The sequence below is a fragment of the Luteibacter jiangsuensis genome (assembly GCF_011742555.1).
Classification (GTDB): domain Bacteria; phylum Pseudomonadota; class Gammaproteobacteria; order Xanthomonadales; family Rhodanobacteraceae; genus Luteibacter; species Luteibacter jiangsuensis.
This window is the reverse complement of the sequence record NZ_JAAQQR010000002.1, coordinates 394,561-508,119: the sequence shown is the minus strand read 5'-3', so window position 1 is coordinate 508,119 and position 113,559 is coordinate 394,561. Positions and strand designations below refer to the sequence as shown.

The 113,559-nt window shown below is 66.6% G+C and carries 100 protein-coding genes, 2 other RNA genes and 1 riboswitch (2 of these 103 cut by a window edge); of the genes, 58 read left to right on the top strand and 44 right to left on the bottom strand.

What is annotated here, in order from left to right:
• Window positions 1-226 carry the 3' portion of a hypothetical protein gene (locus HBF26_RS05920; protein ID WP_167124023.1) on the top strand. Its footprint begins 155 nt before the window's first position, so the window shows 226 of its 381 coding nt (coding positions 156-381); the start codon falls outside the window, past its left edge; it ends in the stop codon at window positions 224-226.
• Here HBF26_RS05920 and HBF26_RS05915 read toward each other — a convergent pair.
• The 12 genes from HBF26_RS05915 to HBF26_RS05860 form a co-directional block, all read right to left on the bottom strand.
• On the bottom strand, window positions 220-1,287 hold the full coding sequence (locus HBF26_RS05915; protein ID WP_167124021.1) for a hypothetical protein: 1,068 nt from the start codon (window positions 1,285-1,287) through the stop codon (window positions 220-222). The genes HBF26_RS05920 and HBF26_RS05915 overlap by 7 nt on opposite strands.
• A gap of 149 nt (window positions 1,288-1,436) precedes the next feature.
• Window positions 1,437-4,229 carry an AAA family ATPase gene (locus HBF26_RS05910; RefSeq protein WP_167124019.1) on the bottom strand — a complete coding sequence of 931 codons (2,793 nt, stop codon included), beginning with the start codon at window positions 4,227-4,229 and terminating at the stop codon, window positions 1,437-1,439.
• A complete protein-coding gene (locus HBF26_RS05905) occupies window positions 4,222-4,983 on the bottom strand; it encodes a hypothetical protein (RefSeq protein WP_240151223.1) in 762 nt (253 codons plus the stop codon). The genes HBF26_RS05910 and HBF26_RS05905 overlap by 8 nt, the downstream gene beginning before the upstream one ends.
• Window positions 4,976-6,292 carry a hypothetical protein gene (locus HBF26_RS05900; protein ID WP_167124017.1) on the bottom strand — a complete coding sequence of 439 codons (1,317 nt, stop codon included), beginning with the start codon at window positions 6,290-6,292 and terminating at the stop codon, window positions 4,976-4,978. Before HBF26_RS05900 ends, HBF26_RS05905 begins: the two co-directional genes overlap by 8 nt.
• A 2-nt stretch (window positions 6,293-6,294) precedes the next feature.
• On the bottom strand, window positions 6,295-6,891 hold the full coding sequence (gene folE / locus HBF26_RS05895) for a GTP cyclohydrolase I FolE (protein ID WP_167124015.1): 597 nt from the start codon (window positions 6,889-6,891) through the stop codon (window positions 6,295-6,297).
• Window positions 6,892-7,050: 159 nt separating this feature from the next.
• The gene (locus HBF26_RS05890) at window positions 7,051-8,502 is read right to left on the bottom strand and encodes a DNA recombination protein RmuC (protein WP_167124013.1); all 1,452 of its coding nucleotides are present in this window, start codon (window positions 8,500-8,502) and stop codon (window positions 7,051-7,053) included.
• Window positions 8,503-8,629: 127 nt separating this feature from the next.
• Window positions 8,630-9,286, bottom strand: a complete 657-nt coding sequence (gene rpiA, locus HBF26_RS05885) for a ribose-5-phosphate isomerase RpiA (RefSeq protein ID WP_167124011.1) — start codon at window positions 9,284-9,286, stop codon at window positions 8,630-8,632.
• Window positions 9,283-9,741 (bottom strand): EVE domain-containing protein, encoded by a 459-nt coding sequence (locus HBF26_RS05880; protein ID WP_167124009.1) that lies wholly within the window; start codon window positions 9,739-9,741, stop codon window positions 9,283-9,285. Before HBF26_RS05880 ends, rpiA begins: the two co-directional genes overlap by 4 nt.
• Complete coding sequence (locus tag HBF26_RS05875; protein WP_167124007.1) at window positions 9,738-10,349, bottom strand: 5-formyltetrahydrofolate cyclo-ligase; 612 nt, start codon at window positions 10,347-10,349, stop codon at window positions 9,738-9,740. The genes HBF26_RS05880 and HBF26_RS05875 overlap by 4 nt, the downstream gene beginning before the upstream one ends.
• 110 nt (window positions 10,350-10,459) lie before the next feature.
• A non-coding RNA gene (gene ssrS / locus HBF26_RS05870) (6S RNA) lies at window positions 10,460-10,642 on the bottom strand.
• An 8-nt stretch (window positions 10,643-10,650) separates the two neighbouring features.
• A complete protein-coding gene (locus HBF26_RS05865) occupies window positions 10,651-10,959 on the bottom strand; it encodes a cell division protein ZapA (protein WP_089975219.1) in 309 nt (102 codons plus the stop codon).
• Window positions 10,960-10,967: 8 nt separating this feature from the next.
• Window positions 10,968-11,192, bottom strand: a complete 225-nt coding sequence (locus HBF26_RS05860; protein ID WP_166701332.1) for a TIGR02449 family protein — start codon at window positions 11,190-11,192, stop codon at window positions 10,968-10,970.
• A 94-nt stretch (window positions 11,193-11,286) separates the two neighbouring features.
• Between HBF26_RS05860 and HBF26_RS05855 the strand changes: the two genes are divergently transcribed.
• Together HBF26_RS05855 and HBF26_RS05850 are read left to right on the top strand one after the other, a co-directional pair.
• Entirely contained in the window at window positions 11,287-11,853 is a 567-nt protein-coding gene (locus HBF26_RS05855) for a UPF0149 family protein (protein WP_167124004.1), read from the top strand.
• On the top strand, window positions 11,850-13,142 hold the full coding sequence (locus tag HBF26_RS05850; RefSeq protein ID WP_167124002.1) for an aminopeptidase P N-terminal domain-containing protein: 1,293 nt from the start codon (window positions 11,850-11,852) through the stop codon (window positions 13,140-13,142). The genes HBF26_RS05855 and HBF26_RS05850 overlap by 4 nt, the downstream gene beginning before the upstream one ends.
• A 107-nt stretch (window positions 13,143-13,249) precedes the next feature.
• On the opposite strand, the gene pepQ is transcribed toward HBF26_RS05850, so the two are convergent.
• The 8 genes from pepQ to rph form a co-directional block, all read right to left on the bottom strand.
• Window positions 13,250-14,572 (bottom strand): Xaa-Pro dipeptidase, encoded by a 1,323-nt coding sequence (pepQ, locus tag HBF26_RS05845; protein WP_167124000.1) that lies wholly within the window; start codon window positions 14,570-14,572, stop codon window positions 13,250-13,252.
• 154 nt (window positions 14,573-14,726) lie between these two features.
• Complete coding sequence (locus HBF26_RS05840) at window positions 14,727-15,380, bottom strand: hypothetical protein (RefSeq protein ID WP_167123998.1); 654 nt, start codon at window positions 15,378-15,380, stop codon at window positions 14,727-14,729.
• Window positions 15,381-15,396: 16 nt separating this feature from the next.
• Entirely contained in the window at window positions 15,397-15,744 is a 348-nt protein-coding gene (locus HBF26_RS05835) for a PilZ domain-containing protein (protein WP_167123996.1), read from the bottom strand.
• On the bottom strand, window positions 15,741-17,942 hold the full coding sequence (locus HBF26_RS05830; RefSeq protein WP_167123994.1) for a DUF1631 family protein: 2,202 nt from the start codon (window positions 17,940-17,942) through the stop codon (window positions 15,741-15,743). Before HBF26_RS05830 ends, HBF26_RS05835 begins: the two co-directional genes overlap by 4 nt.
• Before the next feature lie 131 nt (window positions 17,943-18,073).
• Window positions 18,074-19,231: a radical SAM family heme chaperone HemW gene (gene hemW, locus HBF26_RS05825; RefSeq protein WP_167123992.1), complete on the bottom strand. Its 1,158-nt coding sequence runs from the start codon at window positions 19,229-19,231 to the stop codon at window positions 18,074-18,076.
• Entirely contained in the window at window positions 19,228-19,821 is a 594-nt protein-coding gene (gene rdgB / locus HBF26_RS05820) for an RdgB/HAM1 family non-canonical purine NTP pyrophosphatase (RefSeq protein ID WP_167123990.1), read from the bottom strand. The genes hemW and rdgB overlap by 4 nt, the downstream gene beginning before the upstream one ends.
• A gap of 4 nt (window positions 19,822-19,825) precedes the next feature.
• Window positions 19,826-20,335 (bottom strand): GNAT family N-acetyltransferase, encoded by a 510-nt coding sequence (locus HBF26_RS05815; RefSeq protein WP_167123988.1) that lies wholly within the window; start codon window positions 20,333-20,335, stop codon window positions 19,826-19,828.
• On the bottom strand, window positions 20,332-21,063 hold the full coding sequence (rph, locus tag HBF26_RS05810) for a ribonuclease PH (protein ID WP_167123986.1): 732 nt from the start codon (window positions 21,061-21,063) through the stop codon (window positions 20,332-20,334). Before rph ends, HBF26_RS05815 begins: the two co-directional genes overlap by 4 nt.
• Before the next feature lie 81 nt (window positions 21,064-21,144).
• On the opposite strand from rph, the gene HBF26_RS05805 reads away from it, so the two are divergent.
• The 3 genes from HBF26_RS05805 (at window position 21,145) to HBF26_RS05795 (ending at window position 25,097) form a co-directional block, all read left to right on the top strand.
• Window positions 21,145-22,008 (top strand): YicC/YloC family endoribonuclease, encoded by an 864-nt coding sequence (locus tag HBF26_RS05805; RefSeq protein ID WP_167123984.1) that lies wholly within the window; start codon window positions 21,145-21,147, stop codon window positions 22,006-22,008.
• Between the two features lie 103 nt (window positions 22,009-22,111).
• Window positions 22,112-23,698, top strand: coding sequence for a GMC family oxidoreductase N-terminal domain-containing protein (locus tag HBF26_RS05800; protein ID WP_167123982.1), 1,587 nt, complete (start codon window positions 22,112-22,114; stop codon window positions 23,696-23,698).
• Between the two features lies 1 nt (window position 23,699).
• Window positions 23,700-25,097, top strand: coding sequence for a coniferyl aldehyde dehydrogenase (locus tag HBF26_RS05795; RefSeq protein ID WP_167123980.1), 1,398 nt, complete (start codon window positions 23,700-23,702; stop codon window positions 25,095-25,097).
• Between the two features lie 20 nt (window positions 25,098-25,117).
• On the opposite strand, the gene HBF26_RS05790 is transcribed toward HBF26_RS05795, so the two are convergent.
• The 7 genes from HBF26_RS05790 to HBF26_RS05760 all read right to left on the bottom strand — a co-directional run bounded on the left by HBF26_RS05790 (window position 25,118) and on the right by HBF26_RS05760 (window position 34,703).
• Complete coding sequence (locus HBF26_RS05790; protein WP_167123978.1) at window positions 25,118-25,627, bottom strand: hypothetical protein; 510 nt, start codon at window positions 25,625-25,627, stop codon at window positions 25,118-25,120.
• A gap of 34 nt (window positions 25,628-25,661) precedes the next feature.
• Window positions 25,662-27,155, bottom strand: coding sequence for an efflux transporter outer membrane subunit (locus HBF26_RS05785; RefSeq protein ID WP_205287593.1), 1,494 nt, complete (start codon window positions 27,153-27,155; stop codon window positions 25,662-25,664).
• Window positions 27,139-28,326, bottom strand: coding sequence for an efflux RND transporter periplasmic adaptor subunit (locus tag HBF26_RS05780; RefSeq protein ID WP_167123976.1), 1,188 nt, complete (start codon window positions 28,324-28,326; stop codon window positions 27,139-27,141). Before HBF26_RS05780 ends, HBF26_RS05785 begins: the two co-directional genes overlap by 17 nt.
• Window positions 28,316-31,555, bottom strand: a complete 3,240-nt coding sequence (locus HBF26_RS05775) for an efflux RND transporter permease subunit (protein ID WP_167123974.1) — start codon at window positions 31,553-31,555, stop codon at window positions 28,316-28,318. Before HBF26_RS05775 ends, HBF26_RS05780 begins: the two co-directional genes overlap by 11 nt.
• A 175-nt stretch (window positions 31,556-31,730) precedes the next feature.
• A complete protein-coding gene (locus HBF26_RS05770; protein ID WP_167123972.1) occupies window positions 31,731-33,128 on the bottom strand; it encodes a sensor histidine kinase in 1,398 nt (465 codons plus the stop codon).
• Window positions 33,098-33,790, bottom strand: a complete 693-nt coding sequence (locus HBF26_RS05765) for a response regulator (RefSeq protein WP_167123970.1) — start codon at window positions 33,788-33,790, stop codon at window positions 33,098-33,100. The genes HBF26_RS05770 and HBF26_RS05765 overlap by 31 nt, the downstream gene beginning before the upstream one ends.
• 85 nt (window positions 33,791-33,875) lie before the next feature.
• Window positions 33,876-34,703 (bottom strand): tetratricopeptide repeat protein, encoded by an 828-nt coding sequence (locus HBF26_RS05760; protein WP_167123968.1) that lies wholly within the window; start codon window positions 34,701-34,703, stop codon window positions 33,876-33,878.
• Window positions 34,704-34,825: 122 nt separating this feature from the next.
• Between HBF26_RS05760 and argS the strand changes: the two genes are divergently transcribed.
• Entirely contained in the window at window positions 34,826-36,574 is a 1,749-nt protein-coding gene (gene argS / locus HBF26_RS05755; protein WP_167123966.1) for an arginine--tRNA ligase, read from the top strand.
• A gap of 40 nt (window positions 36,575-36,614) precedes the next feature.
• Window positions 36,615-37,541 (top strand): M14 family metallopeptidase, encoded by a 927-nt coding sequence (locus tag HBF26_RS05750; protein WP_240151222.1) that lies wholly within the window; start codon window positions 36,615-36,617, stop codon window positions 37,539-37,541.
• On the opposite strand, the gene HBF26_RS05745 is transcribed toward HBF26_RS05750, so the two are convergent.
• A complete protein-coding gene (locus HBF26_RS05745; protein WP_167123964.1) occupies window positions 37,514-37,717 on the bottom strand; it encodes a hypothetical protein in 204 nt (67 codons plus the stop codon). The two genes, HBF26_RS05750 and HBF26_RS05745, sit on opposite strands and share 28 nt — an antisense overlap.
• Window positions 37,718-38,118: 401 nt before the next feature.
• On the opposite strand from HBF26_RS05745, the gene HBF26_RS05740 reads away from it, so the two are divergent.
• The 8 genes from HBF26_RS05740 (at window position 38,119) to HBF26_RS05705 (ending at window position 45,960) form a co-directional block, all read left to right on the top strand.
• Window positions 38,119-40,305, top strand: a complete 2,187-nt coding sequence (locus HBF26_RS05740) for a penicillin acylase family protein (RefSeq protein WP_240151221.1) — start codon at window positions 38,119-38,121, stop codon at window positions 40,303-40,305.
• Between the two features lie 48 nt (window positions 40,306-40,353).
• The gene (locus HBF26_RS05735; RefSeq protein WP_240151220.1) at window positions 40,354-41,682 is read left to right on the top strand and encodes an amidohydrolase family protein; all 1,329 of its coding nucleotides are present in this window, start codon (window positions 40,354-40,356) and stop codon (window positions 41,680-41,682) included.
• A 137-nt stretch (window positions 41,683-41,819) separates the two neighbouring features.
• Complete coding sequence (gene gmk, locus HBF26_RS05730; protein WP_167123959.1) at window positions 41,820-42,437, top strand: guanylate kinase; 618 nt, start codon at window positions 41,820-41,822, stop codon at window positions 42,435-42,437.
• The gene (locus HBF26_RS05725) at window positions 42,434-43,246 is read left to right on the top strand and encodes an ABC transporter ATP-binding protein (RefSeq protein ID WP_167123957.1); all 813 of its coding nucleotides are present in this window, start codon (window positions 42,434-42,436) and stop codon (window positions 43,244-43,246) included. Before gmk ends, HBF26_RS05725 begins: the two co-directional genes overlap by 4 nt.
• Entirely contained in the window at window positions 43,243-44,010 is a 768-nt protein-coding gene (gene mlaE / locus HBF26_RS05720; RefSeq protein WP_167123955.1) for a lipid asymmetry maintenance ABC transporter permease subunit MlaE, read from the top strand. Before HBF26_RS05725 ends, mlaE begins: the two co-directional genes overlap by 4 nt.
• Before the next feature lie 58 nt (window positions 44,011-44,068).
• Window positions 44,069-44,938 carry an outer membrane lipid asymmetry maintenance protein MlaD gene (gene mlaD / locus HBF26_RS05715; protein WP_167123953.1) on the top strand — a complete coding sequence of 290 codons (870 nt, stop codon included), beginning with the start codon at window positions 44,069-44,071 and terminating at the stop codon, window positions 44,936-44,938.
• A gap of 21 nt (window positions 44,939-44,959) precedes the next feature.
• Entirely contained in the window at window positions 44,960-45,658 is a 699-nt protein-coding gene (locus HBF26_RS05710; protein WP_167123950.1) for an MlaC/ttg2D family ABC transporter substrate-binding protein, read from the top strand.
• A complete protein-coding gene (locus tag HBF26_RS05705; RefSeq protein ID WP_167123948.1) occupies window positions 45,655-45,960 on the top strand; it encodes an STAS domain-containing protein in 306 nt (101 codons plus the stop codon). The genes HBF26_RS05710 and HBF26_RS05705 overlap by 4 nt, the downstream gene beginning before the upstream one ends.
• A gap of 164 nt (window positions 45,961-46,124) precedes the next feature.
• Here HBF26_RS05705 and HBF26_RS05700 read toward each other — a convergent pair whose 3' ends face one another.
• Window positions 46,125-46,952 (bottom strand): MlaA family lipoprotein, encoded by an 828-nt coding sequence (locus tag HBF26_RS05700; RefSeq protein ID WP_240151219.1) that lies wholly within the window; start codon window positions 46,950-46,952, stop codon window positions 46,125-46,127.
• A 175-nt stretch (window positions 46,953-47,127) separates the two neighbouring features.
• Here HBF26_RS05700 and rpoZ point away from each other — a divergent pair, with 175 nt between their 5' ends.
• From rpoZ to recG, 4 genes are all read left to right on the top strand, one after another.
• The gene (rpoZ, locus tag HBF26_RS05695; protein WP_072323734.1) at window positions 47,128-47,418 is read left to right on the top strand and encodes a DNA-directed RNA polymerase subunit omega; all 291 of its coding nucleotides are present in this window, start codon (window positions 47,128-47,130) and stop codon (window positions 47,416-47,418) included.
• A gap of 112 nt (window positions 47,419-47,530) precedes the next feature.
• Window positions 47,531-49,711 carry a RelA/SpoT family protein gene (locus tag HBF26_RS05690; protein WP_167123946.1) on the top strand — a complete coding sequence of 727 codons (2,181 nt, stop codon included), beginning with the start codon at window positions 47,531-47,533 and terminating at the stop codon, window positions 49,709-49,711.
• 203 nt (window positions 49,712-49,914) lie between these two features.
• Complete coding sequence (locus tag HBF26_RS05685) at window positions 49,915-50,298, top strand: RidA family protein (protein WP_072323732.1); 384 nt, start codon at window positions 49,915-49,917, stop codon at window positions 50,296-50,298.
• A gap of 16 nt (window positions 50,299-50,314) precedes the next feature.
• Complete coding sequence (gene recG, locus HBF26_RS05680; RefSeq protein ID WP_425482967.1) at window positions 50,315-52,432, top strand: ATP-dependent DNA helicase RecG; 2,118 nt, start codon at window positions 50,315-50,317, stop codon at window positions 52,430-52,432.
• A 108-nt stretch (window positions 52,433-52,540) separates the two neighbouring features.
• Here the strand turns inward: recG and HBF26_RS05675 are convergent, their stop codons facing one another.
• Window positions 52,541-53,533 (bottom strand): mitochondrial fission ELM1 family protein, encoded by a 993-nt coding sequence (locus tag HBF26_RS05675; protein ID WP_338039635.1) that lies wholly within the window; start codon window positions 53,531-53,533, stop codon window positions 52,541-52,543.
• A gap of 97 nt (window positions 53,534-53,630) precedes the next feature.
• Here HBF26_RS05675 and HBF26_RS05670 point away from each other — a divergent pair, with 97 nt between their 5' ends.
• From HBF26_RS05670 to HBF26_RS05645, 6 genes are all read left to right on the top strand, one after another.
• Window positions 53,631-54,224, top strand: a complete 594-nt coding sequence (locus HBF26_RS05670) for a malonic semialdehyde reductase (RefSeq protein WP_167123944.1) — start codon at window positions 53,631-53,633, stop codon at window positions 54,222-54,224.
• A gap of 67 nt (window positions 54,225-54,291) precedes the next feature.
• Window positions 54,292-54,882 (top strand): YceI family protein, encoded by a 591-nt coding sequence (locus HBF26_RS05665; RefSeq protein ID WP_167123942.1) that lies wholly within the window; start codon window positions 54,292-54,294, stop codon window positions 54,880-54,882.
• Between the two features lie 106 nt (window positions 54,883-54,988).
• Entirely contained in the window at window positions 54,989-55,195 is a 207-nt protein-coding gene (locus HBF26_RS05660) for a zinc-finger domain-containing protein (RefSeq protein ID WP_167031395.1), read from the top strand.
• A gap of 61 nt (window positions 55,196-55,256) precedes the next feature.
• On the top strand, window positions 55,257-56,396 hold the full coding sequence (locus tag HBF26_RS05655) for a glycosyltransferase (RefSeq protein WP_167123940.1): 1,140 nt from the start codon (window positions 55,257-55,259) through the stop codon (window positions 56,394-56,396).
• Window positions 56,393-57,676 (top strand): O-antigen ligase family protein, encoded by a 1,284-nt coding sequence (locus HBF26_RS05650; RefSeq protein WP_167123938.1) that lies wholly within the window; start codon window positions 56,393-56,395, stop codon window positions 57,674-57,676. Before HBF26_RS05655 ends, HBF26_RS05650 begins: the two co-directional genes overlap by 4 nt.
• Entirely contained in the window at window positions 57,666-58,460 is a 795-nt protein-coding gene (locus tag HBF26_RS05645; RefSeq protein ID WP_167123936.1) for a glycosyltransferase, read from the top strand. Before HBF26_RS05650 ends, HBF26_RS05645 begins: the two co-directional genes overlap by 11 nt.
• Here HBF26_RS05645 and HBF26_RS05640 read toward each other — a convergent pair.
• Both HBF26_RS05640 and lpxL read right to left on the bottom strand, forming a co-directional pair.
• Complete coding sequence (locus HBF26_RS05640) at window positions 58,407-59,321, bottom strand: VirK/YbjX family protein (protein WP_167123934.1); 915 nt, start codon at window positions 59,319-59,321, stop codon at window positions 58,407-58,409. The two genes, HBF26_RS05645 and HBF26_RS05640, sit on opposite strands and share 54 nt — an antisense overlap.
• Window positions 59,322-59,523: 202 nt before the next feature.
• The gene (gene lpxL / locus HBF26_RS05635) at window positions 59,524-60,441 is read right to left on the bottom strand and encodes an LpxL/LpxP family Kdo(2)-lipid IV(A) lauroyl/palmitoleoyl acyltransferase (protein WP_167031407.1); all 918 of its coding nucleotides are present in this window, start codon (window positions 60,439-60,441) and stop codon (window positions 59,524-59,526) included.
• An 80-nt stretch (window positions 60,442-60,521) separates the two neighbouring features.
• Between lpxL and waaA the strand changes: the two genes are divergently transcribed.
• Window positions 60,522-61,787, top strand: coding sequence for a lipid IV(A) 3-deoxy-D-manno-octulosonic acid transferase (waaA, locus tag HBF26_RS05630; RefSeq protein ID WP_167124387.1), 1,266 nt, complete (start codon window positions 60,522-60,524; stop codon window positions 61,785-61,787).
• 1,060 nt (window positions 61,788-62,847) lie between these two features.
• On the opposite strand, the gene HBF26_RS05625 is transcribed toward waaA, so the two are convergent.
• Window positions 62,848-64,248 (bottom strand): TolC family outer membrane protein, encoded by a 1,401-nt coding sequence (locus HBF26_RS05625; protein ID WP_167123932.1) that lies wholly within the window; start codon window positions 64,246-64,248, stop codon window positions 62,848-62,850.
• 34 nt (window positions 64,249-64,282) lie between these two features.
• Window positions 64,283-64,942 carry a protein-L-isoaspartate O-methyltransferase family protein gene (locus HBF26_RS05620; protein WP_167123930.1) on the bottom strand — a complete coding sequence of 220 codons (660 nt, stop codon included), beginning with the start codon at window positions 64,940-64,942 and terminating at the stop codon, window positions 64,283-64,285.
• Window positions 64,943-65,270: 328 nt separating this feature from the next.
• On the opposite strand from HBF26_RS05620, the gene HBF26_RS05615 reads away from it, so the two are divergent.
• From HBF26_RS05615 to HBF26_RS05600, 4 genes are all read left to right on the top strand, one after another.
• Window positions 65,271-65,936 (top strand): TetR/AcrR family transcriptional regulator, encoded by a 666-nt coding sequence (locus HBF26_RS05615; RefSeq protein WP_167123928.1) that lies wholly within the window; start codon window positions 65,271-65,273, stop codon window positions 65,934-65,936.
• 30 nt (window positions 65,937-65,966) lie between these two features.
• Window positions 65,967-66,064, top strand: a riboswitch (TPP riboswitch).
• A gap of 72 nt (window positions 66,065-66,136) precedes the next feature.
• On the top strand, window positions 66,137-67,978 hold the full coding sequence (thiC, locus tag HBF26_RS05610; protein WP_167123926.1) for a phosphomethylpyrimidine synthase ThiC: 1,842 nt from the start codon (window positions 66,137-66,139) through the stop codon (window positions 67,976-67,978).
• A 79-nt stretch (window positions 67,979-68,057) separates the two neighbouring features.
• Complete coding sequence (locus HBF26_RS05605; RefSeq protein WP_167123924.1) at window positions 68,058-68,630, top strand: ferritin-like domain-containing protein; 573 nt, start codon at window positions 68,058-68,060, stop codon at window positions 68,628-68,630.
• A gap of 42 nt (window positions 68,631-68,672) precedes the next feature.
• A complete protein-coding gene (locus HBF26_RS05600) occupies window positions 68,673-69,692 on the top strand; it encodes a DUF2333 family protein (RefSeq protein ID WP_167123922.1) in 1,020 nt (339 codons plus the stop codon).
• 127 nt (window positions 69,693-69,819) lie between these two features.
• Here the strand turns inward: HBF26_RS05600 and ppa are convergent, their stop codons facing one another.
• The 5 genes from ppa to HBF26_RS05575 form a co-directional block, all read right to left on the bottom strand.
• On the bottom strand, window positions 69,820-70,353 hold the full coding sequence (ppa, locus tag HBF26_RS05595; protein ID WP_167123920.1) for an inorganic diphosphatase: 534 nt from the start codon (window positions 70,351-70,353) through the stop codon (window positions 69,820-69,822).
• Window positions 70,354-70,572: 219 nt separating this feature from the next.
• A complete protein-coding gene (locus HBF26_RS05590) occupies window positions 70,573-72,693 on the bottom strand; it encodes a prolyl oligopeptidase family serine peptidase (RefSeq protein ID WP_167123918.1) in 2,121 nt (706 codons plus the stop codon).
• A gap of 168 nt (window positions 72,694-72,861) precedes the next feature.
• A complete protein-coding gene (locus tag HBF26_RS05585) occupies window positions 72,862-74,910 on the bottom strand; it encodes a sodium-translocating pyrophosphatase (protein WP_167123916.1) in 2,049 nt (682 codons plus the stop codon).
• A gap of 148 nt (window positions 74,911-75,058) precedes the next feature.
• A complete protein-coding gene (locus HBF26_RS05580; RefSeq protein ID WP_167123914.1) occupies window positions 75,059-75,481 on the bottom strand; it encodes an RcnB family protein in 423 nt (140 codons plus the stop codon).
• 149 nt (window positions 75,482-75,630) lie between these two features.
• Window positions 75,631-76,917, bottom strand: a complete 1,287-nt coding sequence (locus tag HBF26_RS05575; RefSeq protein WP_167123912.1) for an amidohydrolase family protein — start codon at window positions 76,915-76,917, stop codon at window positions 75,631-75,633.
• Window positions 76,918-77,028: 111 nt separating this feature from the next.
• Here HBF26_RS05575 and HBF26_RS05570 point away from each other — a divergent pair, with 111 nt between their 5' ends.
• Window positions 77,029-78,243, top strand: a complete 1,215-nt coding sequence (locus tag HBF26_RS05570) for a putative DNA modification/repair radical SAM protein (protein WP_167123909.1) — start codon at window positions 77,029-77,031, stop codon at window positions 78,241-78,243.
• A 2-nt stretch (window positions 78,244-78,245) separates the two neighbouring features.
• Window positions 78,246-79,664 (top strand): UdgX family uracil-DNA binding protein, encoded by a 1,419-nt coding sequence (locus HBF26_RS05565; protein ID WP_167123907.1) that lies wholly within the window; start codon window positions 78,246-78,248, stop codon window positions 79,662-79,664.
• 96 nt (window positions 79,665-79,760) lie between these two features.
• Here HBF26_RS05565 and HBF26_RS05560 read toward each other — a convergent pair whose 3' ends face one another.
• Window positions 79,761-81,017 carry a 6-phosphofructokinase gene (locus HBF26_RS05560; RefSeq protein WP_167123905.1) on the bottom strand — a complete coding sequence of 419 codons (1,257 nt, stop codon included), beginning with the start codon at window positions 81,015-81,017 and terminating at the stop codon, window positions 79,761-79,763.
• Between the two features lie 202 nt (window positions 81,018-81,219).
• Between HBF26_RS05560 and HBF26_RS05555 the strand changes: the two genes are divergently transcribed.
• From HBF26_RS05555 to HBF26_RS05525, 7 genes are all read left to right on the top strand, one after another.
• Entirely contained in the window at window positions 81,220-81,801 is a 582-nt protein-coding gene (locus tag HBF26_RS05555; protein WP_167123902.1) for an adenylate kinase, read from the top strand.
• 57 nt (window positions 81,802-81,858) lie between these two features.
• Window positions 81,859-83,217, top strand: a complete 1,359-nt coding sequence (mpl, locus tag HBF26_RS05550; RefSeq protein ID WP_167123900.1) for a UDP-N-acetylmuramate:L-alanyl-gamma-D-glutamyl-meso-diaminopimelate ligase — start codon at window positions 81,859-81,861, stop codon at window positions 83,215-83,217.
• 10 nt (window positions 83,218-83,227) lie between these two features.
• The gene (locus HBF26_RS05545) at window positions 83,228-83,830 is read left to right on the top strand and encodes an LON peptidase substrate-binding domain-containing protein (RefSeq protein WP_167123898.1); all 603 of its coding nucleotides are present in this window, start codon (window positions 83,228-83,230) and stop codon (window positions 83,828-83,830) included.
• Window positions 83,831-83,842: 12 nt separating this feature from the next.
• Entirely contained in the window at window positions 83,843-84,661 is an 819-nt protein-coding gene (locus tag HBF26_RS05540; protein ID WP_167123896.1) for an SDR family oxidoreductase, read from the top strand.
• 208 nt (window positions 84,662-84,869) lie between these two features.
• Complete coding sequence (locus tag HBF26_RS05535) at window positions 84,870-86,207, top strand: sigma-54 interaction domain-containing protein (RefSeq protein WP_167123894.1); 1,338 nt, start codon at window positions 84,870-84,872, stop codon at window positions 86,205-86,207.
• Window positions 86,208-86,528: 321 nt separating this feature from the next.
• Complete coding sequence (locus HBF26_RS05530; RefSeq protein ID WP_167123892.1) at window positions 86,529-87,779, top strand: acetylornithine/succinylornithine family transaminase; 1,251 nt, start codon at window positions 86,529-86,531, stop codon at window positions 87,777-87,779.
• Window positions 87,780-87,782: 3 nt separating this feature from the next.
• Window positions 87,783-88,487 (top strand): HAD family hydrolase, encoded by a 705-nt coding sequence (locus HBF26_RS05525; protein ID WP_167123890.1) that lies wholly within the window; start codon window positions 87,783-87,785, stop codon window positions 88,485-88,487.
• Between the two features lie 20 nt (window positions 88,488-88,507).
• Here HBF26_RS05525 and HBF26_RS05520 read toward each other — a convergent pair whose 3' ends face one another.
• From HBF26_RS05520 to rsmI, 3 genes are all read right to left on the bottom strand, one after another.
• Window positions 88,508-88,879 carry a YraN family protein gene (locus tag HBF26_RS05520; RefSeq protein ID WP_167123888.1) on the bottom strand — a complete coding sequence of 124 codons (372 nt, stop codon included), beginning with the start codon at window positions 88,877-88,879 and terminating at the stop codon, window positions 88,508-88,510.
• A gap of 29 nt (window positions 88,880-88,908) precedes the next feature.
• A complete protein-coding gene (locus tag HBF26_RS05515; RefSeq protein WP_167123885.1) occupies window positions 88,909-90,708 on the bottom strand; it encodes a penicillin-binding protein activator in 1,800 nt (599 codons plus the stop codon).
• Between the two features lie 194 nt (window positions 90,709-90,902).
• Entirely contained in the window at window positions 90,903-91,730 is an 828-nt protein-coding gene (gene rsmI / locus HBF26_RS05510; RefSeq protein ID WP_167123883.1) for a 16S rRNA (cytidine(1402)-2'-O)-methyltransferase, read from the bottom strand.
• 61 nt (window positions 91,731-91,791) lie between these two features.
• On the opposite strand from rsmI, the gene rnpB reads away from it, so the two are divergent.
• From rnpB to lpxC, 16 genes are all read left to right on the top strand, one after another.
• An RNA gene (gene rnpB, locus HBF26_RS05505) (RNase P RNA component class A) lies at window positions 91,792-92,157 on the top strand.
• Window positions 92,158-92,571: 414 nt separating this feature from the next.
• Window positions 92,572-93,018, top strand: coding sequence for a division/cell wall cluster transcriptional repressor MraZ (gene mraZ, locus HBF26_RS05500; protein ID WP_167124385.1), 447 nt, complete (start codon window positions 92,572-92,574; stop codon window positions 93,016-93,018).
• A 49-nt stretch (window positions 93,019-93,067) separates the two neighbouring features.
• Window positions 93,068-93,991, top strand: a complete 924-nt coding sequence (gene rsmH, locus HBF26_RS05495) for a 16S rRNA (cytosine(1402)-N(4))-methyltransferase RsmH (RefSeq protein WP_167123881.1) — start codon at window positions 93,068-93,070, stop codon at window positions 93,989-93,991.
• Window positions 93,988-94,260, top strand: coding sequence for a cell division protein FtsL (ftsL, locus tag HBF26_RS05490; RefSeq protein ID WP_166699598.1), 273 nt, complete (start codon window positions 93,988-93,990; stop codon window positions 94,258-94,260). Before rsmH ends, ftsL begins: the two co-directional genes overlap by 4 nt.
• Window positions 94,257-96,065 carry a peptidoglycan D,D-transpeptidase FtsI family protein gene (locus tag HBF26_RS05485; protein ID WP_240151218.1) on the top strand — a complete coding sequence of 603 codons (1,809 nt, stop codon included), beginning with the start codon at window positions 94,257-94,259 and terminating at the stop codon, window positions 96,063-96,065. The genes ftsL and HBF26_RS05485 overlap by 4 nt, the downstream gene beginning before the upstream one ends.
• Window positions 96,062-97,555, top strand: a complete 1,494-nt coding sequence (locus HBF26_RS05480) for a UDP-N-acetylmuramoyl-L-alanyl-D-glutamate--2,6-diaminopimelate ligase (protein WP_167123879.1) — start codon at window positions 96,062-96,064, stop codon at window positions 97,553-97,555. The genes HBF26_RS05485 and HBF26_RS05480 overlap by 4 nt, the downstream gene beginning before the upstream one ends.
• Entirely contained in the window at window positions 97,552-98,916 is a 1,365-nt protein-coding gene (locus HBF26_RS05475; RefSeq protein WP_167123877.1) for a UDP-N-acetylmuramoyl-tripeptide--D-alanyl-D-alanine ligase, read from the top strand. The genes HBF26_RS05480 and HBF26_RS05475 overlap by 4 nt, the downstream gene beginning before the upstream one ends.
• A complete protein-coding gene (mraY, locus tag HBF26_RS05470) occupies window positions 98,906-99,988 on the top strand; it encodes a phospho-N-acetylmuramoyl-pentapeptide-transferase (protein WP_167031485.1) in 1,083 nt (360 codons plus the stop codon). Before HBF26_RS05475 ends, mraY begins: the two co-directional genes overlap by 11 nt.
• A 6-nt stretch (window positions 99,989-99,994) precedes the next feature.
• Entirely contained in the window at window positions 99,995-101,218 is a 1,224-nt protein-coding gene (gene ftsW / locus HBF26_RS05465) for a putative lipid II flippase FtsW (protein ID WP_167123875.1), read from the top strand.
• Window positions 101,215-102,300, top strand: coding sequence for an undecaprenyldiphospho-muramoylpentapeptide beta-N-acetylglucosaminyltransferase (gene murG / locus HBF26_RS05460; RefSeq protein WP_167123873.1), 1,086 nt, complete (start codon window positions 101,215-101,217; stop codon window positions 102,298-102,300). Before ftsW ends, murG begins: the two co-directional genes overlap by 4 nt.
• Window positions 102,297-103,736: a UDP-N-acetylmuramate--L-alanine ligase gene (gene murC / locus HBF26_RS05455; RefSeq protein ID WP_167123871.1), complete on the top strand. Its 1,440-nt coding sequence runs from the start codon at window positions 102,297-102,299 to the stop codon at window positions 103,734-103,736. Before murG ends, murC begins: the two co-directional genes overlap by 4 nt.
• Window positions 103,736-104,710 (top strand): D-alanine--D-alanine ligase, encoded by a 975-nt coding sequence (locus tag HBF26_RS05450; RefSeq protein ID WP_167123868.1) that lies wholly within the window; start codon window positions 103,736-103,738, stop codon window positions 104,708-104,710. The genes murC and HBF26_RS05450 overlap by 1 nt, the downstream gene beginning before the upstream one ends.
• Window positions 104,707-105,447: a cell division protein FtsQ/DivIB gene (locus tag HBF26_RS05445; protein ID WP_167123866.1), complete on the top strand. Its 741-nt coding sequence runs from the start codon at window positions 104,707-104,709 to the stop codon at window positions 105,445-105,447. The genes HBF26_RS05450 and HBF26_RS05445 overlap by 4 nt, the downstream gene beginning before the upstream one ends.
• A 6-nt stretch (window positions 105,448-105,453) precedes the next feature.
• Window positions 105,454-106,689: a cell division protein FtsA gene (gene ftsA / locus HBF26_RS05440; RefSeq protein ID WP_167123864.1), complete on the top strand. Its 1,236-nt coding sequence runs from the start codon at window positions 105,454-105,456 to the stop codon at window positions 106,687-106,689.
• 129 nt (window positions 106,690-106,818) lie between these two features.
• A complete protein-coding gene (ftsZ, locus tag HBF26_RS05435) occupies window positions 106,819-108,000 on the top strand; it encodes a cell division protein FtsZ (RefSeq protein WP_167123862.1) in 1,182 nt (393 codons plus the stop codon).
• A gap of 323 nt (window positions 108,001-108,323) precedes the next feature.
• The gene (gene lpxC / locus HBF26_RS05430) at window positions 108,324-109,235 is read left to right on the top strand and encodes a UDP-3-O-acyl-N-acetylglucosamine deacetylase (protein WP_167031507.1); all 912 of its coding nucleotides are present in this window, start codon (window positions 108,324-108,326) and stop codon (window positions 109,233-109,235) included.
• A gap of 215 nt (window positions 109,236-109,450) precedes the next feature.
• Here the strand turns inward: lpxC and HBF26_RS05425 are convergent, their stop codons facing one another.
• A complete protein-coding gene (locus tag HBF26_RS05425) occupies window positions 109,451-109,909 on the bottom strand; it encodes a DciA family protein (protein ID WP_167123860.1) in 459 nt (152 codons plus the stop codon).
• A 31-nt stretch (window positions 109,910-109,940) separates the two neighbouring features.
• On the opposite strand from HBF26_RS05425, the gene HBF26_RS05420 reads away from it, so the two are divergent.
• Window positions 109,941-110,873: a M23 family metallopeptidase gene (locus HBF26_RS05420; RefSeq protein WP_167123858.1), complete on the top strand. Its 933-nt coding sequence runs from the start codon at window positions 109,941-109,943 to the stop codon at window positions 110,871-110,873.
• A 140-nt stretch (window positions 110,874-111,013) separates the two neighbouring features.
• Window positions 111,014-113,559: the 5' portion of a preprotein translocase subunit SecA gene (secA, locus tag HBF26_RS05415; protein ID WP_167123856.1), read on the top strand. It continues 169 nt past the right edge of the window; only the first 2,546 of its 2,715 coding nucleotides appear in the window; its start codon is at window positions 111,014-111,016; its stop codon lies off the right edge, out of view.

The following is a 113,559-nucleotide window of genomic DNA, read 5'->3' as shown; positions in this document are numbered from 1 at the left end:
CGGCGCCACGCGGGGCGTGCGCCGACATCCGGCCATCAGTGTTGCCGTCGGCGTCGGCATCGGTGCGCTTGTGACAGCGTACGTGCTGGCACGGCGCGCGCGGTACATCCACGACGACTACGACGAGCACGACCCCACCCGCCAGCGCCCCACGAACAGCAGCGGCGACGCGCTGGACGGTTCCGGGGAAGACAACCCGGTGCCGGGCGAAAGCGGCCTTTACTGATCCAGCCAGGAAGCGATGTCCAGTGCTTCCTGCTCGCCCTTGCGTTGTCGATCTTCAATCGCGTCGGCCAGGGCAGCGAGGTCCGGATGGATAACGGCACGATCGCAGGCCGCGAGAAAGCTGCGGTCATGATCGCTTAGGGGTTTCCCGCGCCCCGTCGCAGCCAGAGCTGCAGGCGACATGGCTAAAGGCTTCCAGTTCGAGCCAAAAGGTACTGCCGCCCGGATAGCAATGGCGATCCCGGCGGGGTCCGGATCCGCCGCGACCAACGCGGGTGCGGGTGCGAGGCTAACCACACGCTGCATGGCATCGAGCCACCAGTCGGGTACATAGCCCGGCATCCATACCACCGCATAGCGATCGCCGACCTTTCTCGCGGTGTCCTCGAAGCTCGTCCTGTTTTCCACCAGCAGCCAGCCGAGCGGGTGACCTTCGATGGTTTCGATGGCTGCCAGCGTGGGCGGGCTCAGCGCGATCATGTCGGGTACGGCGGCAAGATCCAGTCGCCTGTCGTCGCCGAAGTGCAGACGCAGCGGGCCGCGCAGCCAAAGGGCCGGCGTGTGCCGCGAAATGCCGAGGTCGTCGAGATCGACGTGCCGCGACAGCCATTGCCAGTCGGCTGCCGTCATGCCATGGCTGTCGTCCAGCGCGAACTGGGCGAACGTGTTGCGACTGCCGCTGCGCTCATCCGCACACCAGGCATCAAGCTTCGCTACGAGTGTTGCCCGGCGAACCAGGGTACGCGTGGCGAGGGGGCGGAGACTGGCGTGCAGTTCCGCAAGTCGCGAATCGTGAGGAGGCGACGCAAGGGCGTCGGCGCGGCGCGACGATTCGGCGTCACGTCGAGGCAGGTTCAGGGCGTCACGCAGATCGTCGGCGGCCAGCCAATGCATGGCTACGACATGCCACACGCTGCCCCTGCGCTTTTCGCTCAGCTCCACCCACCCCTGGACCAGCAGGTAGTGCGCGGCATCGTCGGCAACGTGACGGTCATTGCCCGCCTTCGCATACAAGGTCTTGCCTTTGACCGAGCCGCTGTCGCTGCGCAGCAGGTCGATCACCAGCGAGCGCTCCTTGCCCAGGAGCGTGGCTACGCTTCGTTTCCCGTTGGCCGCCCGGCGTACACGGGCGAGGCGGCTCGCGGATGCGTAACGGGCGCGGATGCCATCGTCGTCGGGCGGCCCCCAGGGGCGGTCGGCCGCCTTCGCCATCATGCCACCTCGGCCCGCCGGCGAAGCACGGCCAGCGGCTGGGCCCATGTGGCGCCTGGCCGACGCTTGCTGGTCACCAGCGTGAGCTCTGACGGCTGGAACACGTTGACGTTGTGCGTGGCCGGCGTCGTCAGGATGTATTGGGCGCGCGTGGCCTTGAGGAACGCGCCTACCTTGTCGATGTTGAAGATATCCAGATGGGCGAAGGGCTCGTCGATGAACACGAAGCCACCAGGGCGATCTTCGTCTCGCATCAGCGCCACGAGGAGAAGCAGCGATTTCATCACCTGCTGCCCACCGGACGCCTCGCCGTCGTCCATGCCGATCCAGCCCTTCTTGTCGAACTCGAAGCGCACGTGCAACGCGGCCGACGCCAGCGCCAAATCATCGTTGCTCAGTTCAGGGAGGTCCACGTCGACGCCGATACCCGCGAGTTCGGCGAGAACCTTCAGGTTCTTTGCGTAGCGCCGCACGGTGTTGCGAAGCACCTGGATATAGGCGCCGCGCGCTTCCTGCGTAATGCGGCCGGCACGCTCCAGGTGGATCCGGCGCTTGTCGAGATCGGACTTCAGGCCCTCGTGGTCCGCCGCGAGCTTGTCGCGAAGCGATAGCACGCTGGCGTCCGTTTCAAAGTGGCCTTCCTTCAGACGGCGTTCGTTCTTCTCGATCTCGCGGCGGACTTCCGCGGGCGATTGGAAGGTTTCATGCAGCTCGGCCATGGCGGCGCGAGTGCGCTTCGCCAGTGGCACATGCACGCGCTTCGCCCGGAAAGCCTTGAGGCGCTCCAACTGGTCGCCCCTCATCTGCTGGTGCTGCCGCTCCGCCTCCACCTGTTGGCGGCGGACGGCGACCTGCTCGCGAGCGGCATTGTCACGGTCGTTAGAGTTCTTCGTGCGCTTCTCACGCACGTTCTCGAAATATCTGTCGGCGGCGGCGTGGGTATCCGCCGTGCGCTGCACGTCCTCTTGCAGGTGCGGCCGTTGTTCGCGTGCCTCGTTGAATTCGTCCGCGCGATCGGCGAGCTGGCTGCTGGCATTGGCGCCGCGTAGGATGGCTTCGGCGTCGTTCGCCTGGGCGGAGGCGACCTTGCGCTCGTCGGTGATCGCACGCAGCCGCGCCTCGATGTCCTGAAGACGCGCTTCGCCGTCGCGCAGCTGGCGCTCGCGCGCCGCGGAGCCGAAGTACATGTCGTCCACGCCGAGGTATCGGCCACCGCGGCGCTCGCGGAAGTAACCTTGCGGCGTGATCCAGTCCTGATCGCGTGGAAGCCTGGCACCTTCGCCGGTGTCTTCCACGCGCTTGATGCGATCAAGGTTGCGCAGCAGCCAATCGGGAGGGGCGGCCGAGAATTCCACTACTTCATGGAGCGAGCCCATCATCGGCTTCTCGGCCGGCGCCCGGTCGGGCACCACGAAATGCTTGTAACGCATCGCCTCGCTGATCTTCCACGCCTTCTCGCGGTCGCGCGGATCGTCGAGGAGCACCACATGGCGGTAGCTGGCGAGCACGGCTTCCACCGCCGGCTGCCAGCGGGCCTGGGTGATCTCGACGATCTCGCTCAGCATGCTGTGGCGGATGCCGGCATCGTCCAGCGCACGGCGGAACGCCGCTTCGAATTCCGGCGTGTAACGGCGGCCGCTGCGCCACGCCGCCAGCTTGCCGGTCAACGTACCGAGCTCCTGGCGCAAGGTGGTTTCTTCGTCCTGGAGGGCACGAACCTTCGCGCGGGCGTCGCGTGCAATGTTCGCGAGTTCCTCATGGTCGGCGCCATCCTGGGCCGCCACCATCTGGCGCAGGCGGCCCTCCTGACCAATGACGAGCTCGTTCTGGGCCAGTGCCGCACGGGCGGCGTCGAGGCTGCGTTGCGTGGCCTGACGCGCGGCGTCTGCATCGTTCTGTTCGATGCGCAGCCGTGCCTCGTGCGCATCGAGTGCTTCGAGCTGCCCGGTAAGCGCGGTGTCCTGCCGCGCGAGGTCGATCAGGCGCCGCTTCACGCCGTTCAAGGGCGGCCGGGCGCCGCGCACGCTGGCGGCAATTTCCGCAAGTTCGGTACGGGGCAGGACGTCTGCCACGAGCGAAACACGCTCCTGGTTCAGATCGGTCCATTCCTGGTACGAGCGCGATCGAGCTTCCGCTTCCTGCAGGCTGACGCCGATCAGCGACAGTTGCTGTTCCAGGCCGTGCAGTTCTCGCTCGGCCTCCATCTGCTCGTTTCTCGCGCGCTGGTAATCGTCCAGTACGGCCTTGTCGCCGAATACGTCAAAAACGAGGTCGAGAAGCTGCTTGGGGGGCAACTGGCACAGCTTGTCCGTGGCGCCCTGTTCCAGCGTGAGCACGCGGCGAATGGCCTGCGAAAGGCCGGCGCCCTCCAGTCGCACCCTGTATTCGCGCAGGCCCATGAAATCGTTGCGCTGTTCGATCTCTTCAACGGTGACGTCGCCGCCCAGCACGGCATACTGCCGCGTCCACTCGCCACCCTTCTTTTGTATGCGACAGGCGAGGGTGACCTCGCGATCCATGAGCGGGAAGAACGGGCGCTCGCCGCTGGGGCCCGGGAGGTTACCCACTCGCGCACGCAGCCACGCGAAAGGTTGGCCGTTGTGGCGCAGGTAACTCTTGTAATCGCGATTTCCTGCGCAGTCGATCGTGAGCAGGGTGCGCAAGGCGTCGAGCAGGGTTGTCTTGCCCGAACCGTTGGGACCGACCACGGTGACGATGTTCGTGTCCAAGGGCAGGCTGAAGCGTTGCCAATAGTCCCAATGGACGACTTCGAGGCTGCGGAAGTCAAACATCGCCGTTTTCCTCGTATTCGTCTTCGGTCATCGCCGCATCGTCCGTGGGTGCCTGCGCCGGGCTTGCCCATCGCGCCGCCGCCGAACCGGATTCGGTAGCGTCGTCGTCGGTCGATTCCTGCGGCCTGGCGGTTCCAAGCAGATCGCCCAGCGCACCGTCGAGAATGCGGCGTGCCGTACGTTCGTAGTCGAACGCGAGGTCGAGCAGGGGGCCTTCGGCCACTTCGCCCTTGCGGCGCACGATGAACCCGAGGCGATTCAGCGTGCCGAGATTGAAGTTGATACGGGTCTTGCCACCGAGTTTCTCGCCAAAGTCGGCGAGCAACGTGCGTTCTGCAATGACGGGTGAGATCGTCGGGTCGCGCGGGATGGGCTTCTCTTCGGCGAACATCTGGCTCTGCGAGGCCGCGGCCTCCACTTCCTGACGCTCTACCTGGCGCTGGCGCTTGGGCAGGATGATGAGCGCCCAGATCACCACCAGCAGCGCCACGCCGTCACGGTCCAGCTGCATCGTGTTGGATATCCAGCTGTCGCTGCCGCCGAACACGGCGCGTTCGCTTTTCTTGGATACGGCGAGGCCGATGTACGCGGCATAGGGATGTTCCCGCAGTTCGAGGCCTACGGCGTCGAGCCGGCGATCGAGTTCTTCGCGGTAAGTTTCGTCGAGCAGGGCCTTGCGTGCCTGCGCATCGTCGCGCGGCAGCCATCGTTGCGCGAGCAGGCGGGTGACCAGGCTGGCGGTATCGTCATGCATCGTTTGTGTCCTTTACGCCCTCATGCGGACGCAACCGTCCCGAACTCACCAGAGCAATCTGAGGAAGGTCTGTCACAATCAATGGCGTTTCGGCGTCGATTTCGAGCGAAAGCGGCAGCCGCGCCAGGTTCGCCGTGCCGCCTTCGAGCGCAGCTGACTCGGGATCGCCCAGCAACCCGAGCAATGACAGGCGATAGGCGGATAGGGCGTAGTCGCTTCCGATCAGCGTGCTTTCCAGTTCGCGGGGCGTCGCGATGGCGGCCAGTTCGGCGTGCCATTCCTCCAGGAAGCGCAGGTCTTCCTCGTCCATCGGAAGGTCGGCTGTGTCAGGCGGCTCTTCGGCCGAAGGCAGGGCGGTACTGGCGGCGGCGAGACGCTCGCGTTCCAGTAGTTCGTATTCGGCGACGTCCAGCGCGATCTGATCGTGAAGAAACGAGGCAGGTAGCGGCAGCAGTAACTGGCCGTCGTCGAAGCTGGCGAGGCTCCAGGCATCCTGCGCCCGCAGCCAGCCGACGAGGTCGGAAGACGAGAGCCCGGTGCGACCGAGGTGCACCCGGTGCTGGTCGATCTTGTTGAGTTCCCGCTGGAACACGCCCGCCTGGCGCAGCAGCGCGCTCTGCGCGCGGCCGACCGCCTGCGCAAGACGATGGATGGCGGGTTCCAGTTCGTCTCCCGAGGTGATGGCAGCGACGATCTCGGTGCCCTTCTCCACCCAGGTCCACACCGATTCCAGCCGATCGGCGGCGCGGCGTATGCGATGTTCGGAGCCGGAGAGTACCGCGCGGTCGAAGTCCTCTTTCAGTTCCGTGAGGCGCGAGAGAAGGTGCCCGAGTTCGTCGGCGGAGATGCGACCCAGCGACTGACCCGCTGCGAGCTGCGCGGTGAGGTAGCCGAGGCCGTCGTCGTCGTCGTGTTCGAATTCCAGCATGGTCGCCAGGGCACCCAGCGCCTTGCGCCCGAGCGTGCCCACGCGGTACCGCATGGTTTCCGTGTCGTACACGAGGAGATCGTGATCCTTCAGACGCTGCACAACGGTTTCCAACTTTACCGGGTCCACGAAGGCGAGCTGATCGCGGATCTCCTGGGGTGTCCATTCAGTGGCATGCGTCCGTGCGCCGAGGGTGCGCAATACGAGCAGGCGCAGGAGCACCTGGGCCTCGCCACCGTGGAAAAGGGCGGAAAATGCCCGTAGCAAGCCGCGCCCGCGCAGGAGCGGGAATACAACAGGCAAATCCTCGGCGACGACGCCCTCGCGGAAAAGATCCTGCAGGCGTTCGTCGTGGACGGTGGTGTCGGCCGGTACGCTCAAGGTTAACGGCGGTCGACGCCGACGAAGCGGAGGAACTCGCTGCGTGTGCGGGGATCTTCGCGGAAGCTGCCGAGCATCTGGCTGGTCACCATCGACACGCCGCGCTTGTGCACGCCGCGCGTGGTCATGCACTCGTGGCTGGCGTCGATCACCACGCCCACGCCGCGCGGCCGCAGGGTGTCCTCGATGCAGTGCGCGATCTGTGCGGTGAGCTTTTCCTGCACCTGGAAACGGCGCGCGAACCCGTCGACGACGCGGGCCAGCTTGCTGATGCCGACCACGCGGTCGGTGGGCACGTAGCCCACGTGGGCACGGCCGATGATCGGGGCCATGTGGTGTTCGCAGTGGCTCTCGAACTCGATGTCGCGCAATACGATCATCTCGTCGTAGCCTTCCACTTCCTCGAAGGTGCGGCGCAGGTACTCCGCCGGGTCTTCGTCATAGCCGCGGAACCAGTCCGAGTAGGCCTTCACCACCCGCTTGGGCGTGTCGAGCAGGCCTTCGCGCTTCGGGTCCTCGCCCGCCCACAGCAGCAACGTGCGCACGGCCTCTTCGGCCTGTTCGCGGCTGACCGGACGGTGCTTGGCGTCGTCGCTCATGGGGGTGGTTCCTTCGCGGGTACAAACGCGCATTGTACCGTTGTTGCATCGCGCTGGAGCCGCCTTCTGTGGGAGCCGCTTCAGCGGCGATGGGTGCTGCCGGCCAGCATGCCCGCTGCCGCGGGATCGCCGGCATAGCCGGCTCCCACAATATGTCCCTCAGTCCGGGCTTTCCGCGCCGTCGGCATCGGTGTCGTCCAACCCAGGCACAAGGTCCAGCAGGTCCTGGCTTTCCTCGGGCCCCAGCGATTCCACGCCGCGCAGCTTGCGCTCGATGGCCCGGGTGCGGACGCCGGCGGTGTCGATGCTGTTGCGCACCGTGTCGAGTTGCTTCCGGGTTTTTTCCAGCACGGTGGCGAACTTGCCGAACTCGTTCTTCACCGCCGCCAGCACGTGCCAGACCTCGGAGGAGCGCTTCTCGATGGCCAGCGTGCGGAAGCCCATCTGGAGGCTGTTGAGCAAGGCGGTGAGCGTGGTGGGGCCCGCCACCGTGACCCGGCATTCGCGCTGCAACTGGTCGGAAAGGCCCGGCCGGCGGATCACTTCCGCGTACAGGCCTTCGCTGGGCAGGAAGAGGATGGCGAAATCGGTCGTATGCGGTGGCGCGATGTACTTGGCGCGGATGCGCTTGGCTTCCTCGCGCACGCGCAGCTCCAATGCCTTGCCCGCCGCCTGGGCACCCTCCGCATCGGCGGCGTCCTGCGCGTCGAGGAGGCGCTGGTAGTCTTCCACCGGGTATTTGGCGTCGATCGGCAGCCAGACCGGGCCGCCGTCGTCGGTGCCGGGTAACCGGATGGCGAACTCCACCCGCTCGGCGGAACCCGGCACGGTGGCGACGTTGGCTGCGTATTGCTCGGCGATGAGGATCTGCTCGAGCAAGGCCCCGAGCTGCACTTCGCCGAAGGTGCCGCGCGTCTTCACATTCGTAAGCACGCGCTTGAGGTCGCCCACGCCGGCGGCGAGTACCTGCATTTCGCCGAGACCGCGCTGCACGGCTTCCAGGCGCTCGGACACCAGCTGAAACGACTGCCCGAGGCGCGTTTCCAGCGTGGCCTGGAGCTTTTCGTCCACGGTGGCGCGCATCTGTTCGAGCTTGGCCGCGTTGTCCTGCTGGATGGCGCCCAATCGCGTTTCCAGCGTGGCACGAACCTCGGCCAGGCGCTTTTCGTTCTCGGCTGTGAGTGCGGCGAAGCGCTGGTCGATGAGCTCGCCGAAGTGCTTCAGCGTGAGCGCGGATTCCTCGCGCGTCTTGCGCGAATCGTCGGCCATGCCCAGGCGCAGCGATTGCAGCCCGTTGTCGGTGCGCTCGGTGAGTTGGTCGAGGCGGCGTCCGAAGCCTTCGATGCGCTCGTGCTGGCGCTCGGCGACAGTCTGCAACTGCTCCTGCACGTGGCCGCGGAACTGCGCAAAGCTCTCCCCGAGTTCGCCGCGGCCGGCGCGCTGTTCTTCGCGAATGAGGGTTTCGAGGCGGCGCGTGTCGTCGCGCAAGGCGTCGAAGCGGGCGGCGCTGCCGTCGTCCTGCCGGCCACGGCCAAGCAGGACGACGAGCACCCCGAGGCAGGCCAGCACGGCCAGCAGCAGGACGATGAGGAGGATGGTTTCGGGCGTCATGGAGCGAGATTAACCGACTGTGGGAGCCGCTTCAGCGGCGATGGGTGCTCGCGGCTAGCCTGCCCGCTGCCGCGGGATCGCCGGCGCAGCCGGCTCCCACAGCGGGCGATCATCCCTTCTTCCAGTCTCAGATCTCGCGATTGCCCACGATGACCACGTCGGCGGGGCGCTTCGCGAAGAGGCCCACCGCCACGACGCCGACGATCTGGTTGAGGTCGGCTTCGAGTTCCACGGGATTCGTGATGCGCCAGCCATGCACGTCGAGGATCCAGTTGCCGTTGTCGGTGACCACGCCGTCGCGCCATACGGGCTGCCCGCCGCGCGCGACGATTTCGCGCGCCACGTGGCTGCGGGCCATGGGAATGACTTCGATGGGCAGCGGAAACTTGCCCAGCACGTCGACCTGCTTGCTCGCGTCGATGATGCACACGAAGAGATCCGACGCGGCGGCTACGATCTTTTCGCGGGTGAGGGCGGCGCCGCCGCCCTTGATCAGGCACTTGTGCGGGTCGCACTCGTCCGCGCCGTCCACGTAGAGATCCAGGCGGCCGGCGGCGTTGAGGTCGATCACGTCGATGCCGAGCTTGCGCAGCCGCTCGGTGGATGCCTCGGAACTGGAGACGGCCGCCTTGATGCGGTCGCGGTACAGCGCCAGTTCGTCGATGAAGAAATTCACCGTGGAGCCGGTGCCCACGCCAAGGATGCCGCCCTTGAACGAGCCGTTGCCCACGTACTTGAACGCGGCGGTTTCGGCGGCGAGACGCTTCTCGTTGTCCTGGCTCATGGTTTTTCCAGCTTCAGGATGAAATCCCAGTCGCTCTTTGCCACCGGCATCACGGAAAGGCGATTGCCCTTGCGCACCAGCGGCATGTCGGCGAGTTCGTCGATGCCTTTCAGTTCCTCGAGCGAGATGGTGCGTGCCAGCTTGCGCTCGAATTTCACGTCGACCAGCACCCAGCGCGGTTGCTCGCGCGTGCTTTTCTCGTCGTAGTACTTGGATTTGGGATTGAACTGGCTCTCGTCCGGATAGGCGGGCGACGCCACGGACGCGATGCCCACGATGCCGGGCACCTCGGTGTTCGAGTGGTAGAAGAAGATCTTGTCGCCCACCTTCATGCCGTCGCGCATGAAGTTGCGCGCCTGGTAGTTGCGCACGCCGTCCCAGGCTTCGACGCCTTTACGTTTAAGGTCGTCGATGGAGAACGCGTCCGGCTCGGACTTCATGAGCCAGTACTTCATGCATCGCCGCCCGTGCAGTCGATGAGTTCCTTGTCGGTCGCCACGTAGTCGAGGGAGATGTCCCACTCGGCGGTCTCGATGGCGTCGAGTTCCTGGAAGTCGTAGGCCACGCCGACCAGCAGCGGCTTGGCCGGGCGCTTCTGCCCGCGCAGGAACTCGAAGCTGCGATCGTAGTAGCCGCCCCCGAAGCCAAGGCGATTCCCGCGGCGGTCGAAACCGAGCAGCGGCACCAGCACCAGGTCGAGTGCGCTGGCCTCGACGATACGCTGGGCGGCCTTCGGTTCAGGGATGCCCATTTCGTTGGTTTCGACGTCCTCGCCGGTGGTCCACGGCGCGAAGGTGAGCCTGCGCTTGCCGCCCGACTTCGTGACGACGGGGAGGTAGAAGGTCTGCCCGCGTTCGGCCATGGGCGCGATGGCCAGGTTGAGCGGCAACTCGCCACCCGTGGCCCAATAGCCGGCCACATGCGTGTCGGTGAGGAATTCCGGCAATTGTTCCAGCGACTGGCGCAACCCCTGGGCTGCCGCGACGCGCTCGGCCGGCTTCAGCTGGCGGCGGCGCTGCACGAGGTCGGCTCGCAGTTCACGTCTCTCGGGAAGCTTTGACATGGGTCGTTCAGCTGAACGGCACAGACAAGGTTGCCGTCGAGCCGCCGCACCCGGTGCCGCGGGTACGGCGCTGACCGGCCCCCTGGGAACCGGCCGGCTGTAAAGGAGAGGCGTTCTCCGCGATGCCGCTGCGCACCAAACGACCTTGATCCAAAGGATCAGGTGGGAGGGCTACACAACTTCAAGGCTTTCCGTACGAGGCGGACATGCACAACAGTCGCGAAAAGCCGACCCGGGGTCGTATGTAGGAACAAGGCAAATGTAAAGTGCGCTGGCGAGCACCGCAGGGAACGCCTGGGGGTTATTTTACCGACGCGTCGAGCAGACCATCAAGCTTTCTGCGCAGCGAGGCCAGGCCGTCGGTCAGCACCTGTTCCTGGGAGTCGTGCTCCTTCCGCAGACTGAGCAGTTCGTGAGCGATGCTGACGGCGGCCAGGACGGCGATGCGGTCGAAGCCGGGCACCTTTGCGTTGGATTTCAGCTCGCGCATCTTGCCGTCGAGGAACTGGGCGGCCGCGATCAGGCCGGGGCGTTCCTCGGGCGCGCAGGCAATGTGAAACTCGCGGTCGAGCAGGCGCAGGGATACCGGTTCACTGGCGGTTGCATTCATGTGACGGATCAGCCTGTGTTCTCGAGCGCCTTGAGGCGTTGGATCATCGCTTCCACACGGCTGCGCGCCTGTTCGTTGCGCGCCATGAGCCCTGCGCGTTCGTTGGCCAACTGCTCCTGGCTGTGCCGCAGGCTGCGGTTTTCCTCGGAGAGCCGGCGCACGGTGTCGACGAGCCGGTCGAGCGTGGCGCTCAAGGCTTCCAGTTCGGTCTTGAAGGCATCCGGGTTCGTCATGCGCGGACTATAACAGGACGCCCGGCGTTGTCGGCAGCCCGTCGGTCATCCCGTCTGCATTAGACTTCGGTGCCACGCCCGAAGGAGTTCCGCCATGCCGGCCAATCAGACCGTCGACCCCGAAGACATCGCCGAACTCATCGGGCGCTGCAAGCTGGCCACCTCGGTCAGCGAATTCCATGGGTCGCTGGTCGGGTACATCAGTGCGGGCGGGCGCTTCGGCGCCGGATCGCTGCTGGACGACCTGAAATTCGAACCCGATCCGGCGCCCACCGCCGACGAAGAAGCGATGCTGACCCGGTTGCGCCACCAGACCGAGGCCTGGCTGGCCGATACCGACCTCACCTTCGGGCCCTGGCTGCCCGAAGAAGATGCGCCGCTGGCCCAGCGGGCGGAGGGCCTGACCGAATGGACGCGGGGCTTCCTCGGCGGTTTCGGCCTCGGCGGCTCGGCCGAGAAAGCGAAAGAGCTGAGCGAGGACGCCCGCGAGGTGCTCCGCGACATGGCGACGATCGCCGCCAGCGAGTTCGAGCTCGACGAGGACGTGGAGGGCGACGAGGAATCGCTGACGGAAATCGAGGAGTTCGTTCGCGTCGGCGCGCTGCTGCTGCACGCCGAGGCCGGCCCCAGGAACCACCCTCCGAGCGACACGCTGCATTGATTCCCGCGACCGAGTACGCCCGGCGTCGCCGGGAGCTGATGCGCATGGCCGGCGAGGACGCGGTGCTGATCCTTGCCGCCGCGCCGGAGCGCATGCGCAATGCCGATGCCCCCTGGCCCTACCGCCAGGACTCCGACTTCCATTACCTCACCGGTTTCGACGAGCCGGATGCCGTGCTGGCCCTCCTGCCGGGCCGTGCACATGGCGAAAGCGTGCTGTTCTGCCGCGAGCGCGACATCGATCGCGAACGCTGGGACGGCGAGCGGATGGGCACCGACCGCGCAGCGCGCGAACTGCGCCTGGACGATGCTTTTCCCATCGACGATATCGACGACATCCTTCCGGGCATGATCGAAGGCCGTTCGCGGGTGTACTGCCATTTCGGGCAGGAACCCGATTTCGATGCGCGCCTGCTGGCCTGGATGCGCCGCCTGCGCACCGCGCGGGGCGGTGGTGTGGTGCCGAAGGACCTGGTGGCGCTGGGCCACCTGTTGCACGACCTCCGGCTGTTCAAGTCCCGCGACGAACTGGCGCTCATGCGCCGCTCCGCCGAAGTGGCCGGCGCCGCGCACCTGGCCGCCATGACCATCGCCAGGCCCGGCGTGGCGGAGTACGAAGTGGAGGGTGAGATCCTCCGCAGCATTCGGGGGCAGGGCGCCGTACCGGCCTTTCCGCCGACCGTGGCCGGGGGCACCAACGCCTGCATCATGCATTACCAGGCCAACCGGGCCCTGTTGAAGGACGGCGATCTCCTGCTGATCGACGCGGGCGCTGAGGTGGATTACTACGCCTCCGACATCACCCGTACGTTCCCGGTGGGGGGCCGGTTCACGAAGGAGCAGCGGGCGCTTTACGAGATCGTGCACGAGGCGCAGCTCGCGGCCATCGACGCGGTGCGCCCCGAGCGGTCCTTCGGCGACGCCCATGACGCCGCCGTGCGGATCATCGCCGAGGGCCTGTGCGCGGTCGGCATCCTCCGCGGCGGTGCCGACCGCGTCATCGCGGAGGGAAGCTACAAGGCGTATTTCCCCAGCAAGACCGGGCACTGGCTGGGCCTGGACGTGCACGATGTGGGCGACTACCGCATCGACGGCGAACCGCGGGTGCTCGAGGAAGGCATGGTGGTGACGGTGGAACCGGGCATCTACGTGCCGCCGGGCGACAAGCGCGTCGACGAACGGTGGCGCGGCATCGGCATCCGCATCGAGGACGACGTGGCGGTGACGAAGGGCGCGCCGGAAGTCATGACGGCGATGGTGCCGAAATCCCCGGAAGCCCTGGAACGGTAGGAGCGCCTTGTGGGAGCCGCTTCAGCGGCGATAGGTGCTTGCGGGAAATTTGCCCGCTGCCGCGGGATCGCCGGCATGGCCGGCTCCCACAGTGCTCCGATACCGGCTTACAGCAACGCGAACGCATCGCGCGTCAGGTTCTCCGGCTCGCCCGCGGTGCACACCACGTCGTCCTCGATGCGGATGCCACCGTACTGGCGGAATGCGTCCACCTTCGCCCAGTCGATATCGCCCGAGAACGGCTTGTTCTTCAATTCGGCCAGCAGCATGTCGATGAAGTAGATGCCCGGCTCGATGGTCACCACCATGCCCGCTTCGAGGGGACGGGTGAGGCGCAGGTACGGGTGGCCTTCCGGCTTGGCGATGGTGCCGCCCGTTTCGGACGCCTGGAAGCCCGCCACGTCGTGCACCTGGAGGCCGATGCCGTGGCCCAGCCCGTGCGGGAAGAACGCGGACGATACGCCCGACTCCACCGCGCTTTCCGGGCTCATCCGGAGGAACCCGTGATCGCGCAGCACGCCGGCAAGCACGTGGTGGGCATGCACGTGCAGGTCGGCGTAATTCTGGCCCGCGCGTACCTTCGCCACGAAGGAACGTTCCGCGGCATCGACAGAGTCGATCAGGGCCTGGAATTCGGATGCATGGCTGCCGGCGTACGTGCGCGTGATGTCGCTGGCGTAGCCCGACGCGCTGGCACCGGCGTCGATGAGGAACGAACGGCTTTCCGCCGGAGCGCGGCGATCGAAGTTCGTGTAATGCAGGACGGCGCCGTGTTCGTTGAGCCCGACGATGCTCGCGTACGGCAACTCGGCGTCGATCTGCCCCACGGCCGTGAGGTAGGCGAGATGGATACCCAGCTCGCTCTCGCCCTGGCGGAATGCGCGTTCGGCGGCGCGATGCCCGCGTGTACCGCGGCGGCTGGCCTCGCGCATCAGTTCCAGTTCGTACGGCGTCTTGTAAGCGCGGTGGTAGTGCAGGTGGTCGACCACGGCCGGCGGATTGTTCGCGCAGACTTCCTGCAGGCTGCAGTATTGGTCGCCGATGATGGCGCAGCGTGACAGTGCGGCCGGCAGTTCGGCGATCGCGTCGGCTGGTTTGCGCACCACGACGACGTCGAAGTGTTCCACCCAGTATCCCGACGGCGCCTCGGGCACCACGTGCCAGTAGTCGCGCGGCTGCAGGAACACCAGCTTCGGTTTCTCACCCGGCGTATAGACGAGCCAGCTTCCCGGCGCGTCGACGAGCGGCAGCCAATGCTTGAAATGCGGATTCGCGATGAACGGATAGTCCTGGTCGTCGAGGAACTTCGTGATGGGCCGGCCCGCCGGCACCACCAGGTGATCGAATCCGCCGCGGGCCAGCGCGGTGTCCGTGCGCTCGCGCAAGGTGGCGAGGTGCTGGGGGTAGAGCGCGGCCAGCGCGTCGTTCATGGGTATCTCCGGGGACGTGGGGCAAACGCCAATGGTGCGCCTCCGTGCCGCCGGAGCCAAGCCCGGAAACGGGGCTATGGGAGCCGCTTCAGCGGCGACGCGGCTTGCCCGCTGTCGCGGGATCGCCGCTGAAGCGGCTCCCACAGGAGGCGCGCTACGCCTTGGCGAAGACGACGGTGTAATCGCCGGCGATGTCGCCCAGGCGGTGGCGCAGGAGCGTGGCGGCGTACTCGTTGCCGCCTAGCAGGCCTCTCAGGTGCGCGCCGTAAAGCGTGATGGCGAAATGCCCCACGGCGAAATCGTGGGACGGCGAACGCCAGTGGTGCAGCGGCGTCCAGGTGGCGCAGGAGGGGCATGCCACATAGGCCGAGTCGGGCGCGTCGCACCACACCACCAGCGCTTCCTCCAGCGCATCGCTTCCTTCGTCGCCAAGCGACAGGGCGGTATGGCATTCGGGACAGCGGATGGTGAATCCACCGTCGTAGCGGCAGAAGATGCCGTTTTCCCGGCCGCCGTCCACGAGGTGGGCACCGCCGTGACCGTCCTCCGTCCAGCGATGCCCGCTGGCGTGCAGGCCGATGGCGCGGATGCCCGTTTCCGCGACGAAGCGTTCGTCCAGCACCCGGAAACGTGCCTCCTCCTCGGCGTTCGGGACGGGGGCGATAGTGCCGTCGCCCACCAGGTGGCGGTAAAGGTCCGTCGCGGCCGCGGCCGCGTCGTCGCGTTCGAGCTGGGTGTCGACGAGAATGGTGGTGGCGTCGCTCATGAGCAGGAATGGTGGGCTTCCGCCGGGTGCGTCGTAAAGCATGGTATGGGGCTTCCGTTCAGTCCGCGGGTGGTCCGATCCATTCGTCGATGGCACGTACGTCGTCGTCGCTCGCCGCGACGATGCGATATCCGGACCAGTACTGGCCGGCCGACGCCGCCGGTTCGTGCCATTGCTCCTGGATGCCGATCTCGACCCGATGTTCGCGATGCTGTGCGTCGTGCAGCGTGAAGGCCACCTGGTGAATGCCCCCGTGTAGCGGCGCGTGGGGGCCGAGCAGCAGCATGCCGGTAGCCGAAAGGTTGCCGAGCTGCCCGAGCACGCGGTCGGTCATCACGTCGGTGACGGGCATGGGCGAGGTGGCACGCTTGCGCGGCGCGCGCCGCTGTTCGAACTCCCGGTTCATGCGCGCCCCGCCATGCGTTCACGCGCGTTTTCACGCCGCAGGTTGCGCGCGACGGCGCGCCATGCGCGGTCGACAATGGACATGCGCTGTTCCTTCCATTCGCGTGCTTCGCCGCTGGCGATGAGCCGGGCGAGGCGGGTGAGGTCGATGTCTTCGCTGCGGCTGCCGCGCTGGTTCACGAACAGGCAGCGTCCGGTGCCGGGCGAGAACCACGCGAGCTTGCGCAGGGTGACGCCGCCTTCCGGCCGGACGAATTCGAACCACGTGCCGAAACGCAGGCTGCCGAACCCGTCGTAGATCGCCTGCGCGGCCGGATCCAGGGGCGTGGGCTGCACCGGCGCGACCGGTTCGCCATGCGCCGTGCCCTCGCCGAGGCGTGGTCGTTGTTTCAGCCGCAAGGCGATGTCGGTGGGCGTGAGGCCCTCGTCGTGCTGTTCGCCGAGCGGTTCGAAGACCCCAGCCGCCACCTGCGCCGCCTCGGCGGCATGCATGCCCAGATGTTCGAGGCCGCGCTCCACGTCCTGGCGCAGCTTCCGGGGATCGACGATGGGGCGCCTGCCCAGCAACTGGTCGGTGACGCCGAGGCAATAAAGGAAGGCTTCGCCGGTTTCGCCACCGCGCAGGATGTGCAGCGCGAGCACGTCCGCCCATGTGCGTTCCAGCAGGATGCGCAACACGCCGCGGGGCGCGGCGCCCCGGACCATGTGCTCGTTCATGATTTCCGTGGCGCGCTGGCGGGCGCGCTCCAGGCGGTCCCGACCCTCCATGGCTTCGATCTGCCGGCGCTCGGCCACGTGCGCCTTGCGCGAAAGCAGGGCGATCTGCTGTTCGATGTCCGCGCGCCACGTCGGGTCGATGACCTGCGCATGGCTGGCCTCGACCACGAGCCGCTCCAGCCGGTCGACCAGCGCCGCATCCGGTTCGCCCTCGGCCGGGTCGAGCCAGTGCTGTGCCGCTTCCCCCACCGTGTCCAGGAGCTGGCGAGCGGGATGCTCGGCCTGATCGAAGAAACCGCGGTCGTTCACCGCCGCCCGCAGCATGGGCCATTGCAGGCCGCCGAGCACGGCGCGACCGGGGCTCGCGGCCGCGATCTGCTGCCCGAGGCTTTGGAACAGCATCGCGGTCAGCTCGACCGTGTCGTTCTGTTCCAGCGTGAGTTCCGCCGGCGGTGAACCCGCGGGGCGGCCGAGATTGAGCTGGTGGACGAGCTCGTCGCGCAGGGCCTGCGCGCTGCGTATTTCCCGCTGCGCCGCGTCCGCCACGTCGCTTACGTGTCCCTGCAGCGCGAGCAGCGCGGTCTGCAGTTCGTCGTCGGATGCCAGCCGCCCGGGCGAGAACCCGGCGCCGCGGCTGGCCTCGATCCGGCTGGCCAGCAGTGCACGCAGGCCTTCCAGCACGCCGATGTGTCCTTCCGTCGTGGCCGGCGCCGCGCCCGACACGGGTTCGGCAGACGCATCGGTTGCCTTGCCGCGCCGTTCGGCGGCAGGCGAGGCGGCGATACGCACGTTGGGATACACGCGGAAACCGGGCAGGATGCCGCGTGTGCGGTAATGCTCGTTCAAGGCGCCATAGAAAGCGTCGCCATGGCCGAGCACGTGTTTGTCCACAGCCTGGAACAGCAGCAGGCGGTGCGGATTCGACAGCGGCATCGGCGCCACCGCGGCCTCGAGCGCGGCGGTCAGGGCCCGGGGGCCTGCCGGCAAGGCTTCGCCCTCGAGCGGCGCGCTCCCCGCCAGCACCGCCAGACGGAAGCCGAGTTCGAACAGGCTGCTGGCGCTGCGCGCCTCGGCGCGCGCGGCCATGCTTGCCAGCGCATCGAACTGCTCCTGCTCTTCGGGATCCACCAGGCTCAAGGTGAGGTGTTCGGGGTTCGCACCTCCCGTCTTGTCCTCCGGCACGTCACCCAGGCGACGGAAGCGATCGGACAGGTGCGCCGCGAACCGGTTGCGGAAGGCGGGCCCTTCGCGCTCGACGATAAGGCGGCTTTCGAAACACGCCTGCTGTTCCAGGTGGTTGCGGCTGGCTTCCGCCGCCGCAAACAGTCGGCGGTCCACGTCGCGCAGCGCTTCGCGCAGCGGCATGTCCAGCCAGGTAAGGCACAGCGACAGCCCCTGCTGCGCCTCGCGTTGGGCACGCGGCGACAGAGCGACAGGATGCGGTCCCGTCCGGCCGTACGGCGGCTGCGTGCCTGCACTCATGCGATCAGGTCCTCCGCGACCCTGTCGGGCGAGTTTAGGCGGCCGTACGGCGGCCACGCCAGCGTACAAGCGGCTCGCTTATGGCTTAGGGCAATTGGAATAGGCGCCGCATGTGGCGTGCCTCAAGGCCGTCAGGCCATGAACGTTTCGATGACGTCGTTCAGGAAACGCTGCCCCAGGGGCGTGGTCTTCAGCACGGCGGGATCGTCCAGCAGCCAGCCGCGGGCCACGCATTCGGCGAGGGAGGACGCGATCGCTTCGCGCGGCAGCCCCGTACGCTCCTGGAAATCCGCCGCCGGTACGCCGTCGATCAGGCGCAGCGCGTTGAGCATGTACTCGAAGGGAAGATCGGCTGCCGCCACCGTCGAATCCCCGCCGATGCGCGCGGTCTGGCCGGCGCTGGCCAGGTAGGCCGCCGGCAGGCGTGTCTTCCAGCGGCGGCGCACGCCCTGTGCATCGCTGATCTTGCCGTGGGCGCCGGCGCCGATGCCCAGATAGTCGCCAAAGCGCCAGTAGTTGAGGTTGTGCGCGCAGCGCCGCCCCGGGCGCGCATAGGCCGACACCTCGTACTGCCCGTAACCCGCGTCGGCCAACCGGGCTTCACACGCTTCCTGGATCGCCCAGGCAGCGTCGTCGTCGGGCAGCGGCGGAGGATTCGCGGCGAACGCGGTGTTCGGTTCCAGGGTGAGCTGGTAATGCGAGATGTGGGTGGGCGAAAGAGCGACGGCACGCGCCACGTCGTCGAGCGCACCGGCCAGATCCTGTTCGGGGAGGGCATACATCAGGTCGATGTTGATATTGCCGATGCCGGCGTCCTGCGCCTCGCGCACCGCGCTCGCGGCGTCGCTCGAGGAGTGGATGCGGCCGAGGCGGCGCAGCTTGTCGTCGTCGAAGCTCTGCACGCCGAACGAGATGCGGTTGACGCCCGCGGCGAGGTAGCCGTCGAAACGGCCATGCTCCACCGTGCCGGGGTTCGTCTCCAGTGTGACCTCGGCATCGCCTGCGAAGGACAGCCGCTGGCGCGCGCCGTCGAGGAAGCGGCCCACGAGTTCGGGCGAGAACAGGCTGGGTGTACCGCCGCCGAAGAACACCGTTTCCACCGTGCGTCCGTGCAGCGCCGCACCGAAGTCGCGCAGGTCGGCGTCGAGGTCCGCCAGCAGCGAGTCCACGTAAGCCGCGTATTCCGGGGTGCCGCGCACGCCGTGCGAATTGAAATCGCAGTACGGGCATTTGCGCACGCACCAGGGCATGTGCACATACAGCGACAGCGGGGGCGGTAACAGGGTCATGCGAGGTCGGGCAGGCGAGCCTTCAGCAGCGCCAGGGCCTGGCCACGATGGCTGAGCCGGTTCTTGAGCGCGGGATCGAGTTCCGCGGCCGACATGTCGTACCCGTCGGGGAGGAACAGGGGGTCGTAACCGAAGCCGCCGGTGCCGCGCTCGGACTCGAGGATGCGGCCATGCCAGCGCGCCTCGGCGATAAGGGGCGCCGGATCTTCAGCGTGCCGCAGCAGAACCAGCACGGCGATGAAGTGCGCCCGGCGCCGCTCCATGGGCACGCCGTCGAGTTCGCGCAGCAGCTTCGCCCGGTTCGCGGCGTTGTCGCCATGCGTGCCGGCATAGCGTGCGGCGTAGAGGCCGGGTGCGCCGCCCAGCGCATCGACGCAGATGCCCGAATCGTCGGCGAGCGACGGCAGGCCGGTGATGCGCGCGGCATGGCGCGCCTTGATGAGCGCATTCTCGACGAAGGTGAGGCCGGTTTCGTCCGCGTCGTGCACGCCCTGCGTGCTTTGTGCGACCAGTTCGATGCCGCTGTCACCGAGCAGTTGTTCCAGCTCGGCCAGTTTGCCGGCGTTGCCGGACGCAAGGACGATGCGCATGGCTTTAGAGCCCCTCGGAAAATTCGGGCGCGTAATCGACCCGGCCGCGATAGCCTTCGAGGCCCGTGACCGTGAGCGGCAGCACCTGGAACGCATTGCCGCCTTCGAACGCATCGTGCAACCCGTGCGCGGACGCCTTGCCGAAACCGAAGCCGGAATAATAGGCGGGCGATCCCAGGACGAAGATGGCGCGCGCATCGCGCACGAAACAGGCGCCGATGCCTTCCTCGATCAGTGCGCGGCCGATGCCCTGGCGCTGGTGCTCGGGCAGCACGGCGACGGGGGCGAGACCTAGCGCCTTGCCGTCGTCGCCTTCCTCCACGGTGACCGGCGAGAACAGCACGTGCCCGAGCACGTTCCCGTCGTCGTCCACGGCCACCAGGGAGATGGCGTCGCGGCCCTCGTCGACCAGCCGCCTGACGAGGTTGGCTTCGCCATCCCGACCGAACGCCGCCCGGTGCACGGCGGCGATGCCGTCGAGATCGGCGGGCGTCGCGGCACGGATGCCACTCATGCCGCGGTCTCCAGCGCGGCGCGCTGCGCCGCCACCAGTTCCGCGATGCCCTTGCCGGCGAGATCGAGCAGGGCGTCCATTTCTTCGCGACGGAAGGCGTGGCCCTCGGCCGTGCCCTGCACTTCGATGAAACCGCCGCCGTCGTTCATCACCACGTTCATGTCCGTGTCGCAGTTCGAGTCCTCGGCGTAATCGAGGTCGAGCACGGGCAGGCCGTTGTAGACGCCGACCGACACCGCTGCGACGGCGCCGAGGATGGGATTGCGCTTGATCGCGTTGCGCTTCGTCAGTGTGGCCACCGCGTCCACCAGCGCCACATAGGCGCCCGTGATGGCTGCGGTGCGCGTGCCGCCGTCGGCCTGGATCACGTCGCAGTCCAGCGTGATGACGCGCTCGCCGAGCGCGGCGCGGTCCACGCAGGCGCGCAGCGAGCGCCCGATGAGACGCTGGATTTCCATGGTGCGGCCGCCCTGGCCGCCCCGTGCGGCTTCGCGCTGGGTGCGGTCGGTGGTGGCGCGGGGCAGCATGCCGTACTCGGCGGTGACCCAGCCCTCGCCCTTGCCGCGGAGCCACGGTGGCACGCGTTCCTCGACGGACGCGGTGCACAGCACCTTGGTGTCGCCGAAGGAAACCAGCACGGAGCCCTCGGCGTGGCGGGTGTAATGGCGTTCGATGCTGACGGCGCGCAACTGGTCGGCGGCGCGTCCGCTGGGGCGGATGGAGGTCATGTGGGGCCTGATTTGGGCACGGGCGGTGGGTCAGTTTACCATTGGCCCCTCTCTTTCGACGCGCATGCCGCGAGGCTACCGATGATCCGCAGCATGACCGCCTACGCTTCCGCCGAGCGCGCCGGCCCTTCCGGCACGCTCACCTGCGAGCTACGTACCGTCAATCACCGCTACCTCGAAATCAGCCCGCGCCTGCCCGACGACATGCGCGGCTTCGAGAGCGCCCTGCGCGAGCGCATCGCCACCCGCCTGTCCCGCGGCAAGGTGGACGTCACCGTTCGCCTGCGCGCCGAAGCCGGCTCCGGCGAAGGTCTGCGCATCGACGGCGCGGTGCTGTCCCGCCTCTCCGAGCTTGCCCTGGATCTGGAACAACGCTTCCCGCGCATGCAGGTGCAGTTCACCGAGCTGCTTCGTTTCCCCGGCGTGCTCCAGCAGCCGGAAGCGGACGCCGATGCGGTGCAGGCGGCGCTCCTGGGCGTGCTCGACCAGGCCCTTGCCGCGCTGGGCGACACCCGCGCCCGCGAAGGCGGCAAGCTGGCCGAGATGCTCCGCGAACGCCTCGACGCCGTGGAAAAGATCGTGGCCGATGTACGCGGCTGGCTTCCGGAGATTCGCACCGCGCTGCGCGCGCGTCTCGAAGCCCGCCTCGCCGATATCCGTCAGCCGGCCGATCCGGGCCGCCTGGAACAGGAACTGGTACTGCAGATCACGCGGATGGACGTGGACGAGGAACTCGACCGCCTCGCCACTCACATTTCCGAGGCACGCCGCGTGCTTGCCCTGAAGGAACCGGTTGGCCGTCGCCTCGACTTCCTCATGCAGGAATTCAACCGCGAGGCGAACACGCTGGGCTCGAAATCCGTCGATTCGCGCACGACCAACGCCGCCGTTGAACTGAAGGTGCTGATCGAGCAGATGCGCGAGCAGGTGCAGAATATCGAGTGATGCCTATTCGATGAAGGAACGGGCGCTGCACCTGGAATGGATGTTCGGGACGAACAGCGCGCTCAATTTGTTTTGAATCCGGCGTCGGAGAGGCGGAGGCACCGTGGAAGCTGACTACGTCATCGTGGGGGCGGGGCCAGCGGGTTGCGCGCTCGCGCGCCGACTGGCGGACGCGCCGTCGAAGCCATCGGTCGTCTTGCTGGAAGCGGGGCCGCCCAAACCATCCTTCCTGTCGATCATGCCGATCGGGCTCGGGCCGCTGGTCGGCCGCCGCAACCGCTACAACTATGGCTTTCGCACGGTTCCGCAACCGGGACTCAACGGTCGCAGGGGATTCGTACCGCGCGGCCGCGGCGTCGGCGGGTCGAGTCTCATCAATGCCATGTGCTTTATTCGAGGTCAGCGCGAGGACTATGACGGCTGGGCTGCAGCGGGATGCGCCGGCTGGAGTTGGGACGACGTTCTGCCTCTCTTCAAGCGGTCAGAGGCGAACACACGTGGCGCGAGTGAATGGCACGGAGCAGACGGACCGCTTGTCGTCAGCGACCTGCCTTCGCCGAGCCCGGTTGCCCTCGACTTTATCGCTGCTGCGGAGGCTGTAGGCTATCGGCGGAACAATGATTTCAACGGTGCCGAGCAGGAAGGCGTCGGGCTTTATCAGGTCTTCCAGCGTCACGGGCGCCGCCTGGATGCGGGGCGCGCCTATCTGCACGATGGTGTCGCACGATCGAACCTCACGATTGTGGGCAACACGACGGTCGAGCGCGTTCTATTCGACGGACGCCGTGCAGTCGGGGTTTCCACGCGGAATGCGAACGGCCTGAACCAGGTGCGGGCGCGCCGCGAGGTCATCCTGAGTGGCGGTGCCATCGCCTCGCCACAGCTTTTGATGCTGTCCGGTATCGGCGATGCCGCACAACTCCATGATCTTGGTATCGAGGCGATCGTCGACGCGCCTGAGGTCGGCCTCAACCTTCAGGATCACCTGGACTATACGGCGAACGTGCGGATGAAAGGGCCCGGTCTTTTCGCCTACAACCCGCTCGCCATGGCACGCGCGGCGCTTACGCTCCCTGCCTATTTCCGGGGGCGCGGCTCGCTGACCAGCAACGCCGCGGAGGCGGGGGGCTTCGTGTGCAGTGATGTATCGCAAGACCGGCCCGATCTCCAGTTTCACTTCACGATTGCCATCGTCGACGATCATGGCAGGCATTTCCACTTCGCGAACGGCGCGGCGCTTCACGTTTGCGCCCTCCGCCCGAAGAGCCGGGGCTCGGTGAAGCTGGCACGGCCTGACATTGCCGAAGATCCTCTCATCGATCCCGCATTCCTGTCGCATTCCGACGATCTCGAGCTGATGATGAAGGGCGCGCGGATCGCTCATCGCGTCTGGCAGGCTGCTCCGCTCGCCCGGTTTGGCCCACGCTTGCTTTACGGGCGCTTCGATGCCGACGATGCGGAGCTTGAGGCGATGATCCGGGCGCATGCTGATACCATTTATCATCCGGCCGGCACATGCCGCATGGGGCCGGACGATCGTTCGGTCGTCGACGTCGCCCTGCGTGTGCGCGGTGTCGAAGGATTGAGGGTGGCGGACGCTTCGATCATGCCAACGTTGGTCAGCGGCAACACCGAAGCTCCCTCCGCGATGATCGGCGAGAAGGCGGCCGACCTTGTTTTGGGGTGCTGAGATGACAGGTTTCGATGCCGGGAATCTCCTGACGCTGCAGCGGGCCGCATTTCGGGCGCAGGGTACGCCCGACGCCCGGACCCGTAAGGATGCGCTCAGCCGTCTCGAACATATGCTGCTCGCCAATATCGATCGCATGGTGGCGGCAATCGATGCGGATTTCGGCGGTCGGGCGCGGGCCGAGACCGAGCTTCTGGAGTTCGTTCCTGCCCTGCGCGCGATTCGCCATGCCCGCCGTCATGTCGCGCGGTGGATGAAGCCGCAGCGGCGATCGATCGACCTGGTCTTCCAACCAGCCAAGGCATGGGTGCGGCTCGAACCGCTTGGCGTCGTCGGCATTGTGGCGCCCTGGAACTATCCGTTGCTGCTGTCGGTCGGCCCGCTGTGCGACGCGCTGGCGGCAGGTAATCGTGCATTGATCAAGCCGTCTGAACTGACCCCGGCATTCTCCACGCTGCTGCACGAACTGGTTGCCGACGCCTTCGATCCTTCCGAGGTCGCCGTCATTGTCGGCGACGTTACAGTGGCTGAAGCGTTCACTGCACTTCCATTCGACCACCTGGTATTCACCGGTTCGACGGCGGTTGGGCGGAAGGTCATGCGAGCTGCGGCGGAAAACCTGACGCCGGTGACGCTCGAACTTGGCGGCAAATCACCGGCGATCGTGGCACCTGACTATTCCCTGGAGAAAGCCGCGCGCTCGGTCGCGTTCGGAAAATTTCTCAATGCCGGGCAGACCTGCATCGCGCCCGATTATGCGCTTGTTCCGAATGGACAAGCGCAGGTGTTCGCGCGACTCGTGCTCGAAGCCGCAAAGCGCGGTTATCCGACCGTCTCCGATAACGACCAATATAGCGCCGTGATAACCGCAAGGCATCGCGATCGCCTCAACGCTGCGATCGCCGAGGTTCGCGACGCCGGTATCGAGGTGCTGACGTTCGATGAACAGCCCGCCACGTCCGCAAAGATCGCTCCGACCGTCGTCATCGATCCGCCGTCCGAATGTATGTTGATGCGTGAGGAGATTTTCGGTCCTGTTCTGCCGATCATCTCGTACCATGCGATCGACCAGGCATCCGGCTTTGTGGCCGATCGCGACAGGCCACTCGCCCTCTACCTGTTCACAAACGATGCCCGAACGCGTGATCGCGTGCTGGATACCGCCACTTCAGGAGGCGTCACGCTGAATGGCACGCTCCTCCATATCGCGCAGGAAAATCTCCCCTTCGGCGGTGTCGGGCCTAGTGGCATGGGCGCTTACCACGGTTATGAAGGGTTCCGTCGGCTGAGCCATGCGCGATCGGTTCACGCCGTCGGTTTCGTCAACGTCTTCGAGAAGCTCGGCCCCCCTTGGGGCAGGGTCAGCGCGGCGATATCACGCTTTCTCGCCCGCCATTGATATTCCTGACGTGCCCGATATCACGTATGCAGCGGCGCGGGTTCCTGGGCCACGCTTTCCCAGATGCCTTCCAGGAGAAGATGCCGGACACGCGGGACATATTCGGTCTTCGCGTCTAGCACGCGTGCGCGGACCTTGTCGCTGAAGGAAACGACCGTGCGGCCGCGGTCGCAGATGGCCGCCACCACGTTCGCACTGCCCGCGGCGCGTCCGGCCGTGAGTGCGGTCGTCGACGGTGTGCACATCGTGCCCGTCGCTGCCGCGTAGTGGCCCTCGTACACTTCGACGCGGTCCGCGCTGCCGTCCTTCAGGTCGTTCGTGGGCCCCGTCCATGCATTACCTCTGACGTCGTACACGTCGACATGTCCATCGGGTTCGTGGAACACGAACGGCATGTGTTCCATCCGGGCGGCCCACAGGTCATAGGTGTCGCCGTCCTGCACGGTTCTGGTTTGCAGGTGGGCGGCGCAACCCGTGGAAAGTGCGGCAACCAAGAGCATGATGCCGAGGCATGGCTTCCGGTGTGGCATGGCTTGAATCTCCTGATGAGTGGGGGCGTAGCGCTCAGGGCGCGTTCGGCGTGGCGGGTTTCCGCGTTACAGGGCTGTCAGTGCGAGAAAGCCGAAGTTCGCCGTCCCAGCCGCCGCCGAGGGCGCGGATGAGATCGACGCTGGCCTGCAACTGGCGGGTGTGGACCCTTTCTGCCGTGCGCTCCGCCTGGAGGGCGGCTGTCTGCGCAGTGACCACTTCCAGGTAGCTGACGACGCCTTCGTTGTAGCGATTGGTCGCCAGGGTCTGCGACTGTTTGGCCGCTTCGGCGGCGGCGCCTTCCTGTTCGCTTTCCCGGCCGAGTTCCTGTAACAGCGTGAGGTTGTCTTCGACCTGCTGGAATGCGTGGAGCACCACGTGCCTGTACTGCGCCGATGCGGAAGCGAACTCCGCCCTGGCTTCGGCTTCGCGTCCGCGTCGCAGTCCTCCGTCGAAAAGATTGAAGGATGCGAGTGGACCCAGACTCCAGAACTGGTTGGTCGCGCTCAGCAGCCGGCCGTGGCCGACGTCCTGGAAGCCGAAGGCGGCACTGAGGCTGACGTCCGGATAGAACGCCGCGCGTGCCACGCCGATGGCCGCATTGGCCGCGAATGCACGGCGCTCGGCCGCCGCGATGTCCGGTCGGCGTTCGAGCAGCGTGGACGGCACGCCCAGGGGAATCTTCGGCAAGGGCACGGCCGCTTTCTGCGGCGGCAGCGAGAATGTGGAGGCCGATTCGCCGATCAGTGCGGCGATGGCGTGCTCCGTGAGCGCACGCTGCACGCGTAGTTCCGTGGCTTGTGCCTGCGCATCTGCCAACTGGGCATTCGCGCGCGCCACATCCAGACCCGAGGAAACACCGCCGTCCATGCGGTTCTGCGTGATCTGCTGGCCCTCGCCGAATGCCTTCAACGAATCCTGGACGATCTGCGCCTGGACGTCGTAGCCGCGGAGCTTGATATAGAGGTCGGCCAGTTCCGCCTGGAGGCTCAATCGAGCCGAGGCCAGGTCTGCTTCCGCCGCCTGGGTCTGCGCACGCCCTGTCGCGACTTCGTTACGGATGCGTCCCCACAGATCGAGCTCGTAGCCCGTGGAGAACGCGAACGTACGAGTGTCGTACTCGTTGGGCTGGTTCGCGCCACGCAGGGGGCGGCGACCGGACTGGCGATCGCGGGTCGGGCTGGCGCTCACGCCGGCTTGCGGCTGTTGCGCGGCACCCAGTTGCTCGAGAAACGCCTGCGAGGCATCCACACGTGCCAGTGCGATGGCGAGGTCGGGATTGTCGGCGTTGAGGCGACCTTCCAGACGATCGAGCACCGGGTCGCTGTACGCGGTCCACCAGGGGCCACGCGCCGCCTCGTCTTTCGGCGCGGCGATCGTCCAGCCTTCGGGGTTGCTCGCACCCTTGAACGCGTCGGGCAAGGGACCGGCCGTGGGCCGGCTGTACTCGGGCGCCAGCGAGCAGCCGGCCAGCGCCAGGAGCACACCAAGGGACAGCGACCGGCGAACGACATCACGCATTCTTGGCATGGCTCGGCTCATCGCGCACAGGCTGGGCGATCTGCACCAGGTCGCCCTGGGCCAGCGAATCGGTGGGGTGATCGATGATGCGATCGTCCGGGCGCAGGCCTTGGTCGATGATCAGCTTGTCGCCCAGGTCCATGGCGATGTGCACGTCGCGCAACACCACATGATCGTCCTTGCCCAGCACGGCGATCTGCGGCCCGGCCGCCCGGAAGAGCAGGGTGGTGGCGGGCACGGTGACCGATCCGTCGGGTGCGTGAGTGGCCATCTGCACTTCGGCGAAGTCGCCAGGCAGAAGATCCTGGCGTGGGTTCTCCACCTTGAACTGGGCCAGCAAGGTCCCGGACGTGCGGCTGATGGAGCGCGAGGTGCCGATGAGTGTGCCATTGACCGTTTCGCCGCCATGGCCAAGCACCAGAAGCTTCACTTTCATCCCGGGCAAGATGCTCGACGCGTAACTCTGCGGCACCTGCGTGTAGAGGCGCATCTTGCTCGTGTCGGCAATGGAGAACAGCGGCTGCCCGCCGTCGCTGTTGGCGGTGATGAGGTCGCCGATATCGGTGTTGCGCGCGGTGACGGTGCCGTCGAACGGAGCGACGATCTTCTTGAACGATTCGAGCGCCGCCAGCCGGTCCACATCGGCCTTCGCGGCCAGTTCGTTGGCGCGGGCGGTTTCCGCCTCGCTCGCCTTCTCGTCGGCTTCCTGCTTGGATACCGACCGCGACTGCAAGAGGTTTTGCCAGCGCCTGGCGGTCGTGTCTGCCAGGCGCACGTTGGCTTGCGCACGGACCAGTTCGGCCTTGGCCTGTTCGAACTGCTGGTCGAGTTCCGGCGTGTCGATGAGGGCGAGCACCTGGCCGGCCTTCACCTTCTCGCCGATGTCCACGTTCCATTGCTTGAGGTAGCCACCGACACGCGCGTGGATGGGCGTGGCGATCCACGCGTCCAGGTGGCCGGGTAACGTGAGGCCTTGCGTATCGCTCAGGGCCGAGGCGGAAATCGTCTGGACCGAAGGCGTCAGTTGTGCCTGCGTCCAGGTGTCCAGTTCTCGCGATTCGACCGCGCGGAGCGAAAGCCCGGCGACGACCCCCACCGACGCGAGAACCACGCCGATGGCAAGCGCCAGGCGAACACGGGGAGGACGCCCCGGCATGGGGGCGGGAGCTTCATGAGACATGGGAGGGGTTTCCGATCAGGCGGTCTTCAGAAGGAACAGGCGCAGCGCGGCCATGCACGATGGCGAAGATGACCGGCACGAAAAGCAGCGTCGCGAACGTGGCGAAGAGCAGGCCGCCGATGACGGCGCGGCCCAGGGGCGAGTTTTGCTCGTGGGTCAGCGCCATGGGCAGCATGCCGATGATCATGGCCAACGCCGTCATGCAGACGGGACGGAAGCGAGTGAAGCCCGCCTCCAGCGCGGCCTTGAAGGCGTCGCCATGTTCGGCCAGACGCTCGCGACAGAAGCTCACCACCAGGATGGAGTTCGCGGTCGCCACGCCCATGCACATGATGGCGCCGGTAAGGGCGGGCACCGACAGGGTGGTGTGGGTCAGGAACAGCATCCACACGATGCCCGCCAGCGCTGCCGGAAGCGCGGTGATGATCACGAACGGATCCAGCCAGGACTGGAAGTTCACCACGATCAGCAGATAGATCAGGACCACGGCACCGACGAGGCCGAAGAGCAGGCCGCTGAAGGCCTCGTTCATGGTGCCCACCTGGCCGTGCAGGCTCACCAGCGTGCCGGCCGGGCGCTTCGCGGCGAATCGGTCGAGCACCTTCTGCACGTCGGCGGAGACGCCGCCCAGGTCGCGTCCCTGGATCGAGGCGTAGATGTCGTACGAGGGCATGATGTTGTAGTGCGACACCACCGCATCGCTGGGCCCGCGCGTGAAGCTGGCCAGACCGCCGAGGATCTGCGTGGAGCCGTTGACGGCAGACGTCACCGGCAGCGCCTTCAGGTCGGACATCGAGTCCATCCGGTACTGCGGCGTCGACGCCACGATCGCGTACGACACGCCGTTCTTCGGGTTCAGCCAGAAGGCCGGTGCGACCTGCGAACTGCCTGCGAGCGACGCCACCATGCTGTTGGTCACGTCGCGCTCGGTGATGCCGAGGCCGTCGGCGCGGATGCGGTCGACCTTGACGTTGAGCTGGGGGTAGCTGGAGCTCTGTTGCAGGCGCACGTCCACGATGCCGTCGATCTTGCGCATCTCCTTGAGGATCGCTTCGGCATAAGCCTCGTTCGCCTTGCGATCGCGGCCGGCGATCGATACATCCAGCGGCGCCGGCGCGCCGAAGTTCAGGATCTGGCTGGTCATGTCCGAAGGCAGGAAGGCGAACTGCGTGCCGGGGAACTGCCGCGGCAGGATCTCGCGCAGCTTCTTCATGAATTCGGCCGCGGGACGGTGGCCCTCCTTCAGCACGATCTGGATGTCGCCGTCCTGCGATCCGATGGTGCCGCTGCTGCTGTAGACGAGATTCACACCGGACAGCGGAAGGCCGATGTTGTCGATAATGGCGTCGAGTTCGTCCGGCGGAATGACTGACCGGATGGCGCGCTCGATGTGGTCGAATTCCGCCGCTGTTTCCTCGACGCGCGTACCCATCGGGGCGCGCACGTGCAGCGAGAGCGAATCCGCGTCCACCTCGGGGAAGAAATCCCGGCCCAATGCCGGTATGAGGGCGAAGGAAGCGAAGACGAACGCCAGGAAGCCAAGCACGAAACGCTTGCGATGGGCCAGCGCCACGCCCAGCACGGCGTAGTAGGTGTCTCGCACGCCAGTGAAACGCTGCTCGAAGCCCAGCTGGAACGCGATCAGGCCACGCACGAAGGGGTTGCGGCGCTTCTGCGCATGACGATCGCCTTCGTGATGGTTGATGACCTGGTCCTCGGGATGATTGCCCGGACCCGTCTCCACCGTATGCGGCTTGAGGAGGAACATCGCCAGCGTGGGCACGAGGGTTCGCGAAAGGACGAACGAAGACACCATGGCGAAGATCACGGCCAATGCCATCGGCCGGAACAGGAAGCCGGCGATGCCGTCGAGCATGAACATCGGCACGAAGACGATGCAGATGCACAGCAGCGACACGAACGCCGGCGTCACGATCTGTCTGGCGCCGTCCATGATGGCGTCGACGACGCCCTTGCCCTGCTCGAGGTGCCAGTTGATATTCTCGATGGTCACCGTGGCATCGTCGACGAGGATGCCTACCGCCAGAGCGAGACCACCCAGGGTCATCACGTTCAGGGTCTGCCCGAAGACGGCCAGCAAAGCGATAGCCGACAGGACCGCGAGCGGGATCGACAGCGCGATGATCACGGTCGAGCGCCAACTGCCCAGGAACAGCAGGATCATGACCGAGGTCAGCACGGCGGCGATGATGCCCTCGCGCGCGACCGAGCTCACCGCGGCTTTCACGAAGAGGGACTGATCGCCGAGGAGGTTCATCTTCAGCGACTTGGGCTGGGTCTCGGCGATCAGCGGCAACAGCTTCTTGATGCCCGCCACCACGTCCAGCGTGGAGGCGTTGCCGTTCTTCAGTGCCGGCATGAGTACCGCCCGCTTGCCGTCCACGCGCACCACGTTGTTCTGTGGCGGCGCGCCGTCGCGAACATGCGCAACGTCGCCGATCGTGATGGTGGCGCCGTTGACTGTCTTGATCGGCAGGTTGTTCAGCTCGTCAATGGCCGTCGGGCTGTTGTTGAGCTGGACGTGGTACTCGTAGGTGCCGATCTTCGCGGTGCCGACGGGGATGATCTGGTTCTGCGTCGCCAACGCATTGCCGACATCCTGTGCGGATAGGCCCTTGGCCGCCAGCGCCTGCGGATTCAGGTCGAGCGTTACCTGCTTCTGCTTGCCGCCGTAAGGTGTCGGAATGGCCACGCCTGGGACCGAAATGAGCGTGGGGCGCATGAAGTTCTGCGCGATGTCGCGGATCGTCGCCTCTGACAGGATGGGGCTGGAAAGCGCCATCTGCAGCACCGGTACGGTGGACGCGTTGTAGTTGAGGATGAGCGGGGGCGTGATGCCCGGCGGCATCTGCTTTACCACGGTCTGCGAGATCGAGGTTACCTGGGCGGTGGCGGTACGGATGTCCACGCCGGGCTGGAAGAAGATCTTGACGATGCCCACGCCGGGTAGCGACTGCGACTCGATGTGCTCGATATCGTTGACCGATGTGGTCAACTGACGCTCGTAGTAATAGATCACACGTCCCGACATCTGCTCCGGCGGCAGGCCGTTGTACGTCCAGACCACGCTGATCACCGGAATGCCGATGTTCGGGAAGATGTCCGTGGGCGTCTTGATGGCGGCCAGGGGGCCCGCAATGAGGATGAGCAGGGCAAGGACGATGAACGTATAGGGGCGCGACAGCGCGATGCGTACCATCCCTAACATGCAGCGGAACCTCCGCGGGGCGGTTGCGGCAGCCGGGTGCTGCCAGGCCTGGCAGCGGATCGGTGAGGCGCGGTGAGGTTCATGGCCACTCGCTGGGACTCGGGCAGAATCGCCCACGCCCATTGTTCGGTCCGAACCTTGTGGAAATCTTTTGTCTTGCTTTGGACGCCGGCCGTCAGCCGTCGAGCGCCTCGATGTGGATTCGCACCAAGAGGCCGCGCGCCGACGGGCCGTTGAGCAATTCGATCGAACCTTCGTGCAGCTCGACCGCGCGTTGCACGATGCTCAGACCCAGGCCGTAACCTGGTTCCTTGGTGTCGCTGCTCCGCTCGAAGCGCTTGAACGCCAGCGCACGACGGTAGAGCGGTATGCCTGGTCCGTCGTCGCAGACTCCGATGACGACGATGCCGCCATCGCGTTGGATCGAGATATCCGCCCGTCCGCCCTCGGGTGTGTAGCGCAGCGCGTTCTCCACGAGGTTGCGGAACATGGCCGTCAATGCGACCTCGTGGCCGGCCACGCGAACCACAGGCTCCTCATGCGTGAGGCTGAGCGCGATGTCCTTCTCGGCGATGAGCGGTGCCAGTTCCTCGACCACCTCCGTCGCCAGCACGATCAGGTCCAGTGGGATGCGTTGCTCGGCGGCCGCGCCGGCTTCGAGGCGCGCGATGGCCAGGATCTGCTCGATGCGTCGCCCCAACCGTCCCAGGCTGCGCCGGGCGCTATGCAGGGTGAACTCAAGTTCGGCCGGATCGTTGGCGATCAGCGCGCTCTCCAGGTGAATGGTCGTCGCCGCCAGCGGCGTGCGCAGTTCATGGGCCACATCGCCGGCGAACCGGTGCTCGCGTTCGATCACGTCCTCCAGCCGTTCCAGCTGCTCGTTGAGCGTGGCGATCAGCGGCTTGATCTCGCCCGGGGAGCGCTCGATGGCGATAGGTGTCCGGCTGCGTGGGGCGCGCTCGGAGAGTACCTGGGTGAGCCTGTTCAAAGGGCGCAACCCCTGCTTGACCGCCAGGCTCGCGAGCAAGGCCAGCAAGGGCAGGCCGATGAGGAGGGGTAACGAGTGTTCGAGGACGAGTTCCCGCGTGATGTCGGCCCGGTTCTCCGCCCGTTCGCCGATGCGCACCGTGAGGTTGAAGCGGTTGGTCAGCGTGAACAGCCGCCAGCCCGCCCCATCGTGTTCGATGTCGCTGAATCCGCGCTCGCCTGGCGCGGGCGGCGGCAGGTCCGCCAGGTTCGCCGTGGCGGCAATGAGCGTGCCCTGCGGGTTGTAGGCCTGGAAGCCCACTTCGGGTTCGTAATTCTTTGCGTGAACCGCCACAACAACCGTGCCGCGTTGGGCGGCGGTGACGAGTTTGACGGCGCGTCGGGCATCCGCATCGCTGTAGCCGCGCTGGCTGTCCGCGATCAGGGTGCCGAGCGTGCGCCCGGCCTGAGCGAGGCGCCCATCCAGCAATTTCACCATCTCTGCCCGCTCGCGCTGGTAGCTGATGGCGCCCAGCGGGATCAGCACCGCCACCTGCACGGCGATGATGAGCCAGGTCAATCGTGCGCGGAGGCTGAGGGCGGGCATTTGGGTTCCCGGGGCATCATGTAGCCGATACCGCGCACCGTGTGGATGAGTTCCGGACTGAGCTTGCGGCGCAGCCAGTGCACGTGCACTTCGATGGCGTTGCGGTCGACCACTGTATCGAACCCGTATACCGAGCTCTCCAGGCTCTCGCGCCGGACGATGCGCCCTGCGCGCTCCATGAGGATGCGGAGCACCGCAAATTCGCGGCGGGTCAATGTGATGCATTCGCCGCGGAAAGCCACGTCGGTCGTCCCGAGATTGAGGACAAGGCCGGCGACCTCGATGCGATTGTCGACCAGACCCTGCGCACGCCGGGTCAGCGAGCGGATGCGCGCGGCCAGCTCGCCGAGGTGGAAGGGTTTGACCAGGTAATCGTCGGCACCCATGTCCAGGCCCCTGATGCGCGCCTCCGGCGCATCGCGGGCGGTCATGATGAGGATGGGGGTCTTGATGCCGGCGCGGCGCGCCTGCTGGAGCAGGTCGATACCGTCCCGTCCTGGCAGACCCAGGTCGAGGAGGATGAGGTCGAACGACGCATCGGGCAGCGCATTCGCTCCGTTGCGGCCATCGGTGAGCCATGTCACCGCATACGACTGCTGCTCCAGGGCGTGTTTGATGGCTTCGCCCAACTCGACGTCGTCTTCCAGGAGGAGGATATGCATGGTCGTTGGGAATCGAAGTCGCGAAGGGCAGCTGCAAGGATGGCGTGGAAGTCTTTTGCCAACCTTTTGGCGGGCTATCGTGCCGCTACCAGGAATCGTCGTCGTCCAATCCGCCGCCGGAGCCGGAGTCGTCCCATGAATCGTCGTTATTACCCATGTCGATCGGCTCGTCGCGCAGATCCTCATACGCCTGCGCGGAGGGATCGCGGTCCTCGCGGATGACGGTGCCGCCGTCGCGGAACCCGTCCTCATCGTGACGCCCGCGCAGCGCCTCGTCGAGCAGCATGCCGGCGGCGACGCCGCCAAGGCCCGCCGCCACCGCCGTTCCCACGCCAGAATGGGGTTGCGGCGGCGTGCCGTAGGTCGCTCCCGGATACGAACCGTAGGGAGGCATGCCCTCGGGCGGCGGCACGGGCGCGTAGCCCACCGGAGGCACTTCGGCGCGCCGGCGGCGCATCCAAAGGAAAACGAGCAAAGCGATGCCCGCGCCGATGGCGAGGATGTTCAGCAGATGCGAGCCGCCGGAACGACCGCGTTCCGGCGCCTGCCCGCCCCCGTCCAACCCCGATGTTGCGGCTCGCAGGCCGGAAGAGGGCGCGAGCGCCGCATCCAGCTTGCGCCGGAAGGCCTGGAACTTCGCCGGATCGGTGAAGTGCGTCCCCGGATCGAGCGTGGCCGCTTTCGCAGCCTCCGACTTCGCATCGCCGATATTGCCCTCATGGGCAAGCACCTCCGCCAGTACGTAGTGCGCCTTGGCGCTTTGCGGATGCTCGGCGACGGCCTGGCGCAGCATCGCTTCCGCGCCGGAATAATCGCCCCGGGCGATCAGCGCCTGCACGTCCTTCGGCGAGTCCGCCGCGTGGATCGACGGCGCGAGCAGCAGCAGTGCGAGAAGGAGGCTCCGGCTTTGCATCATGTTCCTCGGCATCGGGAGTGGTCGCCTCCGGAGTCTAATCCCCTCGATTTTCGGCCAGCTTTCTTCGCATCGGTTATGTTCTTCATCGCTCGATCCGCTCCCCCACCTGGAAACCCGCGATGCCCTCCCACACGGAAGCGACCCTTTTCGCGCACATCGACCGGCTGCTGGCCGACGCGTTCGCCGCCTGTGGGCTGGATACCGACGGCGTGCGCGCGGTGCCGGCGCAGCGTCCGGACCTTGGCGATCTGCAATGCAACGCCGTCATGGCGCTGGCCGGGCGGCTGCGACGTGCGCCGAGGCAGCTGGCCGACGAGATCGTTGCCCGACTCGCGCCGCTGGAGGATTTCACCGAGGTGAGCGTGGCCGGACCCGGCTTCATCAACCTTCGCCTTTCCAACCATGTGCTGTCCACATTCGCCGCCGCGCAGGCATCCGCGCCGCATGCCGGCATCCAACAGCAGTCGGCCGAGACGATCGTCATCGACTTCGGTGGCCCTAACGTCGCCAAGCCCTTGCATGTCGGCCATCTTCGCTCGCTCGTGCTGGGCGAAAGCCTGCGTCGCATCCTCACGGCGCAAGGCCACCACGTCATCGGCGACGTGCACCTCGGCGACTGGGGCCTGCAGATGGGCATGCTGATTTCCGAGGCGCTGGTGCTCTGGCCCGACATGGCCGAAGACGGCCCGTGGCGAGCGAACCCGCCCTTCGACATGCAGACCTTACAGGATCTGTATCCCCGCGTGGCGGCGGCCTGCAAGGCCGACCCGGCCCGCATGGCGCTGGCGCGCGCGGCCACGGCAGAACTGCAGGCGGGCAGCGCGCGACACATGCGCATATGGGAAGTCGTCAGGCGCGTGTCGCTGGATGCTCAGGCGCGCGACTTCGCCACGCTGGACGCGCACTTCGACGAACTGCTCGGCGAAAGCCACGTGCAGCCCCTGATCCCCGGCATGATCGCCGACCTCGTCGCGCGGGGCGTGGCCGTGCGGAGCGACGGTGCGCTCGTCATCGAAGTGGCCCGTGACGACGACGAATCGCCCATGCCGCCGCTGCTCCTCGAGAAATCGGACGGCGCCGCCCTGTATGCGACGACCGACCTCGCAACGATTCTCGATCGACGCCAGCGGCACCATCCCTCGCGCATCGTGTACGTGGTCGACCAGCGCCAGTCGCTGCACTTTGCCCAGGTGTTCCGTGCGGCCCAGGCGGCCGGGTTCACCGAAGGCATCACGCTCGTGCATGTCGGCTTCGGCACCGTGAACGGCGTCGACGGCAAGCCGTACAAGACGCGCGACGGCGGCGTGGCCCAGCTGCGCGACCTTCTGGCGGATGCGATCGACAAGGCGCGCGTACGGCAGAACGGCGATGCCTTCCCCGAAGACGAGGCCGCCGCCCTCGCCGCCGCCATCGGCATCGCCGCCGTGAAGTTCGCCGACCTGTCCACCTACCGCACGTCCGGCTACGTATTCGATGCCGAACGCATGGTGTCGTTCGAGGGTCGCACCGGTCCCTATGTGCAATACGCCTGCGTGCGCATCGCCTCCATCCTGGAAAAGGCCAGGCGAGACGGCGTCGTCGCGGGTGCCATCGACGTGCGCGAGCGGACAGAACGCGAACTCGTGCTGCTGTGCGCACGCTTTCCCGACGTGGTTGCGTCGTCGGCCTCGCGATATGCACCGAACGAGATCGCCGACTTCGCCTATGAGCTCGCCCAGGCGTTCAGCCGTTTCTACGCGGAATGCCCCGTACTGGCTGCTTCCAACGCCGACGAGCGTGGCTCCCGTCTGGCCCTGTCTTCGCTGACCCTGGGTGTTCTTGGCAAGGCCCTCGATCTGCTGGGGATTCGGGTGCCTGAGCGGATGTAGGGCCGGTTAGAATGACCGCTATTCAAAACGGAGCGTGGCTTTGAACCAGCAGACGTCGTATCCCATCGGTATCCCCGGTACGCCTTGGGGCCCCGCCGAGATCGCCATGTGGCGTTCGCGCCAGACGAAACACCGCGACTTCCGCGACGACGTCCTGAGCGCGATAGACGCATTGCGCGATCGGTTCGACGTGTCGGAATACGGCTCGCTCGATTACGACGGCGAGCGGTTTCCCCTGCTGGCCGTGCGCAGTCGCGGCTGGCAAGACGGTCTTCCGGTGATGCTGGTGACGGGCGGCGTCCATGGTTACGAAACCAGTGGTGTGCACGGGGCTTTGCAGTTTGTGCGCGAGCATGGCAACGACCATGCGGGGCAGGCGAACCTCTTGGTGGTGCCCTGCGTGAGCCCCTGGGCCTACGAGCGCATCCATCGCTGGAATCCGGATGCGATCGACCCTAACCGGAATTTCCGCGAAGGCAGCCCCTCGGGCGAGGCGGCCGCTCTCGTGGCCTTGCTCGCGCCGTTGCGTGGACGCGTGCTGATGCACATCGACCTGCACGAAACCACCGACTCCGACGAATCCGAGTTCCGTCCCGCGCTGGCGGCGCGCGACGGCAAGGCGTACGAGCCGGGTGAGATTCCGGATGGCTTCTACCTCGTGGACGACACCGCCAACCCGCAGCCCGAATTCCAGCAGGCGATCATCGACGCGGTGGCGAAGGTGACGCATATCGCCCCCGCCGACGCGAACGGCGAGATCATCGGTTCGCCGATGGTGGCTCCCGGCGTCATCGAATATGCGTTGAAGGAACTGGGCCTCTGCGCCGGCATCACCGGCGCACGCTACACGACCACGACCGAGGTCTACCCGGACAGCCCGCGCGCCACGCCGCAGCAGTGCAACGACGCGCAGGTGGCGGCGGTGCGTGCCGCCATCGCCTACGCGCTGGCGCACCCGGCCGGCTGAGGCGTCTCGCTCGCGGCGATCTCGTCGAGGAAATGGCCCACCGACACATCGTCGCCACTTGCGTAGTAGCCAGGCGACCAGTTGTGCCGGCGGACGGCGTCCACTTGCCGCACGGTCTCGAATGCCAGCGTGTGCGGAAAGAAGTTCAGCGCATTCATGGAAAGGGCGACATACATGGGCATGCCTCGGTGCACGAATCCGTGCGGAAACGGATGGGCGAGCCGGGTCTCGCATTCTCGCCGGTGGCACAAGGCCTTGCGAAGGCGAGGGTGAATCGATGGGCCGGTCGTGCGCAGGGCGCTGCCCCCTGCGCATGGCACGAGAGTGCTCTCCGTCGCATTAAGCACGAGTAATGGAATTGCCTTCGGAGGCCTTTTTTTGCGGTATTTCTCGCATGACTGATGGCACATGATGGTTGCCTGCGTAACCGATTTACGCGATGCGCAGCGAAACGGCGGTCCGGCGGCCCACTGGCCGGTGCCTTGAACCATGCCGGGCCCGGTGAGATTGCAGGCACTTGACCGATCCGGTCGGCGGGAAGCTAGGATCGGCGATCCCATGCATGGCGCCCGTCCCGATGAGGCTTCGCAGGTACATCCTGTTCTTCGCGTTGGTCTTCGCCAGCCCCGCCGTCCTCGCGGCCTCGGAAGCTGGCGATGCGATGCGCTGGAAGCGCGAGGCCGCCGCGGTAACGATAGTCCGCGACGACTGGGGCATAGCGCATGTGCACGGCAAGCGCGATGCGGATGCCGTGTTCGGCATGGCCTATGCGCAAGCCGAAGACGATTTCAATCGCGTCGAGACGAACTACCTCACGTCGCTCGGCTGGCTGGCGCAGGCGGAAGGGGAGTCTGCGCTGTGGACGGACCTGCGCCAGCGTCTGTTCGTCGACGAGGCCCAGCTGAAGGCGATGTACGGCCGCGTGCCGCCGTGGCTGAAGAGCCTGATGGATGCATGGGCAGACGGTCTCAACTATTTCCTCGCCACCCATCCCGATGTGCACCCCCGTGTCATCCGGCGTTTCGAGCCCTGGATGGCGTTGAGCTTCAGCGAGGGCAGCATCGGCGGGGACATCGAGCGCGTAAAGCCGTCCTGGCTGCAGGCGTTCTACGGCAAGGACCCGGCCGGGGCGCTTGCGCAGTTCGAGCCGCCTTCCAGTTGGGCGGAGCCCACCGGCTCCAATGGCATCGCGATCGCGCCGAAACTCACGGCCGACGGCCACGCGTTGCTGTTGATCAATCCGCACACCTCGTTCTTCTTCCGCTCCGAACTGCAGATGTCCAGCGACGAGGGGTTGGATGCGTACGGCGCCGTCACCTGGGGGCAGTTCTTCATCTACCAGGGCTTCAACAGGCACCTTGGCTGGATGCATACCTCCACCGGCGCGGATGTCGTGGACGAGTTCGCCGAGACGATCGAGCGGCAGGGCGGCAGGCTCTTCTATCGGTACGGGAACGACCTTCGGCCGGTGATCGTGCGCGAAATCGTCGTGCCGGTACGGAAGGACGACGGTACCCTCGGCGAACGGCGTTTCACCACCTATGCCACGCACCACGGCCCGATCGTCCGCGCGGACGGCAACCGCTGGATTGCCGAGGCATTGATGAACAAGCCGTTGGAGGCCTTGCAGCAGAGCTGGCTGCGCACGAAGGCGAACGATGTCGCGGCCTACATGAAGGTCGCCGAGCTCAAGGCCAACTCGTCCAATAACACCATCTACGCAGACGACAAGGGCAACATCGCCTATCTGCATCCGCAGTTCATTCCCAAGCGCGACGACCGCTTCGATTACACGAAGCCGGTGGACGGCAGCGATCCCGACACCGACTGGAAGGGGCTGCTGCCGCTCGACAAGGCGCCGCGGGTCGTCAACCCGCCGACCGGGTGGATATTCAACACCAACGACTGGCCGTATTCGGCCGCTGGCCCCGACAGCCCGCGGCAGGCCGACTTTCCCCGCTACATGGATGCTGTCGGCGAAAACCCGCGCGGCCTGCACGCCACGCGCGTGCTCACCGGCCGGAGCGGTTTCACACTGGCGTCGCTCATCGACGCCGCGTTCGATCCTTACCTCCCGGCGTTCGCACGGCAGTTGCCGATCCTCGTCGCGGACTACGACGCACTTTCCGACGGCGATCCGCTGAAGCGGAAGCTGGCTGGTCCTGTCGCGCTCTTGCGCACCTGGGATTACCGCTGGGGCATCGCGTCCATGCCTACGTCCCTGGCGGTGTTCTGGGGCGACATTCTCTGGGACAAGGCAAGCACGCTCGACACGGCCGAAGGGCTTTCGGTCTACGATCTGATGGCCGAGAAGGCCGGTCCCGCCATGCGGCTTGCCGCCCTTTCCGAAGCTGCCGACCGCCTGGAGAAGGACTTCGGGAGCTGGGGCGTGCCATGGGGCGAGGTAAACCGCTTCCAGCGCGTGGACGGTGCCATCCGGCAGCGCTTCGACGACGCCAGGCCTAGCATCCCCGTGCCGTTCACGTCTTCGCGCTGGGGCTCGCTCGCCTCGTTCGGGGCGCACCGTTGGCCCGGGACGAAGCGTTACTACGGCACCAGCGGCAACAGCTTCGTGGCGGTGGTGGAATTCGGCGACAAGGTGCGTGCCCGCGCCGTCACGGCTGGCGGCGAGAGCGGCGACCCGGCGTCGAAACACTTCAACGACGAAGCCGAGCGCTATACGACCGGGAACCTGCGGAAGGTCTACTTCTGGCCCGAGGATCTGCACGGGCATTCCGAGCGCACGTATCACCCCGGAGAGTGATTCGTCGCGCCCGAAGGTTTCCAATCGCTTGAAGGATTCGAAGGGAGAATGGCAATGATCCGATGCGTGAAACTGTGGGGCGTGCTGGCCCTGTCGCTGCTGACATGGGTCACCGCTGCAGCCGATGCACCCGCGACCGGCACGGTGGTGCTGCTCAAGGCGGATCGTGTCTTCGATGCGCGCGACGAGCAGGCGCATGACGGGTGGGTGGTGCTCGTGCGGGGCGACAAGATTGCCGACGTCGGTCCCGCGGCCAAGGTACCCGTTCCTCCGGAGGCGCAGACGATAGAACTACCCGGTACGACACTGCTGCCCGGCCTCATCGACGCCCATTCGCACATCTTCCTGCACCCGTACAACGAAACCCTGTGGGACGACCAGGTGCTGAAGGAAACGCTGGCCTTCCGCACGGTCGAGGCCGTGAAGCACGCGCGCGACACCTTGATGGGCGGCTTCACGGCATTGCGCGACCTCGGCACCGAGGGCGCGGGGTACGCGGACGTGGATGTGCAGCAGGCCATCGAGAAGGGCCTGATCCCAGGCCCGCATCTCTTCGTCGCCACGCGAGCCACGGTCGCGGCGCACTGCTACGGGCCTGGTCCGCTCGGTTTTCGCGACGACCTCGACCTGCCCCAGGGTGGCATTCCCGTCAGCGGCACGGCGCAGATGATCGACGCCGTGCGCGACCAGGCGGCGCACGGTGCCGACTGGATCAAGATCTACGCCGACTACCATTGCGGCAAGAGCAAGGGCTCCGCGCCCACGTTCACCGAGGACGAGTTGCGGGCCGGGGTCGAGATGGCCCATTCACTGGGGCTGCCGGTGGCGGTGCATGCGAGTACAGCGGAAGGCATGCGCCGTTCGGTGCTCGCGGGCGTGGATACCGTCGAGCACGGCTACGGCGGCACGCCGGAAGTTTTTGCGCTCATGAAGAAACACGGCGTGGCCTACATGCCGACACTGGAAGCGAGCGCCGCCTACGCGGAATATTTCGGTGGATGGAAGCCGGGCCAGCCGCCGACCGAGTCGATGCGGGCCTCGGCCCAGGCGTTCAAGCGGGCGCTGGAGGCAGGGGTGACCATAGGTAACGGGAGCGACGTGGGCGTGTTCGCACACGGCAGCAACTACAAGGAACTGGAATGGATGGTGCGCGACGGCATGCGGCCGGCGCAGGCGTTGCTCGCCGCCACCGCGGTCGATGCGAAGGTGCTGCGGCAGCAGGACCGCATCGGCCAGCTGCGCAACGGCCTGGATGCCGACATCATCGCGGTCCCTGGCGACCCTACTAAAGACATCGGCACGCTGGCGCGCGTGGTCTTCGTCATGAAAGGTGGGGTGGTGTACAAGCGACCGGGCGGGGCTTGCGAAGCGCCCTAGGTGCCGACCCTCTCGCCGACCAAGGGCGGAAACCCGGTACAATCCCCTTTTACACAACAGGATGCGTGCCGATACCGACCGTTCGGTACGCCGGTGCCATCGGAGCGAGCCATGTACCCCCAGCGAGTCGACCGCGGATGATCGAAGGCACCCTGTTCGTGGTGGCTGCGCCTTCCGGTGCGGGGAAATCCACGTTGGTCAACGCGTTGCTCGAGTGCGAGCCGGACATCTCGCTCTCGATCTCCCATACCACCCGCCCGCCGCGCGTGGGCGAGGAGTACGGCCGGCACTACTTCTTCGTCGAGCGACCGGATTTCGAGCGCGAGATCGCCGACGGCATCTTCCTGGAGCATGCCGAAGTCCACGGCAATCTGTACGGCACCTCGCGCACGGTCGTCGAGGGTACCCTTGCCTCGGGCCGCGACGTACTGCTCGAAATCGACTGGCAGGGGGCGCGCCAGGTGCGCAGCGGCAAGCCCGACTGCGTCAGCGTGTTCATCCTGCCGCCGTCGCGGGTGGAACTGGAGCGCCGTCTGCGCGGCCGCGCCTCCGACAGCCCGGAGGTGATCGAGCGCCGGCTGTTCAATTCGCGCGAGGAAATCGCCCACGCGCACGAGTTCGACTACATCATCGTGAACGACCGCTTCGAGGACGCCCTGGGCGACCTCCGGTCCATCGTGCGCGCGGTGCGTCAACGCACGCCGCTGGCGGCGCGCCGGCACGAATCGCTGATCGAGGAGCTGATCGCCCCATGACCGACGACGCCATCGTCCGCATACGCGGACTCACCACGGTCCTTAACGGCAAGACCATCTTCGACAGCCTGGATCTCGATATCCCGCGGGGCAAGGTCACGGCCATCATGGGCCCCAGCGGCACCGGCAAGACCACCCTGCTGAAGCACATCACCGGGCAGATGCGCGGCGATGCCGGCAGCGTGGAACTGGACGGCCTGAATGTGCCGGAGCTGTCGCGCGAAAAATTGTTCGAATTGCGCGAGCGGATCGGCTACCTCTTCCAGAACTCCGCGCTGCTCACCGACTTCGACGTGTTCGAGAACGTGGCCTTTCCCCTGCGTCAGCATACGAAGCTGCCGGAGGAACTGATCCGCAACATCGTGCTCAACAAGTTGCAGGCCGTGGGGCTGCGCGGCGCGGCGAGGCTCATGCCCACCGAGTTGTCCGGCGGCATGGCGCGGCGCGTGGCATTGGCACGGGCCATCGTCTTCGATCCCGCGCTCATCCTGTACGACGAACCTTTCGTGGGCCTCGACCCCATCGCGCTGAACCAGGTACTGCTGCTGATCCGCACGTTGAACGAGACCCTTGGCATCACCAGCGTGCTGGTGGCGCACGAACTGGCGGCCGTGCAGAAGGTGGCCGACCACGTCTACCTCATCGCGAACGGAAAGGTCGTGGCGCAGGGCGATCCCGCCACGCTGGCCAACGACGGTTCGCCGTGGACGGCGCAGTTCTTCGGGGGCGAGGCCGACGGCCCCGTGCCCTTCCAGTATCCCGCCGGCGATTACGCCAGCGCGCTCGGTTTTCCCGGAGGCAAGGCATGAGCAGCAGGAACGACAACGTCGTCGTTCGCAGCCTGGCGCAGATCGGCGCCTGCGGGCTGTTCCTGATCACCATCCTCGCGGCCATCCCGCGCAGCTTCCGGCACGGCCGCGAGACGGTGCGGCAGATCTGGTTCGTGGGCGCCATGAGCCTCACCATCGTGATGACCTGCGGCCTGTTCGTGGGCATGGTGCTGGGCCTGCAGCTCTACGACGTGCTGTCCATCTTCGGTGGCACCTCGGCCACCGGCACCGTCGTGGCCATCGCCATCTACCGCGAGCTCGGTCCGGTCGTCACGGCGCTGCTGTTCGCGGGCCGCGCGGGCACGTCCGTTACCGCCGAGATCGGCCTCATGCGTGCCACCGACCAGCTCGACGCCATGGAAATGATGGCCGTCGATCCCATCGCCTACGTGGCCGCGCCGCGATTCCTTGCGGGTGTCGTGGCGTTGCCCTTGCTCGGCCTGGTGTTCTGCGCCATGGGTGTGTTCGGTGGCCATCTTGTCGGCGTCACGTGGCTCGGCATCGACAACGGCACCTTCTGGTCGAACATGACCGCCACCGTCGATATCCACAAGGACATCGTCAACGGCGTGCTGCTCAAATCCTTCGCCTTCGGCATCGTGGTCTCCCTGATCGCGGTGTTCCAGGGCTACACCACACCGCCCACCAGCGAAGGCGTCGCCTATGCGACGACGCGCACGGTGGTCGCTTCGTCCATCGCCATCCTGGCGCTGGACTTCGTCCTCACCTCGTTCCTGATCTGAGGTCCCGGAGACCCGCCATGACCACCCATTCCCCCATCGCCCATCCGAGGATCGTGCCGTGACCCAGAGACGTTCCTATGCCGTCGGCACCGGCCTGTTCATCGTGCTCGGCTTCGCCGCCCTGGCGTACCTCGCCACCCAGACCACCTCGGTGGCGAACACCAGCCGTGGCGACACGTACACCATCGACACGCGCTTCGCCAACGTCGGGCAGCTGAAGGTTCGCGCGCCGGTGAAGGTCGCCGGCGTGCGCGTCGGTTCCGTGCAGGCGATCGACCTGGTGCCGGGCAAGGAGGAGGCGAAAGTCACCCTCGCCATCGACGAGAGCCACAAGGACATCCCCCAGGATTCCGTGGCCACGATCTACACCAGCGGCCTGTTGGGCGACCAGTACGTGGGCATCCAGTTCGGGCAGTCGAAGACGCCGGTGAAGGAGGGGGGCGAAATCGGCCTGACCCGTCCTGCCCAGCAGCTGGAAGAGATGCTCGGCAAGTTCTTCGGCGGCGGAAGCGCGCCGGACCACCTGGGCGGCACCTTCCACGTGACCGGCAGCTTCACCAACATCGGCGGCCTCCAGCCGGGCGCCGCGGTCAAGATGGCCGGCGTGCCCATCGGCAGCGTGGAATCGGTGGTGGTCAAGCCCGGCGCGGTGGAAGCGACGGTCACCCTTGCGATCGACAAGCGCTACTCCCAGATACCTGATGACTCCTCGGCCGCGGTGTTCACAAGCGGTTTGATCGGCAGCCAGTATGTTGCGATCCAGCCCGGCGGGTCGCCGGAATACCTGGCGGACGGCGACAGCTTCGTGCTTACCCAGTCCGCGCTCCAACTGGAAGACCTGATCGGCAAGTTCCTGGTGAACGGATCGCCGAGCGAGAACAAGCCCGGCGCCCAGGGCGCCGCTACAGACAACGCCGGCAAGAAGTAAGGCCGGCCCAGGAGACACCCCATGTTGCGTCAGCTTTCCCTAGCCATTGCCCTCGCCGTCACCGCGGCCGCGGCCTTGCCCGCCGTCGCCCAGGACGCCGCTCCGGCCGCCACGGCCGCCAACCAGTCCCCGCAGCAGATCGTCACCACCATTTCCGACGACCTGGCCAAGGCGATCGAAGGGCACCAGGCCGAGCTGAAGAACGACAAGGAAAAGCTCATCGCCGTCATCGATGACACCTTCCTGCCGCACTTCGACATCGACTACGCGTCGATCCTCGTCCTGGGCCAGAACGCCGCCAAGGCCTCGCCCGAACAGCGAGAGCGCTTCGCCAAGGCGTTCTACAACTCGATCACCCACCGCTATGCGGAAGGCCTGCTCAACTACACGCGCGGCCGTGTGAAGGTGCTGCCGTTCAACGGCGACCTCAACAAGAAGCGCACCGTGGTCCGCACGCAGGTGATGCTCGACGACGGCAAGTCGGTTTCCGTGGACTACGCGTTCCGTCAGTCCAAGAGCGGCGACTGGAAGGCGTACGACGTGATCATCGAGGGCATCTCGTACATCACGAACTACCGCAACCAGGTCGATGCCGAGATCAAGAAGGAAGGCCTCGATCAACTCATCGTCGATCTGGAGCAGAAGGGTTCGGCCGCCATCGATCAGCTGAAGCAGGACGGCGGCGGCAGCGCCGGACAGCGCGGTGGCGCCGGGCAGTGAAGCCTTCCAACTTCCAGTTGAGCCATCCGGCGCCGGATACCCTTGCGGTATCCGGCGCCCTCACGTTTGCCACTGCGGCCGATGTGCTCGACACGGCACGCGCCGAACTGGACCGCGGCACGCAGGCGTCCCTCGACCTTTCCGGCGTGAGCCAGGCCGACAGCGCAGGGCTCGCCACGGTGCTGGCCCTCCTGGCCCATGCACGCGGCAAGGGCAGGGCCATCGCGGTGACGCGCGCTCCTGCCGGCCTGCTGGCGCTTGCTCGCGTGTCCGGCGTCGAATCCCTGCTCGGCACGGCCTGACGCCTGCTTTTGTGGGAGCCGGCTATGCCGGCGATCCCGCGGTAGCGGGCACTCCCGCAGGTACGTATCGCCGCTGAAGCGGCTCCCACAGGGGAGCATGTAGCATTAAAAAAGGGCGCCACTCCTCGGAGGGCGCCCTTTTTTGATCTCGGCCTTTCCTGGCTTCAATCCGGCTGTTCGCCGTTCTTCCGTTCCCAGTTGTGCTGTTCTTCCAGCAGCTTGTCGGGGTCGAAATCCTGGTTGTCGTTCAGGCCCTGCATCTGCTCGATGGCTTCCGGCGGCGGGTTGCCGTAGTAGTTCTTGTAGAGCCGCTGCTGGCGGTAGGCGTCGCGCATGAACACGTACGGGTCGTAGGCCGACGCGAGGAAGCTCTCGGCGTCGATGCCGCGCGAGCGCAGCGTCACGAGGTAGAGCACCTGCGGTACGTACTGCTGGCCGTACTTGAAGTCGTGGTTGCGCGAGTAATAGCTGATCGGGTCGAAGAAGTAGCTGTCGACGGGGAGGCGCCAGACGTCGCGCACGGTCGTGGGCCCGACGAAGGGCAGCATCAGGAAGTCGCCCTCGGGCACACCCCAGCGGGCCAGGGTAACGCCGAAATCGTTCTCTTCCAGCGGCAGGCCCAGCAGGCTTGCCGGGTCCTTGAAGCCAAGGAAGCCGATGGTGAGGTTGACCACGAACCGGCTGGTGGACTGCAGGGCCTGCTTCGGCCGGGCCTGGAGCAGGTCGTTGGCCACGGTGATCGGCAGGCGGATGTTCGTGTAGAAATCGCTGATGGCCGTGCGGACAGGCGGGTTGGTGACCTTCCGGTAGCCGACGGCCACAGGGCGGATCACGGCCTTGTCCAGCTTGTCGTTGAACGCGTAGACCTTGCGGTTGAACTTCTCGTTCGGGTCGTCGGTGCGAGGCGGCGCCACGTGGCAGGCCGCCAGGAGGGCAACGAGCAGGACGCCGAGGGCGTTGCGTACCATCCGGGACAGGATTTTGGGGTGCATTGAAGCGGCTTTGGGGGTGGGGCGGTTCTTTATTGTACCGCGCGGTATTATTATTTGCACCACTGCCGTCCGTCCTGGTCAGAACCGCGCATCATACCCCTCCCCCGATTGCCAGCCAACGGCTGGGGCCGGTACACTGCACAGTCAGAAGTGTCTTTGATGTCAAGGATTTGAAATGGCCCGTATTACCGTCGAAGACTGCCTCGAGGTAGTCGACAACCGCTTCGAGCTCGTGCTCATGGCGACGAAGCGCGCCCGCCAGCTCTCCAAGGGCGCGGAGCCGACCCTCGATCCAAGCAACGACAAGCCGACCGTGCTCGCGTTGCGTGAAATCGCCGATCGCCGCGTCAATGACGAGATGATCGACGAGATCGACCGCGCCGCGCGTGAGCGTGCCGAGCGCGAAGCCCTCGAGTGGGCCGCCACGGAAGTGGACGACGACCTCTCGAAGGGTGGAGATGACTGATGACGCCGGGTCGCTGTCGGCCCTGCATTCATCAGCATCCTGCGCTCGCTGACGCGCGGCTCCTGAGGCCGCGCACGGGAGGCCCCGTCGACTGAAGACGGAAGGTTCTCCCATGAACGTCATTCCTGCGAAAAAATTGACCGACGTGGTCGATGACCAACCGGTGCCTCCTTATGTGCAGGCGCTGGAAGAACGCGTGGGCGCGTACCTGCCGCACGATCAGGTGATGCGCATCCGCCGCGCCTACCTCGTGGGCGCCGCGGCGCACGAAGGGCAAACGCGCAAGTCCGGCGAGCCTTACATCACGCATCCGGTGGCGGTGGCCCATGTGCTTGCCGACCTTGGCCTCGATGCCGAAACCATCATCGCGGCCATCCTGCACGACACGCTCGAAGACACCCAGCTGAGCCGCGAGGAACTCGCCGGCGCGTTCGGCGAAACCGTGGCCGAACTGGTCGACGGTGTCACCAAGCTGGACAAGATGCGTTTCTCCAGTCGCGCCGAAGCGGACGCCGAGAGCTTCCGCAAGATGCTGCTGGCGATGGCGCGCGACCTGCGCGTCATCCTCATCAAGCTCTCCGACCGCCTGCACAACATGCGCACGCTGGGTGCGAAGGACGCCCCGTCACGCCGGCGCATTGCGCGCGAGACGCTGGAAATCTACGCCCCCATCGCGCAGCGCCTGGGCATGAACAAGTTCAAGGCCGAGTTGCAGGACCTCGGCTTCAAGGCCCTCTATCCCGACCGTCACCGGATCATCGGCGAGCGCATCCGCGCGGCCCTCGGCAACCGGCGCGAGGCCATGGCGAAGATCGAGATGGCCCTGGAGGGCCGTCTTGCCGCGGAGAAAATTCCCGGCCGTGCCGTCAGCCGCATCAAGTCCGCGTGGAGCATCTATTCGAAGATGCGCAACGAGCACAAGTCGTTCGCGCAGCTGATGGACGTCTACGGCTTCCGCGTCATCACCGATTCGGCCATGCACTGCTACATGGCGCTTGGTGCCGTGCACGGTCTCTACAAGCCGGTGGACGGCCGTTTCAAGGATTTCATCGCCATTCCCAAGGGCAACGGCTACCAGTCGCTGCACACCGTGCTGCTGGGTCCGTTCGGCGCACCTATCGAGATCCAGATCCGCACGGCGGAGATGGAGTCGGTGGCGGAACGCGGCGTCGCCGCGCACTGGGCCTACAAGAGCGATTCCGGCCCCGCGAACAGCGCGCAGGCGCGCGCGCGCGAATGGCTCTCGGCGCTCGCCGACAGCCAGGCGAACACGCCGTCCGCCTCGGAATTCCTCGAGAACGTAAAGATCGATCTCTTCCCCGACGAGGTCTACCTGTTCACCCCGCGCGGCGACATCTTCTCGTTGCCGCGCAATGCCACCGCGCTCGATTTCGCTTACGCGGTGCATACCGACGTCGGCGACCACGCCGTGGCGGCGCGCGTCGACAAGAAGCTGGTGCCATTGCGCACGCGGCTCGTGTCCGGGCAGCAGGTGGAAATCATCACGGCGCCTTCCGCGGTGCCGAATCCGGCGTGGCTCGAGGCCGTTGTCACGGGCAAGGCACGTACGGCCATTCGCCAGTACCTCAAGCACCTGCAACACGAGGACGCCGTGGATTTCGGCCATCGCATGCTCGATCGCGCGCTCGACGCGCGCGGCCTGAGCCTCGATGCCGTTCCCGCCGCCGCCCTCGACCGTTTCCTCGAGGAGTCCAAGCTGAAACGGCTGGAGGAACTGCTCTCCGAGATCGCGCTCGGCAACCGTTTCGCCGACCAGGTGGCGGCGCAGCTGGTGGCGCTGCTCGGTCCGCACGAGGAACGGACGCCGGCACCGGCGGAGCATTCGGCGGAGAAGATCCGCATCAGCGGCGCCGAGCGTGGCGTGCTCAGCTTCGGCAATTGCTGCCACCCGCTGCCGGGCGACGAGATCATCGGCTTCCTTTCTTCGGGCAAGGGCATCGTGGTGCACCGCGTGGAATGTCCGAACGTGGCCGAGTTCCGCAAGACGCCGGAGCGCATCGTCGCCATCGAATGGGACCGCGACGTGTCGGGCGATTACCGCGCCGAACTCCGCATCGAGGTGCTCAACCGTCCGGGCGTGCTGGCGACCGTCGCCGCCGCCATCGCCGATGCCGGATCGAACATCGAGAACGTGGAGTACATCGAGCGCGACAGCACGGCTGCCACGCTGCTGTTCGCCATCGAGGTGAAGGGCCGCAAACACCTTGCCGACGTCATGCGGCGAGTGCGGCGCACCGGCGTGGTCAGCGGCGTCTATCGTCATCCGTTGTAACACTGTGGGAGCCGGCTGTGCCGGCGATCCCGCGGCAGCGGGCCAGGCCAGGGCGAGCATTCATCGCCGCTGAAGCGGCTCCCACACAATGCGTGCAGGGGCACCCAAGTTTGCAGGCGAGCTCTACTCGACTTGGGCGAGGGCTCCTACAACAGGCCGCACAACCTCGATAGACTCATGGGATAGCCCATCGAGGACAAACCATGACCCGCAGCACCATCGCCACCGACAAGGCACCATCCGCCATCGGCCCTTACTCACAGGCCGTTCGCGCCGGCAACACCGTGTACTTCTCGGGGCAGATTCCGCTCGATCCCGCCACCGGCAATCTTGTCGAGGGCGACATCACGGCGCAGACCCGCCGCGTGTTCGACAACCTGGTGGCTGTGGCCGAAGCCGCGGGCGGCAAACTCTCGGACATCGTGCGCGTGGGTATCTACGTGACCGACCTCGGTAACTTCGCCGCGGTGAACGCCGTCATGGCCGAGTATTTCCAGCAGCCCTATCCGGCGCGTTCCACCATCGAGGTATCGGGCCTTCCGAAGGGCGCGCAGGTCGAGGTCGACGCCATCCTCGTGCTGCCCTGAGGCGACAGCGATCCCCGTGGCCGCCGCTCGCTCCACGCCGACATCCGCCGTTTCGGCGGACCAGGGCCGCGCGCCGCTGACGTCCCTGGGTGGCGTGGGCCCGGCCCTCGCCGAAACCCTCGGCAGGCTGGGGCTGCGCACCGTGCAGGATCTCTGGTTCCACCTGCCGTTGCGTTACGAGGACCGTACCCGCGTCATGCCGCTTGCCGACCTGCGGCCGGGAGATCGCGCCCAGGTCGAGGGCATCGTCGACTTCGTGGAGCGCGGTTTCCGTTTTCGTCCGCAGTTGAAAGTGATCATCGGCGACGAATCCGGCGGTGTCCTGCTGCTGCGGTTCTTCCACTTCCGCAAGTCGCAGGTCGACCAGCTCGGCAAGGGCACTCGCCTTCTTTGCTTCGGCGAAGTGCGGCAGGGCCCGCAGGGCCTGGAAATGGTGCACCCGCAATACCAACGCATCGATCCCGATGAGCCCGTGGTAGTGGACGAAAGGCTCACGCCCGTCTATCCGACGACGGAGGGTCTCGGGCCCCGGCGCCTCGCCGGTGTGGTATCCCGTGCGCTTGCGCACCTGCCCGCGGACGACCGGCTCGAACTGATTCCGGGCGATCTTCCGCTTCCTTCGGGCATGACGTCGCTGCGCGATGCCTTGCTGTACGTGCATCGCCCGCCTCCGGACGTGGATCTGCGGCAATTGGGCGAAGGACACCACCCCGCGCAGAAGCGCCTGGCGTTCGAGGAACTGCTTACCCAGCACCTCACGCTGCGGCGCATGCGCGCCGCCGTGAAGAAACGGAAAGCGCCGGCGCTGAAAAGTGCAGGCACATTGCGCGAGCGCCTGCTGGCAAGCCTGCCGTTTCCCCTGACCGGCGCGCAATCGCGCGTATCGAAGGAGGTGGCGCGCGACCTTGCGCGTCCTCATCCCATGCTTCGCCTGGTGCAGGGCGACGTGGGCAGCGGCAAGACGGTGGTGGCCGCGCTGGCGGCGGTCGCCGCGGTGGAAGCAGGTTACCAGGTGGCGCTCATGGCACCGACCGAACTCCTGGCGGAGCAGCACCTGCGCAATTTCCGCGCGTGGCTCGAGCCGTTGGGTCTGACGGTCGAATGGCTGGCGGGCAAGGTGCAGGGCAGGGCGCGCAAGAACGCGCTCGCCCATGCGTCGGAAGGTACGGCGCACGTCGTCGTGGGCACGCATGCGCTCATGCAGGAAGGCGTCGCTTTCCAGCGGCTGGGTCTCGTGATCGTGGACGAGCAGCATCGCTTCGGGGTGCACCAGCGCCTCGCCCTGCGCGACAAGGGTGCCGAGGGCGATCTCATTCCGCACCAGCTCGTGCTCACCGCCACGCCCATTCCGCGCACGCTGGCGATGAGCGCCTACGCCGACCTCGACGTATCGTCCATCGACGAACTGCCGCCGGGCCGCACGCCGGTGCAGACGGTGGCGCTCTCGAACGAACGCCGCTACGACGTCATGGAGCGCATCCATGCCGCCTGTATGCAGGGTCGCCAAGTGTATTGGGTTTGCACCCTCATCGAGGAGTCGGAACAGCTCGACGCGCAGGCCGCCGAAGTGGCGCATGCGGAACTCACCGCGGCGCTGCCCGATCTTTCCGTGGGACTGATCCACGGGCGCATGAAGCCGAAGGAAAAGCAGGCGATCATGGACGCGTTCAAAGCCGGCGAACTTGCGGTCCTGGTCGCCACCACGGTGATCGAAGTCGGTGTGGACGTGCCCAATGCCAGCCTCATGGTGATCGAGAACAGCGAGCGGCTCGGTCTTGCCCAGCTGCACCAGTTGCGCGGACGCGTGGGCCGCGGTTCCGTCGCCTCCAACTGCGTGCTGCTGTACCAGACGCCGCTGTCCCGGCTGGCGAAGGAACGACTGCAGGTGATGCGGGAAACGAACGACGGCTTTCGCATCGCTGAGAAGGATCTGGAGTTGCGTGGCCCGGGTGAAGTCCTGGGCACGCGCCAGACGGGGCAATTGCAGTTCCGCATCGCCGACCTCGCACGCGATGCCCACCTGATGCCGGACGTGCAGCGCGTGGCCGAAGCGATGATGAAAGACCACCCGGACCGCTGCGAGCGCCTGATCGCCCGCTGGGTCGGCGACGCCGCCCGCTACGTGGACGCTTGAGGAAATCGCCGAGGCGTTTTCTGTGGGAGCCGCTTCAGCGGCGATGGGTGCTCGCAGTGAACTTTGCCCGCTGCCGCGGGATCGCCGGCACAGCCGGCTCCCACAAGGCTACGGAAGCCCCAGGTGTTTGCGGACTTCCGCGGCGATCGTCGCGGTTTCCCGTAGCGGCGGTTGGGCCTCCGGCGTGTCCGCGTCGACGTCGTGCAACAGCCCCGCGGCTCGCAACTCCGCGTGGAAACGCGCCAGCTTCTCGGGTAGGGGCCGGGTCGGCTTGGTGAGCACCGGGCGCCCCGTGGCGCAGGCCTCCGACAGCATGTTCACCGAGTCGGGCGTGACGACCAGGCGGTCGGCCCAGCCAAGGATGCCGGGATAGGGATTGGGGCCGTCGGCGCTTCCGGTCCAGACGACGCCGGGCACCCCGGCGAAGGCCTCACGGATGCGCGGCAGGATCGCCGCCGGCGTGCGCCGGGAAACGGCGACGAGCACCGAGCCGCCCTCCCTGGCATGCCGGGCCCGGACGGCGGCAAGGAAGGCCTCGCTTGCCTGGACGTCGAACGCCGAGCCATGCCGCGCGCCGCCGACCAGCACGCCGAGCCGCGGTTCCGGGAACAGGGCGAAGTGTGCGAACGCATCGCGCCCGTCGGCCAGCCAGGCATCGTCGATGGGATTCAGTGAGCCCAGGGGAGTGAGCACATTGTCGCCGCGCAGGCCGTCGTGCCGCGGCGCGACGACAAGGTCCCAGTGTTTCGGATCGATGCGCGGATCCAGGATCTGCACGGCGAGGCAGGCGCCGCCCGACCAGCGGCGAATGTGCCGCGTGGCCCATGCGGCCTGGCGCCCGCAACCGATGGCCAGCTTTGGCCAGGGCGGCAGCAGGGTCTCCTGGTCGCGCCCAAGGGCAAACCGCGCCCCCGGCAACGCCCGCGGCGCGAACCACGACCACGGCGGACGCAGGCCAACCACGATCTCCCGGATCGACGGCGTGAGGGCCTCCGCCAGCGCGAGCGCCTGGCGCCGGTTGCCCGCCGCACCGTCGGTCAGCACCCAACAGGAGTCGGGCGGCAACTCACCGATCGGACCGATTGTTGTCGATTTCGGCACAGTTCGTTCCCTGGTTGCCCGTCCACGAACCGCGTCGTGGCGCTTACACTGTTTCGATGCCGGTCCTCCGGCGCACCGTCACTGTACAAGGATATCCATGACTTCCCCCCTGAACGACGCCTCGCTCGACCAGCTGTTCCTCACCGCGCGCACCTACAACGCCTGGCTGCCGAAGGACGTGACCGACGAGCAGATCCGCCGGATCTACGACCTGGCGAAGTTCGGGCCCACCGCGGCCAACTCGTCGCCGATGCGCGTGGTGTTCGTGAAGTCGCAGGACGGCAAGAAGCGGCTCGAGCCCTACCTCTCGGAGGGCAACCGCGAGAAGACGATGCAGGCGCCTGTCACGGCCATCGTTGCCACGGACTTTGCCTTCTACGAGCACCTGCCGAAGCTGTTTCCGCATGCCGACGCGCGCAGCTGGTTCGCCGGCAACAACGCGCTGATCGAATCCACCGCCAACCGCAACGGTTCCCTGCAGGGCGCGTACCTGATCATGGCCGCGCGCTCGCTGGGTCTCGACTGCGGCCCGATGTCCGGTTTCGACCAGGCCGGCGTGGACGCGGAGTTCTTCGCGGGAACGCAGATCAAATCGAACTTCCTGGTGAACATCGGGTACGGTGACGCAGGCACCAACCTGTTCGCGCGTTCGCCGCGCCTGTCGTTCGACGAAGCCGCCCAGATCCTCTGACCCTTTCTTCCGCGGTGACCGCGAGGTCCCGCCACCACCCGCAACCACTCACTGCAGGAGATTCATCATGCGCGCCCTTCGCTACCTCGTCCTTGCCGGCCTTGTCGCCACCGCCGGTACCGCCGTTGCCGCGCCGGTCACCTATAAGCTCGATCCTGGCCACACGATGGTGCTGTTCAGCTGGAACCACTTCGGCTTCTCCAACCCCACGGCCAACCTGGGCCAGGTGGACGGCACGCTCGTGTACGACGAGAAGGACCCGTCCAAGGCCACCGTGGAAGCGACGCTTCCGCTGTCCGGGCTCGACTCGTTCGTGCCGAAGCTCGACGAGCACCTGAAGTCCGCGGACTTCCTCGATGCCGCCAAGTACCCGAATGTGACCTTCAAGAGCACCAAGGTGACCCCGGCGGGCAAGGGCAAGCTGAAGGTGGTGGGCGACCTCACCGTGCACGGCGTGACCAAACCGGTGACGCTCGACGTGACCCTGAACAAGATCGGTCCGCATCCGATGATGAAGGTGCAGACGGTCGGTTTCGACGCCACCACCACCCTCAAGCGTTCCGATTTCGGCGTTGGCGCGTACGTGCCCAACGTGTCGGACGAGATCAAGGTCCGCATCACCACCGAGGCCCACGACGCTTCGGCCGAAAAGAAGTAATCGTTCGCTACGGAACGACCCTGGAACCCGCGCCGGCGACGGCGCGGGTTTTCTTTTTTGCTACCATCGCTGCTCCCTGTTCGACCGCATCGCCCGGAGTTTCCCCATGCGCCCCAATCCCGCGGCCGCGCCGCTGATCCCGGCGAACGCCGAAAACCGCTACGAAGTCACTCGCGCCGACCTGCCGCTGTCCTGCCCGATGCCCGGCATGTACCTGTGGAACTCGCACCCGCGCGTGTACCTCCCCATCGAGGACGATGGCGGCACGTCCAAGTGTTCCTATTGCGGCGCCACCTACGTACTGAAAGACTGATCGGCCCCCCGGGGCATGTTTCCTGCATGCCTCGCGTACCTCCCTCTTACCGGACCCACCCATGGCCACCGTCTCCGAGCATCGGACGATGACCGTCGTGCAGCTGATCCCCGCCCTGAATTCGGGCGGCGCCGAGCGGTCGACCCTCGAAATCGGCCGGGCGCTGGTTCAGGCCGGCCATCGGTCGATCGTGGTCTCGGCGGGCGGGCCCATGGTGGCGCAGCTGGAAGCCGAGGGCAGCCGCCACATCGCGCTTCCCATCGGCAAGAAGTCCCTGGGCACGCTGTTCACGGTGGGGAAGCTGCGCAAGGTACTGCGCGAAGTGCAGCCGGACATCGTACACGCCCGGTCGAGGCTGCCGGCGTGGATCGGCTGGTGGGCCATGCGTGGCGTGAAACCGCGGCCGCACTTCGTCACCACCGTGCATGGCCTGAATACCCCGGGGCGCTACAGCGCCATCCTCATGCGCGGGGAACGGGTCATCGTGGTTTCCCAGACATTGCGCGACTACGTGCTGCGCCACTACCCCGACCAGGTCGACACCGCCCGCATCGAAGTCATTCCCCGCGGCATCGACACCGAAGCTTTCCCCTACGGTTATCGCCCGGACGACGCCTGGCAGCGTGCCTTCTTCGAGCAGTATCCACAGCTGGCCGGCGCGCCGCTCCTCACCCTTCCGGGCCGCGGCACGCGCCTGAAGGGCCATGCCGACGCCATCGAACTCATCGCCGACCTGGCCCAGCGCGACATCGACGCACGCCTGCTCCTGCTGGGCGCGGACGAGCCCGGCCGGGAAGCCTATATCGAGGAACTGCGCGCGCTGGTGCGCCAGCGCGGACTCGAAGGCAAGGTGGTGATTTCGCCGCAACGTGGCGACGTTCGCGACATCTACGCCATGTCGGCGCTCGTGTTGCAGCTGTCGACACGGCCCGAATCGTTCGGCCGCACCGTGGTCGAGGCGCTGGCGCTTTGCCGTCCGGTCATGGGCTATGCGCATGGCGGCGTGGGCGAACTGCTGGCCGAGCTCTACCCTGCGGGCCGGGTACCGCTCGGCGACCGCGAGAAACTGGTGGAGCGCGCGGCGGAACTCCTTCGGTTCGCCCCGCCCATCCCGCCCCCTCGCAGCTATCGGCTTGCCGACATGCAGTCGGCCACGCTGGCGCTCTACGACGAGGTGGTGAACGGCAAGCCCGCCGCGTGAGCGGGCGCGGCCTCGTCGCCACGATCCGGGCGGGCCTCGCCTCGCCGTTGTTGCCCGTCTGGCTGGTTCCCGCCCTGTTGCCGTTCGGCCGCAGCGCCGAGCTCGGTGTCTTCCTCGCGCTGGTGGGCTCCGTTCTGCTCCTCGTGCGCGAGCCGCGGGCCCTGCGTCATCACCCGGGCGCGACGCTCTATCTGTGGCTTTTCGCCGCCTATGCCGGGGCGGCCCTCGTCTCCGCGGTGGGTGCCGTCGCGCCGGGGAAGTCGTGGGGAACGGTGGCGGGCATCCTTCGCTTCGCGCCGCTCGGTGTGTACACCTGTTTCGCGATGCGCAGATCCGGCAAGGTTCGTGCGCTCTACGTTGCCACCGCGGCGGTGGTGGCCCTGTGGGTTGCCGACGCCTGGGTGCAGGCCCTGACAGGCTACGGCCTCGCCGGCGCGTCCGATCCGGAACGTCTCTCGGGTATTTTCGGGGCCACGAACCTGAAGCTGGGCCCTGCGCTGTCGGCGCTCGCGCCATTCCTCCTGTGGACTGCCCGCGAACGCTGGGGACGCCGGGGGCTCGTGCTGGCCTTCCTGATGGCGCTCGGCCCGGTGCTGTTGTCCGGCTCGCGGGCCTCCTGGCTCTGCTATGCACTGGTCGGCATCGCGTTCCTCTGGCGCGAAGCCGGCTCGCCCCGGCGCTTCGCGGTAGCCTGCCTCGGCGCCGGCCTCCTGGTCGCGGTGGCGGCCTTGCTGGCGTGGCAGGTGTCGCCCCGCTTCCGCGACCGGGTGGCGCATACCGTGCCGGCACTGTCGGGCACCACGACCGGCATCGACACCGCGCTGACGGGGCGGCTCGATATCTGGACCACCGCACTTCGCATGTATGCGGCGCATCCGGTCAATGGCGTGGGCGTCCGCGGTTTCCGGGTCGCGTATCCGTCGGTGGCGTCGCCTGGCGATCACTTCCTCACGATGGAGAAGTGCGGGGAAGGCGAGGGTGCCTGCCATGCGCATCAGGTCGTGCTGGAGGTTGCCACGGAAACCGGCACGATCGGCCTGCTCGCGTGGCTCGCCGCTGCCGTCTTCGCCATACGCACGTGGCGCCGGGCGGGGCGGGCCGCACGCGATCGCGCCTTCCCGGCAACGGTCGCGCTGGTGGCGATCCTGTTCCCAGTGAACACCCATATGGCCTTCTATTCGGCCTGGTGGGGGTTGCTGGCCGCCTGGCTGCTCTCCGTCTGGGCGGCGGCCCTCTTCGCGGATTTGCCCGACGACAGCGAGGCACACCGTGGAGCGTGAACCGCTGTCGGTGGTCGTCACCACCTTCGACAACGCCGACACGATCGGCACCTGCCTTGGCTCGGTCGCTTTCGCGGACGACGTGGTGGTTCTCGACTCCGGCTCGCGGGATGCCACGCGGGATATCGCGGCGCGCCTGGGCGCGCGCGTGGAAGTGCAGCCGTTCGCCGGCTACAGCGCACAGAAGCAGGCCGCGATCGATCTCGCCAGGCATCGTTGGGTGCTCCTGCTCGATTCCGACGAGGCGCTGACCCCGGCGGCGGCGGCACGCATTCGGGCCGTGCTGCAGGCACCACAGGCTGCCGGCTACGTGCTGCTCCGTCGGGAGTGGGTCTTCTGGCGCTGGCAGCCCGACCGCGCGCGCCTCAATCACTACGTGCGCCTGTTCGACCGGACCCGTGCCCGCATGAGCGGCCACGAGGTGCATGAGAGCGTGGTTGTCGATGGGCCGGTGCAGCGTCTGGACGCCGTGATCGATCATTACGGCGAGCGCGATATCGAGGGGCGGGTGGAGAAGGCCAACCGGTATTCGTCGCTGCAGGTGCGCGACCGCCACGGGCGGGCGCCACGATTCCTCCGCGCGCGCATGGTCGTTTACCCCACCGTGGCGTTCCTTCGCTATTACTTCTGGCGCGGCCACTGGCGCGGTGGATGGGCGGGATTCGTCGCCGCGCGTGTGCACGCGTTCTACGCGTTCCTGAAGTACGCCAAGCTGTACGAGTTGCGCCGTTCAGGCAGCGAGAGCAACCGGCCTCCGTTCGAAACCGAAAGCGGCCAGGATTGATTCGCACGCTTCGGCGCGCAACGCTTCGCGGCGACGGAACTCTGCCCGGCGCTTGCTTTCGACTTCCGACGCGCAACGCGTCGGCTCGCGCGGCGGGAGCTCGTAAAAGCCATGCTCGGCCGGCACGGCGCCGGCCTCCATCCAGAAGCTGTCGTAATCGGCCTTCACCTTGTTGGGGATGCCGGCGAAGACATGGGCGTCATTGCCTATGCCGAGCACGCGTTCGACCTCGAACGCCTCGGCGAGTGCGCGGACCATCGACAGCAGGAGATTTTTCGGCCGCAAGCCGTGGCACTGGCGGGTGAGTTCCCGCACGACGTCGCGTCCCGCATTGTTGGCGGCGCCCTGCAGGCAGCCGATGACGATCGTGCGGCCCTCGTCGACGAAGGCCACGGTCGTATAAGAGATCTGCAGGCCGTTTTCGTCGGTGAGCGAAAGGCTCATTTCGCCCTCGCGACTGCGCCGGAACGGTGCCTTCAGGATGAGCGAAAGATACCCGCCGTCGCGCAGGGCCACCTTGCCGAGCAACACCTGCCGTTCGCGATAAAGCGTGTGGAATAGCGGGCGCGGAAAGCGCGCCAGCGCGAAGGCATAGTGCTGACGCAGGGCATCGAGCCGCTGCTGTCGGCTCCACGACAGGCTGATGTAGCGGTGCTGGTAGCGCTCGGGCAACACGCGGTCGATGGATGCGATACCCGCCATGGGCGCGGATTCCAGAAAAGCCAGCCAGGCATCGTGCTGACGCCAGTTGGCGAGGCAGCGGCCGAAGTACGTGAACGCGGCGCCGATGCCGTGCGTGCGTGAGCTGTGCCAGCCGGCGCGACCGCTCAGCGATCGTGCGAAGCGAAAGATCGATTGCATGGGGAAGATCCGTTTCGTGTTGACGACGCACGTTCTACGCACGTCTTTTTTCCCGAGGCTTTCATGATGCCAGGCCGCCCGCCCATGGTTCTGTCGGCGTTAGGCTTCTCGAAAGGTAGGGGAAAGCGGCGCGCAACCTCGTGCACCGAAAGGCTTCGCCTGAACCATGTAGGAAGCGCGCTGGCGGTCGCCTCGCCGCGTTTCAGTAAACTTTCGGCTCGCCGGGAGGGCGCGTCTTGAAGCGCTTGTGCACCCAGAGGTACTGCTCCGGCGCCTCGCGCACCATCTGCTCGATCTGCGCGTTCACGCGTGCCGTGTCCAGGCTCGGGTCTTTGCTGGGGAAGTCTTCCATCGGCGCGCCCAGACGCATCGCGTAACCCGCGTCGCCGGGCAACCGGCGGTGATAAAAGGGAATGACCAGTGCTCCGGAAAGTCGGGCCAGGTGATGCGTGGCGGTGATCGTGGCGGCCTGCACGCCGAAAAAGGGCACGAACACGTTGTCTTTGCTGCGCATGTCCTGGTCGGGCGCGTACCAGAGCGTGCCGCCGGATTTCAGGTACCTCACCGTGCCCCGGATGTCGTCCTTTTCGAACATGGCGTCGGCGTAATGCAGGCGCGAGCGGAGCACCGCGAACTCGAACACGTCCGAATCCATGCGCCGGTACATGCCGGCGATCCGGATGCGTTGCGACACCAGCCGGGCGCAGAGTTCCAGGTGCGAAAAATGGCCGCCGACGAGCAGCACGCCGCGACCCGCCTTGCGGGCCGCCTCCAGATGCTCGAGGCCGTCGACGGTGACGGGCACACGGGCGATGGCGCGATCCGAGCCCATCCATCCCAGGGCGAATTCGGCCAGCATCATGCCCACGTCGCACAGGTTTGCCCGTACCAGCGCCTTCTGTGCCGTCGCGTCGAGTTCGGGAAAGCACAGCGCGATGTTCGTCGCCGCGATGCGGCGCCGTTCGGGGTTCAGGTGCAGGGCCAGCCGGCCGGCAAGGCGGCCCAGGCGCATCAGGAGCCGGAACGGCAGGTGCGCGATCAGCCAGATGAACGCGACGCCCAGCCACGCCGGCCAGTGGCGGGGCGCGAGCAGGGCGCGGGTGAGGTGGGGGCGGGGCATACCGGGCATGGCCGGCCATTGTAGCGAAAGGGGGCGGCTATACTGCCGGGCTACCGGCAAATCCAGGGATCCGCGTGCTCCTGCGCCTGCTCTACAACCTCGCCATGTACCTGTTCACGCCCTTGGTGATGCTCCGCCTCATGGCGAGAGGCATGCGCTATGGCGATTACCACGTGCGCTGGCGCGAGCGCTTTGGCCAGTTCCGCGAGCCGCGCCTTGCCGGCTGCCTGTGGGTGCACGCCGTGTCCGTGGGCGAGGTGAACGCGGCGGAGCCGTTGGTAAAGGCCCTGATGGAGGCCTATCCGCAGGCGCCGATGCTGGTGACCACGGTGACGCCCACCGGCTCCGAGCGCGTGCGCCAGCTGTTCGGCGACAGCGTGCACAGCGTCTATCTTCCCTATGACCTGCCATTCGCCGTGAAGCGCTTCCTGCGCAACACGCGTCCGCGTCTGGCCGTGATCGTGGAAACGGAAATCTGGCCGAACCTCTACTTCGCCTGCCGCCGGCACGGCATCCCGTTGCTGATCGCCAACGCGCGGCTTTCCGAGCGATCGCTGCGGGGCTATGCGCGCATGAGTTCGCTGGTGAAGCGCGCGCTGCGCTGCGTGAGCCACATCGCGGCGCAGTCGCGCACCGACGCTGCCCGCTATCGCCTGCTCGGCGCCGAACCCAGCCAGCTCACCGTCTGCGGCAATCTCAAGTTCGACATGCCTGTGCCCCAGGCAGCGCTGGAAGCCGGGAAGGCGATGCGCGAAGCGTGGGGTACGGGCCGCCCGGTCTGGATCGCCGCCAGTACGCACGAAGGGGAGGAGATGTGCGTGCTCGAGGCGCATCTCAGCGTGATGCGCCGCCTGCCCGATGCCTTGCTGCTCATCGCGCCGCGCCATCCGGAGCGATTCAAGGCGGTGGAAGCCTCGGTGCGGAGCCTCGGATTCAACGTGGCCACGCGTAGCGCCGACAAGGCGCCGGGCCATGCCACGCAGTGTTTCGTCATCGATTCCATGGGTGAACTGTTGCGCTTCTTCGCCTCGGCGGACGTGGCCTTCGTCGGCGGCAGCCTCGTGCCCATCGGCGGCCATAACGTGCTGGAGCCCGCGGCGCTTTGCAAACCCGTGCTGGTGGGGCCGCACACGTTCAACTTCGAAGAGATCACCCAGGCGCTACTCGACGAAGGCGGCGGCCAGCGGGTAAAGGACGAGAGCGAACTCGGCGAACAGGTCCTGTCCCTGCTGCGCGATCGGGAGCGCCGGGAAACGATGGGGCGCCGCGCCCGCCATGTATTCGACAGCGAGCGCGGCTCCGTCGGAAAGGTGATGGAACTCGTCGACCGGCTGTTGCAGGAGTAGGGCCGGGGCTCGGTATCGTGGATGAAAAAAGGGTCTTCGCGCATTGGGGGAGTGCGGCTTCGCTATTTGATGGTGTTGCTTTTCGCTTCGTAGGGTGGGCTCGCCTTCGGCCTCGCGCTCGGCGCTCGTACGTGGTCGGGAAGCCGGCAGCCGTCGCCCTCGCCGCGAAGACTTGCGTCGTTCCTTGCGAAAGGAGAGCCGCTGCGCGGCTCGGTGTCTTATGGCTGGCGCCGCGGCGGACCCGGGCGTCCGGGCGGGGGTCTTCGACTCGGCCTCCTGCCTCGGCGAAGACGGCGGGCCGTCCAGGCCCGCCCCCTGACGGGCCTTCTCCGCCCGGCCGCCCTCGACTCCAGACATCGCGGCGAGGGCGACGGCTACCGGCATCGGACGGTGCGGTGTGTGTGATGTGTAGTGCGTGGCGTTGCTTTGTCGGCCTGTGGTGACTGTCCGCGCTCAAGTCGCTGGGTGCCTGCCTTCGCAGGCACGGCGGTAGCTGGGAGGCGCGCTCCTACAATTCCCCCATCCGCACCAAAGACGATTCGCGATGTTTTCTGTGGGAGCCGGCTTCGCCGGCGATCCCGCGGCAGCGGGCACGCTTGCCGCAAGCACCCATCGCCGCTGAAGCGGCTCCCACACAAAGCGAAACGGCTCCCACAAGAGCACGACGCGACGGTATCGCAGCACCTAACCGTCGTGCCTGCGAAAGCAGGCACCCAGCGCCTCGGTCGGCAAGAGGCGAAAGCAAACCATCGGCTCGTGCTTCGCTCCCCCCACTCGCGCTTTGCTCTCCCAACACGAGCCTGCACCGTCCGCCGCGGCGCAGCCATAAGACACTAGCCGCGCAGCGGCTCTCCTTTCGCAAGGAACGACGTAAACCTTCGCGGCGAGGGGGACGGGTACTGGCTCTCAAGCCAAGGCACACGCGCCGATGCGACGCCGAACAGGCGAGCCCACCCTGCGAAGCGAACACCGTACGCCACGCATCCCGAAAATACGCGAAGAACCGATAAAAAAACGGACCGCGAGGGTCCGTTTTTTCTGCGCGTGTCGAACGGAAGCGTTACTGCAACAACGCGTTGACGGCTTCCAGGTCCTTCACGTCCACCGTGCCGGCCGACTGCTTGAGCAGCAGCTTGTCGAGGATGAACTGGTGACGGGCCTGCGAATAGTCGCTGAGGGCCTGGGTGAGGTTCTGCTGGGCCAGGAGCACGTCGACGATGGTGCGCGTGCCGACCTCGAAACCGGCCTGCGTCGCGTCGCGGGCGCTCTCGGAGGACTGGACGGCGGCCTTGGTGGCCTCCACCTTGCTGATGCCGGCCACGACCGAACGGTAGAAGTTCAGCGTGTCGCGGACGACCTGGCGGCGGGTGGCCTCCAGGGAGTCCTGCGCGGCGTCGCGCTGGTAGATCGACTGGCGAACGCGCGACTGCGTGGCGCCACCGGAGAAGATCGGCACGTTCAGCGTGAGGCCGACGGTGGTCGCGCCGCGACCGTTACCGCCACCGCTGAGCGTACCGGCGGTGGCCGCCGTACCGCTGTTCTGCGTCCACGCCGTGGACTTGCTGTAGCCGAGGGTGGCGTCGATGGTCGGCAGATGCCCCGCGCGCGCCGAGGAAATGCTGTGCTCGGCCGAATCGACGTTGTACTGCGAAGCGACGATCGTCGGGTTGTTCTTCACCGCTTCGGCGACCCATGCCTTCGGGTCGTTCGGCGACGGTGCGTCCATCGGCAGGTCTTCGCGCAGCTTCTTCAGGTTGTCGGCCGGCTTGCCGGTGATCTGGGTGAGCGCTTCGCGCGAGTCGGACAGGGTGTTCTCGGCGGTGATGACGTTGGCGACGGCCGTGTCGTGCTGCGCCTTGGCGTCCTGCACATCGGTGATGGCGGCCAGGCCGACGTCGAAACGCTGCTGGGCCTGCTCGAGCTGACGGGCCAGGGCCTGCTCGTTGGCCTTGGCGAAGGTCAGCGCGTCGTCGTTGGTCAGCACCTGGAAGTACGCCGTCGCCACGCGGGTGGCGAGCTGCTGCAGGGCGGCCTCGTAGGTGGCGTCCTGCGCCTGCGACGACGACTTCGCCGCCTTCAGGTCGGCATAGCGGCTGAGATCGAGCACGCTCTGGCTGATCGTGGCCCCGACGTTGCGTGTGCGGGTGTGGCCGGCGTCGCCGGTGAGCACCGGGTTGCCGTTACCGTCGACCACCGGGTTGCCGGCGGCATCGGTGACGATCGACCGCGACGGCCCGTTCGGATCGCTCTGGTTGAGGCTGAGCTGTGCGCTGATCTGGGGCAGCAGCAGGGCACGCGCCTGGACCACGCCCTCGCCCGTGGCCAGACGGGTGGAGTCGGCCTGCGACAGCACCGGGTCGTTGGCCCGGGCCTGGCGGTAGGCGTCGAGCAGGTCTTCCGCATGGCTCGCGAAAGGCATCGCAGCCAATGCCAGCGCGACAGTGAGCAGCTTCAAGCGCATGGTTTCGCCTTGTAAGTGAGGGATAGCGGGTGGATCAGAGCACGAACCGCTTCACCGGCGCGGCATGCGCCAGGTACGGAAGGTCCGTTTCGAACAGCGATTCCTCGCGATAGCGCCCGTCGCCCTCGTGGGTGAGCAGGACGGCCGTCTGCGCGGGGGAATCGCCGCGTACCACGAACATGCGTCCGCCGGGCTTCAGCCAGCGCACGAACTTCTCGGGAACGGCGTGCACGGCGCCCGTGACCACGACGGCATCGAAAACGCCCGCAGGCGTGTAGCCGTTGACGGCCTCGGCGGTTTCCAGCGACACGTTCGCCACGCCGGCGGCAGCGAGACGTGCGCGGGCGGCCTCGACGAAGTCGGCGTGCATGTCGATGCTGGTGACCTTGCCGGCGAGGCGGGCGAGGCATGCCGTCAGGTAACCGGAACCGGTGCCGATTTCCAGCACCTCGTCGACCTTATTGAGCGCCAAGGCCTGGAGCACGCGGCCTTCGATCACCGGCTTCATCATCACCTCGCCGTGCCCCAGGGGCAGGGTGAGGTCGGCGAACGCCACATTGCGGTGCTCGGGAGCGACGAAGTCTTCGCGGCGCACGCTCTTCAGGGTCTCGAGGACGTCGGCGTCGAGAACCTCCCAGGGACGCACCTGGTTCTCGACCATGTTCTGCCGGGCCTGCTCGAAATTCATCGCCATGGTTGTATTCCGTACGAAAGCTGCAAAAAAAGATTTTGAAGGATAAGCGCTTAGCGCCCGCTACCCAATAGCTAAAGGCTGCGGTGCCCGTGCTTCGGGACGAAGTGCCGGAAGTCACCGGACGGGACTGACGGAAGTCATGCCTCCCTCGCCGGACGCCCTCAGGTTCCTGAACGGCCCGGGCGGCAAACCCCCGATCCCATTGGGGTAACCACCGCTGCACCCCCATCTACCATTCTAAGGTAGCCGGAGCGGTCAGCAGCCTGCTGGAAATAACTGAACCGCCGCGTATAATAAAGTCATAATCTCTGTTTGTGAAGGTGCAGCCATGAACGCCAGCCCGAAACTCAAGACCCAGGGACCCGGGCGTCCGAAGGACATGGAAAAGCGAGCGGCCATCCTCGATGCCGCCAAGGCGCTCTTCACCCAGGGCGGCTTCGCCGGCACCAGCATGGATGCCGTCGCGGCCTCCGCGGGTGTGTCGAAGCTCACGGTGTACAGCCACTTCGGCGACAAGGACAACCTCTTTCGCGAGGTGATCCGCGCGCACGTGCAGGAGCGCCTGCCGGACGACCTGTTCGATTTCAGTCAGGGCACCGACATCCGGGCCACGCTCAGCAATATCGCCAGCCGTCATGCGGCCATGGAAACCAATACCGAGTCGGTGGGCACCTTCCGCGCCATCCTTTCCGACTGCCACAACGGCGGCAATCCGCGCTTCGGGCGACTGGTCTGGGAAGAAGGTCCGGTACGCATGCACAAGCTCATGCAGCGCCTGCTCGAAGGCGCGGCCGCGCGTGGTCAGCTCGACATCCCCGACGTGTCGCGCGCCACCACGCAGTTTCTTGCCCTGCTCAAGGGCGACCTGCTGATCCGCCGCCTGTTCGGCTGCGAAGACTGTGCGGTGCAGTTCGCCGAAGAGGTGAATGCCAACGCGCTGGCCGCGGTCGACATGTTCATGCGCGCCTATTCCCCGCGCAACGTCAGCGTCTGACCCATCCGCATCCGCTTCGTGCTTTAATCGGTGGCGAAGCGGGGGTGCCCAAGCGATGCGCGGGCTGAGAGAGTCCCTTCGAACCTGATCCGGTCCGTACCGGCGTAGGAAGCTTCGTCCATGATCGCCGTGCGCGTGCGCACGGCGTGTCGCGTGACGGCGCCGTCCGCTTCTCCCTTCCTCCGAGGAACGAGAAGCCGATGAATGCCATGCCCTCCGATCTGGCCCGCGCCGCGCGCGAGCTCTCCCAGTCCGTTACCGCCCCCATCTCCGGTTCGCGCAAAGTGTACGTTGCCGGCAGTCGCGCGGGCCTGCGTGTGCCGATGCGCGAGATAGCGCAATCCGCCACGCCCACGTTGTTCGGCGGCGAAGCCAATCCGTCGATCGTGGTGTATGACACGTCGGGGCCGTATACCGATCCTTCCCATGCCGTGGATCTCGCAGAGGGCTTACCCGCCTTGCGTGCCGCATGGATCGACGAGCGCGGCGACGTGGAACGGCTCGACGCCTTGTCGTCGAGCTTTGGAAGGGGCCGGGCGAACGACGCGCGGATGGACGCCATCCGCTTCGCGGGAACGCGGCTGCCGCTGCGTGCCCGCAGCGGCGCGAACGTTACCCAGATGCACTACGCGCGGCGTGGCATCGTCACGCCGGAGATGGAGTTCGTGGCCATTCGCGAAAATCAGCGGATCGACGCGCTGGCCGATGCCGTCCTCCGCGCGCAGCATCCCGGCGAAGCGTTCGGCGCCGCGCTGCCGGCGCGCATCACTCCGGAGTTCGTGCGCGACGAGGTCGCACGCGGCCGGGCCATCATTCCCGCCAACATCAATCACCCGGAAGCGGAGCCGATGGCCATCGGCCGCCGGTTCCTCACCAAGGTGAACGCCAACATCGGCAACAGCGCCGTAAGTTCCGGCATTGCGGAAGAGGTGGAAAAGCTCGTGTGGGCGATCCGCTGGGGTGCCGATACCGTCATGGATCTTTCCACCGGCAAGCACATCCACGAGACGCGGGAATGGATCGTGCGCAATTCCCCGGTGCCGATCGGCACGGTGCCGATCTATCAGGCGCTGGAAAAGGTGGGCGGCGTGGCCGAGGAACTTACCTGGGAGATCTTCCGCGACACGTTGGTGGAGCAGGCGGAGCAGGGGGTGGACTATTTCACGATCCACGCCGGCGTGCTCCTTCGCTTCGTGCCGCTCACGGCGAAGCGCGTGACGGGCATCGTGTCGCGCGGCGGTTCCATCATGGCGAAGTGGTGCCTTGCGCACCATCGCGAGAATTTCCTCTACACGCACTTCGAGGACATCTGCGAGATCATGAAGGCCTACGACGTGTCCTTCAGCCTGGGCGACGGCCTGCGGCCCGGATGCGTGGCCGATGCGAACGATGCGGCCCAGTTCGGCGAACTCGACACCTTGGGCGAGCTGACGAAGGTGGCGTGGAAGCACGATGTGCAATGCATGATCGAGGGGCCCGGCCACGTGCCGATGCATCTCATCAAGGAAAACATGGAGCGGCAGCTGGAAAAGTGCCATGAAGCGCCGTTCTATACGTTGGGCCCGCTCACGACCGACATCGCCCCGGGTTACGACCACATCACCAGCGCCATCGGCGCGGCCATGATCGGCTGGTTCGGCACGGCCATGCTCTGCTACGTGACGCCCAAGGAGCACCTTGGCCTGCCCAACCGCCAGGATGTGCGCGATGGCATCGTCGCTTACAAGATCGCCGCGCATGCGGCCGATCTGGCGAAGGGCCACCCCGGCGCGCAGGTACGGGACAACGCCCTGTCGAAGGCCCGTTTCGAGTTCCGCTGGGACGACCAGTTCAACCTCGGCCTCGACCCCGACAAGGCCCGCGAACTCCATGACGAGACGATGCCGAAGGAGGCACACAAGTCGGCGCACTTCTGCTCCATGTGCGGACCCAAGTTCTGCTCCATGAAGATCACGCAGGAAGTGCGGGACTTCGCCGATGGGATGGAAGGCAAGGCGCTGGAATTCCGCCAGCAGGGAGGCGAGGTGTACCGGAAGGCGTGAGAAGCCGCCTCTTCACCAGGATTTTCCGTATCGCGTCCTAACGTTTGGCATCCCCCAGTCCCTTCAAAGGAGACCAGGCATGTCCCAGCCGAAGCCCTTCATCAGCGATATTGAGAACATCCGCAAGCGCGCACGCGAGCACATCGACAACGGCGCGGTCACCTCCGGGTACCGCGCCGACCGCGAGACGGTGATCAAGCTCCTCAACGAGGCCCTCGCCACGGAGCTCGTCTGCGTGCTGCGCTACAAGTACCACTACTACATGGCGCCGGGCATCCATTCGCAGAGCGTGAAGGCGGAGTTCCTCGAGCACGCCACGGAAGAGCAGGAGCACGCCGACCGCATCGCCGAGCGCATCACCCAGCTCGACGGTACGCCGAACTTCAACCCGGACGGCCTGCTCTCGCGCAGCCATGCCGATTATGTGGAAGGCACCACCCTGGTGGACATGATCAAGGAAGACCTGGTCGCCGAGCGCATCGCGATCGACAGCTACCGCGCCATTGTGCAGTACATCGGCGACGACGACCCGACGACCCGGCGCATCATGGAGGACATCCTGGCGCAGGAAGAGGAACACGCCGAGGACATGGCCACGCTGCTCGAGAACCTCGGCGCGAAGGGCGAGCCCACGGCACCCCCGCTTCGCTGAGCTAAGCTAGGCGCTCACGTTCGCGACAAGAAGGAAGTCCCCATGAATGCGACCGCCCCATCCGCGCCGCCGCGACGCCGGCGCAGCTTCCCCGGCCTGGCGATCCTCGTGCCGATCGCCGTGCTGGTCCTGCTCGTGCTGGCACTCATGTGGTGGTGGGACAAGGAGCCGGAGCAGTTCGACCCGGTCGCGGTCACCACCGCGCACATGAAGGACATCGGCCGGCCCATGAGCACCGGCGCAGTCACCACGTATACGCTGATCCGTTCCGTCGATACTCTGATGGACAAGCGTGGCGGTTACCTCAGCAACGACCGACTGCCTCCAGGTGTGTTCATGGACAACATGCCGAACTGGGAATTCGGGTCGCTGACTGCGTCCCGCGATCTGGCCCGCGCCCTGCGCAACGATTTCAGCCGCTCGCAGACGCAGTCCACCGAAGACAAGGACCTGGCCGAAGCAGACCCTCTGCTCAACAGTCCGAACGATCGCTGGCTGCTGCCGAGTTCCGAATCGCAGTACGGCAAGGCCGTGAACGATCTCGAGAACTACCTCGGCAGGCTGAGTGACGCGGCCGATGCCAATGCCCATTTCTATGCGAGGGCGGACAATCTTGCCGATTACCTGCAGACGGTGTCGGCGCGTCTGGGTTCCCTGTCGCAGCGGCTCTCGGCCAGCGTGGGCCAGTTGAAGGTGGACGCGGCGCCGGATGCCTCCGTGGGCGCCAACGCCGGCCCGGCGAAGGCGATCTACGTGAAGACGCCCTGGTCCAAGATCGACGACAACTTCTACGAGGCTCGCGGGTATACCTGGACGTTGCTCGAGCAGCTCAAGGCGATCCGCCACGACTTCGCGCCCATCCTTCGCAGCAAGAATGCCGACGCGAGCCTGCAGCAGGTGATCCGCGAACTCGAGGAGTCGCAGAAGTCGCTGGGCAGCCCGGTGGTGCTGAATGGTTCGCCGTTCGGTTTCTTCGCCAACCATTCGCTGGTGATGGCGAACTACGTGTCGCGCGCGAACGCGGCGATCATCGATCTGCGGGCCCTGCTGGGCCGCGGTTGAAGCTTTTGTGGGAGCCGCTTCAGCGGCGGTGGACGCTCGCGGCAAGCGTGCCCGCTATCGCCTCGCGGCAAGCGTGCCCGCTATCGCGGATCGCCGCTGAAGCGGCTCCCACACAAAGCAGCCAGCCTTACTTATCGGTCTTGTAACGACCGATGCCGGCCTGGATCTCGGCCTTCGCCTCATCGGCGCCGACCCAGCCCTCGACCTTCACCCACTTGCCCTTCTCGAGATCCTTGTAGTGCTCGAAGAAGTGGCCGATGCGCTCCAGCCAGTGGCCGGACACCTGCTTGATGTCGCGGATGTGGGCGTAGCCGGCGAACACCTTTTCCACCGGCACGACGACCAGCTTCTCGTCGGCGCCCGCTTCGTCGGTCATCTTGAGCATGCCCACCGGGTGGCAGCGGATGACGGAGCCGGGCACCAGCGACAGGGGCAGGATCACCAGGGCGTCGAGCGGGTCGCCGTCGCCGCCGAGCGTGCCCGGCACGTAGCCGTAGTTGCACGGATAGCGCATCGGGGTGGAGAGGATGCGGTCGACGAAGATCGCACCGCTTTCCTTCTCGACTTCGTACTTGACCGGCTCGGCATCCTTCGGGATTTCGATGATGACGTTGATTTCGTCCGGCACGTTGCGGCCGGCGGAAACGAGGTGCAGTCCCATGGGGGGTCCTTGGTGGGGTTTGGCAGCCCCCAAGGATACCGGGGGACCCCCCAGTAAGTCAGCCGCCAAGGCGGCTTGGAAAGCGTGAACCGTCAGTAAAGCCGGGCGACCCGGCCATCGGGCTCTTACTGACGGTTTCCAGCGGCTGCAGGCCGCGACTTACAGGCGCGGGGCGCCGACTCACTGGCGCCAGGCGGCGCTATGCGCCGACTCACGCCGCTACTTCAGATGCTCCCAAAGGTAGGTATACGCCAGGGCGTTCATGAACGCCGACTGCTTGTTGTCCGCCGCCGCCCCGTGGCCGCCCTCGATGTTCTCGTAGAAGCTGGCGTCGAAACCCATGGCCTGCATGCGGGCCGCCATCTTGCGGGCATGGACCGGGCCGACGCGGTCGTCGCGGGTCGAGGTGGTGAAGAGCACGGGCGGGTACTGGGTGCCCTTGTGGAGGTTGTGATACGGCGAGAAGGTCTGGATGTACTTCCATTCTTCCGGTTTGTCCGGATCGCCGTATTCGGCCATCCAGGACGCACCGGCGGACATGTGCGGATAGCGTTTCATGTCCAGGAGGGCCACCTGACTCACCACGGCGCCGTAAAGCTGCGGGTACTTCGTCAGCATGTTGCCGGCGAGGAGGCCGCCGTTGCTGCCGCCCATCATGCCCATGTGCTTCGGGCTCGTGATCTTGCGGTCGATCAGGTCCTGCGACACGGCCGCGAAGTCCTCGTAGGCTCGCGGACGGTTGGCCTTCAGCGCCGCCTGGTGCCAGGCCGGGCCGTATTCGCCGCCGCCGCGGATATTGGCCACCACGTAGACGCCGCCTTTTTCCAGCCAGGCGCGCCCGACGCCGGCCGAGTACATCGGCTGGAGCGGGATCTCGAAACCGCCGTAACCGTAGACGAGCGTGGGGTTCGTGCCGTCCGCCTTCATTGTCTTTGGCGCGATCTCGAAATAGGGCACCTTCGTGCCGTCCTTCGAGGTGGCGAAATGCTGGCTTACCGCGAACTTCGATGCGTCGAAGAACGAAGGGCTGTGCTTCAACGCCTCACGGTCGCCCTGGCCCAGTACGCCGTAGTACAGCGTGGTGGGCTGCAGGTAGCCGGTAACGGTGAGGAAATAGGCGTCGCTGTCGTCGGCATCCACGCCCACGGCCTGCATGGTGCTGAGTGCGGGCGCGCCGGTCAGCACCTCGCTCTTCCAGTCGCCCTTGGCCGCCGGCGTGAGGATGCGTACCTCGCTCACGACGTCGTGCATCAGGTTGAGGATCAGATGGTGCCGGGTCCACGAGTGGCCGGCCAGCGAGGTATGCGCGTCCGGCGTGAACAGTACCGTGATGTCGCGCTTGCCCGCCATGAAGTCGTCGAAGTTGGCGGCCAGCAGGGAACCGGACGGATAGGTCTTGCCACCCACCGTCCACGCGGTGCGGGGTTCGATCAGCAGCCATTCGCGTTCGACGTCAGTCTCGGCATCGGTGGGCACGTCGATCCTGGTGAGCTTGCCGTCCTTGCCGCGAAGGAAGGTCTCGGTGCTGTAGAACTCCAGCGCGCGCGAGACGAAGTCGCGCTCGTAACCCGGCGTCCTGTCGCGGAACGCCCAGATCGACATGTCGGTCTTCTTGCCTTCGTACACCGTCTTCGCGGAAGAGAGGGGCGTACCTCGCTTCCACTCCTTCACGATGCGCGCGTAGCTCGAGTCGGTCATCGAGCCCGGACCGAAGTCGGTGGCCACGTAGAGATGGTCGTCGTCGATCCAGGAGACGAGGGTCTTCGCCTCGGGCAGGGTGAAGCCGTCTTTGACGAAGGTCTTGTTCGACAGGTCGAATTCACGCACCACGTCGGCGTCGGCACCGCCGCGCGACAGCGAGACGAGGCAGCGGCGATAGTCGGGCTTGAGACATTGCGCGCCGTGCCACACCCAGTTTTCCTTTTCGGACGCGGCGAGGGCGTCGAGGTCGATCACCGTTTCCCAGGCGGGCTTGTCCTTGCGGTACTCGGCCAGCGTCGTACGCCGCCAGAGGCCCTTGGGGTGCTCCTTGTCGCGCCAGAAATTGTAGAAGTGGTCGCCGATCTTGCTGACCACGGGAATCTTCGCGTCGGAATCGAGCACCTCGAGGATGCGCGCGTCCAGCGTCTTGAAGTCCTGGCTTTCGGCGTACCTGGATACCGTCTGGGCGTTTTCCTTTTTCACCCAGTCGAGGGGCTTGGCCCCGTCGATGTCCTCGAGCCAGAGGTTTTCGTCGTTCGTATTCGCCGGAGCGGCGGGCGGGGTCTTCGGGGTGTCGTATGCCTGGGTCATGCCAGAGAAGGTAAGGGCGAAGGCCAGCGCAATCCAGCGTCGATGCATCGGGTTTTGGTTCCTGTGGGGATGAGGTGTCACGGTGAGAGGCCGCCGGGTCGGCGTAGGAGCGCGCCCTGCGCGCGACAGTTTTTTGCTTCAGTCTGGAAGCTGGCGTGCCAGCTCTCCGGCACGGCCTCAAAACATGTCGCGCGCAGGGCGCGCTCCTACAGTGGGTCAGAGCAGCGGGATCAGCAACAGCGCCACGATGTTGATGATCTTGATCAGCGGATTCACCGCCGGGCCGGCGGTGTCCTTGTACGGGTCGCCGACGGTGTCGCCGGTCACGGCCGCCTTGTGCGCATCGGATCCCTTGCCCCCGAAGTGGCCGTCCTCGATGTACTTCTTGGCGTTGTCCCACGCACCGCCGCCGGTGGTCATGGAGATGGCCACGAACAGGCCGGTGACGATGGTGCCGATCAGCACGCCGCCGAGGGCCTGCGCACCGGCCTGGGGGCCGCCGAGCCATTTGAAGCCGAAGATGACCACGACCGGCACCAGGACGGGCAGCAGCGAGGGCACCAGCATTTCGCGGATGGCGGAACGGGTGAGCATGTCCACCGCGCGCGAATAGTCGGGCTTGGTGGTGCCCTGCATGATGCCCGCGATTTCCCGGAACTGGCGCCGCACTTCCTCCACCACCGCACCGGCGGCGCGGCCCACGGCTTCCATGGCCATGGCGGCGAAGAGGTACGGAATCAGGCCGCCGATGAGCAGGCCGATGATCACGTAGTGGTTCGACAGGTCGAAGGTCACCGGCGTGCCGCCGAAATGGAGGCCCAGGTTATGGGTGTAATCGGCGAACAGCACCAGCGCGGCCAGTCCCGCCGAGCCGATGGCATACCCCTTGGTCACGGCCTTGGTGGTGTTGCCCACCGCGTCGAGTGGATCGGTGACGCCGCGCACCTCGGCCGGCAACTCGGCCATCTCCGCGATGCCGCCCGCGTTGTCGGTGATGGGGCCGTAAGCGTCGAGCGCTACCACCATGCCCGTCATGCTGAGCATGGCCGTGGCCGCGATGGCGATGCCGTAGAGGCCCGCGAGGGCGAACGCGCCCCAGATGGCCGCGCATACGGCCAGCACCGGCAGGGCGGTGGACTTCATCGAGACGCCGAGGCCGGCGATGATGTTGGTCGCATGGCCGGTGGTGGACGACTGCGCCACATGGCGCACCGGGCGGTACTCGGTGGCCGTGTAGTACTCAGTGATCACCACCATGGCGCCGGTGAGTACCAGTCCGATGAGGGCGCAGCCATAGATGCGGCCGACCCCGAAACCCGAATCCGCCATCAGCGCCTGGGTGATCGGCCAGAATGCGATGGCGGCCAGCACGGCGGATACCGCCACGCCCGCATACAGCGCGTTCATGATCTTGCCGCCGCGGGTCTTCACGAAGAAGGTGCCGATGACCGAGGCCACGATGGATGCGCCGCCGAGCACCAGGGGATAGAGAACCCCGTTTGGCCCGACCACGGTGGCCATCACACCGCCCAGCAGCATCGTGGCGATGAGGGTCACGGCATAGGTTTCGAACAGGTCGGCGGCCATGCCGGCGCAGTCACCGACGTTGTCGCCCACGTTGTCCGCGATCACCGCCGGGTTGCGCGGGTCGTCTTCCGGAATGCCCGCTTCCACCTTGCCGACCAGGTCGGCCCCCACGTCGGCGCCCTTGGTGAAGATGCCGCCGCCCAGGCGGGCGAAGATGCTGATGAGCGACGAGCCGAACGCCAGGCCCACCAGGGCGTGCAGTACATGCCCCTGTTCGTAGCCCATGTGAGTCAGCACGCCGTAGTAGCCGGCGACGCCGAGCAGGCCGAGGCCCACCACGAGCATGCCGGTGATGGCGCCGCCCCTGAAGGCCACGGCGAGGGCAGAAGAAAGGCCGCTCCTGGCGGCCTCCGCGGTACGAACGTTGGCACGAACCGAAACGTTCATGCCGATGTAGCCGGCGGCTCCCGATAACAGCGCCCCCAGCGCGAAGCCGATGGCGGTGCCCCAGTCGAGGAAGATGCCGATGAGCAGGAAAAGTACGATGCCGACCACGCCGATCGTGGCGTACTGGCGGTTGAGGTAAGCGCGGGCGCCTTCCTGGATGGCGGCGGCAATTTCCTGCATGCGTTCATTGCCCGGCGATCTCGCCAGAACCCAGCTGACCGAAAACGCGCCGTACAGAATCGCGACGACCGCACATGCCAGCGCGATCCATAAACCGTACTGTTGCAGCATCGAAGCCTCCCCGGATTGTGGGAGCCCAACATGGGGCCCGGTCCGAGTATAGGCAGGGGAGGCGCGGATTGGCGTTGTGCGCTGCGCAAGTCCTTGCGCGAATTCGGTAGTCGGTAGATTTCGCTACCGACTACCGTGGCACGTGTCTTCAGCGAGTGGCGATATCGAGGATCACGCCGGTGGCGATGGCGACAAGGAGGAAGTCGCTGTTGTCACGGACCCAGTGGTAGCCGCGCGGCGGCGGGCGCAGGCGGTAGCTGCCGTAGTCGTAGACGACCACCGGGCGGCCGTAATAACGGTGACCGCGTTCCCAACGGCCCCAACGCTGGTAGTAACGCGGCGGCGGGCCGTAGTGGGGCGGCGGCCGATGGTAGTAGCCGTGCCCGTAATGAGGCGGCGGGGGAGGCGGGCGATGCCCATGCCAGCCGTTGTCGTGGCGCCAGCGGCCATTGTCGTGGCGGTAGTCGTGATCGTACCGGCCGCGGTCGTGACCGTGGTGGTCGTCCGCGAAAGCTGCCGTGGTGGCAGCCAGCGCGATGGCGGCAAACGCGGTACGCAGCATCGTTTTCATGTCCAGTCTCCCAATGCGATCGCAGTGCCGCAGCTCGTGCGGCCGATCGGCAGTTCGGATGCTAGGAAGGCAAGGCTGAACGTGAAGTCCTACGAAACGAAAGCTCCACGAAAGCGTTCATTGTCGCGACAGCTACTGAACCGAGCGGTTCAGGAAATCGAGCCCGGCCGGAACTCCAGGGTCAGTTCGGAAGGGCGTTCCGGCAGGCTCAGGCGTGTCTGCCGCTCCGGCGAGCGAGCCAGGATGCGCCCTTCGCGCACCACCAGCAGGCGGGCCGCCCGCAGCCGGATCGCCTCGTGCACGTCGCCCGCCTGCAACAGCACGAAGTCCGCGCGATGCCCCGGCGCGATGCCGTAGCCCTCCAACCCGAGGACGCGTGCGGCGTGGGTCGTGACGGCTTCGAAGCAACGGGCGACGCCGCTAGTGGAGGTCATCTGGGCCACGTGCAAACCCATGTGCGCGACATCGAGCATGTCGCCGCTGCCCATGCCGTACCACGGGTCCATGACGCAATCGTGCCCGAAGGCCACGTTCACGCCGGCGTCCATGAGTTCCGGTACGCGGGTCATGCCCCGTCGCTTCGGGTACGTGTCGTGCCGCCCCTGCAAGGTGATGTTGATGAGCGGATTGGCGATGGCGTGTACCCCGGCTTCCGCGATGAGGGGGAGCAGCTTGGACACGTAGTAATTGTCCATCGAGTGCATCGAGGTGAGATGCGAGCCGGCTACGCGGTCCTGCAGTCCCGTGCGCACCGTTTCGGCGGCCAGGGTCTCGATGTGCCGCGACAGCGGATCGTCGGACTCGTCGCAATGCATGTCCACGCGCAGTCCGCGTTCGGCAGCCAGTTCGCAGAGCCAGCGGATCGACGACGCGCCGTCGGCCATGCTGCGTTCGAAGTGCGGAATGCCGCCGACCACGTCGACGCCCATGTCCAGGGCGCGTACGAGGTTTTCGCGTGCGCGGGCCGAGCGAAGCAGGCCATCCTGGGGGAACGCCACCAGTTCCAGGTGGAGGTAGGGCGCCACGCGGCGCTTCACTTCGAGCAGTGCCTCCGTGGCGAGCAGGCGGTCGTCGCATACGTCCACATGGCTGCGGATCGCGAGCAGTCCCTGCGCCACGGCCATGTCGCAGTACGCCATGGCGCGGTCAACCAGCGCCTGCTGGGTGAGGTGGGGTTTCAGTTCGCCCCATAGCGCGATGCCTTCCAGCAGCGTGCCGGACGCGTTCAGCCGAGGCAGGCCGAGCGACAAGGTGGCGTCCATGTGGAAGTGCGCGTCGACGAACGGCGGGCTGACGAGACGGCCCGCCGCGTCGATCTCTTCCACGCCCTTCGCCGGAAGCGCGGGCTGGATCGCGGCGAACTTCCCGCCGTCGATGCCGATATCCACGTCGGAACGGCCATCGGGAAGCGTGGCGTGACGAATGACGAGGTCCATGAGGCGGTTCCAGGGGCAAGGTCCTCATGATACCGGGGACGCCGCAGGCGCAGACCCCCGGGAGGAGTCTTCACGCGCCACGAGGCCTCTTTTGGCACCATGGCCGTCCCCATGAACGTGACAGAGAAACTCGCCATCCTCGCCGACGCCGCGAAGTACGACGCATCGTGCTCGTCGAGCGGCGGAAAGGGCCGGAACTCGCTGAAGAGCGGCGGCATCGGCTCGACGGAAGGCATGGGCATCTGTCACGCCTATGCACCCGATGGACGCTGCATCTCGCTCCTGAAGATCCTGTTGACGAACTTCTGCGTATACGACTGCGTGTACTGCGTGAACCGGCGCAGCAGTAACGTGCCGCGGGCGCGCTTCACGGTCGAGGAGGTGGTGGAGCTCACGCTGGCGTTCTACCGCCGCAATTACATCGAAGGACTGTTCCTCTCCTCCGGCATCATCCAGTCGCCCGATTACACGATGGAGCAGCTGGTGCGTGTCGCGCGCACGCTCCGTACCGAGCACAGGTTCGCGGGCTACATCCACCTGAAGACCATTCCCGATGCGGCACCGGAACTGATCGACGCCGCGGGCAGGTGGGCCGACCGCCTCAGCATCAATGTGGAGATGCCCACGGAAGGCGGCCTCAAGTCGCTGGCGCCCGAAAAGGACCTGGGCGACATCCGCAGCGCGATGGGCCGGCTGCGCCTGTCCATCGACGAGGCGAAGGCGGAGAAGAAGGCACCCCGATTTGCGCCGGCCGGCCAGAGTACGCAGATGATCGTGGGCGCCGATGCCGCCAGCGATCGCGACGTGCTGACCGCCAGCACCAACCTCTACACCAACTATCACCTTCGCCGTGTCTATTACTCGGCCTTCAGTCCGATTCCGGACGCCTCGAAGATACTGCCGCTCAAGCCGCCGCCGCTGGTGCGCGAACATCGCCTTTATCAGGCTGACTGGCTCATGCGTTTCTACGGCTTCGCCGCCGACGAGATCGCGCCGCCGGGCGACGACGGCATGCTCTCGCTGGACATGGACCCGAAACTGGCCTGGGCGCTGCGCCATCGCGAACGGTTTCCCGTGGACGTGAACCGCGCCTCGCGCGAGATGCTCCTGCGCGTGCCGGGCCTCGGCGTGAAGACAGTGGACAAGCTGATCGCGATGCGGGCGCATCGGCGCGTCCGTTACGACGATCTGGTACGTCTGAGGGTGCCGGTGAAGAAAGTGGCGCCGTTCGTGGAGACGGTGGATCACCGTCCTCGCGGCGACCGCGACACGCCGCTGCTGCGTGGCGACCTGCGCGAGCCCGCGCAGCCCGATCTCTTCGGCTGACAATGCTGGCGGTGACGTTGGACGACCCGTCGGACCTCGACGCATGGCGGGCGAAAGCCCGGTCCCTGCTGCTGGCGGGGGTCGATCCGGCCGACGTCGAATGGCGAACCGGTGCCGGCGGCGGGCTCTTCGGCAGCGACGATGTCATACCGCCTGCGCGCCGGACGACCGTCCCTGCCGTGCCGCGCGCGTTTCTCGGGCTGGCCGGCACGGTGCTCGCGCATCGCGATCCGCGTCGCCATGCCACGCTTTACCGGATGCTGTGGCGCATTGCGCACGGCGAAAGGGAATTGCTGCGCATCGCCACCGACGAGGACGTGGCATGGGCACACGCCTGCGCACGCCAGGTGAGCCGCGACATGCACAAGATGAAGGCCTTCGTGCGCTTTCGCGAAGTGCGGCTTGGCGAGGACACAGTGTATGTCGCGTGGTTCGAACCCGAGCACGACATCGTGCCCGCCGTGGCGCCGTTCTTCGTGCGCCGGTTCACCGGCATGCACTGGTCGTTGCTGACGCCATCACGCAGCGCGCACTGGGATGGCGCCACGCTCGCGATCGGGCCGGGCGCCGACCGCGCGGATGCGCCGACGGAAGATGCGCTCGAGGATCTGTGGCGTACCTATTACGCCAGCATCTTCAATCCGGCCCGCCTGAAAGTGGACGCGATGCGTCGCGAGATGCCGGTGAAGTACTGGAAGAACCTGCCGGAGGCGCGGCTCATCCCCGAACTGGTTCGCGATGCGCTGCCGAGGATGCAGGCGATGGTCGAGAGACAACCGACGGTGCCGAGGAAGAAGGTAACGCCCCTGCAGAAGGCGGCGGTGGACGCGCCCGAAGGCAGCATCGCCGCGTTGCGCAGGCAGGCTCGCGATTGCCGCGCGTGCGACCTGTGGAAGCCCGCGACGCAGACCGTGTTCGGGGCCGGACCGTCCGATGCGCGCATCGTGGTGATCGGCGAGCAGCCGGGCGACCAGGAAGACCTCGCCGGCAAGCCGTTCGTTGGCCCGGCGGGCAAGTTGTTCGACCGGGCGCTGGACGAGGCGGGCATCGATCGGTCGGCGCTTTACGTCACCAACGCAGTGAAGCACTTCAAGTTCGAGCCGCGCGGGAAGGTGCGCCTGCACAAGCGCGCAAACGCCGAGGAGCAGGCCGCATGCCGGCCCTGGCTCGCCGCCGAGATCGAACGAATTCGCCCCCACGGCATCGTGTGCATGGGGGCCATGGCCGCACAGGGCGTGTTCGGTTCGTCGTTCCGCCTCATGGCCCAGCGTGGGCAGTGGCTCGACCTGCCGGATGGCCGGAAGGCGATGGCGACGGTGCATCCCTCGTACCTGTTGCGCCTTCCCGACCACGACGCGCGCGAAGCCGGCTTCGCCGACTTCGTGCGCGATCTGAAGCTGATGCGCGAAGTGTTGGGGTGAACCTGTGGGAGCCGGCTCTGCCGGCGATCCCGCGGCAGCGGGCAAGCTTGCCGCGAGCATCCATCGCCGCTGAAGCGGCTCCCACACAAAGCCGTATCACCCCACCGCAAACTTCTTCAACTTCCTCGGCACCGGTGCGTTTTTCAACGAGACGTACACCGGCAGGCCGTCAGGGCCATAGGGCGGCGGGGCTTCGCCCTGTATCAGCGGCGCGAGGTAACGGCGTGCCGCCGCCGTGATGCCGAAGCCGTCCTTCGAGATGAAGTTCTTTGGCATCTTCTTTTCGTGGTTGGCGATCTTGTCGAGCGGGGCGGCCTCGATCTTCCACTTGTACGGTTCGTCGGAGGTGCGAACGATCACCGGCATCACCGCGTTCAAACCCTCGGCCGCGTATTCGACCGCCTTCTTGCCTACCGCGTAGGCCTGGTCGAGGTCGGTCTTGGAGGCGACGTGGCGCGCCGAGCGCTGCAGGTAGTCGGGCAGCGCCCAGTGATACTTGTACCCGAGCTTCTCGCGCACCAGCGCGGCAAGCACCGGCGCGGCGCCGCCGAGTTGCGCATGGCCGAAGGCGTCGCGCGCACCGGATTCGGCGAGGAACCTGCCTTCGCTGTCCTTCACGCCTTCCGACACGACGACCGTGCAGTAACCGACCTTCTCCACGGTGGCCTTGACCTTGGCGAGGAACGCCTCGGGATCGAACACGTTTTCGGGGAACAGGATCACGTGAGGGGGATCGCCCGCGCCGGCACCCGCCAGTCCCGCCGCCGCGGCAATCCAGCCGGCATGGCGGCCCATCACCTCGATGATGAAGACCTTGGTTGAGGTGTCCATCATGGACGCCACGTCGAGGCTGGCCTCGCGCACGGCAATGGCGGTGTATTTCGCCACCGAGCCGAAGCCTGGGCAGGTGTCCGTGACCACGAGGTCGTTGTCGATGGTCTTGGGCACGCCGATGCAGTTCACCTCGTAACCCAGGGCCTGGCCGATCTTGGAAACCTTGTTGGCCGTGTCGGCCGAGTCGTTCCCACCGTTGTAGAGGAAGGTGCGGATGTCGTGGGCCTTGAACACCTCGATCAGCCGCTCGTACTCCGCACGGTTCTCTTCCAGGGACTTCAGCTTGTAGCGGCAGGAGCCAAACGCCCCGCCGGGCGTGTGCTTCAGCGCGGCGATGTTGGCCTTCGCCTCCTTGGTCGTGTCGATCAGCTCCTCGCGCAGCGCGCCGAGGATGCCGTTGCGGGCGGCATAGACCGGGATGCCCTTGTCGCGGGCGGTCTCGATCACGCCCGCGGCGGTCGCGTTGATCACGGCGGAAACGCCACCCGACTGGGCGTAGAGAATTTTTCCGGCGGCCATGCTTCGGGTCCTTCTGGTGGTCGAAAGCCCCAGCGTAGCGCGCCGCGCGTCGCCGCGCCTTGAAGGCGCCTGCGGGACGGGGGCGGTACAGCGCCAGGGTGTCGGGAGTTTGACGTGGCGGCGCCCCTGCCGTTACCTTGGGACCCATTTTTCTCGTGTCCGGTGGCGGATTTTCCCGCTTCTCCGGCGAAATGGAGCATCAATGCGACTCGTGCTATTCGGCGCCCCCGGTTCCGGCAAGGGCACCCAGGCCACCCGCCTGAAGCAGGACCTGGGCATTCCGCACATCTCCACCGGCGATCTCCTGCGCGCGGAGATCAAGGCCGAGAGCGAGTTGGGCAAGAAAGCCAAGAGCATCATGGACGCCGGCCAGCTGCTGTCCGACGACATCATGCTCGGCATCATCGAAGAGCGCCTCGGCCAGCCGGATGCCAAGCCCGGCTTCATCCTCGACGGCTACCCGCGCAACCTGGCCCAGGCTGAAGCGCTCGACGGCGTGCTTGCCCGTATCGGTCAGCCGCTCGACGTGGTGATCAAGCTCGAAGTGCCCAACGAAGCGATCGTCGATCGCTGCGTGGTGCGCTTCAACAAGGAAGGCCGCCCGGACGACAACCCGGAAACCGTCAAAAAGCGCCTGGCCATCTATGCCGACCAGACGGCCCCGGTCGCGGAGTTCTATGCGAAACGCGGCAAGCTGAAGGTCGTGGACGGCGTGGGCGAGCTCGACGAGGTCACCGCCCGTATCAAGGCCGCGCTCGACAGCACGTCCGCCGCCAGCGCCTGATCTCCGGGCCCGCCGGCTGCGGCGGGCCTTTCGACGCCACGACCCACGAGCCCAGCCATGCGCGTCCATATCCTCGGTATCAGCGGCACCTTCATGGGTGGCGTCGCCGCCCTTGCGCAGGAGCTTGGCCTGCAGGTCGAAGGCTCCGATGCCAACGTGTATCCCCCCATGAGCACGCAGCTCGAGGCGCTAGGCATCGGCCTGATGCAGGGTTACACGGCCGCCCACCTGACACCCGCGCCCGACCTGGTCGTGGTGGGCAACGCCATGGTCCGCGGCAACCCCGCCGTGGAATACATGCTCAACGAGGGCATGCGCTACATTTCCGGGCCGCAATGGCTGGGCGAGACGCTGCTTGGCGGCCGCGAGGTGCTGGCCGTGGCCGGCACGCACGGCAAGACCACCACCACCAGCCTGCTTGCCTACCTCCTCGAATCGGCGGGGCAGGCGCCTGGGTTCCTCATCGGTGGCGTGCCCGGCAACTTCGACGTATCCGCGCGGCGGGGCGAGGGCAAGCCTTTCGTCATCGAGGCCGACGAGTACGACTCGGCGTTCTTCGACAAGCGCTCGAAGTTCGTGCACTACCGGCCGCGCATCGCGATCCTCAATAACCTCGAATACGACCACGCCGACATCTTCCCGGATATCGCCGCGATCCAGCGGCAGTTCCACCACCTCGTGCGCACCGTGCCGGGCAACGGCCGGCTGATCGTGAATGCGGAAGACGCACGCCTTGCGGAGGTGCTCGCGATGGGGGCGTGGACGCCGGTGGAAACCTTCGGCATCGACGCCGGCGACTGGCGCGCCGAACTCCTCGCCGCGGACGGTTCCCATTTCCGGGTGCGCCATAACGGAGCGATCCTGGGCGACATCCACTGGAGTTCGCTCGGCCGGCACAATGTGATGAACGCGCTGGCGGCCCTGGCCGCGGCAGCGGCAGCGGGTGCCGATCCGGTGGCCCTGCTGCCGGCGTTCGCCGGCTTCGCCAGCGTGAAGCGGCGCATGGAAGTCCTCGGCACCGCGCGCGGCGTGACCGTGTACGACGACTTCGCCCACCATCCGACGGCCATCGCCACCACCCTGGCCGGGTTGCGCGCGAAGGTGGGCGACGCGCGGATCCTCGTGGCCCTCGAACCGCGTTCCAATTCGATGCGGCTCGGCGCGCACGCCGACGCCCTGGCACCCTCGCTGGCCGATGCCGACGTCACGGTGTTCCTGCATCGCCCCGAACTGGCCTGGGATGCGGGCAAGGTCACGGCGGCCCTGCGAGGCCGCGGCATCACCGCCGGCAGCGTCGATGCGCTGGTGGACGCCCTCGTGGCGGAAGCCCGGGAAGGCGACCACGTGGTCTTCATGTCCAACGGCGGATTCGAAGGCGCGCCCCGCAGCTTCTTCGCGGCGCTGGGCGCGGGTTAGACTGACGGGCATGGCCGCGACGACGCCCGCCCTCGACCTTCCGCTGTTCCCATTGTCGAACGTCCTCTTTCCGGGCGGTCACCTGCAACTGCGCATCTTCGAGCCCCGCTACATCGACCTCGTGCGCGAATGCGCGCGCACCGGTCGGGCCTTCGGCGTGTGCATGATCCTCGAAGGCCGCGAGGCCGGGCAGCCTGCCGTCCCCGCCGCCGTGGGCACGCTGGCCACCATTACCGATTTCCACACGCGCGAGGACGGCCTGCTCGGCATCGTCGCCGAAGGCGGCCTGCGCTTTCGTGTGACACGCACGCGTGTGCGTTCCGATGGCCAGGTGCGCGGCGACATCGCTACCTGGCCGGATGAGGGCACCCTGCCGCTACCGGCCGAGTTCGGCTTGCTGGCGACGATCCTCGAACGCCTCGCCGAGCAGATGATGCCGCCGTGGCGGCACGAGGTCGCGGTGCGGTCCGACGACGCCAGCTGGGTCGGCTTCCGCTTGTCGGAACTGCTGCCGCTCGACGCCAACGAGTGCCAGCACATGCTCGAACTCGACGATCCGCTGCAGCGCCTCGCCGAGCTGCGCGACATCCTTCCGCGCTTCCAGCGCGCCTGAGGCAGGCCACCCATGAGCACGCTCGCCGGCAAGACCCTCTTCATCACCGGCGCGTCGCGCGGCATCGGCCTCGCTATCGCGCTGCGCGCCGCACGCGACGGGGCGAACATCGTCATCGCCGCCAAGAGCAACGTGCCCAACCCGCGTCTCCCGGGCACGATCCACAGCGCAGCGGCCGACATCGAAGCCGCGGGCGGTACCGCGTTGCCGCTCAAGGTCGACATACGCGAGGAATCCGAAGTACGCATGGCGGCGGCCACCGCGGCGGAGCGCTTCGGCGGCATCGACATCGTCGTGAACAACGCCAGCGCGATCTGGCTCGCCGGCGTCGAGGGCACCCCGATGAAGCGATTCGACCTCATGCACGAGGTGAACACGCGCGGCACGTTCCTCACCACCCAGGCTTGCCTGCCGTTCCTGAAACAGGCGGCGAATCCACACGTGCTCATGCTCTCGCCGCCGCCGAGCATCGATCCGCACTGGTTCGCGCCGCACGTGGCGTACACCATCGCCAAATTCGGCATGAGCCACTGCGTGCTGGGCATGGCGCCCGAGTTCGCGCCGTTGGGTATCGCGGTCAATGCGCTCTGGCCGAGAACCGTCATCGCCACGGCCGCCATCGCCATGCTGGGCGACACGGTGAAAGCCGAAAACTGCCGCAAGCCGGAGATCGTTGCCGATGCGGCCCATGCCATCCTCACGAAGCCCTCACGTGAAGCGACGGGCCGTTTCTTCATCGACGAAGACGTGCTGCGCGAAGGCGGAATACACAATTTCGACCGTTATGCCGTCATTCCCGGCAACCCGCTGCTTCCCGACCTGTTTTTATAGCTACCGCGACAAGTAATGAACGGCGTGAAGGGGGCTAGCCCGTTTGGTGTATGGCCGCGTGCTGTGCCGGGGTATAACGTCGGCGCCGTCGTTCCTGCTGGCCAGGAATGACGAGTGGGGCTTGCCGGCCTGCAGGGGTGCCGGCGGCGGGTCCGGAGTCGAACCCGCGAAGCTGACAGCAGGCCACGAGACTGGGTGAGGAGTGGGCATGTTGCGCGGGGAATCGACGGGTCGTTGCGTCGTTTGGATTGGAAGACCGAGCGTTGAAGAACACTTCGGACTGATCCGTGCGGGATGGCGCACGCTCGTGGCCGATCCCGCGAGAAACGGTGCCGAGCTTCCCGAGTGTGGCGATGGCGCCATCGCGGTGGTGGACCTGCGCACGAAGCCGCAGGCTGCGGTGCGCATCCTCGACGATCTTCGGCAGAGTCACCCCGGCATGGCCTGGATCGGTCTTACCGGCGCGCAGACGAAGGCGACCGATCCGTCCATACGCAACGTTCTTCCCCACGCATTCGAAATCATCGAAGGCCCGTCGTCGCTCGGCGCGCTGCGCCAGGCGCTCTCCCGCGTGCCCGGCGATGCCCCCGTGGTCCATGACGACGACGCGCCGAGCCTGCTGACGGGGAACAGTCCTGCCATACGCGCGCTGTCGCAGAACATCCGCAAGTTCGCGCCTGTGGAACTGCCGCTTCTGATCACCGGCGAAACCGGCACGGGGAAGGAGATGGCGGCGCGCGCGCTGCACCAGCTGTCGCCCAGACATGGAAAGCCATTCGCGGCGATCAATTGCGGCGCGTTGCCCGCGAACCTCGTGCAATCCGAACTCTTCGGGCACGAGCGCGGTGCGTTCACCGGTGCGACGGCACGGCGTATCGGCCATTTCGAATCGGCGGATGGCGGCACCGTCTTCCTCGACGAGATCGGCGACCTGCCGTTGGACGCGCAGACGAATCTCCTGCGTGTGCTGCAGGAGGGAACGATCGAACGGATCGGGAGCTGCCAGTCGATCAAGGTGGACGTGCGCGTGCTCGCCGCGACCCACGTCGACCTGGAAAAGGCCGTGGCGCAGGGCCGTTTCCGCGAAGATCTGTTCTATCGCCTGAACGTGTTGCGGCTGCGCATGCCGCCCTTGCGCGAGCGCAAGGGCGATATCGAACTGCTGGCGCAGCATTTCCTCGACGCATTCCGTGAAAGCTACGGCACCCGGGCCCGCGCCTTCAGTACCAGTGCGCGCAAGGCACTCAATGCCTTTTCCTGGCCGGGCAACGTGCGCGAACTGATGAACCGGGTGCAGCGCGCCGCAGTGATCGCGGACGATGCGCTCATCACGCCCGACGACCTCGAACTCTGCGTGGACAGCCCCAGCGGCGACCGGGACAGCCTGGGAAGCGCGCGCACATCCGCGGAACGCGAGGCCATCGTGGACTGCCTTCGCGCGAGCGCGTTCAATATCAGCGAATGCGCCCGCCGCCTGCGTGTGTCCCGCGTCACGGTCTACCGTCTCTGCAAGAAGCATCAACTGGCCCTCGATCAGCTTCGATAAGGCCCCGCCTCCCACGCATGCGCGGAAAAGAAAACTCCCGGTCCTCTGGGAGGACCGGGAGTTCCCATTCGTCGTCCGGCTTGGCAGGGTCGTCGGGCGAACGAACCACGCGGCTTCACAGGGCCTTGTTCCCTTGGGGAGCAAGCGCCGTGCCACGGGCCGCTTCTTTGATTCGCAAGGATTTTCCGAGTGCCACCGCCGGCGGGGCCGTTCAGCCCGTGTAGCGATCTGTAACAGAACGTTGCAAGTGCGGTACATCGCAGCGTTGTCGGCATGTCCCACGCCTTAGTACGATGCTCCTCCTAACCGGAGTCGCAAGTCATGTCGTCGTCGCACCCTGCCGAACCGTCCGATCTCATCGCCCTGGGCAAGCGTTACTGGCTTTCCGTCTACCGGCCACGCGACGTCGTGCTCGACCACGGCAAGGGCGCCCGGGTGTGGGATACGGAAGGCCGCGATTACCTCGACTTCGGCGCGGGCATCGCCGTGAACGCGCTGGGCCACCAGGATCCGGACCTGGTCGATGCCCTGGTAGCCCAGGCGCACAAGCTCTGGCACGCCAGCAACGTGTTCTACTCCGAGCCGCCGTTGCGGCTTGCCGCCGAACTCGTGGGCCATGCGCCGTTCGCGGAACGCGTTTTCCTGTGCAATTCGGGTACGGAGGCCAACGAGGCCGCCATCAAGCTCGTGCGCAAGTGGGCCGCCTCGCAAGGCAGGCCGCCCGAGCAGCGCGTGATCGTCACCTTCACCGGGTCCTTCCACGGTCGCACGCTGGCCGCTGTCACCGCCACGGCGCAGCCGAAGTACCAGGAGGGCTACGAACCGTTGCCCGGTGGCTTCCGCTACGTGCCTTTCAACGATCCCGCGGCGCTGGAAGAGGCATTCGGGCAGGGCGGCGTGGCGGCCGTCATGCTGGAGCCCGTGCAGGGCGAGGGCGGCGTGATGCCGGCCGAGCCGGGGTTCCTCAAGACGGTGCGGGAACTGTGCGACGCGCATGGCGCGCTGATGGTGCTCGATGAGATCCAGTGCGGCATGGGCCGCACCGGGACGCTGTTCGCGCATACGCACGACCACGTCACGCCGGACATCGTCACCCTCGCCAAGGCGCTGGGCGCCGGTTTCCCGATCGGCGCCATGCTGGTCGGACCGAAAGTGGCCGACGTGATGCAGTTCGGCGCGCACGGAACGACCTTCGGCGGCAATCCGATGGCCGCCGCCGTGGCGCGCGTGGCGCTGGAGAAGATCGCATCGCCGGCCGTGCTGCTCAACGTGGAGCGGCAGGGCAACGACATTCGCGCGGGCCTCGCGAAGATCAACCACGAACTGCACCTGTTTTCCGAGGTACGTGGCCGCGGCCTCATGATCGGTGCGGTGCTGGACACGCCGTACAAGGGGCGTGCCGGAGAGATCCTCGACCTCGCTGCAGCGCACGGCTTGCTGATCCTGCAGGCGGGCCCCGACGTGCTGCGCATCGTGCCGCCCCTGACCATCTCCGACGAGGAGACCGCGGAGGGCCTCGCACGGCTGGCGGCGGCCCTGGCGGTATTCGCCAGCGAAGCGAAGGTGGCCTGATCCGTGCCGGCCAAGGACCCTGTCGTCTTTCTCTTCGACGTCGACAACACCCTGATCGACAACGATCGATTCAGCACCGACCTCGCCGCACGGCTCGAGGCAGAGTTGGGCCCGGAGGGCCCGGCCCGGTACGCGGCGATCGACACGCAGATCCGCGCCGACGTGGGCTACGCTGACTACCTCGGCGCCCTGCAGCGTTTGCGCGGCAAGGGCGGCGATCCGGCCTACCTGCGTCTGTCGTTCTTCCTGCTCGACTACCCCTTCGACGAGCGCCGGTTCCCGGGCGTGCCCGAGACGATCGCGCACCTGCGCAGCATGGGGCGCCCGGTCATCCTGTCCGATGGCGATACCGTGTTCCAGCCGCGGAAGATCCGCCGTGCGGGATTGTGGGACGTGTTCGAAGAGGACGTGCTGATCTACGTGCACAAGGAAGACATGCTCGACGACGTCCGTGCGCGTTACCCGGCGGACCACTACGTGATGGTGGACGACAAGCCACGCATCCTCGTCGCGATGAAGAAGCTGCTGGGCGACAAGGTGACCACGGTGTTCGTCCGCCAGGGCCACTATGCCGCCGCCGCGGGCAAGGAACTGGAAGAAACGCCGCCGGACATCACCGTGGGCGCCGTGGCGGAACTGGCGAGGATGCGCCGCGAGGATTTCCTCTGCGGGAGCCGCCATAGCGGCGAAAAGCCAACGGAGCGGTAAAGCGGGGGAGTGTCACTCCCTCACGCCTCGAAGGCGCCGCGGACCCACTCCATGTCGTCGCCCTCGAAGGCCAGCACGTCGAAGCGGCTGGGTCGCCGCGCGTCGTGCGGATGCCACGCCATCCACAGGTGCGCCGCGCTGATCAGCTTGCGCCGCTTGGCCATGGTCACCGAGGCCAGCGGTCCGCCGAAGGCTCCGTCGCGGCGATAGCGGACCTCGACGAAGACGACGGTTTCCCCGTCGCGCATCACCAGGTCGATCTCACCGTGGCGGCAGAGGAAATTGGCTCGCACGAGCCATAGCCCGCGCGATTCGAGGAACTCCCGCGCCTGCGCCTCGAATCGGTTACCTGTGGCGCGGCGCGGTGTGGTCTTCTTCGTGGGTGGGGCCATGCGAACACTCCCTGTTCGCGCCCCCTGGTTCAGCCGCCGCCGCTCTCGACGTTCGGGGCCGTGGCGGGCGCTTCGAGTTCGAGGCTACCCGCGACCGGACGGGCCACGCCGTCGGCGAAACGCGCCCAGATGAGTACGCGACGCACGCGGCCGAATTCGTCCGCGACCAGCTGGCCCGTGGCGCCGGGCAGGTAGCTGCCCGGATGGCCGCGCATCCAGTCGATGTACGGCACCAGGCCCCATGCGTCCATGCCGAAGGCGAACAGGCGCCCGCTCACGCCCTTCGTCGCCGGCAGCGCGTCGGTCAGCGAGGCACGGCGGGGCAGGCCCGACTGCGCGTCGAAGAGCCACGGTGCGTCGCAGAATTCCACGCCTTCCAGGTCGCGGTCGGCCGTCGGGTCGTCGCCCCCCGCATACACGTGCGAAGTGGCGAACACCGGAAGGGTGTTCTTCGCGAGCCGTAGCTGCGGAAGGAGCAGGCGGGCCTGCTGCGGCTTCATGCTGATGAAGACACCGCTGGTGGCCGGATCCTGCCCCACGGGCTCGGACAGCTGCGAAGCGAAATCGATGCTGTTCGCGTCGAGCGTGACCTGGCTTGCCAGGGTGCCGCCGCGCGCCTGCCACTCGGCCTTGAACGCGTTGCCCGCCCGGCGCGCGAAATCGTCGGTGGAGACGATCAGCGTGGCGGTCCGCAGGCCGCGGTCCGCCATGTGGTCGGCGACCTGCGCGCCCTCGGTTTCGGGAAGCAGGCCGAACTCGTTGGCACCCGCCGGCGGCAGGTTCCGGTTGTCGTTTGGATAGTTCAGCGTGAGCATCGGCGCGGGAAGCGCGCCCTTCGCGAAGATGGCCGAAACGCCGTCGCGGTTGAGCGGGCCGACGACGAAGCGGGCACCCTCGGCCACGGCCTTGTCGTAGGCGGCGACGGCGTGCTGCGCATCGTTGCCGGAGTCGTACACGGCGATGTCCGGTCGAGGCGCACCCGTGTGCGCCGCTTCGAGGTAGTTGGCGAAGAACCCGTCGCGGATCGCGGCACCCGCACCGGCGAGCGGTCCGGACAACGGGAGAAGCAGGGCGACCTTCCCGGGCACCTTGTAACCCTCGCGAACGCCCTTGTCTCCGGTGACCGTACCCACGGCCTGGTCGAGCACGGCGGGTAAGCGGTTCACGTTGCCGAGCTGGGCCTGTGCCTCGACGACCCAGGGCTTCATGGGATCGTTCGCCGGCAGGGAGCCGCCCCGTTCGGCAAGGGGCTGCGCACCGAGGCCGGTGAGCAGGGCGAGGATTTCCTTGCGATTCTCCTCGCGGTCGACACCGCGCAACTGGCGGTCGAGTTCGATGCGGGTCTGGGCGGCGCTCCAGGAATCGCCTGCTGCCGCCTGCGCACGTGCCCTGAGTTCGGCAAGCCGCTGGTCGATCTGCGGCGACACGCGCGCCGCAGGCTTGCCGGTGAGCGACAGCGCCGTTTTCGCGTCGTTGTTCTTCAGGGCGATCTCGGCGCGCAGCGCATCGAAGCGCAGGGCGTCCTCGCCCTCCAGGCGCGACCGGCGAATGCCGGCCACGACCGGCGCGGCGCGATCGAGGGCGCCTTCCTGGCGGTATGCCTCGGCGGCCAGCAGCTTGTAGTAGTCGCGATGGTCGCCATCCTGATCCGCCAGGGCGAGGTAGGCCTGGGCAGCCTGGTCGAACTGGCCCTTCGTGTAGAGGGCCTGGGCCGCCTGCGTGGCGGCGCCGGACGGCGGAGCGCCATGTTGCACGCCGCCCTGGGTGACGCAGCCGGCAAGGCCGGCGGAAAGCAGGAGACCGAGGGTGGCTGCACGGATCGATCGCATCGGGTGATGTTCCTTGGCTGCACGGGCGCCTTCCGGCACCGAAACGTCCGGATCATAGCCCATCGATTCGCGAGGCCGGCGTGAGGTGGGCCGCTTTGCGTGGGAGCCGCTTCAGCGGCGATGGGTGCTCGCCTCAGGCTTGCCCGCTGCTGCGGGATCGCCGCTGAAGCGGCTCCCACAGTAGTTGGCTCGCCTCAGGCGCCATAAAGCGCCTTGCGCGGCGCCCCGGTGATCGCCGCCGCGAGCTTTGCCGCCTTGGCGGGCGGCAGTTCGTCCTTGAGGATGGCAAAGACGCGCAGCCCTTCGGCGAGGCGCTTGTCCTCTCCGGCTTCCCGCCCGGCGACCATCACCACGAATTCCCCCTTCTGCTGGTTGGGGTCGGTGCCGACCTGACGAACCAGGCTTTCGAGGGTGCCGTCGAGCACGGTCTCGAACATCTTGGTGAGCTCCCGTGCGACCACGGCCTCGCGATCGGCGCCGAAGGTGTCGCGCATGTCCTGGAGCGATTCCAGGATGCGATGCGACGACTCGTAGAAGATGAGGGTGCGTGCTTCGCCAGCGAGTTCGCCCAGCCGCGCGCGGCGCGCGCCGGGTTTCGCAGGGAGGAAGCCTTCGAAGACGAACCGGTCGCTGGGCAGGCCGGCGACGGAGAGTGCGGCGATCACGGCGCTGGCACCGGGGACGGGGCTCACCCGGAGGCCGGCGGCCCGCGCCGCCCGGACGAGCCGGAAGCCGGGGTCGCTGATCAGCGGAGTACCTGCGTCGGATACGAGCGCGACGTCGTCGCCGCCGCGCAGACGCTCCACGAGCCCATCGACCGCGGTGCGCTCGTTGTGGTCGTGCAGCGCCACCAGGGGCGTGTCGATGCCGAGGTGCTGGAGGAGGGGACGCGTATGCCGGGTGTCTTCCGCGGCGATCACTTTCACCCGCCGCAAGGTCTCGATGGCGCGCGCACCGATGTCGTCGCGATGCCCGATGGGCGTGGCGACGACATGGAGGATGCCGGGACGAGTGTTGGGCATGGGGTCGGGGATATTCGGGGCGGGGATGGGGATTGTATGGGATGCGGCTATACTTCCCCATGGAGTCGGCCGGACAGTCGCGTCGCGCCTCGTGCGCGTCGAGGAAAGTCCGGGCTCCACAGGGCAGGGTGCCAGGTAACGCCTGGGCAGCGTGAGCTGACGGCCAGTGCAACAGAGAGCAGACCGCCGATGGCCCCGAAAGGGGATCAGGTAAGGGTGAAAGGGTGCGGTAAGAGCGCACCGCGTGCGGGGCTAACGTCGCACGGCACGGTAAACCCCACCCGGAGCAAGACCAAATAAGGGAACCATGACGCGGCCCGCGTCGTTCCCGGGTAGGTTGCTAGAGCCTGGCGGCGACGCCAGGCCGAGAAGAATGACTGTCACGTCGCAAGACGCACAGAACCCGGCTTACAGGCCGACTCCTTTTCTTCTGCAAAGCACCGCGGCGTCCCGCTCCCGGGGCGCCGCGGTTTTTTTCATGTAGGAGCGCGCCTTGCGCGTTTATGCCCGCGTCGGGTACGAAATGTTTTCGAGCCAGTTCACGGGTTGGCGCGCCAGCTCCCAGGCATGGCCTCAAAATATGTCGCGCGCGTGGCGCGCTCCTACGGTGAACGCCGGTTCAGTCCCAGGCGTTTTCGTACCGCTGAAAACACGAAGCCTGTCGCAAAAACTCCCCGCGATTCAATCACCTTCCACCAGTTCCTCAGAAATGGCTGGAAATGGTGGCCAAGCTGTCCTTTCTCTTTGATTCACAAGAAAAATTTCCTTGACAGTCTCACGACGCGAGACTATCGTGGGCCCCAGTGAGAAATCGTGGGATTTGGTGGGGCAACCAGCAGACATGTTCCAGGGCGAGACAGCCATCACGGTCGACGACAAGGGTCGTCTGACGATCCCGACTTCGTATCGGGACGCCGTGGCTGACGCCTGCAAGAACCGTCTGGTGGTCACCTACAACCCCTTCGAAACCGGGTGCCTGTGGATCTTTCCGTATGCGGAATGGGAGCAGGTTCGCGACCAGGTCAACGCGCTTCCGAGCGTCAAGGCCGTCCACCGCGCCCTGCAGATGAAGCTGGTGGGCGCGGCGGCCATCGTCGAACCCGACGGGGCTGCGCGCATCCTCCTGCCGTCGAGTCAGCGCGCGGCCGCCGGGATAGAAAAAAAGGCCGTCCTCCTGGGCATGGGCAACAAGTTCGAGCTTTGGAGCGAACAGGCCCATCTCGCGAAGATCCGCCAGACGATCGGCGAGGACGAGATCAGCGACGACATGGCGGAACTGCGGTTGTGACGACGAACTAATTCAGAGGTTTTCGGTGGAACGGGAGCGGGATGTGGCGATGGCGGGGCGCGATGCGCACATCCCTGTGATGCTCGATGAAGTGTTGGAGGGCCTCGCCTTGCGCGAGAACGGGCGCTACCTCGATGGGACTTTCGGCCGCGGCGGGCATGCGCGGGCGATCCTTGCCCGCCTTTCAGCCGAAGGTCGCCTGTTCCTTATGGACCGCGACCCCACGGCCATCGCTGTCGCCGAAGCGGGCCTCGCCACCGATCCGCGCGTGTCGCTGCGCCACGACAACTTCGCCACCATGGGCGAATGGGCCGCCCTCGAAGGCGGCCTCGACGGCATCCTGCTCGATCTGGGCGTGTCCTCGCCCCAGTTGGACGACGCCAGCCGCGGTTTCAGCTTCATGGCCGACGCGCCGCTCGACATGCGCATGGATACCACGCGCGGTATCAGTGCCGCCGATTTTCTCGCCGAGGCCGACGAAGCAGAGATCGCCGACGTGCTCTGGACCTTCGGTGAAGAGCGCTTCAGCCGTCGCATCGCCAAGGCCATCGTGGAGCGCCGCGCCACCGCGCCCATCCTGCGTACCGGCGAACTCGCCGAGCTGGTCGCCCGTTGCGTGGGGCGCCGCGAACCGGGCAAGAATCCCGCCACCCGCACCTTCCAGGCCCTGCGCATCCGCGTGAATGCCGAACTGGAATCGGTCGAGCACGGCCTTGCCGCCGCCCTGGAATTGCTGAAGGTGGGCGGCCGCCTCGCCGTGATCAGTTTCCACTCCCTGGAAGACCGCACCGTCAAGCAGTTCATCCGCGGTCACGAAGGCCGTGTACAAGGCAGCCGGCGCGCCCCGCCGGTGGAAGCCGCGGCTGCCCGTCTCAAGCCGATCGGCAAGGCGATCTTTCCTTCCGATGCGGAAGTGGCGCGGAATCCCCGCGCGCGCTCGGCCGTGCTGCGCATCGCGGAAAAGGTCGCATGAAAGTCTTCGGCGCCATCTGCCTCTCGATCCTGCTGCTGGCGGTCATCGCCAGCGCGATCGGCGTGGTGTGGACGCGCCACGAAAGCCGCGTGCTGTTCGTCGAACTCTCGCGTCTGCAGACACAGAAGGACGATCTGGGCGTGGAATACGGCCGGCTCGAACTGGAACAGGCGACCTACGCCGAGCCCGCGCGCATCGACGCCGAAGCCCGCGGCAAGCTCGGCATGTTTACGCCGAAGCCGCAGGACATCCAGTTGGTGCGTCGATGAAGGCGCGCTACGGTAAACCCGTGGTGCCCAGCCGCCGTCGCGGCCAGGGTCCCAGCCCGCGCAAGCGCATGACGGTGGTGGTCGCGCTCCTCTGTGTGGCGGCGTCCGGTCTGGTCGTGCGCGCGTTCGACCTCCAGGTGGTGCGCAAGCAGTTCTACCAGGACCAGGGCGACGCGCGCTTCCTGCGCGAGATGCCCATCGCGGTATCGCGTGGCACCATCTTCGACCGCAACGGCGAGCCACTGGCGGTATCCACGCCGGTGGCATCCATCTGGGCGAATCCGCCGGAAGTGCTCGAGAACGAGGATCGCATCCCCGAACTCGCGAAGGCCCTGCATGTCGACGCCGACGACCTGAAGCAGAAGATCGCGCAGCGCGCCGACAAGGAGTTCATGTACATCGCGCGCCAGATGCGGCCGGAAGACGCGCAGGCCATCGTCGATCTGAAGATTCCGGGCATCGCGGCGCAGCGCGAATATCGCCGTTACTACCCGTCGGGCGCCGTGAACAGCCATATCCTCGGCTTCACCAACATCGACGACCACGGCCAGGAAGGCCTGGAACTGGCGTTCGACGAGTGGCTGGCCGGCAAACCCGGCGCGAAGCGCGTGATCCGCGATCGCATGGGCCATGTGGTCGAAGACGTGGAACTGGTGCGCGAGCCGCAGCCGGGCCGCGACATCACCCTGTCGATCGATCGCCGCATCCAGTACCTCGCTTACAGCGCGCTGAAGGAATCGCTGGAGAAGAACAAGGCCGACTCGGGCTCCATCGTCGTGATGGACGTCCATAGCGGCGAAGTGCTGGCCATGGCCAATCTGCCGTCGTTCAACCCCAACGCAGTGCGCGGCAGCACGCCCTCGGAGCGGCGCAATCGCGCGGTGACCGACGTGGTCGAGCCAGGCTCGACCATGAAGGCCTTCACCATGGCCGCGGCGCTCACGAGCGGCAAATACACGCCCACCGCGCCGCTCATCGATACCGCGCCGGGCACCTGGGTCGTGGGCGGGCACCCGGTGCACGACACGCACAACTGGGGCACGCTCACCCCCACAGGCGTGATCACGAAGTCGTCCAACGTCGGTGCGGCCAAGATCGCAATGAGCCTGGACACCGACTTCCTCTACGGGATGTACAAGTCGTTCGGCCTCGGGAACAGCACCGGAAGCGGCTTTCCCGGTGAAGCCGCCGGCTATCTGCCCGTGGGCCGTACCTGGAAGCCGATCGAGAAGTCCCGCCTCGCCTACGGTTACAACCTCAATCTCACGCCATTGCAGCTGGCCACGGCCTATTCGGCCATCGCCAACGGCGGCGCCCTGCGTGCACCCAGCTTCATCAAGGGTGCGGACAATCCGCCTAACCAGATCATCACGCCGGGCGTGGCGCACAGTCTCATTGCCATGCTGGAAACCGTGCTGGCCCCGGGTGGTACGGGCTACGGATTCGCGTCCGTCGCCAACTACAGTGTCGCGGGAAAGACGGGTACCTCGAAGAAGAACTCCGTCGGCGGTTACACCGCCCGCAATTACATTTCCCTGTTCGTGGGCATGATCCCCGCCAGTGCGCCGCGCCTCGTCACCGTCGTGGTCATCAACGACCCGCAGGGCGGCCATTACTACGGTGGTTCGGTTGCCGGTCCGGCATTCGCCCAAGTGATGGAAGGCGCGGTGCGCCTGCTCGACATTCCGCCCGACAACGTGGGCCGCTGGTACGCCGGCGGCCCCAGTCAGGGCGGTTTGATCGGCTCGGGTAACGCGCAGCCGCCACAGGCAGACGAAAGCGCGGCGGAAGAGGTGGTCCCATGACCATGCGCCTCGCCGACCTGCTCGACGGATTCGCCGATGCTTCCAGCGCCGGCGATATCGTCGTTTCGGGCCTCAGCCTCGACTCGCGCGAAATTGCTTCCGGCAATGCGTTCGTCGCGCTGCGCGGCATGAAAGGCCATGGCATCGATTTCGCCGCCAAGGCCGTTGCCCAGGGTGCCACTGTGATTCTGGCCGAGCCGCCGTTCGCCGAGGGCGACGCCGGCGTGCCCGTCATCACGGTGGAAGGGTTGCGCGAGAAGGCAGGCCCGATGGCGGCGCGCTTTTTCGGCGATCCGTCCGCGGCGCTCGAGATCGTCGGCGTCACCGGCACCAACGGCAAGACCTCCACCGTGCAGCTCGTCGCGCAGGCGCTGGCGTTCCTCGGCCGCAAGCCGGCCACGATCGGCACGCTCGGCGCGGGCATGCATGGCGCGATCGCCGAAGGCGAGCGCACCACGCCGGACGCCATCAGCATGCAGGCGCTGCTCGGCGAGTTTCGCGACGCCGGTGCCACGCACGTGGCGATGGAAGTCTCCTCGCACGCGCTGGAGCAGGGACGCGTGAACGGCGTCGCGTTCGACGTGGCGGTGTTCACCAACCTCACGCGCGACCACCTCGACTATCACGGCACGATGGAAGCGTACGGTGCGGCCAAGGCGAAGCTTTTCGCGTTCGAGGGCCTGCGCGCCGCCGTCGTGAACGTCGACGATCCGTTCGGCGCAAAGCTGGCCAAGGGCCTTTCGGAGCACGTGGCGAAGCTGCGCACGTCCATGGCGACCGACAGTACGGAGAAGGACGCGGAGATCCGCGCCGATATCATTGTGACGTCGGCGAAAGGCCTCTCGTTCAACCTCGTCACGCCGTGGGGGATGCGTACCGTTCGCAGCGCGCTGCTCGGCCGGTTCAACGTGCACAACCTGCTTGCCGTGGCTGCTGTCCTCGGCGCGCTGGGCGAGCCGTTCGACCGCATCCATGCTGCGCTCGAATCGCTGGAACCGGTGAACGGCCGCATGAGCCGTCTCGGTGGCGATGGCCGCAAGCCGCTCGTGGTGGTCGATTACTCGCACACGCCGGATTCGCTGAAGCAGGCGCTGCTGGCGCTGCGTTCGCACACGAAAGGTCGCCTGATCTGCGTGTTCGGCGCCGGTGGCGACCGCGACCAGGGCAAGCGTCCGTTGATGGCCGCCATCGCCGAGCGTCTGGCCGATGTGGTCATCGTGACCGACGACAATCCGCGCACCGAAGACGGCGACGCGATCGTCGCGCAGATCGCCGCGGGCTTCAGCCATCCCGACGTCGTGACGATCGAACGCGACCGGGCCCAGGCCATCGCGCTGGCCATCGCCGATGCGAAGGCCGACGACGTCGTGCTGATCGCCGGCAAGGGCCACGAAACCTATCAGGAAGGTCCGGAGGGCAAGCGTCCCTTCGACGATCTCGCCGTCGCCGCCGAGGCGATGGCATCGAGCAAGAAAGGAGCGCGCGCATGATGCGCCTGTCCGCCGTCGCCCTCTGGACCCGAGGCCGCCTTCAGGGCGCCGACGGCGAGGTCACCGGCTTTTCCATCGATACCCGCACGCTGAAGCCCGGCGACCTCTTCGTGGCCCTGCCGGGCGAACGCGTCGACGCGCACGATTTCGTCGCCGTGGCGCGCGAACGGGGCGCTGCCGGCGCGCTGGTGACCCATCCCGTGGATGTGGCCATTCCGCAGGTGATCGTCGACGACACCCAGCTTGCCCTTGGCGATCTCGCGAGTGCGGTGCGCGCCCAAAGCGACGTGCGGGTCATCGGCATCACGGGCTCGAACGGCAAGACCACAGTGAAGACGCTCACCGCGTCGATCCTGTCGCGTCACGGCCGCACCCACGTCAATGCCGGCAACTTCAACAACGAGATCGGCATGCCGCTGACCTTGCTGGCCATGCCGAAGGATACGCGCTACGCCGTTCTCGAGATGGGCGCGGGCAAACCGGGCGACATCGACTACCTGGCCGCCATCGCACGGCCCGATATCGGCCTCGTCAATTCCATCGCGCCGGCGCATCTTGAGCGCATGGGCACGATCGAAGGCGTCGCCGAAACCAAGGGCGCGCTGTACCGGTCGCTTCCCCCGGACGGCGTGGCCATCGTGAACGCCGACGACGAACGCTTCGCGGGCTTTTTCGCCAACCTCGCCGGGTCGCGCCGCATCCTGCGCTACGCGCTCAGCCATCGCGCGGATATCGGCGCCGACATTGTCGAGGAGCGCATCGACGGCACCCACTTCGTGTTGTCCACGCCGCACGGCGACGGCGACGTGCATCTTCCGCTGCCGGGCCGCCACAACGTGGCGAACGCGCTTGCCGCCGCGGCGATCGCCACCGCGCTGGACGTACCAGTCGACGTCATCGTCGAAGGGCTGGAGCAGGTGCCTCATGTGGCCGGACGGCTCGACCTCGAACCGATGCCGGGCGGCTGGACGCTCGTCGACGACAGCTACAACGCCAACCCCGGTTCCGCCGCCGCGGCGATCGATACCCTCGCGCTGGCTCGTGGCGAACGCTGGCTCGTGCTCGGCGACATGGCCGAACTGGGCCCTGACGCGCTGAAGCTGCACGCCGGCATCGGCCGCTACGCGCACGAGCGCGGCATCGAACGCCTTCTTGCCACTGGCGTGAAAAGCGCCGCAGCGGTGGAGGCCTTCGGTCCGGGCGCCCAGCATTTCGACACGCAGGAAGCCCTTATCGAGGCGGCCTGCGCACAGATCCACGAAGGCGTGACCTGCCTTGTGAAGGGGTCGCGCTCGTCCGGCATGGACCGGGTCGTCGCGGCGATGAAGAAGTATGCCGAAGGAGCCTCCGATGCTGCTTGAACTGGCGGAATGGATGGCCCGGCACTTCGCGTCGCTGCATCTGTTCCAGTACATCACCTTCCGCGCGATCATGGCCGCGCTCACCGCGCTGGCCGTGTCGCTCTTGCTGGGTCCCGTGCTGATCCGCAAGCTGGCCGCGCTGAAGGCGGGGCAGGTGGTGCGCAGCGACGGCCCGCAAACGCACCTGTCGAAGGCAGGCACGCCGACCATGGGCGGGCTGTTGATCCTCTTCGCCGTGGCCATCGCCACGCTGCTGTGGGCTGATCTCGGCAGCCGCTACGTATGGGTGGTGCTGCTGGTCACCATGCTCTTCGGCGTCATCGGCTTCTATGACGACTACCGCAAGCTGGTGCTGAAGGACAGCCGCGGGCTCGCCAGCCGCTGGAAGTACTTCTGGCAGTCGGTGTTCGGCCTCGGGGCGGCGGTGTTCCTCTACAAGACCCATCAGCTCCCCGCCGAGATCGCCCTTTACGTGCCGTTGTTCAAACAGGTGGCGATTCCGCTCGGCGTGCTTTTCGTGGTCGTCGGCTACTTCATCATCGTCGGGTTCTCCAACGCGGTGAACCTCACCGACGGTCTGGACGGGCTGGCCATCATGCCGAGCGTGCTGGTGTCCGGTGCCCTGGGCATCTTCGCTTACCTCGCGGGCAACAAGGTGTTCTCCGAGTATCTGGGCATCCCGTCCATTCCCGGCGCCGGTGAACTGGCGATCTTCTGCAGCGCCCTGGCGGGCGCCGGACTCGGCTTCCTCTGGTTCAACACGTATCCGGCCCAGGTGTTCATGGGCGACGTGGGCGCGCTCGCCATCGGTGCCGCGCTCGGTTGCGTGGCGCTGATCGTGCGCCAGGAAATCGTGCTTCTGGTCATGGGCGGCGTATTCGTGATGGAGACCGCCTCGGTGATGCTCCAGGTCGGTAGCTTCAAGCTGCGCGGCAAACGCATTTTCCGCATGGCGCCCATACACCACCACTTCGAACTGAAAGGCTGGCCCGAGCCACGGGTCATCGTTCGTTTCTGGATCATCAGCGTCGTGCTGGTGCTCATCGGTCTGGCAACCTTGAAGGTGCGTTGAGAAAGCATGTTCGGCATCGGCAACAAGCAGGCGAAACGCCGCCAGGGCCCGCGGGGAAGCTTCGATCTCCCGCTGCTCGTGGCCGCGATCGCGCTCGCCGCGCTGGGGGTGGTGATGGTCACCTCCAGCTCGATCGCCGTGGCCGACGGGTCGCACCAGGGCGCTTTTTACTATCTGAAACGCCACCTCGTCTTTCTCGTGCTGGGCGCGTGCCTTGCTGGCGCCGCGATGCGCACGGAATTGAAGACGCTGGAAAAACACAGCTTCCTGCTTCTGCTGATCGGCATCATCATGCTGCTGATGGTGTTCCTGCCGGTGTTCGGCATGCGCATCAACGGCGCACGGCGCTGGGTGAACCTGCTCGTGACCAGCTTCCAGCCGGTGGAGGCGGTGAAGCTGATCCTCGTGGCCTATCTCGCGAGCTATCTCGTTCGCCATCGCGAGGGCGTGGAATACGAGTTGTTCGGCGTCGTGAAACCCGTGGGCGTCGCCGGCTTCATCGTGCTGCTGCTTCTCGCGCAGCCCGATTTCGGTTCGGCCGCCCTGGTGGTTGCCACCACGGTGGGCATGGTCTGGCTGGCCGGCGCCCGCATGCGCAACCTCCTGCTGCTCGGCACGCCGCTCGTGCCCGCGCTGATCTACGCGGCCACCGCGGAGGATTACCGCATCAAGCGCCTCACCTCCTTCCTCGACCCATGGAAGGACCCGTTCAACGACGGCTTCCAGCTCACCCAGGCGCTGATCGCCGTGGGCCGTGGCGAATGGACCGGCGTGGGTCTCGGATCGAGCGTGCAGAAACTGTTCTACCTGCCGGAAGCGCATACCGACTTCATCCTGGCAGTGCTGGCCGAGGAACTTGGACTGGCAGGCATCGTACTGGTGATCTTCCTTTACGTCGTACTCGTGGGCCGCGGCCTGTATCTCGGTCTCAAGGGCGTGGAACTCGGGCACCGGTTCTCCGGCTACGTGGCCTACGGCATCTCCTTGATGATCGGCTTCCAGGCGATGGTGTCGATCGGCGTGAACCTCGGCGTGCTGCCGACGAAGGGACTCACTCTTCCGCTGATCAGCTCGGGCGGCTCGTCGGTCCTGATGACCTGCGCGATGGTGGGTGTGCTTTTGCGCGCCACGTTCGAGATCAACCGCGCCGAAGATGCGCGCCAGACGGCCGTGCGTCTGCCGGCGAACGCCGTGCCCGACTCGGCCGCCCACGCGGGAGGCATGGCATGAGCGCCCCCGTGCTGATCATGGCCGGCGGCACCGGCGGCCACATTTTCCCGGGCCTGGCCGTGGCCGACGAACTGCGCTCGCGCGGCGTGCCCGTCGCCTGGCTCGGCGCCGAAGGCGGCATGGAAACCCGCGTGGTCCCCGCGCATGGCCTTGACCTGCACACCGTGGCCGTGGGTGGCCTGCGCGGCAAGGGCATGAAGACGCGCCTGCTCGCGCCCGTGATGCTCGCCCGTGCGCTGTTCGCCTCGCTCAAGCTGCTGCGCAGCCTGCGTCCGCGCTGCGTCCTTTCGATGGGCGGTTATGTGGCCGGGCCGGCGGGTGTCGCGGCGCGCATGGCCGGCATCCCGCTCGTGGTGCACGAGCAGAACGCGGTGGCGGGTTTCACCAATCGCAAGCTCGCCTCGTTCGCGAAGAAGGTGCTCACCGGTTTCCCGAACGTGCTGCCTAATGCGGAGTGGGTCGGCAATCCGGTGCGCGCGCGCATCGCCGCCTTGCCCCCGCCGGCGGAGCGCTTCGCTGCGCGCGACGGCCGGCCGCGCCTCCTCGTGCTCGGCGGGAGCCTCGGCGCCCGCACGCTCAACCTCGCGGTGCCCCGCGCCTTGTCGCGCATGGCCGTCGCCGGCACGACGATGCCCGAGGTGGTGCACCAGACGGGCGAGCGTGGCCTGCAGGAGGCCCTCGACGCGTATACCGAAGCCGGCGTGGCCGTCAGCGTCGTGCCGTTCATCGAGGACATGGCCGGCGCTTACGAGTGGGCCGATGTGGTCGTGTGCCGTGCAGGTGCGCTGACGGTGGCCGAACTTTGCGCTGCCGGCCTCGAGGCGCTGCTGGTGCCGTTCCCGCATGCGGTGGACGATCACCAGACGGCCAATGCGCGCGCCATGGTGGATGCCGGTGGCGCGCGCATCGTCGCCGACGCCTTGCTGGCCAAGAACGATTCCGCGGATCTGCTCGCGAAGATGCTCGACGACATGTTGGGCGACCGCGCGCGGATCCTTTCCGCCGCCAATGCGTCCCGCACGCTGGCCAAGCCCGACGCCGCAGCAACGATTGCCCGTCATTGCATGGAGGTTTCCGCATGACGCCCGGTCGTTTGCGTGCCCACGAAGATTTCATGACCTCGTTCCGCCGTGTCCATTTCATCGGCGTGGGCGGCGTCGGCATGAGCGGCATCGCCGAGGTGCTCTGCAACCTCGGTTACGACGTGTCGGGTTCCGATCGCGCGCCGTCGCCGACCACCGAGCGCCTCGCCGCGCTCGGTGTGGATGTGCACATCGGTCACGAAGCCGCGAACATCGACGGCGCCGACGTCATCGTGACGTCGAGCGCCATCCGCGCCGACAATCCCGAGCTGGTCGCTGCGCGCGCCTCGCGCATCCCGGTGGTGCCGCGCGCCGAGATGCTTGGCGAGCTGATGCGCTTCCGCCGCGGCATCGCCATTGCCGGCACGCACGGCAAGACGACCACCACGAGCCTCGTCGCCAGCGTGCTGGCGGAGGCCGATTACGATCCCACGTTCGTGATCGGCGGACAGCTGAACGCCGCGGGCGCGAACGCGCGTCTCGGCACCGGCCAGTATCTGGTGGCGGAAGCCGACGAATCCGACGGCTCGTTCCTGATGCTCTCGCCCGTGATCGCGGTGGTGACGAACATCGACGCCGACCACCTGGAGAACTACCACGGCGACTTCGCCCTGGTGAAGAAGGCGTTCGGCGATTTCCTGCACCGCCTGCCGTTCTACGGCATGGCCGTGCTGTGCATCGACGACGAGGAAACCGCGAAGCTGGCGCAGGACACCTCGCGCCGCATGCTCACCTACGGCATCGATCAGCCCGGCGCCGACGTCACCGCGACGAACGTGCGTCAGGTGGGTTTCGAGATGCACTTCGACCTCCGCCTCCCGGGACGGCCCGACCTGCTGCCGGTCACCCTGAACCTGCCCGGCCGTCACAACGTGCAGAACGCGCTCGCCGCCGCCGCCGTGGGCTGGCAGCTCGGTGTCGATGCCGAAGCCATCGCCCGCGCGCTCGCCCGTTTCGAAGGCGTGGGCCGGCGCTTCCATCGTCGCGGAGAGATCGCGCTCGACCAGGGCAGCGCGCTGCTCGTGGACGACTACGGCCATCATCCGCGCGAACTGGCTGCCGTGTTCGCCGCCGCGCGCGGCGGCTGGCCCGACCGCCGCCTCGTGGTCGCTTTTCAGCCGCATCGCTACAGCCGCACGCGCGACCTCCTGGACGACTTCGCGAACGTGCTCGCCGAGGTGGACGTGCTCGTGCTCACCGAGGTCTATCCCGCCGGCGAAGCGCCCATTCCGGGTGCCGACGGCAAGGCGCTTGCGCGCGCCATTCGCGCGCGCGGCAAGACCGACCCGGTACTCGTCGACCACCCGCGCGACCTGCGCGACACGCTGCCCGCGCTGGCGCGCGACGGCGACCTGATCCTGCTGCTCGGCGCCGGCGACATCGGCGCGGCGGCGATCGAGCTGGCGGGCGCCGGCCACCTGAGGACCCATAAGTGATGAGCAGTACGCGCTTCCCCCGCACCGTGACCGACCCCGCCGATTTCGGCCGCGTGGCCGTCGTCATGGGCGGCCAGTCGGCCGAACGCGAGGTTTCCCTGAACTCTGGCCGCGGCGTGCTCGAAGCGCTGCGCGCCGGCGGCGTGGACGCGCACCCGATCGACGGCATCCCGGCGCTGCTCGACGCCGTTCGCGCGGGCCACTTCGCGCGCGTGTTCAACATCCTGCACGGTGCGGGTGGCGAGAACGGCGAGCTGCAAGGTGCCCTGCAATCGCTCGGTATTCCCTACACCGGCTCGGGCGTGCTCGGCTCCGCGCTGTCGCTGGACAAGGTGCGCGCCAAGCTGGTGTGGATCGCGCTCGGCTTGCCGACGCCGAGGTTCAAGGCCCTGCCGCGCGGCGCGGACGTGCATGCGGCGGCGCGGGAGATCGGCTTCCCTCTCATCGTGAAACCGGCCTGGGAAGGTTCCAGCGTGGGCATCACGCGCGTCTTCGACGAAGCCGACCTCGACGCCGCCGTGGAGCTGGCCCGCCGCTACCCCGGCGACCTGCTGATGGAAACGCTGATCGAAGGCGATGCGCAGGAGGGCGGCGAATTCACGGTGGGCATCCTCGGGCGCGAAGTGCTGCCGACGATCAAGATCGTGCCCGCCGGCGCCTATTACGACTACAACGCGAAATACATCGCCGAGGACACGCAGTACCTCGTTCCCGGCCTTACGTCGAACGCCGAGGACGAGATGCGCGCGCTGGCGCTGCAGGCATTCGACGCGCTGGACTGCTTCGGCTGGGGGCGCGTCGACGTGATGCGCGACCGGCACGGCAGGAACTGGCTCCTGGAAGTGAACACGGCACCGGGCATGACCTCGCATTCGCTGGTGCCGAAAGCCGCCGCCGCAGCGGGCCTGGATTACCAGGCCCTGTGCTGGCGCATCCTCGAAACCTCGATGCAGCGGGAGGTTGCGAAGGCATGAAGGGAGCCGCCGCCACGCGGATCGTCGCCTGGGGTATCGCCATCACGCTGGTGGTGCTGCCCGTCGTCGGCGTGATGCAGGGATGGTTCGCCGCGGGCCGCTGGCCCGTGACGCAGCTGAAGGTCGAGGCGGAGTTCGCGCACGTGAGTGCCGAGCAGATCCGCAGCGCCGTCATGCCGCATCTCGGCAAGGGCTTCTTCGCTACCGACCTCGAAGACGTGCGCCGTGCGATCGGCGCGCTGCCCTGGGTGGAGTCGGTGGAAGTGCGCAAGCGCTGGCCCGACACGCTGCTCCTGCGCATCTACGAGCGGCAGCCTTTCGCGCGCTGGAACGAGAACCGCCTGATCAGCCGGCAGGGCCTCGTCTTCGACGCGCCGGGCGCGGACCAGATGGGCGACCTGCCGCGATTGAACGGTCCGGACTCGCGCCTTGCCGAGGTGGTGAGCTTCTATGCGCAGGCCCGCAAGGCGTTCGAGGGCAGGGCGCAGCTCTCCATCGTGGGCGTGTCGCTCAGCGAGCGCGGCAGCTGGAGTGTCACCACCGACAGCGGTGCGGAGATCGTGATCGGCGACCGCGACCAGGCCGACCGTCGTCTCGCGCGCTTCCTTGATGTCTACCCGCAACTCGTCGCCGGTCGGCATGGCGGTTTCGCCTATGCCGACCTTCGTTACACCAACGGATTCGCCATCCGGTGGCCGGAACCGGAAACCACGGCCACACCCAAGGTCGGAAGCTGAGCCCACATGAGAAACAAGAACGACAAACAGCTCGTCGTCGGCCTCGATATCGGCACCTCGAAGGTGGTCGCGATCGTCGGCGAGTACGAGCCCGGCGAACCGATCGAAGTCATCGGCATCGGCACCCACGTGTCGCGCGGCATGAAGCGCGGCTCGGTGGTCGACATCGAATCCACCGTGCACTCCATCCAGCGCGCCGTGGAGGAAGCCGAACTGATGGCGGGCTGCGACATCCGCTCGGTGTACGCCTCGATCTCCGGGAGCCATCTCGAAACGCGCAACTCGCACGGCACCGCGGCGATTCGCGACCGCGAGGTGATGGCCGCCGACCTGGAGCAGGTGCTCGAAGCCGCCAGCGCCGTTGCCATTCCGGCCGACCGCAAGGTGCTTTACAAGGAGTCGCAGGAATACCGTATCGACGGCCAGGACGGCATTCGCCATCCGGTCGGCATGAGCGGCGTGCGCCTCGAGGCCAGCGTGCATCTCGTGACGGGCGCCGCCAGTGCCGTGCAGAACATCTCGAAGTGCATCCAGCGCTGCGGGTTGTCGGTGGATGAACTGGTGCCGGCTGCCGTCGCGAGTGCGAAGGCCGTGCTGACCGAAGATGAACTCGAACTCGGTGTGTGCCTCGTCGACATCGGCGCCGGCACCACGGACATCGCCATCTACACACAGGGCGCCATCCGCTACACGAAGTCGCTTCCCGTCGGCGGCGATCAGGTGACGAACGACATCGCGTATGGCGTGCACACACCTACCGCTCACGCGGAGGAGATCAAAATCAAATACGCGTGTGCGCTGGCGCAGCTTGCGCACGCGGAAGAGACCATCCAGGTGCCGAGCGTCGGCGATCGGCCGCCGCGTCGGCTCGCCCGTCAGGCGCTGGCCCAGTCGGTGCAGGCGCGCTACGAGGAAATCTTCGAGATGGTGCAGGACGAACTGCGCCGCTCGGGGTACGAAAGCCTCGTCGCCGCCGGCATCGTGCTCACCGGCGGTGCGTCGCGCATGGAAGGCGCGCTGGAGCTGGCCGAGGAGATCTTCCACAAGATGGTTCGCATCGGCGTGCCGCAGCACGTGTCCGGGCTGGGCGACGTCGTTTCGAGCGAATTGCATTCGACCGGCGTCGGCCTGCTGCTGCACGGATCCCGGTCGACCGGTGCCGCGCGTCATACCGGCTCCGCCGTCGGCCAGGTCGGCAGCGTCGTCGAGAAGTTCCGAAGCTGGTTCACCAAGAATTTCTGATTTACCGGATAGCCGGTGCCCGATGGAATGGGGGTGCCGGGGCAAGAGGAAGGCCCGCAACCCACGGCCGACAAGGAGTCGACCATGGGACATAAACCAATAAAACAAAAGTTCTGCGGAGGACGGGAAATGTTCGAACTGATCGAAAAACTGGCACCGAATGCGGTCATCAAGGTCATCGGCGTGGGCGGCGGCGGCGGTAACGCCGTGGCTCACATGGTGAATTCCAACATCGAGGGCGTCGAGTTCGTCGTCGCCAACACCGACGCGCAGGCCATGAAGAGCTGCGCCTCGCGCACGCACCTTCAGCTCGGTGGCAACGTCACCAAGGGCCTGGGCGCCGGTGCGAATCCGGAAGTCGGCCGCCAGGCCGCGCTGGAAGACCGCGAGCGCATCGAGGAAATGCTCGAAGGCGCCGACATGGTCTTCATTACCGCCGGCATGGGCGGTGGCACCGGCACGGGCGCCGCACCGGTGGTGGCGCAGCTCGCCAAGGAGAAGGGCATCCTCACCGTGGCGGTCGTGACCAAGCCGTTCCCGTTCGAGGGTCGCCGTCGCATGCAGGTGGCACTCAAGGGCATCGAGGATCTGTCCCAGCACGTGGACTCCCTGATCACCGTGCCTAACGAGAAGCTGCTCTCGGTGCTCGGCCGCGAAGTCACCCTCCTGAACGCGTTCAAGGCTGCCAACGACGTCCTCCAGGGCGCGGTGCAGGGCATCGCCGACCTGATCACGGCGCCGGGCCTCATCAACGTCGACTTCGCCGACGTCCGCACCGTCATGAGCGAAATGGGCATGGCGATGATGGGTTCGGGCACCGCCCGCGGCGACGACCGCGCTCAGGCGGCGGCCGAAGCGGCGATCAACAACCCGCTGCTCGAGGACGTGAACCTGTCCGGTGCCTGCGGCATCCTGGTGAACGTCACCGCCGGACCGAACCTCACCATGCGCGAGTTCGACGAAATCGGCCGGGTCATCCACGACTTCGCATCGGAAGACGCGACGGTGGTGATCGGCACTTCGCTCGACCCGGAAATGCAGGACGACGTTCGCGTCACCGTGGTGGCCACGGGCCTCAACCGCGGCGTGGCCGCCAAGCAGCCCGTACGTCAGCCGGTGCAGCAGCAGGTGGAAATGCGTCAGCGCCCGCGTCCGGTCGTGCTGCGCACGGGTACCGGCAACGAGGTGGTGGATTACGCCGCCGACGTGGCACCGACGGTCCGTTCGGAACCGGCACAGCCGCAGAAGAATGCCGAGCCGGCCATCGACTACCTCGACATTCCCGCGTTCCTGCGCCGCCAGGCCGACTGACCGGCACTCACGCAAGACACGTTAAGGAAAACGTGAGGGCGATCCGGCATGACGCTGGAGCCGCCCGGAGCCACCCGCCGCCCACCCGTCCGGGCGGTGGGTGCTTTACTGTCCCTCGGAAAACCCGCTCGTGATATCAATCACTTGCAAGTGATTGAAAGGACGGAAGATCAGTCGCAGGCTAAATGAGAATGGCTCTCGAAAGTTGCTGAAGGAACAGTGAAGCCAATGGTAGACTGTACCGTCCGGTTTGTTTATTCCGAGGTTAAGACTGTGTTAGCATGTGCGCCACTTAAGGCTGCTGCCACAAGGTTCTGCCCAACATGATCAAGCAGCGCACGCTCAAGAACATCATTCGCGCCACGGGCGTCGGTCTCCACACCGGCGACAAGGTGTACATGACGCTTCGTCCCGCGGCGCCGAATACGGGCATCGTATTCCGCCGTACCGACCTCAATCCGCCCGTCGAACTTCATTCGCGTCCGGAGAACGTCGGCGACACGCGTCTCTCCACCACGCTGATCAACGGCGACGTTCGCGTCTCTACCGTCGAGCATCTGCTCTCGGCCATGGCCGGTCTGGGTATCGACAACGCCTACGTGGATCTGTCGGCGCCGGAAGTGCCGATCATGGACGGCAGTGCCGGTCCTTTCGTCTTCCTCATCCAGTCCGCTGGCATCGAGGAACAGGATGCCGCGAAGCGTTTCATCCGCATCAAGAAGCCCGTCATCGTCCAGGACGGCGACAAGTGGGCGAAGCTCGAGCCGTTCGACGGCTTCAAGGTGGGCTTCTCGGTCGAGTTCGACCACCCGCTGTTCAACAAGCGCAATTCGCAGGCCGAGATGGACTTCTCGACCACGTCGTTCGTCAAGGAAGTCAGCCGTGCGCGCACCTTCGGTTTCATGCGCGACATCGAGATGCTCCGCGAGCGTAACCTCACCCTCGGCGGGTCGATGGACAACGCCGTGGTGCTGGACGACTACCGCGTGCTGAACGAAGACGGCCTCCGTTACGACAACGAGTTCGTCAAGCACAAGATCCTCGACGCCATCGGCGACATCTACATGCTGGGCCACAGCCTGATCGGCGCTTACTCCGCGCACAAGTCGGGTCACGAACTCAACAACAAGCTGCTCCGTAGCCTGATGGCCGACGCCACGGCTTGGGAAGAGGTCAGCTTCAAGGATCCGGCGAAGGCCCCGATCTCCTACGCCCATCCGGCCCAGGCTGTCTAAGCCTCCCGGCACTCCGTGAAAACCGAAAGGCCGCGACTTGTCGCGGCTTTTTTGCGTTTGTCGCCGGTGCTTCCACAACGCATGTGAACCGAATCACGCCCCGTGAACTTTATGTACATTTTCGGTGTTCACGCGCTTGATGCGTGCTATAAAGTCCGCCACCTTCGCCGGTCCGTATGTGCTTACGGACTTCGGAGGCGGCTCCAAGTATAGGATTATTCTGAATTTTCGGCCTGGGAGGCCAGGTACAGGAACAGATCCCGCAATGTGGGGTCGGAGAGTGACGCAGCGGCGCCCCGCAGGTGGCGGGCCGCCGAAGCGGAAAGCGGTTTGTGCCGGTCGGGGATGACTTCCACAGGCGGCAGGGGGGCCACTTTCACGGCAACCGAGTGGGCCTTCGCGCCAATGGCGCGGGCGGCCTTGAGGATCTGCGCCTGGTAAAGGCGCACCCGCGAGGCCCAGGCCGACGAGGGCGCAAGGAAGACGAGCCTGCCGTCGCGCAGGTCCGCGAAGCGGACCTGATCGCATAACGGCGATGGCAGCGTCGCGCGCAGCTGGCGGTCCAGGCGGTCGAGTTCGCGGGCCCGTTGGGCCAGCGATGCGACGGGCCCGACCTCCGCGACGGACTTCAATCCGTGGGTGGAGCGGCGGGACGGACTGGGCGGCGGTGGCATGGGCCGGCTTTGACTATTCGATGTGGAACGTATGCAGATCATACTCGTGTCTCGCGGCCAGAAAGGGCCGAAAACGATCGACCTGACCTGCCGGCGCCTGCGCTGCAAGGTCGTGGCGGTCGCCCTGGCGGGTTTCCTCGGCATCGCCGGTGTCGGCGCGGGGCTTGCCCTGACCGTAGCCGGCCCGAAGGCGGCAGCGCTTGGCGATATCGGTCATCTGAAGCAGCAGGTCGGTGACCAGGACGCGCGTGTGGCGGAAATCAAGCGCGACGCCCAGCGCGATCTCGACGCACTCGCCGTGAAGCTGGGCCAGTTGCAGGCGCAGTCCATTCGTCTCAACGCGCTGGGAGAGAGACTGACCCAGGTCGGCAAGCTCGACGACGGCGAGTTCGACTTCGACGAGGAGCCCCCCCAGGGCGGCCCCGAGCTGACCACGGACTCCTCCGCCTACACGCTGCCGGCCTCGCTGGGCGAAAGCATCGACCGCCTTGCCGGCCAGTTCGATTCCCAACAGGCCCAGCTCGAGGCCCTGAGCGACATGCTGATGGATCGCAGCATCGAGTCGAGCCTGCGCCCCACCGGCATGCCGGTGAACGGCTATATCTCGTCCTATTTCGGTGGCCGCCCCGACCCGTTCAGCGGCCACGCGGCCCGGCACACCGGCATCGACATCGCCGCGCCGAAAGGCACGCCGGTGACGGCCGTCGCCGAAGGCATGGTCACCTTCGCGGGTCAGCGAAGCGGCTATGGCAATGTCGTCGAAATCGACCACGGCAACGGCTACATGACCCGTTACGCCCACAACAGCGCCATTCTCGCGCATCCGGGGCAACGGGTCAGGGTAGGCGACGCCATCGCCAAGGCGGGCTCCACCGGCCGTTCCACCGGCTCCCATGTCCATTTCGAGGTCTGGTACCACGACCGGGTGGTGAACCCCCTGGCATACGTGCGCAGCCACCGCTGACGGGCTGGAACCGGGCTTGAATCCGGGCCCCGAAGCCGCCACCCCGAGGAAAGCCCGGGACGCACGTAGTATGATCGTCCCTTCGTGCCGGCCGGCCATCGGCTGTCCGGCAACCTTTTCGTTTCAGATCCGGATGATCGATGTTCAATCGTGCCCTGACGAGTATTTTCGGCAGCCGTAACGAGCGTGTACTGCGCGACCTGTCCAAGACGGTCAAGCGCATCAACGCCCTCGAGCCGGAGTTCGAGAAACTTTCCGACGACGCCCTGCGCGGCAAGACCGAAGAATTCCGCCAGCGCCTCGCCGCCGGCGAGACGCTCGACAAGCTGCTGCCGGAGGCTTTCGCGGTCACCCGCGAAGCCGCCAAGCGCGTGCTCGGCATGCGTCACTACGACGTGCAGCTGATCGGCGGCATGGTGCTGCATTCCGGCCGCATCGCGGAAATGCGCACGGGCGAGGGCAAGACCCTCGTGGGTACCCTGCCGGTGTACCTGAATGCGCTGGAAGGCAAGGGCGTGCACGTGGTCACGGTGAACGACTACCTGGCACGGCGCGACTCGGCGCAGATGGGCAAGCTGTACAACTTCCTCGGCCTCACCGTCGGTGTCGTGTACCCCGGCATGGACCACGCCGACAAGCGCAGCGCCTATCAGGCCGACATCACCTACGGCACGAACAACGAATTCGGCTTCGACTACCTGCGCGACAACATGGCGCTCAGCAAGGAGCAGCGCAACCAGCGCGGCCTGCACTATGCCATCGTCGACGAGGTCGACTCCATCCTGATCGACGAGGCGCGCACGCCGCTCATCATTTCCGGCCCGGCCGAAGATTCCCCGCAGCTCTACATCGCGGTGAACAAGGTCGTGCCGCATCTCACCCGGCAGGAAAAGGAAGACGGCCCCGGCGACTACTTCGTCGACGAGAAGCAGAAGCAGGTACACATGTCCGAAGAGGGCATGGAGCACGCCGAGCAACTGCTGCGCGACGCGGGCGTCATCGACCCCGACAGCGGCCTGTACGATTCCAAGAACCTGGCCGTCGTGCATCACATGAACGCGGCCCTGCGTGCGAACGCCATCTACCAGCGCGACGTCGACTACATCGTGCGCGACGGCGAAGTCATCATCGTCGACGAGTTCACCGGCCGCACCCTGGCCGGCCGCCGCTGGTCCGACGGCCTGCACCAGGCCGTGGAAGCGAAGGAAGGCGTGCCCATCCAGCGCGAGAACCAGACACTCGCCACGGTGACCTTCCAGAACCTGTTCCGCATGTACAAGAAGCTGGCCGGTATGACCGGTACGGCCGACACGGAAGCCTACGAGTTCCAGACGGTCTACGGCCTGGAAGTGGTCGTCATCCCGACCCACAAGCCGATGATCCGCGTGGACAACCCGGACTCGGTCTTCCTTGGCCCGGAGGCCAAGTACAAGGCGGTGATCGCCGACATCAAGGCATGCCACGAGCGCGGCCAGCCCGTGCTGGTGGGCACGGCGTCGATCGACGTGTCCGAACTGGTGTCGGGCCTGCTTCGCAAGGAAGGCATCCCGCACGAGGTGCTGAACGCGAAGCAGCATGAGCGCGAAGCGCACATCGTCGCCCAGGCCGGTGCGCCGGGCGCCGTCACCATCGCGACGAACATGGCCGGCCGCGGCACCGACATCGTGCTGGGCGGCAGCCTCGAAGCGGCCCTGGCCGCTCTTCCGGAAGGTGCGTCCGACGCGGAACGCCAGAAGGTGCGCGACGACTGGAAGAAGCGCCACGAGCAGGTGCTGGCCGCCGGTGGCCTGCATATCATCGGTACCGAGCGACACGAATCCCGCCGTATCGACAACCAGCTGCGCGGCCGTTCCGGGCGTCAGGGCGATCCGGGTTCGTCCCGTTTCTACCTGTCGCTGCAGGACAACCTCATGCGCATCTTCGGCGGCGAGCGCATCGGCCGCTGGATGCAGATGTTCGGCATGAAAGAAGACGAGGCACTGGAAGACCGCCTCATCACGCGCCAGATCGAGAAGGTGCAGCGCAAGGTCGAGCAGCACAACTTCGACATTCGCAAGAACCTCCTGGAATTCGACGACGTCGCCAACGACCAGCGCAAGGTGATCTACGCGCAGCGCGACGAACTGCTGGAAACCGACGACATCTCCGACATGATCGTCGACATCCGCCAGGACGTGGTGACCGCGCTGGTGCGCAAGTACGTGCCCGCCGACAGCATCGACGACCAGTGGGACATCCCCGGTCTCGACCGCGAGCTGGCGAGCGAACTGAACCTGCGCCTGGACGTGGCCCACTGGCTGGAAGGCCGCCAGGACGCCGACGCCGATGCGATCCTCGAGCACGTGCGCGAGGGTGTCGACGCCATGTTTGCCGAGAAGGAAGCCCAGGTCGGTGCCGAGACGATGCGTTCGCTCGAAAAGCACGTGATGCTGTCGGTCGTCGACAACGCCTGGAAGGAACACCTGGCCAGCATGGATTACCTGCGCCAGGGCATCTATCTGCGCGGTTACGCGCAGAAGCAGCCGAAGCAGGAGTTCAAGCGCGAGTCGTTCGAACTGTTCGCCGAGATGCTCGACCGCATCAAGGGCGAAGTGGTTCAGATGCTGGCCCGCATCCGCATCCGCAGCGAGGAGGAAGTGCTCGCGATGGAAGCGGAGCAGCAGCGCATGGCGGAGGCGCAGCGGCT

Coding starts and splice junctions, on each gene's coding strand:
- rsmI (WP_167123883.1), bottom strand. CDS start 91,730: ATGCCCAACACTCGTCCCGGCATCCTCCATGTCGTCGCCACGCCCATC.
- HBF26_RS05580 (WP_167123914.1), bottom strand. CDS start 75,481: ATGAAAACGATGCTGCGTACCGCGTTTGCCGCCATCGCGCTGGCTGCC.
- lpxL (WP_167031407.1), bottom strand. CDS start 60,441: ATGCCCCGCCCCCACCTCACCCGCGCCCTGCTCGCGCCCCGCCACTGG.
- HBF26_RS05425 (WP_167123860.1), bottom strand. CDS start 109,909: ATGCCACCGCCGCCCAGTCCGTCCCGCCGCTCCACCCACGGATTGAAG.
- HBF26_RS05795 (WP_167123980.1), top strand. CDS start 23,700: ATGACAGGTTTCGATGCCGGGAATCTCCTGACGCTGCAGCGGGCCGCA.
- HBF26_RS05770 (WP_167123972.1), bottom strand. CDS start 33,128: ATGCCCGCCCTCAGCCTCCGCGCACGATTGACCTGGCTCATCATCGCC.
- HBF26_RS05745 (WP_167123964.1), bottom strand. CDS start 37,717: ATGTATGTCGCCCTTTCCATGAATGCGCTGAACTTCTTTCCGCACACG.
- rpoZ (WP_072323734.1), top strand. CDS start 47,128: ATGGCCCGTATTACCGTCGAAGACTGCCTCGAGGTAGTCGACAACCGC.
- HBF26_RS05835 (WP_167123996.1), bottom strand. CDS start 15,744: ATGAACCGGGAGTTCGAACAGCGGCGCGCGCCGCGCAAGCGTGCCACC.
- HBF26_RS05860 (WP_166701332.1), bottom strand. CDS start 11,192: ATGACGAACCCGGATGCCTTCAAGACCGAACTGGAAGCCTTGAGCGCC.
- HBF26_RS05575 (WP_167123912.1), bottom strand. CDS start 76,917: ATGGACCTCGTCATTCGTCACGCCACGCTTCCCGATGGCCGTTCCGAC.
- HBF26_RS05530 (WP_167123892.1), top strand. CDS start 86,529: ATGTCGTCGTCGCACCCTGCCGAACCGTCCGATCTCATCGCCCTGGGC.
- HBF26_RS05830 (WP_167123994.1), bottom strand. CDS start 17,942: ATGAGTGCAGGCACGCAGCCGCCGTACGGCCGGACGGGACCGCATCCT.
- HBF26_RS05420 (WP_167123858.1), top strand. CDS start 109,941: ATGCAGATCATACTCGTGTCTCGCGGCCAGAAAGGGCCGAAAACGATC.
- HBF26_RS05625 (WP_167123932.1), bottom strand. CDS start 64,248: ATGCGCTTGAAGCTGCTCACTGTCGCGCTGGCATTGGCTGCGATGCCT.
- HBF26_RS05865 (WP_089975219.1), bottom strand. CDS start 10,959: ATGAATGCAACCGCCAGTGAACCGGTATCCCTGCGCCTGCTCGACCGC.
- mraY (WP_167031485.1), top strand. CDS start 98,906: ATGCTGCTTGAACTGGCGGAATGGATGGCCCGGCACTTCGCGTCGCTG.
- HBF26_RS05615 (WP_167123928.1), top strand. CDS start 65,271: ATGAACGCCAGCCCGAAACTCAAGACCCAGGGACCCGGGCGTCCGAAG.
- HBF26_RS05655 (WP_167123940.1), top strand. CDS start 55,257: ATGGCCACCGTCTCCGAGCATCGGACGATGACCGTCGTGCAGCTGATC.
- HBF26_RS05700 (WP_240151219.1), bottom strand. CDS start 46,952: ATGCACCCCAAAATCCTGTCCCGGATGGTACGCAACGCCCTCGGCGTC.
- HBF26_RS05765 (WP_167123970.1), bottom strand. CDS start 33,790: ATGCATATCCTCCTCCTGGAAGACGACGTCGAGTTGGGCGAAGCCATC.
- HBF26_RS05875 (WP_167124007.1), bottom strand. CDS start 10,349: ATGTCAAAGCTTCCCGAGAGACGTGAACTGCGAGCCGACCTCGTGCAG.
- HBF26_RS05815 (WP_167123988.1), bottom strand. CDS start 20,335: ATGAGTGGCATCCGTGCCGCGACGCCCGCCGATCTCGACGGCATCGCC.
- HBF26_RS05890 (WP_167124013.1), bottom strand. CDS start 8,502: ATGACGCCCGAAACCATCCTCCTCATCGTCCTGCTGCTGGCCGTGCTG.
- HBF26_RS05685 (WP_072323732.1), top strand. CDS start 49,915: ATGACCCGCAGCACCATCGCCACCGACAAGGCACCATCCGCCATCGGC.
- HBF26_RS05590 (WP_167123918.1), bottom strand. CDS start 72,693: ATGCATCGACGCTGGATTGCGCTGGCCTTCGCCCTTACCTTCTCTGGC.
- rph (WP_167123986.1), bottom strand. CDS start 21,063: ATGACCTCCATCCGCCCCAGCGGACGCGCCGCCGACCAGTTGCGCGCC.
- ftsZ (WP_167123862.1), top strand. CDS start 106,819: ATGTTCGAACTGATCGAAAAACTGGCACCGAATGCGGTCATCAAGGTC.
- mlaE (WP_167123955.1), top strand. CDS start 43,243: ATGAGCAGCAGGAACGACAACGTCGTCGTTCGCAGCCTGGCGCAGATC.
- HBF26_RS05545 (WP_167123898.1), top strand. CDS start 83,228: ATGGCCGCGACGACGCCCGCCCTCGACCTTCCGCTGTTCCCATTGTCG.
- HBF26_RS05445 (WP_167123866.1), top strand. CDS start 104,707: ATGAAGGGAGCCGCCGCCACGCGGATCGTCGCCTGGGGTATCGCCATC.
- HBF26_RS05785 (WP_205287593.1), bottom strand. CDS start 27,155: ATGCCAAGAATGCGTGATGTCGTTCGCCGGTCGCTGTCCCTTGGTGTG.
- HBF26_RS05665 (WP_167123942.1), top strand. CDS start 54,292: ATGCGCGCCCTTCGCTACCTCGTCCTTGCCGGCCTTGTCGCCACCGCC.
- HBF26_RS05740 (WP_240151221.1), top strand. CDS start 38,119: ATGAGGCTTCGCAGGTACATCCTGTTCTTCGCGTTGGTCTTCGCCAGC.
- HBF26_RS05760 (WP_167123968.1), bottom strand. CDS start 34,703: ATGCAAAGCCGGAGCCTCCTTCTCGCACTGCTGCTGCTCGCGCCGTCG.
- HBF26_RS05775 (WP_167123974.1), bottom strand. CDS start 31,555: ATGTTAGGGATGGTACGCATCGCGCTGTCGCGCCCCTATACGTTCATC.
- mraZ (WP_167124385.1), top strand. CDS start 92,572: ATGTTCCAGGGCGAGACAGCCATCACGGTCGACGACAAGGGTCGTCTG.
- HBF26_RS05670 (WP_167123944.1), top strand. CDS start 53,631: ATGACTTCCCCCCTGAACGACGCCTCGCTCGACCAGCTGTTCCTCACC.
- HBF26_RS05690 (WP_167123946.1), top strand. CDS start 47,531: ATGAACGTCATTCCTGCGAAAAAATTGACCGACGTGGTCGATGACCAA.
- HBF26_RS05600 (WP_167123922.1), top strand. CDS start 68,673: ATGAATGCGACCGCCCCATCCGCGCCGCCGCGACGCCGGCGCAGCTTC.
- HBF26_RS05475 (WP_167123877.1), top strand. CDS start 97,552: ATGATGCGCCTGTCCGCCGTCGCCCTCTGGACCCGAGGCCGCCTTCAG.
- ftsA (WP_167123864.1), top strand. CDS start 105,454: ATGAGAAACAAGAACGACAAACAGCTCGTCGTCGGCCTCGATATCGGC.
- HBF26_RS05735 (WP_240151220.1), top strand. CDS start 40,354: ATGGCAATGATCCGATGCGTGAAACTGTGGGGCGTGCTGGCCCTGTCG.
- HBF26_RS05485 (WP_240151218.1), top strand. CDS start 94,257: ATGAAGGCGCGCTACGGTAAACCCGTGGTGCCCAGCCGCCGTCGCGGC.
- HBF26_RS05570 (WP_167123909.1), top strand. CDS start 77,029: ATGAACGTGACAGAGAAACTCGCCATCCTCGCCGACGCCGCGAAGTAC.
- HBF26_RS05585 (WP_167123916.1), bottom strand. CDS start 74,910: ATGCTGCAACAGTACGGTTTATGGATCGCGCTGGCATGTGCGGTCGTC.
- HBF26_RS05790 (WP_167123978.1), bottom strand. CDS start 25,627: ATGCCACACCGGAAGCCATGCCTCGGCATCATGCTCTTGGTTGCCGCA.
- pepQ (WP_167124000.1), bottom strand. CDS start 14,572: ATGAACGACGCGCTGGCCGCGCTCTACCCCCAGCACCTCGCCACCTTG.
- HBF26_RS05880 (WP_167124009.1), bottom strand. CDS start 9,741: ATGAAGTACTGGCTCATGAAGTCCGAGCCGGACGCGTTCTCCATCGAC.
- ftsW (WP_167123875.1), top strand. CDS start 99,995: ATGTTCGGCATCGGCAACAAGCAGGCGAAACGCCGCCAGGGCCCGCGG.
- HBF26_RS05905 (WP_240151223.1), bottom strand. CDS start 4,983: ATGCATGACGATACCGCCAGCCTGGTCACCCGCCTGCTCGCGCAACGA.
- murC (WP_167123871.1), top strand. CDS start 102,297: ATGACGCCCGGTCGTTTGCGTGCCCACGAAGATTTCATGACCTCGTTC.
- HBF26_RS05450 (WP_167123868.1), top strand. CDS start 103,736: ATGAGCAGTACGCGCTTCCCCCGCACCGTGACCGACCCCGCCGATTTC.
- hemW (WP_167123992.1), bottom strand. CDS start 19,231: ATGACCCTGTTACCGCCCCCGCTGTCGCTGTATGTGCACATGCCCTGG.
- mpl (WP_167123900.1), top strand. CDS start 81,859: ATGCGCGTCCATATCCTCGGTATCAGCGGCACCTTCATGGGTGGCGTC.
- ppa (WP_167123920.1), bottom strand. CDS start 70,353: ATGGGACTGCACCTCGTTTCCGCCGGCCGCAACGTGCCGGACGAAATC.
- ftsL (WP_166699598.1), top strand. CDS start 93,988: ATGAAAGTCTTCGGCGCCATCTGCCTCTCGATCCTGCTGCTGGCGGTC.
- HBF26_RS05640 (WP_167123934.1), bottom strand. CDS start 59,321: ATGCAATCGATCTTTCGCTTCGCACGATCGCTGAGCGGTCGCGCCGGC.
- HBF26_RS05520 (WP_167123888.1), bottom strand. CDS start 88,879: ATGGCCCCACCCACGAAGAAGACCACACCGCGCCGCGCCACAGGTAAC.
- HBF26_RS05710 (WP_167123950.1), top strand. CDS start 44,960: ATGTTGCGTCAGCTTTCCCTAGCCATTGCCCTCGCCGTCACCGCGGCC.
- HBF26_RS05605 (WP_167123924.1), top strand. CDS start 68,058: ATGTCCCAGCCGAAGCCCTTCATCAGCGATATTGAGAACATCCGCAAG.
- HBF26_RS05780 (WP_167123976.1), bottom strand. CDS start 28,326: ATGTCTCATGAAGCTCCCGCCCCCATGCCGGGGCGTCCTCCCCGTGTT.
- HBF26_RS05660 (WP_167031395.1), top strand. CDS start 54,989: ATGCGCCCCAATCCCGCGGCCGCGCCGCTGATCCCGGCGAACGCCGAA.
- HBF26_RS05515 (WP_167123885.1), bottom strand. CDS start 90,708: ATGCGATCGATCCGTGCAGCCACCCTCGGTCTCCTGCTTTCCGCCGGC.
- HBF26_RS05535 (WP_167123894.1), top strand. CDS start 84,870: ATGTTGCGCGGGGAATCGACGGGTCGTTGCGTCGTTTGGATTGGAAGA.
- rsmH (WP_167123881.1), top strand. CDS start 93,068: ATGGCGGGGCGCGATGCGCACATCCCTGTGATGCTCGATGAAGTGTTG.
- HBF26_RS05540 (WP_167123896.1), top strand. CDS start 83,843: ATGAGCACGCTCGCCGGCAAGACCCTCTTCATCACCGGCGCGTCGCGC.
- argS (WP_167123966.1), top strand. CDS start 34,826: ATGCCCTCCCACACGGAAGCGACCCTTTTCGCGCACATCGACCGGCTG.
- lpxC (WP_167031507.1), top strand. CDS start 108,324: ATGATCAAGCAGCGCACGCTCAAGAACATCATTCGCGCCACGGGCGTC.
- HBF26_RS05840 (WP_167123998.1), bottom strand. CDS start 15,380: ATGCTTTACGACGCACCCGGCGGAAGCCCACCATTCCTGCTCATGAGC.
- gmk (WP_167123959.1), top strand. CDS start 41,820: ATGATCGAAGGCACCCTGTTCGTGGTGGCTGCGCCTTCCGGTGCGGGG.
- HBF26_RS05565 (WP_167123907.1), top strand. CDS start 78,246: ATGCTGGCGGTGACGTTGGACGACCCGTCGGACCTCGACGCATGGCGG.
- rpiA (WP_167124011.1), bottom strand. CDS start 9,286: ATGAGCCAGGACAACGAGAAGCGTCTCGCCGCCGAAACCGCCGCGTTC.
- folE (WP_167124015.1), bottom strand. CDS start 6,891: ATGAGCGACGACGCCAAGCACCGTCCGGTCAGCCGCGAACAGGCCGAA.
- HBF26_RS05725 (WP_167123957.1), top strand. CDS start 42,434: ATGACCGACGACGCCATCGTCCGCATACGCGGACTCACCACGGTCCTT.
- HBF26_RS05560 (WP_167123905.1), bottom strand. CDS start 81,017: ATGGCCGCCGGAAAAATTCTCTACGCCCAGTCGGGTGGCGTTTCCGCC.
- HBF26_RS05910 (WP_167124019.1), bottom strand. CDS start 4,229: ATGTTTGACTTCCGCAGCCTCGAAGTCGTCCATTGGGACTATTGGCAA.
- rdgB (WP_167123990.1), bottom strand. CDS start 19,821: ATGCGCATCGTCCTTGCGTCCGGCAACGCCGGCAAACTGGCCGAGCTG.
- HBF26_RS05555 (WP_167123902.1), top strand. CDS start 81,220: ATGCGACTCGTGCTATTCGGCGCCCCCGGTTCCGGCAAGGGCACCCAG.
- HBF26_RS05855 (WP_167124004.1), top strand. CDS start 11,287: ATGCCGGCCAATCAGACCGTCGACCCCGAAGACATCGCCGAACTCATC.
- HBF26_RS05620 (WP_167123930.1), bottom strand. CDS start 64,942: ATGGCGATGAATTTCGAGCAGGCCCGGCAGAACATGGTCGAGAACCAG.
- HBF26_RS05480 (WP_167123879.1), top strand. CDS start 96,062: ATGACCATGCGCCTCGCCGACCTGCTCGACGGATTCGCCGATGCTTCC.
- HBF26_RS05805 (WP_167123984.1), top strand. CDS start 21,145: ATGATCCGCAGCATGACCGCCTACGCTTCCGCCGAGCGCGCCGGCCCT.
- murG (WP_167123873.1), top strand. CDS start 101,215: ATGAGCGCCCCCGTGCTGATCATGGCCGGCGGCACCGGCGGCCACATT.
- thiC (WP_167123926.1), top strand. CDS start 66,137: ATGAATGCCATGCCCTCCGATCTGGCCCGCGCCGCGCGCGAGCTCTCC.